This is a genomic window from Pseudomonas sp. JUb52, assembly GCF_004341115.1.
GTDB lineage: Bacteria > Pseudomonadota > Gammaproteobacteria > Pseudomonadales > Pseudomonadaceae > Chryseomonas > Chryseomonas oryzihabitans.
Genome location: NZ_SLYS01000009.1, coordinates 110,933 through 222,186 on the forward strand (window position 1 = coordinate 110,933; position 111,254 = coordinate 222,186).

Annotated in this window: 107 protein-coding genes, 1 other RNA gene, 1 pseudogene and 1 riboswitch (2 of these 110 running past the window's edge); of the genes and pseudogenes, 62 read left to right on the plus strand and 47 right to left on the minus strand. The window is 66.7% G+C overall.

Features of this window, described 5'->3' with window-relative positions:
• The 4 genes from EC839_RS16080 to EC839_RS16095 form a co-directional block, all read left to right on the plus strand.
• Positions 1-90 carry the 3' end of a transporter gene (locus EC839_RS16080; protein ID WP_027600227.1) on the plus strand. Its footprint begins 918 nt before the window's first position, so only the last 90 of its 1,008 coding nucleotides appear in the window; its start codon lies off the left edge, out of view; it ends in the stop codon at positions 88-90.
• Positions 91-155: 65 nt separating this feature from the next.
• Complete coding sequence (cbpA, locus tag EC839_RS16085) at positions 156-1,100, plus strand: curved DNA-binding protein (RefSeq protein WP_132832809.1); 945 nt, start codon at positions 156-158, stop codon at positions 1,098-1,100.
• A complete protein-coding gene (locus tag EC839_RS16090; RefSeq protein ID WP_132832810.1) occupies positions 1,100-1,420 on the plus strand; it encodes a chaperone modulator CbpM in 321 nt (106 codons plus the stop codon). The genes cbpA and EC839_RS16090 overlap by 1 nt, the downstream gene beginning before the upstream one ends.
• Before the next feature lie 404 nt (positions 1,421-1,824).
• A complete protein-coding gene (locus EC839_RS16095) occupies positions 1,825-2,568 on the plus strand; it encodes a TIGR00266 family protein (RefSeq protein WP_132832811.1) in 744 nt (247 codons plus the stop codon).
• A gap of 13 nt (positions 2,569-2,581) precedes the next feature.
• On the opposite strand, the gene EC839_RS16100 is transcribed toward EC839_RS16095, so the two are convergent.
• From EC839_RS16100 to EC839_RS16115, 4 genes are all read right to left on the minus strand, one after another.
• Complete coding sequence (locus tag EC839_RS16100; protein ID WP_132832812.1) at positions 2,582-3,478, minus strand: metal ABC transporter ATPase; 897 nt, start codon at positions 3,476-3,478, stop codon at positions 2,582-2,584.
• Positions 3,479-3,579: 101 nt separating this feature from the next.
• Positions 3,580-4,395 carry an aldo/keto reductase gene (locus EC839_RS16105; RefSeq protein ID WP_132832813.1) on the minus strand — a complete coding sequence of 272 codons (816 nt, stop codon included), beginning with the start codon at positions 4,393-4,395 and terminating at the stop codon, positions 3,580-3,582.
• Positions 4,392-5,567 carry an FAD-binding oxidoreductase gene (locus EC839_RS16110; RefSeq protein WP_132832814.1) on the minus strand — a complete coding sequence of 392 codons (1,176 nt, stop codon included), beginning with the start codon at positions 5,565-5,567 and terminating at the stop codon, positions 4,392-4,394. Before EC839_RS16110 ends, EC839_RS16105 begins: the two co-directional genes overlap by 4 nt.
• 62 nt (positions 5,568-5,629) lie before the next feature.
• Positions 5,630-5,962: a multidrug efflux SMR transporter gene (locus EC839_RS16115; protein WP_132832815.1), complete on the minus strand. Its 333-nt coding sequence runs from the start codon at positions 5,960-5,962 to the stop codon at positions 5,630-5,632.
• A gap of 82 nt (positions 5,963-6,044) precedes the next feature.
• Between EC839_RS16115 and EC839_RS16120 the strand changes: the two genes are divergently transcribed.
• Positions 6,045-6,929: a LysR family transcriptional regulator gene (locus EC839_RS16120; protein ID WP_132832816.1), complete on the plus strand. Its 885-nt coding sequence runs from the start codon at positions 6,045-6,047 to the stop codon at positions 6,927-6,929.
• A 155-nt stretch (positions 6,930-7,084) separates the two neighbouring features.
• Positions 7,085-8,371 carry an MFS transporter gene (locus tag EC839_RS16125; protein ID WP_132832817.1) on the plus strand — a complete coding sequence of 429 codons (1,287 nt, stop codon included), beginning with the start codon at positions 7,085-7,087 and terminating at the stop codon, positions 8,369-8,371.
• Positions 8,372-8,376: 5 nt separating this feature from the next.
• Here EC839_RS16125 and EC839_RS16130 read toward each other — a convergent pair whose 3' ends face one another.
• Together EC839_RS16130 and EC839_RS16135 are read right to left on the minus strand one after the other, a co-directional pair.
• Positions 8,377-9,741 (minus strand): MFS transporter, encoded by a 1,365-nt coding sequence (locus EC839_RS16130; RefSeq protein WP_132832818.1) that lies wholly within the window; start codon positions 9,739-9,741, stop codon positions 8,377-8,379.
• 166 nt (positions 9,742-9,907) lie between these two features.
• A complete protein-coding gene (locus EC839_RS16135; RefSeq protein ID WP_132832819.1) occupies positions 9,908-10,855 on the minus strand; it encodes a LysR family transcriptional regulator in 948 nt (315 codons plus the stop codon).
• A 108-nt stretch (positions 10,856-10,963) separates the two neighbouring features.
• Here EC839_RS16135 and EC839_RS16140 point away from each other — a divergent pair, with 108 nt between their 5' ends.
• Genes EC839_RS16140 through waaA form a run of 3 tightly spaced genes read left to right on the plus strand, consistent with a single transcriptional unit; the run spans position 10,964 to position 15,277 of the window.
• The gene (locus EC839_RS16140) at positions 10,964-12,145 is read left to right on the plus strand and encodes a fumarylacetoacetate hydrolase family protein (protein WP_132832820.1); all 1,182 of its coding nucleotides are present in this window, start codon (positions 10,964-10,966) and stop codon (positions 12,143-12,145) included.
• Between the two features lie 32 nt (positions 12,146-12,177).
• Complete coding sequence (locus EC839_RS16145) at positions 12,178-13,962, plus strand: IlvD/Edd family dehydratase (protein WP_132832821.1); 1,785 nt, start codon at positions 12,178-12,180, stop codon at positions 13,960-13,962.
• Positions 13,963-14,011: 49 nt separating this feature from the next.
• Positions 14,012-15,277 carry a lipid IV(A) 3-deoxy-D-manno-octulosonic acid transferase gene (waaA, locus tag EC839_RS16150; RefSeq protein WP_132832822.1) on the plus strand — a complete coding sequence of 422 codons (1,266 nt, stop codon included), beginning with the start codon at positions 14,012-14,014 and terminating at the stop codon, positions 15,275-15,277.
• Here the strand turns inward: waaA and EC839_RS16155 are convergent.
• Positions 15,223-16,719, minus strand: coding sequence for a TolC family outer membrane protein (locus tag EC839_RS16155; RefSeq protein WP_132832823.1), 1,497 nt, complete (start codon positions 16,717-16,719; stop codon positions 15,223-15,225). The two genes, waaA and EC839_RS16155, sit on opposite strands and share 55 nt — an antisense overlap.
• 109 nt (positions 16,720-16,828) lie before the next feature.
• A riboswitch (TPP riboswitch) is annotated at positions 16,829-16,955 on the plus strand.
• 102 nt (positions 16,956-17,057) lie between these two features.
• Here EC839_RS16155 and thiC point away from each other — a divergent pair.
• Complete coding sequence (gene thiC, locus EC839_RS16160; RefSeq protein WP_132832824.1) at positions 17,058-18,935, plus strand: phosphomethylpyrimidine synthase ThiC; 1,878 nt, start codon at positions 17,058-17,060, stop codon at positions 18,933-18,935.
• Positions 18,936-19,150: 215 nt separating this feature from the next.
• Positions 19,151-20,413, plus strand: a complete 1,263-nt coding sequence (cytX, locus tag EC839_RS16165; RefSeq protein WP_132832825.1) for a putative hydroxymethylpyrimidine transporter CytX — start codon at positions 19,151-19,153, stop codon at positions 20,411-20,413.
• Between the two features lie 373 nt (positions 20,414-20,786).
• Here cytX and EC839_RS16170 read toward each other — a convergent pair whose 3' ends face one another.
• Positions 20,787-21,536, minus strand: a complete 750-nt coding sequence (locus EC839_RS16170) for an RsiV family protein (RefSeq protein ID WP_132832826.1) — start codon at positions 21,534-21,536, stop codon at positions 20,787-20,789.
• Positions 21,537-21,722: 186 nt separating this feature from the next.
• On the opposite strand from EC839_RS16170, the gene EC839_RS16175 reads away from it, so the two are divergent.
• From EC839_RS16175 to EC839_RS16210, 8 genes are all read left to right on the plus strand, one after another.
• Positions 21,723-22,343 (plus strand): NUDIX domain-containing protein, encoded by a 621-nt coding sequence (locus EC839_RS16175; protein ID WP_132832827.1) that lies wholly within the window; start codon positions 21,723-21,725, stop codon positions 22,341-22,343.
• Positions 22,334-22,789 (plus strand): DUF1249 domain-containing protein, encoded by a 456-nt coding sequence (locus EC839_RS16180; protein WP_132832828.1) that lies wholly within the window; start codon positions 22,334-22,336, stop codon positions 22,787-22,789. Before EC839_RS16175 ends, EC839_RS16180 begins: the two co-directional genes overlap by 10 nt.
• Before the next feature lie 139 nt (positions 22,790-22,928).
• Positions 22,929-23,735 carry a 3',5'-cyclic-AMP phosphodiesterase gene (gene cpdA / locus EC839_RS16185; RefSeq protein WP_132832829.1) on the plus strand — a complete coding sequence of 269 codons (807 nt, stop codon included), beginning with the start codon at positions 22,929-22,931 and terminating at the stop codon, positions 23,733-23,735.
• A gap of 92 nt (positions 23,736-23,827) precedes the next feature.
• On the plus strand, positions 23,828-24,436 hold the full coding sequence (locus tag EC839_RS16190; RefSeq protein WP_132832830.1) for a YqiA/YcfP family alpha/beta fold hydrolase: 609 nt from the start codon (positions 23,828-23,830) through the stop codon (positions 24,434-24,436).
• 7 nt (positions 24,437-24,443) lie between these two features.
• Entirely contained in the window at positions 24,444-26,342 is a 1,899-nt protein-coding gene (gene parE / locus EC839_RS16195; protein ID WP_042137169.1) for a DNA topoisomerase IV subunit B, read from the plus strand.
• A 145-nt stretch (positions 26,343-26,487) separates the two neighbouring features.
• Entirely contained in the window at positions 26,488-28,740 is a 2,253-nt protein-coding gene (gene parC / locus EC839_RS16200; protein WP_044342441.1) for a DNA topoisomerase IV subunit A, read from the plus strand.
• Positions 28,741-28,825: 85 nt separating this feature from the next.
• Positions 28,826-29,533: a membrane integrity-associated transporter subunit PqiC gene (locus EC839_RS16205; protein WP_132832831.1), complete on the plus strand. Its 708-nt coding sequence runs from the start codon at positions 28,826-28,828 to the stop codon at positions 29,531-29,533.
• Between the two features lie 88 nt (positions 29,534-29,621).
• Positions 29,622-30,212 carry an LON peptidase substrate-binding domain-containing protein gene (locus tag EC839_RS16210; protein WP_132832832.1) on the plus strand — a complete coding sequence of 197 codons (591 nt, stop codon included), beginning with the start codon at positions 29,622-29,624 and terminating at the stop codon, positions 30,210-30,212.
• A 318-nt stretch (positions 30,213-30,530) separates the two neighbouring features.
• Here EC839_RS16210 and EC839_RS16215 read toward each other — a convergent pair whose 3' ends face one another.
• Complete coding sequence (locus EC839_RS16215) at positions 30,531-31,070, minus strand: type 1 glutamine amidotransferase domain-containing protein (protein WP_132832833.1); 540 nt, start codon at positions 31,068-31,070, stop codon at positions 30,531-30,533.
• A 220-nt stretch (positions 31,071-31,290) separates the two neighbouring features.
• On the opposite strand from EC839_RS16215, the gene EC839_RS16220 reads away from it, so the two are divergent.
• The 3 genes from EC839_RS16220 to EC839_RS16235 all read left to right on the plus strand — a co-directional run bounded on the left by EC839_RS16220 (position 31,291) and on the right by EC839_RS16235 (position 33,565).
• On the plus strand, positions 31,291-32,115 hold the full coding sequence (locus tag EC839_RS16220) for an HDOD domain-containing protein (RefSeq protein WP_165904679.1): 825 nt from the start codon (positions 31,291-31,293) through the stop codon (positions 32,113-32,115).
• Positions 32,116-32,381: 266 nt separating this feature from the next.
• The gene (gene mutM / locus EC839_RS16230) at positions 32,382-33,194 is read left to right on the plus strand and encodes a bifunctional DNA-formamidopyrimidine glycosylase/DNA-(apurinic or apyrimidinic site) lyase (RefSeq protein WP_132832836.1); all 813 of its coding nucleotides are present in this window, start codon (positions 32,382-32,384) and stop codon (positions 33,192-33,194) included.
• Complete coding sequence (locus tag EC839_RS16235; protein ID WP_132832837.1) at positions 33,191-33,565, plus strand: cytochrome c family protein; 375 nt, start codon at positions 33,191-33,193, stop codon at positions 33,563-33,565. Before mutM ends, EC839_RS16235 begins: the two co-directional genes overlap by 4 nt.
• A 139-nt stretch (positions 33,566-33,704) precedes the next feature.
• Here the strand turns inward: EC839_RS16235 and EC839_RS16240 are convergent, their stop codons facing one another.
• Genes EC839_RS16240 through EC839_RS16255 form a run of 4 tightly spaced genes read right to left on the minus strand, consistent with a single transcriptional unit; the run spans position 33,705 to position 38,443 of the window.
• Positions 33,705-35,231 (minus strand): DHA2 family efflux MFS transporter permease subunit, encoded by a 1,527-nt coding sequence (locus tag EC839_RS16240; RefSeq protein ID WP_132832838.1) that lies wholly within the window; start codon positions 35,229-35,231, stop codon positions 33,705-33,707.
• Between the two features lie 55 nt (positions 35,232-35,286).
• The gene (locus EC839_RS16245) at positions 35,287-36,498 is read right to left on the minus strand and encodes an efflux RND transporter periplasmic adaptor subunit (RefSeq protein WP_007162089.1); all 1,212 of its coding nucleotides are present in this window, start codon (positions 36,496-36,498) and stop codon (positions 35,287-35,289) included.
• A gap of 16 nt (positions 36,499-36,514) precedes the next feature.
• Positions 36,515-37,969, minus strand: a complete 1,455-nt coding sequence (locus EC839_RS16250; protein WP_132832839.1) for an efflux transporter outer membrane subunit — start codon at positions 37,967-37,969, stop codon at positions 36,515-36,517.
• A 3-nt stretch (positions 37,970-37,972) separates the two neighbouring features.
• Positions 37,973-38,443: a MarR family transcriptional regulator gene (locus EC839_RS16255; RefSeq protein WP_132832840.1), complete on the minus strand. Its 471-nt coding sequence runs from the start codon at positions 38,441-38,443 to the stop codon at positions 37,973-37,975.
• 182 nt (positions 38,444-38,625) lie between these two features.
• Between EC839_RS16255 and EC839_RS16260 the strand changes: the two genes are divergently transcribed.
• A complete protein-coding gene (locus EC839_RS16260) occupies positions 38,626-39,564 on the plus strand; it encodes an alpha/beta hydrolase (RefSeq protein ID WP_132832841.1) in 939 nt (312 codons plus the stop codon).
• A 6-nt stretch (positions 39,565-39,570) separates the two neighbouring features.
• Here EC839_RS16260 and EC839_RS16265 read toward each other — a convergent pair whose 3' ends face one another.
• Positions 39,571-40,308, minus strand: coding sequence for a DUF2059 domain-containing protein (locus EC839_RS16265; protein WP_132832842.1), 738 nt, complete (start codon positions 40,306-40,308; stop codon positions 39,571-39,573).
• A gap of 179 nt (positions 40,309-40,487) precedes the next feature.
• On the opposite strand from EC839_RS16265, the gene EC839_RS16270 reads away from it, so the two are divergent.
• Together EC839_RS16270 and EC839_RS16275 are read left to right on the plus strand one after the other, a co-directional pair.
• Positions 40,488-41,120 (plus strand): 2OG-Fe(II) oxygenase, encoded by a 633-nt coding sequence (locus tag EC839_RS16270; RefSeq protein WP_132832843.1) that lies wholly within the window; start codon positions 40,488-40,490, stop codon positions 41,118-41,120.
• A gap of 31 nt (positions 41,121-41,151) precedes the next feature.
• The gene (locus EC839_RS16275; protein WP_132832844.1) at positions 41,152-41,646 is read left to right on the plus strand and encodes a DUF523 domain-containing protein; all 495 of its coding nucleotides are present in this window, start codon (positions 41,152-41,154) and stop codon (positions 41,644-41,646) included.
• Here the strand turns inward: EC839_RS16275 and EC839_RS16280 are convergent.
• From EC839_RS16280 to osmE, 11 genes and pseudogenes are all read right to left on the minus strand, one after another.
• Positions 41,643-41,843, minus strand: a complete 201-nt coding sequence (locus tag EC839_RS16280) for a hypothetical protein (RefSeq protein WP_007162082.1) — start codon at positions 41,841-41,843, stop codon at positions 41,643-41,645. The two genes, EC839_RS16275 and EC839_RS16280, sit on opposite strands and share 4 nt — an antisense overlap.
• Positions 41,844-41,965: 122 nt before the next feature.
• The gene (locus tag EC839_RS16285) at positions 41,966-43,324 is read right to left on the minus strand and encodes a nucleobase:cation symporter-2 family protein (RefSeq protein ID WP_132832845.1); all 1,359 of its coding nucleotides are present in this window, start codon (positions 43,322-43,324) and stop codon (positions 41,966-41,968) included.
• A 113-nt stretch (positions 43,325-43,437) separates the two neighbouring features.
• Positions 43,438-44,142: a methyl-accepting chemotaxis protein gene (locus tag EC839_RS25040; protein WP_372237665.1), complete on the minus strand. Its 705-nt coding sequence runs from the start codon at positions 44,140-44,142 to the stop codon at positions 43,438-43,440.
• Positions 44,143-44,295: 153 nt separating this feature from the next.
• A pseudogene (locus tag EC839_RS25045) lies at positions 44,296-45,324 on the minus strand (cache domain-containing protein); the annotation flags it as partial.
• Between the two features lie 165 nt (positions 45,325-45,489).
• Positions 45,490-46,257: an ATP-binding cassette domain-containing protein gene (locus tag EC839_RS16295; protein ID WP_042137188.1), complete on the minus strand. Its 768-nt coding sequence runs from the start codon at positions 46,255-46,257 to the stop codon at positions 45,490-45,492.
• Complete coding sequence (locus tag EC839_RS16300) at positions 46,257-47,339, minus strand: ABC transporter permease (protein ID WP_132832847.1); 1,083 nt, start codon at positions 47,337-47,339, stop codon at positions 46,257-46,259. Before EC839_RS16300 ends, EC839_RS16295 begins: the two co-directional genes overlap by 1 nt.
• A 107-nt stretch (positions 47,340-47,446) precedes the next feature.
• The gene (locus tag EC839_RS16305; protein ID WP_132832848.1) at positions 47,447-48,475 is read right to left on the minus strand and encodes a sugar ABC transporter substrate-binding protein; all 1,029 of its coding nucleotides are present in this window, start codon (positions 48,473-48,475) and stop codon (positions 47,447-47,449) included.
• 63 nt (positions 48,476-48,538) lie between these two features.
• The gene (locus tag EC839_RS16310) at positions 48,539-49,732 is read right to left on the minus strand and encodes a carbohydrate porin (protein ID WP_256681078.1); all 1,194 of its coding nucleotides are present in this window, start codon (positions 49,730-49,732) and stop codon (positions 48,539-48,541) included.
• 473 nt (positions 49,733-50,205) lie between these two features.
• Complete coding sequence (gene ilvD / locus EC839_RS16315; RefSeq protein WP_132832849.1) at positions 50,206-52,041, minus strand: dihydroxy-acid dehydratase; 1,836 nt, start codon at positions 52,039-52,041, stop codon at positions 50,206-50,208.
• Positions 52,042-52,271: 230 nt separating this feature from the next.
• Complete coding sequence (locus tag EC839_RS16320; protein WP_132832850.1) at positions 52,272-52,793, minus strand: hypothetical protein; 522 nt, start codon at positions 52,791-52,793, stop codon at positions 52,272-52,274.
• A gap of 191 nt (positions 52,794-52,984) precedes the next feature.
• Positions 52,985-53,323 (minus strand): osmotically-inducible lipoprotein OsmE, encoded by a 339-nt coding sequence (osmE, locus tag EC839_RS16325; protein ID WP_007162073.1) that lies wholly within the window; start codon positions 53,321-53,323, stop codon positions 52,985-52,987.
• A gap of 279 nt (positions 53,324-53,602) precedes the next feature.
• Here osmE and EC839_RS16330 point away from each other — a divergent pair, with 279 nt between their 5' ends.
• Together EC839_RS16330 and EC839_RS16335 are read left to right on the plus strand one after the other, a co-directional pair.
• Positions 53,603-54,823 (plus strand): N-acetylmuramoyl-L-alanine amidase, encoded by a 1,221-nt coding sequence (locus tag EC839_RS16330; RefSeq protein ID WP_132832851.1) that lies wholly within the window; start codon positions 53,603-53,605, stop codon positions 54,821-54,823.
• On the plus strand, positions 54,820-55,224 hold the full coding sequence (locus EC839_RS16335) for a hypothetical protein (protein WP_132832852.1): 405 nt from the start codon (positions 54,820-54,822) through the stop codon (positions 55,222-55,224). The genes EC839_RS16330 and EC839_RS16335 overlap by 4 nt, the downstream gene beginning before the upstream one ends.
• Positions 55,225-55,231: 7 nt before the next feature.
• Here EC839_RS16335 and EC839_RS16340 read toward each other — a convergent pair whose 3' ends face one another.
• Positions 55,232-55,885, minus strand: coding sequence for a sulfite oxidase-like oxidoreductase (locus tag EC839_RS16340; protein WP_132832853.1), 654 nt, complete (start codon positions 55,883-55,885; stop codon positions 55,232-55,234).
• A 148-nt stretch (positions 55,886-56,033) separates the two neighbouring features.
• On the opposite strand from EC839_RS16340, the gene EC839_RS16345 reads away from it, so the two are divergent.
• Positions 56,034-56,270, plus strand: a complete 237-nt coding sequence (locus EC839_RS16345; protein ID WP_132832854.1) for a DUF2171 domain-containing protein — start codon at positions 56,034-56,036, stop codon at positions 56,268-56,270.
• Positions 56,271-56,332: 62 nt separating this feature from the next.
• Here EC839_RS16345 and EC839_RS16350 read toward each other — a convergent pair whose 3' ends face one another.
• Genes EC839_RS16350 through EC839_RS16365 form a run of 4 tightly spaced genes read right to left on the minus strand, consistent with a single transcriptional unit; the run spans position 56,333 to position 59,686 of the window.
• A complete protein-coding gene (locus tag EC839_RS16350) occupies positions 56,333-56,905 on the minus strand; it encodes a BON domain-containing protein (protein WP_007162068.1) in 573 nt (190 codons plus the stop codon).
• Positions 56,902-57,495 carry a phosphoheptose isomerase gene (locus tag EC839_RS16355; RefSeq protein ID WP_007162067.1) on the minus strand — a complete coding sequence of 198 codons (594 nt, stop codon included), beginning with the start codon at positions 57,493-57,495 and terminating at the stop codon, positions 56,902-56,904. Before EC839_RS16355 ends, EC839_RS16350 begins: the two co-directional genes overlap by 4 nt.
• 32 nt (positions 57,496-57,527) lie before the next feature.
• Positions 57,528-57,902 (minus strand): YraN family protein, encoded by a 375-nt coding sequence (locus tag EC839_RS16360; protein ID WP_132832855.1) that lies wholly within the window; start codon positions 57,900-57,902, stop codon positions 57,528-57,530.
• Positions 57,899-59,686, minus strand: coding sequence for a penicillin-binding protein activator (locus EC839_RS16365; protein WP_132832856.1), 1,788 nt, complete (start codon positions 59,684-59,686; stop codon positions 57,899-57,901). The genes EC839_RS16360 and EC839_RS16365 overlap by 4 nt, the downstream gene beginning before the upstream one ends.
• Before the next feature lie 123 nt (positions 59,687-59,809).
• On the opposite strand from EC839_RS16365, the gene rsmI reads away from it, so the two are divergent.
• From rsmI to lpxC, 17 genes are all read left to right on the plus strand, one after another.
• The gene (gene rsmI, locus EC839_RS16370; protein WP_132832857.1) at positions 59,810-60,655 is read left to right on the plus strand and encodes a 16S rRNA (cytidine(1402)-2'-O)-methyltransferase; all 846 of its coding nucleotides are present in this window, start codon (positions 59,810-59,812) and stop codon (positions 60,653-60,655) included.
• Positions 60,656-60,725: 70 nt separating this feature from the next.
• Positions 60,726-61,081: RNase P RNA component class A (gene rnpB, locus EC839_RS16375), an RNA gene on the plus strand.
• 288 nt (positions 61,082-61,369) lie between these two features.
• Positions 61,370-61,825, plus strand: coding sequence for a division/cell wall cluster transcriptional repressor MraZ (gene mraZ / locus EC839_RS16380; RefSeq protein WP_007162063.1), 456 nt, complete (start codon positions 61,370-61,372; stop codon positions 61,823-61,825).
• Between the two features lie 2 nt (positions 61,826-61,827).
• A complete protein-coding gene (rsmH, locus tag EC839_RS16385) occupies positions 61,828-62,769 on the plus strand; it encodes a 16S rRNA (cytosine(1402)-N(4))-methyltransferase RsmH (protein WP_132832858.1) in 942 nt (313 codons plus the stop codon).
• Complete coding sequence (ftsL, locus tag EC839_RS16390) at positions 62,766-63,059, plus strand: cell division protein FtsL (protein WP_007162061.1); 294 nt, start codon at positions 62,766-62,768, stop codon at positions 63,057-63,059. The genes rsmH and ftsL overlap by 4 nt, the downstream gene beginning before the upstream one ends.
• Positions 63,060-63,118: 59 nt before the next feature.
• The gene (locus EC839_RS16395; protein WP_372237666.1) at positions 63,119-64,813 is read left to right on the plus strand and encodes a peptidoglycan D,D-transpeptidase FtsI family protein; all 1,695 of its coding nucleotides are present in this window, start codon (positions 63,119-63,121) and stop codon (positions 64,811-64,813) included.
• Positions 64,810-66,279: a UDP-N-acetylmuramoyl-L-alanyl-D-glutamate--2,6-diaminopimelate ligase gene (locus tag EC839_RS16400; RefSeq protein ID WP_132832860.1), complete on the plus strand. Its 1,470-nt coding sequence runs from the start codon at positions 64,810-64,812 to the stop codon at positions 66,277-66,279. Before EC839_RS16395 ends, EC839_RS16400 begins: the two co-directional genes overlap by 4 nt.
• Positions 66,272-67,639, plus strand: coding sequence for a UDP-N-acetylmuramoyl-tripeptide--D-alanyl-D-alanine ligase (gene murF / locus EC839_RS16405; protein ID WP_132832861.1), 1,368 nt, complete (start codon positions 66,272-66,274; stop codon positions 67,637-67,639). Before EC839_RS16400 ends, murF begins: the two co-directional genes overlap by 8 nt.
• Positions 67,639-68,721, plus strand: coding sequence for a phospho-N-acetylmuramoyl-pentapeptide-transferase (mraY, locus tag EC839_RS16410; protein WP_059315971.1), 1,083 nt, complete (start codon positions 67,639-67,641; stop codon positions 68,719-68,721). The genes murF and mraY overlap by 1 nt, the downstream gene beginning before the upstream one ends.
• A 5-nt stretch (positions 68,722-68,726) precedes the next feature.
• Positions 68,727-70,070, plus strand: a complete 1,344-nt coding sequence (murD, locus tag EC839_RS16415) for a UDP-N-acetylmuramoyl-L-alanine--D-glutamate ligase (RefSeq protein ID WP_132832862.1) — start codon at positions 68,727-68,729, stop codon at positions 70,068-70,070.
• A complete protein-coding gene (gene ftsW, locus EC839_RS16420; RefSeq protein ID WP_027600273.1) occupies positions 70,070-71,269 on the plus strand; it encodes a putative lipid II flippase FtsW in 1,200 nt (399 codons plus the stop codon). Before murD ends, ftsW begins: the two co-directional genes overlap by 1 nt.
• Complete coding sequence (gene murG, locus EC839_RS16425; protein ID WP_132832863.1) at positions 71,259-72,329, plus strand: undecaprenyldiphospho-muramoylpentapeptide beta-N-acetylglucosaminyltransferase; 1,071 nt, start codon at positions 71,259-71,261, stop codon at positions 72,327-72,329. The genes ftsW and murG overlap by 11 nt, the downstream gene beginning before the upstream one ends.
• Positions 72,330-72,363: 34 nt before the next feature.
• Positions 72,364-73,779 carry a UDP-N-acetylmuramate--L-alanine ligase gene (gene murC, locus EC839_RS16430; protein WP_218568247.1) on the plus strand — a complete coding sequence of 472 codons (1,416 nt, stop codon included), beginning with the start codon at positions 72,364-72,366 and terminating at the stop codon, positions 73,777-73,779.
• A 65-nt stretch (positions 73,780-73,844) separates the two neighbouring features.
• On the plus strand, positions 73,845-74,699 hold the full coding sequence (locus tag EC839_RS16435; protein WP_007162052.1) for a cell division protein FtsQ/DivIB: 855 nt from the start codon (positions 73,845-73,847) through the stop codon (positions 74,697-74,699).
• A 16-nt stretch (positions 74,700-74,715) separates the two neighbouring features.
• Entirely contained in the window at positions 74,716-75,960 is a 1,245-nt protein-coding gene (gene ftsA / locus EC839_RS16440) for a cell division protein FtsA (RefSeq protein ID WP_007162051.1), read from the plus strand.
• A 53-nt stretch (positions 75,961-76,013) separates the two neighbouring features.
• A complete protein-coding gene (ftsZ, locus tag EC839_RS16445) occupies positions 76,014-77,195 on the plus strand; it encodes a cell division protein FtsZ (RefSeq protein ID WP_007162050.1) in 1,182 nt (393 codons plus the stop codon).
• Between the two features lie 109 nt (positions 77,196-77,304).
• Complete coding sequence (gene lpxC, locus EC839_RS16450; protein WP_007162049.1) at positions 77,305-78,219, plus strand: UDP-3-O-acyl-N-acetylglucosamine deacetylase; 915 nt, start codon at positions 77,305-77,307, stop codon at positions 78,217-78,219.
• A 59-nt stretch (positions 78,220-78,278) separates the two neighbouring features.
• On the opposite strand, the gene EC839_RS16455 is transcribed toward lpxC, so the two are convergent.
• The 4 genes from EC839_RS16455 to EC839_RS16470 form a co-directional block, all read right to left on the minus strand.
• Positions 78,279-78,617, minus strand: coding sequence for a HopJ type III effector protein (locus EC839_RS16455; RefSeq protein ID WP_132832865.1), 339 nt, complete (start codon positions 78,615-78,617; stop codon positions 78,279-78,281).
• Positions 78,614-78,907, minus strand: a complete 294-nt coding sequence (locus tag EC839_RS16460) for a DUF1244 domain-containing protein (RefSeq protein WP_132832866.1) — start codon at positions 78,905-78,907, stop codon at positions 78,614-78,616. The genes EC839_RS16455 and EC839_RS16460 overlap by 4 nt, the downstream gene beginning before the upstream one ends.
• 15 nt (positions 78,908-78,922) lie before the next feature.
• A complete protein-coding gene (folM, locus tag EC839_RS16465; RefSeq protein WP_132832867.1) occupies positions 78,923-79,621 on the minus strand; it encodes a dihydromonapterin reductase in 699 nt (232 codons plus the stop codon).
• Positions 79,622-79,717: 96 nt separating this feature from the next.
• On the minus strand, positions 79,718-80,275 hold the full coding sequence (locus EC839_RS16470) for an antibiotic biosynthesis monooxygenase (protein ID WP_132832868.1): 558 nt from the start codon (positions 80,273-80,275) through the stop codon (positions 79,718-79,720).
• Positions 80,276-80,495: 220 nt separating this feature from the next.
• Here EC839_RS16470 and EC839_RS16475 point away from each other — a divergent pair, with 220 nt between their 5' ends.
• The 3 genes from EC839_RS16475 (at position 80,496) to EC839_RS16485 (ending at position 82,122) form a co-directional block, all read left to right on the plus strand.
• On the plus strand, positions 80,496-80,945 hold the full coding sequence (locus EC839_RS16475) for a flavodoxin (RefSeq protein ID WP_132832869.1): 450 nt from the start codon (positions 80,496-80,498) through the stop codon (positions 80,943-80,945).
• 123 nt (positions 80,946-81,068) lie between these two features.
• Positions 81,069-81,440, plus strand: coding sequence for a CidA/LrgA family protein (locus EC839_RS16480; protein WP_132832870.1), 372 nt, complete (start codon positions 81,069-81,071; stop codon positions 81,438-81,440).
• Positions 81,430-82,122 carry an LrgB family protein gene (locus EC839_RS16485; protein WP_372237664.1) on the plus strand — a complete coding sequence of 231 codons (693 nt, stop codon included), beginning with the start codon at positions 81,430-81,432 and terminating at the stop codon, positions 82,120-82,122. Before EC839_RS16480 ends, EC839_RS16485 begins: the two co-directional genes overlap by 11 nt.
• On the opposite strand, the gene EC839_RS16490 is transcribed toward EC839_RS16485, so the two are convergent.
• Positions 82,119-82,925 carry a SirB1 family protein gene (locus EC839_RS16490; protein WP_132832872.1) on the minus strand — a complete coding sequence of 269 codons (807 nt, stop codon included), beginning with the start codon at positions 82,923-82,925 and terminating at the stop codon, positions 82,119-82,121. The two genes, EC839_RS16485 and EC839_RS16490, sit on opposite strands and share 4 nt — an antisense overlap.
• Positions 82,926-83,132: 207 nt before the next feature.
• Here EC839_RS16490 and EC839_RS16495 point away from each other — a divergent pair, with 207 nt between their 5' ends.
• Positions 83,133-83,606: a phosphate-starvation-inducible protein PsiE gene (locus EC839_RS16495; protein WP_132832873.1), complete on the plus strand. Its 474-nt coding sequence runs from the start codon at positions 83,133-83,135 to the stop codon at positions 83,604-83,606.
• A 79-nt stretch (positions 83,607-83,685) separates the two neighbouring features.
• Here the strand turns inward: EC839_RS16495 and EC839_RS16500 are convergent, their stop codons facing one another.
• Entirely contained in the window at positions 83,686-86,301 is a 2,616-nt protein-coding gene (locus tag EC839_RS16500) for a DEAD/DEAH box helicase (RefSeq protein ID WP_132832874.1), read from the minus strand.
• 124 nt (positions 86,302-86,425) lie between these two features.
• Here EC839_RS16500 and EC839_RS24190 point away from each other — a divergent pair, with 124 nt between their 5' ends.
• The gene (locus tag EC839_RS24190; protein WP_165904676.1) at positions 86,426-86,596 is read left to right on the plus strand and encodes a hypothetical protein; all 171 of its coding nucleotides are present in this window, start codon (positions 86,426-86,428) and stop codon (positions 86,594-86,596) included.
• Between the two features lie 95 nt (positions 86,597-86,691).
• On the opposite strand, the gene pyk is transcribed toward EC839_RS24190, so the two are convergent.
• Complete coding sequence (gene pyk, locus EC839_RS16505; RefSeq protein ID WP_007162037.1) at positions 86,692-88,143, minus strand: pyruvate kinase; 1,452 nt, start codon at positions 88,141-88,143, stop codon at positions 86,692-86,694.
• Between the two features lie 199 nt (positions 88,144-88,342).
• Here pyk and EC839_RS16510 point away from each other — a divergent pair, with 199 nt between their 5' ends.
• Positions 88,343-88,729 (plus strand): tol-pal system YbgF family protein, encoded by a 387-nt coding sequence (locus tag EC839_RS16510; protein WP_007162036.1) that lies wholly within the window; start codon positions 88,343-88,345, stop codon positions 88,727-88,729.
• A 56-nt stretch (positions 88,730-88,785) separates the two neighbouring features.
• Positions 88,786-89,148 (plus strand): PilZ domain-containing protein, encoded by a 363-nt coding sequence (locus tag EC839_RS16515; RefSeq protein WP_007162035.1) that lies wholly within the window; start codon positions 88,786-88,788, stop codon positions 89,146-89,148.
• Here the strand turns inward: EC839_RS16515 and EC839_RS16520 are convergent.
• The 3 genes from EC839_RS16520 to EC839_RS16530 are packed head-to-tail and all read right to left on the minus strand — an operon-like array spanning position 89,133 to position 92,132.
• Entirely contained in the window at positions 89,133-89,942 is an 810-nt protein-coding gene (locus tag EC839_RS16520) for a hypothetical protein (protein ID WP_132832875.1), read from the minus strand. The two genes, EC839_RS16515 and EC839_RS16520, sit on opposite strands and share 16 nt — an antisense overlap.
• Positions 89,939-90,934: a MoxR family ATPase gene (locus EC839_RS16525; protein WP_132832876.1), complete on the minus strand. Its 996-nt coding sequence runs from the start codon at positions 90,932-90,934 to the stop codon at positions 89,939-89,941. Before EC839_RS16525 ends, EC839_RS16520 begins: the two co-directional genes overlap by 4 nt.
• The gene (locus EC839_RS16530) at positions 90,912-92,132 is read right to left on the minus strand and encodes a DUF4350 domain-containing protein (protein WP_132832877.1); all 1,221 of its coding nucleotides are present in this window, start codon (positions 92,130-92,132) and stop codon (positions 90,912-90,914) included. The genes EC839_RS16525 and EC839_RS16530 overlap by 23 nt, the downstream gene beginning before the upstream one ends.
• A 108-nt stretch (positions 92,133-92,240) precedes the next feature.
• On the opposite strand from EC839_RS16530, the gene sbcB reads away from it, so the two are divergent.
• Positions 92,241-93,686, plus strand: a complete 1,446-nt coding sequence (gene sbcB, locus EC839_RS16535; protein WP_132832878.1) for an exodeoxyribonuclease I — start codon at positions 92,241-92,243, stop codon at positions 93,684-93,686.
• A 278-nt stretch (positions 93,687-93,964) separates the two neighbouring features.
• Here the strand turns inward: sbcB and mvaT are convergent, their stop codons facing one another.
• Positions 93,965-94,351 carry a histone-like nucleoid-structuring protein MvaT gene (gene mvaT / locus EC839_RS16540; protein ID WP_132832879.1) on the minus strand — a complete coding sequence of 129 codons (387 nt, stop codon included), beginning with the start codon at positions 94,349-94,351 and terminating at the stop codon, positions 93,965-93,967.
• Between the two features lie 299 nt (positions 94,352-94,650).
• Between mvaT and purU the strand changes: the two genes are divergently transcribed.
• Both purU and EC839_RS16550 read left to right on the plus strand, forming a co-directional pair.
• On the plus strand, positions 94,651-95,502 hold the full coding sequence (gene purU, locus EC839_RS16545; protein ID WP_132832880.1) for a formyltetrahydrofolate deformylase: 852 nt from the start codon (positions 94,651-94,653) through the stop codon (positions 95,500-95,502).
• A complete protein-coding gene (locus tag EC839_RS16550; RefSeq protein WP_132832881.1) occupies positions 95,474-95,722 on the plus strand; it encodes a hypothetical protein in 249 nt (82 codons plus the stop codon). Before purU ends, EC839_RS16550 begins: the two co-directional genes overlap by 29 nt.
• Here EC839_RS16550 and EC839_RS16555 read toward each other — a convergent pair.
• Together EC839_RS16555 and nadC are read right to left on the minus strand one after the other, a co-directional pair.
• Positions 95,710-95,931: a hypothetical protein gene (locus EC839_RS16555; protein WP_132832882.1), complete on the minus strand. Its 222-nt coding sequence runs from the start codon at positions 95,929-95,931 to the stop codon at positions 95,710-95,712. The two genes, EC839_RS16550 and EC839_RS16555, sit on opposite strands and share 13 nt — an antisense overlap.
• Before the next feature lie 118 nt (positions 95,932-96,049).
• Positions 96,050-96,898 carry a carboxylating nicotinate-nucleotide diphosphorylase gene (gene nadC / locus EC839_RS16560; RefSeq protein ID WP_132832883.1) on the minus strand — a complete coding sequence of 283 codons (849 nt, stop codon included), beginning with the start codon at positions 96,896-96,898 and terminating at the stop codon, positions 96,050-96,052.
• Positions 96,899-97,183: 285 nt separating this feature from the next.
• On the opposite strand from nadC, the gene EC839_RS16565 reads away from it, so the two are divergent.
• Positions 97,184-99,370, plus strand: coding sequence for a DUF1631 domain-containing protein (locus EC839_RS16565; RefSeq protein ID WP_132832884.1), 2,187 nt, complete (start codon positions 97,184-97,186; stop codon positions 99,368-99,370).
• Between the two features lie 63 nt (positions 99,371-99,433).
• Here EC839_RS16565 and EC839_RS16570 read toward each other — a convergent pair whose 3' ends face one another.
• Positions 99,434-100,726 (minus strand): NAD(P)/FAD-dependent oxidoreductase, encoded by a 1,293-nt coding sequence (locus tag EC839_RS16570; protein WP_132832885.1) that lies wholly within the window; start codon positions 100,724-100,726, stop codon positions 99,434-99,436.
• Between the two features lie 254 nt (positions 100,727-100,980).
• Positions 100,981-101,460: an MOSC domain-containing protein gene (locus tag EC839_RS16575; RefSeq protein WP_132832886.1), complete on the minus strand. Its 480-nt coding sequence runs from the start codon at positions 101,458-101,460 to the stop codon at positions 100,981-100,983.
• Positions 101,461-101,543: 83 nt separating this feature from the next.
• Here EC839_RS16575 and EC839_RS16580 point away from each other — a divergent pair, with 83 nt between their 5' ends.
• Both EC839_RS16580 and ampD read left to right on the plus strand, forming a co-directional pair.
• Entirely contained in the window at positions 101,544-102,020 is a 477-nt protein-coding gene (locus tag EC839_RS16580) for an FAD/FMN-containing dehydrogenase (protein WP_177416751.1), read from the plus strand.
• Positions 102,020-102,580 (plus strand): 1,6-anhydro-N-acetylmuramyl-L-alanine amidase AmpD, encoded by a 561-nt coding sequence (gene ampD / locus EC839_RS16585; RefSeq protein WP_132832887.1) that lies wholly within the window; start codon positions 102,020-102,022, stop codon positions 102,578-102,580. Before EC839_RS16580 ends, ampD begins: the two co-directional genes overlap by 1 nt.
• On the opposite strand, the gene EC839_RS16590 is transcribed toward ampD, so the two are convergent.
• Positions 102,577-103,374, minus strand: coding sequence for a TatD family hydrolase (locus tag EC839_RS16590; protein WP_132832888.1), 798 nt, complete (start codon positions 103,372-103,374; stop codon positions 102,577-102,579). The genes ampD and EC839_RS16590 overlap by 4 nt on opposite strands.
• Positions 103,371-104,363 (minus strand): catabolite repressor/activator, encoded by a 993-nt coding sequence (gene cra, locus EC839_RS16595; RefSeq protein WP_058792216.1) that lies wholly within the window; start codon positions 104,361-104,363, stop codon positions 103,371-103,373. Before cra ends, EC839_RS16590 begins: the two co-directional genes overlap by 4 nt.
• A 281-nt stretch (positions 104,364-104,644) precedes the next feature.
• Here cra and ptsP point away from each other — a divergent pair, with 281 nt between their 5' ends.
• The 4 genes from ptsP to EC839_RS16615 all read left to right on the plus strand — a co-directional run.
• Positions 104,645-107,527: a phosphoenolpyruvate--protein phosphotransferase gene (gene ptsP, locus EC839_RS16600; RefSeq protein ID WP_132832889.1), complete on the plus strand. Its 2,883-nt coding sequence runs from the start codon at positions 104,645-104,647 to the stop codon at positions 107,525-107,527.
• Entirely contained in the window at positions 107,524-108,492 is a 969-nt protein-coding gene (pfkB, locus tag EC839_RS16605) for a 1-phosphofructokinase (protein ID WP_132832890.1), read from the plus strand. Before ptsP ends, pfkB begins: the two co-directional genes overlap by 4 nt.
• Positions 108,489-110,246, plus strand: coding sequence for a PTS fructose-like transporter subunit IIB (locus EC839_RS16610; protein WP_132832891.1), 1,758 nt, complete (start codon positions 108,489-108,491; stop codon positions 110,244-110,246). The genes pfkB and EC839_RS16610 overlap by 4 nt, the downstream gene beginning before the upstream one ends.
• Positions 110,247-110,319: 73 nt before the next feature.
• Positions 110,320-111,254 carry the 5' portion of a chloride channel protein gene (locus tag EC839_RS16615; protein ID WP_132832892.1) on the plus strand. 421 nt of this gene lie beyond the right edge of the window, so 935 of the gene's 1,356 nt are visible here — the first part of the coding sequence; it begins with the start codon at positions 110,320-110,322; its stop codon lies off the right edge, out of view.

Here is a 111,254-nt window from a genome sequence, read left to right on the forward strand (position 1 = left end):
TCGCCCCATGGCTTCTGGATCCTGGTGGCGCTGGTGGCGACCTTCACGGTGCTGGCCGGCAGCCTGGCCTTTCGCAAGCGCGGCGACTGACCGGCTGCGTGCAACCCCCGGGCGTGCGCCGCGGTCTCTAGGACAGCCCCCCACTGGAGACCGCGATGGACTTCAAGGACTACTACGAGGTGCTCGGCGTCGCCCCCGACGTCGATGACAAGACCCTCAAGACCGCCTATCGCAAGCTGGCGCGCAAGTACCACCCCGACGTGAGCAAGGAGGCCGACGCCGAGGCCCGCTTCAAGGACGTGGCCGAGGCCTATGACGTGCTGCGCGATCCGCACAAGCGCGCCGAGTACGACCAGGTACGCCTCTATCAACAGCAGGGCGAGCGCTTCCAGGTGCCGCCCGACTGGCAACCGGGTTCCGGCGCCGACTACAGCGATCCCCATGCCGGCTTCGGCGCGGACTATTCCGACTTCTTCGAATCCCTGTTCGGCGCCGCGGGCCGTTCCCAGCATGGTGGTTTTGCCCGCCGTGGTCGCGATATCGAACTGGAGCTGCCGCTGTTTGTCGAAGAGAGCCAGGCCGGCAGCACCAAGCCGCTGAGTTTCAACCTGCCGCAGCGCGACGAGCTGGGCCGGCGCGTCGGCGAGACCACCAGGACCCTCAACGTCAAGATTCCCGCCGGCAGCGCCGACGGCGAACGTATTCGCCTGAAAGGCCAGGGCGAGCCGGGCGTCGGTGGCGCGGAGGCGGGAGATCTCTATCTGGTCATCCGCCTGGTGCCTCACCCTCTGTTCGACGTCGATGGCCAGGACCTGGTGGTCAGCGTACCGCTCGCCCCCTGGGAAGCCGCCTTGGGCGCCAAGGTGCAGGTGCCGACGCTGGATGGGCAGATCATGCTCAGTATCCCGCCCGGCAGCCAGAACGGTGCCCGGTTGCGGGTGCGCGGCAAGGGCCTGGCCGGCAAGGCCGGGCAGGGCGATCTGCATGCCCTGCTCAAGGTGGTGATGCCGCCCAAGGGTGATGAAGAAACCCAGGCGCTGTGGCGCCAACTGGCCGAGCGGGCGACCTTCGATCCCCGCCGCGACTGGAGGAAAGTCTGATGAGCAGTCTGATCGTCCTGCAGGAATTCTGCGTGCTCTGCGAGGTGAGCGAGCCGGTGGTGGTGGAGATCGTCGAGCACGGCATCCTGGCGCCCCAGCGGGGCAAGCGTCCGGCCGACTGGCACTTCGACACCGGCGCCCTGCACCGTGCCCGCCGCGCCGTGCGCCTGAGACGCGAGCTGGAATTGGATTGGGCCGCCACCGCCCTGGCCCTGCACCTGCTGGATGAGGTGGAAGAGCTGCGGCGGGAAAATCAGCGTCTGCGGCGGCGCCTGGAGCGCTTCGCAGGTGAGCTGCGGGACGTGGGCGCCGATACGTAGGTTGGAAAACCGCGCAGCCTTTTCCACGCGCCTTGCCCCTTCGCAGGATAGTGGAAAAGGCTGCGCCGTTTTCCAACCTACGAGGTTGCGATGTGTTGGGCTTGGCTGCGCTCAACCCAACCTATGGGAATTCCATCCGCACCGGGTATCCTCATCTCCCTCCGGGAGATGGCTGGGGTGAGGGAAGCGAGATAGCGTCGGTAAGGGCATGGATTCCATCGCGGCCATGGCGGTGCGCCAATGAGACCGCTCCTGCAGCCGCGGATGAGCCCTGTAGGAGCGGCCCATGGCCGCGATGTCGTAGGGTGGAAAACCGCGCAGCGTTTTCCACGCACCTCGCCAATTCGCAGGACAGTGGAAAAAGGCTACGCCGTTTTCCACGCTACACCAGGAGTTCGACAGCCATGCCCAGCCATATCCTCGACCATCGCATCCTCGGTGAATCCCTGCAGGCGGTGGAGATCGGCCTCGATCCGGGCGAGACGGTGATCGCCGAGGCCGGCGCCATGACCTACATGGAGGCCGACATCGCCTTCACCGCGCGCATGGGCGATGGCTCCGCCGGCCTGCTCGGCAAGCTCTGGGGCGCTGGCAAGCGCATGCTCGGCGGCGAGTCGCTGTTCATGACCCATTTCACCAACGAAGGCCGCGAGAAGCGCCACGTCGCCTTTGCCGCGCCCTATCCGGGGCAGGTGATTCCGCTGGATCTCGCCGCCCTGGGGGGCACGCTATTCTGCCAGCGCGATTCCTTTCTCTGCGCGGCCATGGGTACCCGCATCGGCGTGGCCTTCACCCGGCGGCTGGGCGCCGGCTTCTTTGGGGGCGAGGGCTTCATCCTGCAGCGGCTGGAGGGCGATGGCATGGCCTTCGTGCATGCCGGCGGCACGGTGATCCGCAAGGAGCTCAGGGGCGAGACCCTGCGCCTGGATACCGGCTGCCTGGTGGGTTTCACCAGTGGCATCGACTACAACATCAAGCTGGCCGGTGGCCTGCGCAGCATGCTGTTCGGCGGCGAGGGCCTGGTGCTGGCGACCCTGAGGGGTCACGGCACCGTGTGGATCCAGACGCTGCCCTTTTCCCGGCTAGCCGGCCGGGTCCAGGCCGCGGCCGGTGGCGGCGTCGGTGAACGCCGCGCGGGTGGCGACTGATCTCCCGCCTACCCTAGGCCCGCTGCAGGGCGCTCTGGGGCGCCATGCGCTCCAGCCAGTCGCGCCAGCGCACCCGGCTGTCGTGGACCAGCCAGCCGTCCTGGCGGGCGAAGCTTTCCGACAGCCAGAGGCCGCGGGTCGACACCGGCAGGCGCTGGCCGGCGGACAGGGTATAGAGCTCGCCGGTGGGTTTGCCGTCGTCCAGGGCGACCAGATAGAGATCCGGGCGTTGCCGGGCCAGGCGCGCCAGCAACTGACCGTTCTCGATCTTCTCGTCGACGTGGAACAGACTCGGCGCCTTGCATTCCCTAGGCAATTCTAGCAGCAGGTCATAGACCAGCTGCAGCGAGGCGGTAGGGGTGTGCACATAGGCACGAGGGCGCTCCAGCAGCGCCAGACTGCCGCAGCGCACCGGCCGTGCCGCCCCCGAACGCGGAGTCAGGCGAAAGGCCACGTCCTCGCGATAGGGCAGGGCCGGGGCATAGGGCGTCGGCAGCCAGGTGTCGGCAAAGCGGCCGGCCAGCCAGCCACGCGGCGTCTCGATCAGGCACTCCTCGGCCACCTCCTGGACGGCGGTGAGCAGCGGCAGGGCCAGTTCGTGGGTCGGGATGTAACCGGAGATCAGCTTGAGCACCACGTCGCCCCGGTCGGGCCGGCGTTGACGCACCAGCAGCCAGTGGTCCTGGCCCTGCCAGTTCAGCGTCAGGCGTACCGAGACGCCCAGGTTGGCGAGTCTGGCGCTGAACTGCTGGGCGTCGTCGATCTCGATGGGCTTGCGCCGCTCCAGCATCTCGCTGAAATTCAGCGGTTGGCCGAGGGCCTGGTAGGTGAGGCCGTCACGATTGGCCTCGACCGAAAGGGGCAGGGTCTTGAACGCCTTGGGATTGTGGCGGGCGATGAGCTGGGGCATGGCCGACTCCTGTTTGTTGTATGCCGCGGACGCGCCGTCCCGGGCAAGCCGGGCAGGGGCGTCCAGCGGACGAAGGCAAGGGTTCAGCGAAACGCTCTGGATCAGAGCCGAGCGGTGATCACCTCGGCCAGGGTACGGACATTATGTGACAGGTGCAGGGGATCGATAGTGCCGACTATCGCACCGCTCACCCCGGGCTCGCCGAACACCCGGGCGAAGCTGGCCCGCACCGGATCCTGGCCGGCGCCGAGTACGGCATGGCCGCTGGCCAGGGCCTTCTTGACCAGGATGCCCTTGCCCTGGGTGGCGGCGGCCTGGATCACCGGGATCTCGGTGTCTTCGTTGAGGTTGAAGGTGACCATGGCGCAATCGCCGGTCGCCAGCGCCTTGAGGCCGCCGGCGACGGTCTTGCCGGAAAAGCCGAAGGCGCGGATCAGGCCTTCACGCTTGAGCTCGGCCAGGGTCTCGTAGCAGCCGCTGCCTTCGAGGATGGCCAGGTCGTTGCCATCGGAATGCACCAGCACCAGGTCCAGCCAGTCGGTCTCCAGGCGTTGCAGACTGCGTTCCACCGAGCGGCGGGTATGGGCCGGGCTGAAGTCGAAGCTGGACAGGCCGCCTTCGAATTCCTCGCCGACCTTGCTGGCGATCACCCAGTGCTGGCGCTGGCCGCGCAGCAGCGGACCCAGGCGTTCTTCGCTGTGGCCATAGGCCGGGGCGGTGTCCAGCAGATTGATGCCCAGTTCGCGGGCAAGACTCAGCAGGTCCGCGGCGGCGTGGTCGTCGGGGATGGTGAAGCCATTGGGATACTTCACGCCCTGGTCACGCCCGAACTTGACCGTGCCCAGGCCCAGCGGGGAGATCTCGAGACCGGTGCGGCCCAGCGGACGATGCAGGCCGTGCAGGGTGCGCAGACTCATGGCAGCAGCTCCTCCCAGAAGGGCGCGGCCACCGGCGGTTGCGGATGTGCGGGCAGGGCGGGGTGCTGCCCGGGCGCGATGCCGTCGCGGTCGAGATTGGCCAAGACGCGGTCGGCCAGGTCCGGCGACAGGGCCAGCTTAGTCGGCCAGCCCACCAGCAGGCGGCCTTCCTCGGCGAGAAAGGCGTTGTCCGGGCGCACCAGTCCGGATTGCGCCGGCTCGGCGCGATCCACGCGCAGGGTCGCCCAGCGCGCGCCGGCGAAGTCGATCCAGGGCAGCAGGCGCTGCAATTCCTCGCGTGCCGCGGCGATCTGCGCCTGGGGTTCGCGCGCCACGCCCTCGGCTTCGGCCAGGTCGCCACCCAGGTACCACAGCCACTGGCCGTCGGCAGTGGGATGGCTGGTGATGGTCACCCGCGGCTTGGGGCCGCCGCCCAGGCAGTGGGCATAGAGGGGTTTGAGCATCGGACCCTTGACCACCACCATGTGCAGCGGGCGGCGCTGCATGGCCGGTTGTTCGAGACCAAGCGCCTGGAGCAGATCGGCCATGCCGGCGCCGGCGGTCAGCACGATGCGGCGGGCGCGGATGGGCTGGCCATCCACCACCAGGCCGGTCAGTTCACCGGCTTCGCGCAGGGGTTGCAGCTCATGCCCGGCCAGCAGGCTGTCGCCGGCCAGCTCGGCCAGGCGCGCGACCAGGCTGGGCACGTCCAGCACCAGTTCGGCCAGGCGATAGACCTTGCCCTTGAAGGCGCGATCGCGCAGGGCCGGGGGCAGTTCCTCGCCCTTGACCGCATCTACCCGGCCGCGCACCGCCTTGCTGGCGAAGAAGCTGGTGAGGTTGCCGGCCAGGCTGCCCGGCGACCAGAGGTAATGGGCTTCGGAGAGCAGGCGCACGCCGGTGAGATCCAGCTCGCCGCTGCCGGCCAGGCTCTCGCGCCAGCGCCGCGGCATGTCGGCGATGGCCTCGGAGGCACCGGTGAGCATCCCGGTCAGGGCGTACTTGGTGCCGCCATGGATGATGCCCTGGGACTTGCCGCTCTGGCCGCCGCCCAGGGCGCCGGTCTCCACCAGCACGGCGGCGTAGCCAGCGCGTCTGAGGCGGGCGTTGAGCCAGAGGCCGGCGACGCCGCCGCCGACGATGAGGATATCGGTGGACCAGGGTTGGGACATGAACGGCCTGCTCGGGTGATCGGCAAAGAGGCGATTTTACACGCTCCTCGCCGCCGCTGGTCTCAATGCCCGGTGCTGCCGGAAAACAGCTGGATCACCACCACCCCGGCGACGATCAGCCCCATGCCTAGCATGGCCGGCAGGTCCAGCTTCTGGTCGTAGAGAAAGGCCGCGGCGATGCTTACCAGCACGATGCCAAGGCCAGCCCAGATGGCGTAGGCGATGCCCACCGGGATGCTGCGCACCACCAGGGTCAGCATCCAGAAAGCCAGCCCGTAGCCACAGATGACCAGGATCAGCGGCAGCGGCTTGCTGAAGCCGCTGATGGCCTTCATGGAGGTGGTGGCGACGACTTCGGCGGCGATGGCGATGGCCAGGTAGATGTATCCGCTCATGGGGCTTCCTCCTGTAGAAGGCCCATTGTGCCTTTCTACACGATGGGTGAAAGTTGATACCTATCTGCTGGGGAGATGGGTCGTGCAGTGGAATCTTGAGCAGCTGGAGATCTTCGTCGGCATCGCCGAGGGCGCGAGTTTCTCGGCGATGGCGCGGCGTCTGGGGCGGGCGCAATCGGCGATCAGCTCGGCCATCGCCCTGCTGGAGACCGACCTGGGCGTGGCCCTGTTCGTGCGCAGCAACGGCCGCACGCCGGTCATCACCGCGGCCGGTCTGGCCCTGCTGGAGGAGGCGCGCGAGGTGCTGCGCCAGTGCCAGCGCCTGGACAGCCGGGCCCAGGCCCTCTGTGCCGGACAGGAACCGCTGTTGCGCCTGGCCTTGGACGAGGCCATGCCCTACCAGCCGGTGCTCGATGCCCTGGACGCCCTGGCCGCGGCCTTTCCGCACCTGGAGGTCCAGCTCACCAGCGGCGCCCAGGGCGATGTGGCGCGCAAGCTGCTGACCGACCAGGCCGACCTCGGCCTGCTGTTTCGCCATGAGCACATGCCCGAGGCCCTGGAGCGCCAGGCCCTGGGCGATGTCGCCCAGGTCACCGCCTGCGGCGCCCAGCATCCCCTGGCGCGCCAGCAGGGCGTGGGGCGGCGCGCACTGGCCCGCCACCGCCAGCTGCTGATCGCACCGCTGGAGAATCCCTATCCCGGCGGCGAGCAGATCGCCCCCCAGCTCTGGCGCGCCGACAGCTTCTACCTGCTCGCCGAATTGCTGATGCGCGGCCTGGGCTGGGGCTGGCTGCCGCGGCACGTGGCGCGCTATCCCACCTACCAGGGCTTGCTGGCCGAACTGGCCTGCGACTGGGTACCGCCGGCCTTGGTGGTGGAGCTGGCCTGGCGCCGCAACGCCGCGCCGGGACCGGCCGCGCGCTGGCTGGCGCAGCGGCTGGCGGAAGAGTTACGGGCGATCGGTTGAGCGCGGCGAAGCCCAACAAGACGGACCCCCGGCACTCGCCCACAACTCTTTCAACGAGCACCCATTCTGGCCAGATCCGTGGGCCAGCTTGGCCAGCGCCAGGTCGTCCGGGCTGCAATACTCGACTCCTCCCTTTCCCGCCGGTGAAGATCGCCATGACCACACCTCCCGCCCTCGGCCAGCGCTACGTCTTCGTCGTCCTGGCGCTGATCTTTCTCGCCCTGCTGGTTTCGGCGGGCGTGAGATCCACCCCCGGCGTATTGCTCTTGCCGCTGCAGGACACCTTTGGCTGGAGTCGCGAGACGGTCTCGCTTGCCGCCGCCATCGGCATCTTTCTCTACGGCCTGGTAGGCCCCTTCGCCGCCGCCCTGATGCAGACCCTCGGCATCCGCCGCACCCTGCTCGGCGGCCTCACCCTGATCAGCCTGGCCACCGCCCTGAGCACCCTGATGCGCGAGCCCTGGCAGCTGGTCGCCACCTGGGGCGTGCTCAGCGGCCTGGGCACCGGTTGCGTGGCCATGGTGCTGGGCGCGGCCATCGTCAATCGCTGGTTCGTCGCCCGGCGGGGGCTGATGATGGGGCTGCTGGCGGCCAGCACCGCCACCGGCAATCTGGTCTTTCTGCCGCTGCTGGCCCATCTCGCCAGCCATGAGGGCTGGCAGACCGTGGTGCTGACCGTGGCCGTGGCCAGCGCCGCGCTGATCCCGCTGGTGGCCTGGCTGCTGCCGGAGCGGCCGGCGGACATCGGCCTGCGGCCCCATGGCGCCCCGGCGGACTACCAGGCGCCGGCTGCTACCGCCCCGGGCAACCTGTTTCGCGTGACCCTCGGCACCCTGGCCATGGCCAGTCGGCGGCGCGATTTCTGGCTGCTGTTCCTGACCTTCTTCGTCTGCGGCTTCACCACCAATGGCCTGATCGGCACCCACTTCATCGCCATGGGCCATGACCACGGGCTGTCCCAGGTGCAGGCCGCCGGGATCCTCGCGCTGATGGGCCTCTTCGATCTGGTGGGCACCACCGCCTCCGGCTGGCTGACCGACAGATACGATCCGCGCCGGCTGCTGTTCGTCTACTACAGCCTGCGCGGTCTCTCGCTGATCTATCTGCCGTTCTCCGGTTTCGCCCCCGAGCAGCTGCTGCTGTTCGGCATCTTCTACGGACTGGACTGGATCGCCACGGTGCCGCCCACGGTCAAGCTGACCAACCAGAGCTTTGGCGAAAAGAGCGCGCCGGTGGTGTTCGGCTGGGTGTTCTGCGGCCACATGCTGGGCGCCGCCTGCGCGGCCTTTCTCGCCGGCGCCCTGCGCGAGCACTTCGGCTCCTACCAGGAGGCCCTGGTGCTGGCCGGCCTGACCGGCATCCTGGCGGCGCTGATGGCCTTGTGGATCGGCCGGCCGAGCGCCGCGGGTGCCGGGCGCTCGGCCGTGCCCGAGGCGGGCTAGGCGGGCTAGGCGGGCTTCAGGTCCAGCGGCACGGCGGTCGGCGCGCGGTGCAGCATCGAGGCCGGGATCGCCAGGATCAGCAGGCCGCTGACGAATAGGCAGGCGCCGAGCACATAGGTGCCATTGTTGATATCGCCGGTGAGGGTTTCCATGGTCGCGGTGATCATGGAGCCGGTGAAGCCGGAGAGGTTGCCGATGGCGTTGATCATGCCGATGCCCGCCGCGGCGGCGACGCCGGAGAGCAGGGTGCCGGGCAGCGACCAGAAGATCGGCATCAGCGCCAGCAGGCCCGAGGCGGCCACGGTGAGAAAGAGGATCGACAGCACGATGTTGTGGATGAACCAGGCGCTCAGCACCAGGCCCAGGGCGCCGACGAAGGCCGGCACCGCCGCATGCAGCCGCTGCTCGCCGGTGCGGGCCGAGTGGCGGGCGTTGAGCAGCATGACCACCAGGGCGACGCTGTAGGGGATGGCGGTAAGCAGGCCGATCTGCAGGCTGCCGCTGACTCCGGCGTTCTTGATGATCGAGGGCATCCAGAAGGCCAGGCCGTAGAAGCCGGTGTTGAAGGTCAGCAGGATGAACACCAGCAGCCAGACCCGCGGATTGAAGAACACCTCGCCGAGCCGCGAGGCCTTGCCGGCGTTCTGCTGCTCCAGGTTGCGCTTGAGCAGGGCCTTCTCCCGGGCGTCCAGCCAGGGCGCCTTGTCGATGTTGTCGCTCAGGCAGCAGAACACCACCACCGCCATGATGATCGAGGGTACCCCTTCCACCAGCAGCATCCACTGCCAGCCGGCCAGGCCGTGCCAGTTGTGCAGGCTGCTCATCAGCCAGCCGGAGAGTACGCCGCCAAAGCTCAGGCTGAAGGGCAGGGCGATGAGAAAGCCCGACATCACCCGACTCTGCCGGCGGGTCGGAAACCAGTAGTTGAGATAGAGGATCACCCCGGGAAAGAAGCCCGCCTCGCAGACGCCCAGCAGGAAGCGCAACACATAGAAGAGGGTGCTCGCCTGCAGGCCGAAAAACTGCGCCAGCGGCTGGGTGAAGGCCACCGCCATGGAGATGATCGCCCAGGTCAGCATGATGCGGGCGATCCAGAAGCGCGCGCCGTAGCGGTGCAGCAAGAGGTTGCTGGGGACCTCGAAGAGGAAGTAGCCCCAGAAGAACATGCTGGCGCCGAGTGCATAGACGGTGTTGCTGAAGCCGAGGTCGTCGAGCATGTCCAGCTTGGCGAAGCCGACGTTGACCCTGTCCAGGTAGGCGGCGATGTAGCACAGCAGCAGGATCGGCAGGATGCGCAGCACCACCTTGCGATAGGTGCGTTCTTCGAAGGCGTCGCCAGCGGCGCCCTGGGGAGCGGTGGTCTCGAACATGGGAATGACCTTCGGGGCCTGGGGGCCCGTTGTTGTTATTGAAGAGGTCGAAGGCGGCCGGGGATGCAGGGTGGCCGTCTGAATCGCCAGGCCACTCTAGGAGCGAGAGCGATTCTTTCCCAATGGCATTTGCGGATCATTCGATAACGACGCGTTATCGAAGCCTCTAGGCCAAGGCCTCCTCGCGACCGGCATGGCTCAGCAGGATGGCGGCGAATTCCCGGGCCGCCTCGCCCAGGGGTTCGCCCTTGCGGGTGAGAATGCCGTAGTCCTGCGCCGGCAGGTGCAAGGGCAGCTCCAGGGCACTGAGCGCGCCGCTGGCGAGATAGGGTTCGACCATGGCCTCGGGCAGCATGCCGATCATGGGGCCGGCGCGCAGCACCTGGAGAAAGGTCTGCATGGAGATGGTGTCGATGGTGTTGCCTGGCACCGGCAGGCCGGCGGCGGCGAAGGCCCGCTCCATGCGCCCGCGGATGGGCGTGCCTTTGGGATAGAGGATCCAGGGCCAGGCCAGCACCTGGTCGAGGCCCACGGGCCCGCTGCCCACCAGCGGGTGATCGGCGTTGACCACGAAGCGGAAGGGCTCCGGTGCCAGGGGCTGGAAGTCGAAGCGCTGGGCCTGGGCTTCGTCGGTGAAACGCGCCACCGCCAGGTGCAGCAGCTTGTCGTCGAGCATCTCCATCAGGTGATCGCTGGTCTGCTCCACCACCTCGATGGCCAGCAGCGGCCAGCGCTGCTTGATCGCGACGATGGCCTGCGGCAGGGCCACCGCCGTGGCGGCGAAGATGCCGCCGACCTTGAGCTGGCCGTGGCCGCCGCGCCTCAGGCTGTCGATCTGCTCGGCGAAGTCGCGGGCATCGTTGAGCGCTACCCGGGCGTAGCGCAGCACGTGCTCGCCCAGTGCGGTGGGCGGCATGCTGCGCGGCTGGCGCTCGAACAGGGCGAAGCCCAGCAGGTGCTCGATCTCCTTGAGCATCTTGCTGATGGCCGGCTGGCTGAGATTCATCTGCTGCGCCGCCAGGTGCATGTTGCGGGTGCGCCCCAGGGTATCGATCAGCAGCAGGTGGCGAAACTTGAGCCAGTGGCAGATCTGGCTGAACGATGGCTCGGACACGCGTGCCTCCTAGACGATAAGCGCAGGTTATCGAATGATGACATAAGCCCATTTGAGTTTATCAGTCCGGCTGCCTAGCGTGGACCCATCAGCCCTGGAGTCCTGCCCATGTCCCTTCGTCTCTCGCCTGCCAACACCCTTCCCACCGATGGCCTGGCCGGCACCCTGGTAGGCCGCGCCTGGGTGCCCGGCCCGCTGGCCGGTCCCTCGCCCGTGGTGCTGCGCGAAGACGGCGTCTTCGATGTCTCCCAGCGGTTCGCCACCCTGAGCGCCCTGTTCGAAGAGGAAGCACCGCTGCAGGCCCTGCGTGACACCCCCGGGCGCTACCTGGGTAGTGTGGAGGAGCTGCTGGCTAACAGCGGTGAGCAAGCGGATGCACACCTCCTGCACCTGCTGCCGCCAGCCGATCTGCAGGTGATCAAGGCCGCCGGGGTGACCTTTGCCGCCAGCATGCTGGAGCGGGTGATCGAGGAGCAGGCCGGCGGCGATGCCGGGCGCGCCGTGGCCATTCGCGAGCAGGTGCAGGCGGTGATCGGCGCGGATCTGCAGGGCCTGGAGCCGGGCAGTCCGCGCGCCCAGGCGCTCAAGGCGCTGCTGATCGAAAAGGGCATGTGGTCGCAATACCTGGAGGTGGGCATCGGGCCGGACGCCGAGATCTTCACCAAGGCGCCGGTGCTGGCCGCGGTCGGCTCTGGCAGCGCCATCGGCATCCACCCGGTGTCCCAGTGGAACAATCCCGAGCCCGAGGTGGTGCTGGTGGCCGACAGCCGCGGTCGCCTGCATGGCGCCACCCTGGGCAACGACGTCAACCTGCGCGACATCGAGGGCCGCAGCGCCCTGCTGCTGAGCAAGGCCAAGGACAACAACGCCTCCTGCGCCCTGGGGCCCTTCATCCGCCTGTTCGACGAGACCTTCGATCTCGACCAGGTGCGCCAGTGCGTGGTGACCCTGGAGGTCCAGGGCGAAGACGGCTTCCGACTCCAGGGCAGCAGCTCCATGGCGCAGATCAGTCGCGATCCCACCGATCTCGCCGCCCAGACCCTCAATGCCAACCACCAGTATCCCGACGGCTTCGTGCTGTTTCTCGGCACCCTGTTCGCCCCGACCCAGGACCGTGACGCCCCGGGCGGTGGCTTCACCCACAAGGTGGGTGACCGGGTCAGCATCGCCAGCCCGCTGCTGGGGACCCTGCACAATCGGGTGACCACCAGTGACCAGGCCCCGGCCTGGCGCTTCGGCCTCGGAGCCCTGATGCACAACCTGGCCGCCCGTGGCCTGCTGGGCCGCTGATCCTTTTTTCCTAATAACAACTAGAGACCATCATGACTTCCGCCAAACGCCCGCTGCGCAGCCAGCTCTGGTTCGATGACCCTGCCCACGCCGACATGACCGCGCTCTATGTCGAGCGTTACATGAACTATGGCCTGACCCGCGACGAACTCCAGTCCGGTCGGCCCATCATCGGCATCGCTCAGACCGGCAGCGACCTCACCCCCTGCAATCGCCACCACCTGGAACTGGCCCAGCGGGTCAAGGCCGGTATCCGCGATGCCGGTGGCATCCCCATGGAATTCCCGGTGCACCCCATCGCCGAGCAGAGTCGCCGGCCCACCGCCGCCCTGGATCGCAACCTGGCCTACCTCGGCCTGGTGGAGATCCTGCATGGCTTCCCGCTGGATGGCGTGGTGCTCACCACCGGCTGCGACAAGACCACCCCGGCCTGCCTGATGGCCGCGGCCACTACCGACCTGCCGGCCATCGTGCTGTCCGGCGGACCCATGCTGGATGGCCATTTCAAGGGCGAGCTGATCGGCTCCGGTACCGTGCTCTGGCACGCGCGCAACCTGCTGGCGACCGGCGAGATCGACTACGAGGGCTTCATGGCTCTGACCACCGCCGCCTCGCCCTCGGTGGGCCACTGCAACACCATGGGCACGGCCCTGTCGATGAATGCCCTGGCCGAGACCCTGGGCATGTCGCTGCCCGGCTGCGCCAGCATCCCCGCGCCTTACCGTGAACGCGGCCAGATGGCCTATGCCACCGGCAAGCGCATCTGCCAGCTGGTGCTGGACGATGTCCGCCCCTCGCAGATCATGACCCGCGAGGCCTTCGAGAACGCCATCGTAGTGGCCTCGGCCCTGGGCGCCTCCAGCAACTGCCCGCCGCACCTGATCGCCATCGCCCGGCACATGGGCATCGAATTGACGCTGGACGACTGGCAGCGCCTGGGCGAGGACATCCCGCTACTGGCCAACTGCATGCCCGCCGGCAAGTACCTCGGCGAGGGCTTCCACCGCGCCGGCGGGGTGCCGGCGGTGCTTCACGAATTGCTCAAGGCCGGGCGCCTGCACGGCGACTGCCTGACGGTGTCCGGCAAGACCATCGGCAGCATCGCCGAGGGCGCCGCCAGCGCCGATCCCACTGTGATTCAGCCCTACGAGGCGCCGCTCAAGCACCGCGCCGGCTTCATCGTGCTCAGCGGCAACTTCTTCGATAGCGCCATCATGAAGATGTCGGTGGTGGGCGAGGCCTTCCGCCAGACCTACCTGGCCGAACCGGGCAAGGAAAACAGCTTCGAGGCGCGCGCCATCGTCTTCGAAGGCCCGGAGGACTATCACGCGCGCATCGACGATCCGGCGCTGGACATCGACGAGCGCTGCATCCTGGTGATTCGTGGCGCCGGTCCGGTGGGTTATCCGGGCAGCGCCGAGGTGGTCAACATGGCACCGCCGGCAGCGCTGATCAAGAAGGGCATCGATTCCCTGCCGTGTCTGGGCGACGGGCGCCAGAGCGGCACCTCGGCCAGCCCCTCGATCCTCAACATGTCGCCGGAAGCCGCGGTGGGCGGCGGCCTGGCGCTGCTCAAGACCAACGACCGGCTGCGCGTGGACCTCAATGCCCGCAGTGTCGACGTGCTGCTGGACGATGGCGAACTGGAACGTCGCCGCGCCGAATGGACGCCCAACCTGCCGCCGGCCCAGACCCCCTGGCAGGAGCTCTACCGGCAGCTGGTGGGCCAGCTCTCCACCGGCGGCTGCCTGGAACCGGCCACCCTGCACCTCAAGGTGATCGCCCGGGAAGGCGGGATACCGCGGCATTCGCATTAAGGCCGAACAGGCTCGCACTGGCGGCCCTGCTTCATTAAGCTCTGCCGCCATGAACCGTACCCTCTATACCCTGATCTTCACCCTGGCGTTGCCCTTCATCTTGCTGCGCCTGCTCTGGCGCGGCCGCAAGGCGCCCGCCTACCGGCAACGCATCGGCGAGCGCCTGGCGCTGGGCTTGCCTGAGGTACCGCCCGGCGGCATCTGGGTACACGCGGTGTCGGTGGGGGAGAGCATCGCCGCCGCGCCGGTGATCCGCGCCCTGCGCCAGCGTCATCCCGACCTGCCGATCACCGTGACCTGCATGACGCCCACCGGCTCGGAGCGCATCCGCGCCCTGTTCGGTGATGACGTCCAGCATAGCTATCTGCCCTACGACCTGCCCTGGCTGGCCGGGCGTTTCCTCGACCGGCTCAGGCCCAGCCTGGGGGTGGTGATGGAGACCGAGCTCTGGCCCAACCTCATCCATCAGGCGGAGCGCCGCGCTATTCCCATCGCCCTGGCCAATGGCCGGCTGTCCGAACGCTCGGCCCGGGGCTACGGAAAACTGGGTGGGGTCACTGGGCCGATGCTGGCGGAGCTGGCCTGGCTGGCGGTGCAGACGCCGGTGGAAGCCGAGCGCTTTCGCGCCCTGGGCGCCCGCGCCGAGCGGGTCACGGTGACCGGTTCCATCAAGTTCGACCTGCGCATCGACCCCGCGCTGCCGGCCCGCGCCGCTGCGCTGCGCCAGGGCTGGGGCCAGCGCCCGGTATGGATCGCCGCCAGCACCCATGCCGGCGAAGACGGGATCCTGCTCCAGGCCCATCGCCAGCTGCTGGCCGCACGCCCCGATGCCTTGCTGATCCTGGTGCCGCGTCATCCCGAGCGCTTTCCCGAGGTATTGGCCGAGGTGCGTCGCGAAGGCTTTGGCGTGGTGCAGCGCTCGACGGGGGAGGCGGTGCAGCCGCAGACCCAGGTGCTGCTGGGCGACACCATGGGCGAATTGCTGTTTCTCTACGCCCTGGCCGACGTGGCCTTCGTCGGCGGCAGCCTGATCGAGCGGGGTGGTCACAATCCGCTGGAGCCGGCCGCCCTCGGCGTGCCGGTGCTCAGCGGGCCGCACGTGTTCAACTTCCTCGACATCGTCGCCCAGTTGCGCGACGCCGGCGCCCTGGAAACCATGGCGGAAGCACCAGCCATTGCCGCCGCCGTGGCCCGGCTCTGGTCCGAGCCGGCGGAGGCCGAACGCCGCCGTCAGGCCGGGCTGGCGGTACTGGCCGCCAATCAGGGCGCGCTGGAGCGACTGCTCTCCGGACTGGACAGGTTGCTCACCCCCTGAGCCGAGCGCGCCGGCAGGACGTCGGCGCGGGTCTTGGCCAGGTCCGGCGGCAGGAAGTCGCGATCCGGGTCGTAGTGGGGATCGAGATAGCCGGACAGCGCCAGCAGGTCGTTGGGCGCCAGGGTGCCGGCCGCCTGCTTGAGCCTCAGAGTGTCCAGGATGTAGTTGTAGCGGGCATCGTTGTACTGGCGCACGGCGTTGTACAGCAGCCGCTGGGCGTCGAGCACGTCGACGATGGTGCGGCTGCCCACCTGGTAGGCGATCTCGGTGGCGCGCAGCGCGCGCTGGCTGGAGGCGATGGACAGCCGCCGGGCGCGCACCTGCTCGATGTCGGTATTGATCGCCCGGTGGGCGTTGCGGGTGTTCTGCACCACCTGGCGACGCAGACTCTCCTGGCGCTGTTCGCTTTGGTCCAGCTGCTGATAGGCCTGACGCGCCTGGGAACTGGTGGCGCCGCCGCTGTACAGCGGTACCTCGACCTGGATGCCGATGCTGCGGCTGTTGACCGGGCTGCCGAACAGCGACAGCTGCTCGGCGTTGGGCAGATTCACCGCGTCGTTGTCGCTGTGGCTGTAGCGCGCCACCGCATCCACCGTCGGCAGGTGCCCGGCGCGGCGCTGGCGCAGGGCCTCCTGGGCGGCGTTGACGCCCTGGCCGGCGGCCAGCAACTGCAGATTCTGGCGCATGGCGGTGTCCACCCACAGCCGCGCATCGTTGGGCTGTGGCGGCAGGATCGGCAGGTCGTGGCGGATGCCGGCGATGCTGCCGTAGTCGCGATCGGTCAGCCGGGTCAGGGCCTGGAAGGCGTCGGCCACCTGCTGCTCGCTCTGGGAGCGGTTGGCCTGGGCGTTGTCGAAGCTGGCCTGGGCCTGGAGCACGTCGGTGTCGTCGGTCAGGCCGACCTTGTAGCGCTCGCGGGACTGGTCCAGCTGGCGGTACAGCGCCTTTTCCTCGGCGCGGGCGGTGGCCAGGGCGTCCTGGGCGCGCAGGGCGCTGAAGTAGCCCTCGGCGGTTTGCAGGATGAGTTGCTGCTGGGCGGCGGAGAATTGCAGCTCGGCCTGCTCGGTGGCGGCCTGGGCGGCCTTGAGCTGGAACCAGCGATCGGCACGGAACAGCGGCTGGCTGAGGGTCGCCTGAATCAGCTGGCTGCTGCGATCGCTGCTGTAGCGGCCACCCTGGACGCCCAGCGCCGGATTGTCCTTGAGTTGCAGGCTGGTGTGGGTGTCGTTGAACTGGGCGCCGAGCCCGATCTGCGGCAGCAGGCCGGCGCGCGCCTGGGGCACCGCCTCGCGCTGGGCACCGAGGCCGGCGCGTTCGGCGGCGAGATCGGCGTTGTTGTCCAGCGCTTCGCGGTAGACGTCGAGCAGGCCATTGCCGGCGACCTGGGCCTGGGCCAGGCCGGCCGAGCCGCAGAGCGCCGCGAGCAGCAGGAATCTTCGCATTCTAGGAGCCTTCCTTGAGGGACCGCGCCAGTGTAGTGGCTTCGTCCGAATCCGCCATAGGAGAGGAAATAGCGGTCGAAGTTTCTGCCGCTCTGGGTTTACACTGGCCGCGTTCTTGTCGGGGTGCGCTACGAGGCGCTGAGATCGGGTAGTCCCGGATCCCGTTGAACCTGATCAGGCTAGGCGCGCCGCATGGCGGTGCGTCAACCTGCGTAGGGAACAAGAGGGCGTCCGCAGCCTTATTCCGTGGTCGCCATCCGTCCGGGCTTGCCGCTTCTTGCGTGCCCACCCTTCGTCCAGGTTCTTCCCTCGGCAACGCGCCCACCAGGAGAGCCTCGATGAACAAGCAGAACAACGTCACCGACTTCACCCGCGTTGACCGCCAGTCCACCCAGCCGTTGCCCAATTCGCGCAAGGTCTATCTGACCGGCTCGCGTCCCGACATCCGCGTGCCGGTGCGGGAGATCGCCCTCGCCGACACCCCCACCGCCTTTGGCGGTGAGCAGAACGCCCCGGTATTCGTCTACGACACCTCCGGTCCCTACACCGACCCGGCGGCACGCATCGACCTGCGCAAGGGCCTGCCGGACGTGCGTTCGCGCTGGATCGAAGAACGCGGCGACACCGAACTGCTGGCCGGGCTCTCTTCCGAATTCGGCCAGGCGCGCCTGGCCGATCCGAGTCTCGCCGCCCTGAGATTCGACCTGGCGCGCCAGCCGCGCCGCGCCAAGGCCGGGCGCAACGTCTCCCAGATGCACTATGCCCGCCAGGGCATCGTCACCCCGGAGATGGAATACATCGCCATCCGCGAGAACATGAAACTGCAGGAAGCCCGCGCCGCCGGCCTGCTGGGCAACCAGCACCGCGGCCAGAGTTTCGGCGCCAGCATTCCCCAGGAAATCACCCCGGAATTCGTCCGCGACGAGGTGGCCCGCGGCCGCGCCATCATCCCGGCCAACATCAACCACCTGGAGCTGGAGCCGATGATCATCGGCCGCAACTTCCTGGTGAAGATCAACGGCAACATCGGCAACAGCGCCCTGGGTTCCTCCATCGAGGAAGAGGTGGAAAAGCTGACCTGGGGCATCCGCTGGGGCGCCGACACCGTGATGGACCTGTCCACCGGCAAGCACATCCACGAGACCCGCGAGTGGATCATCCGCAACTCGCCGGTCCCCATCGGCACCGTGCCCATCTACCAGGCCCTGGAAAAGGTCGGCGGCGTCGCCGAGGAGCTGACCTGGGAGCTGTTCCGCGACACCCTCATCGAGCAGGCGGAGCAGGGCGTGGACTACTTCACCATCCACGCCGGGGTGCGCCTGCACTACGTGCCCCTGACCGCCAAGCGCGTCACCGGCATCGTCTCCCGCGGCGGCTCCATCATGGCCAAGTGGTGCCTGGCGCACCACAAGGAAAACTTCCTCTACACCCACTTCGAAGACATCTGCGAGATCATGCAGGCCTACGACGTGAGCTTCTCCCTGGGTGACGGCCTGCGCCCGGGCTCCATCGCCGACGCCAACGACGCCGCCCAGTTCGGCGAGCTGGAAACCCTCGGCGAGCTGACCAAGATCGCCTGGAAGCACGACGTCCAGACCATGATCGAAGGCCCCGGCCATGTGCCCATGCAGCTGATCAAGGAGAACATGGACAAGCAGCTGGAGTGCTGCGACGAGGCGCCGTTCTATACCCTCGGCCCGCTGACCACCGACATCGCCCCCGGCTACGATCACATCACCAGCGGCATCGGCGCCGCCATGATCGGCTGGTTCGGTTGCGCCATGCTCTGCTACGTGACGCCCAAGGAGCACCTCGGCCTGCCCAACAAGGACGACGTCAAGACCGGCATCATCACCTACAAGATCGCCGCCCACGCCGCCGACCTGGCCAAGGGGCATCCCGGCGCCCAGATCCGCGACAATGCCCTGTCCAAGGCGCGTTTCGAATTCCGCTGGGAAGACCAGTTCAACCTGGGCCTGGACCCGGACACGGCGCGCGCCTTCCACGACGAGACCCTGCCCAAGGACTCGGCCAAGGTGGCGCACTTCTGCTCCATGTGCGGGCCCAAGTTCTGCTCCATGAAGATCACCCAGGAAGTCCGCGACTACGCCAAGGAAAACGGCCTGACCGACGAGCAGAAGGCCATCGAGGCCGGCTTCCAGGAACAGGCGGCGCGCTTCAAGGACGAAGGCGGCGTGATCTACAAGCAGGTCTGACGACCGTAGGTTGGGCTGAGCGCAGCGAAGCCCAACGTTGTCCAGGACGACCTCGCAACGTTGGGCTGCGACGATGGAGCCGTCTCAGCCCAACCTACGTCTGCGAGGCCAGCACCCTGTTTCCGTAGGTTGGCGCTGAGCGCAGCGAAGCCCAACAATGCCCAGCGCCGCCCAATGACGTTGGGCGCCCTTAACCCTTGCTCACGAGATCCATCATGGCCCAGGCCCCCGGCCTCTATACCCCCACCGTCCCCGTTCCGGCGGACCGCCGCATCCTTGGCGGGCGCGACCTCTTCACCCTCTGGTTCTCCCTCGGCATCGGCCTGATGGTGGCCCAGGCCGGCGCGCTGCTGGCGCCCGGACTGGGCCTGGCCGACGGTCTGCTGGTGCTGGTGCTCGGCACCGCGGTCGGGGTGCTGCTGCTGGCCGCTGCCGGCCTGGTGGGCAGTGACACCGGCCTGGCCGGCATGACCGCCCTGGGGCAGAGTCTCGGCCAGCGCGGCGCGCTGTTGCCGGCGGTGCTCAACATCACCCAGCTGATCGGCTGGGGCGCCTTCGAACTGGTGGTGATGCGCGAGGCGGCCAGCGTGCTGCTGGGCAGCTGGGGTCTGCAGGGCTGGGCCTCGCCGATGCTCTGGACCCTGGTCTTCGGCGCCCTGGCCACCGCTCTGGCGGTGGCCGGTCCGCTGACCTTCGTCCGCCGCTTTCTCAGTCGCTGGGGCATCTGGCTGCTGCTGGGCGCCTGCACCTGGCTGACCCTGGACCTGTTCCTGCGCGCCGACCTGGCCGCGCTCTGGCAGCGCCCGGGCGACGGTTCCCTGACCCAGGCCCTGGGCTTCGACCTGGTGGTGGCCATGCCGCTGTCCTGGCTGCCGGTGATCGCCGACTACACCCGCTTCGCCCGCACCGGCCGTAGCGCCGGTCGCGGCGTCATGCTGGGCTATTTCTGCGGCAACCTCTGGCTGATGGGCCTGGGCTTCGCCTATACCCTGGCCTTTGCCAGCGGCGGTGAAGCCGATGCCCTGCTGCGCGCCCTGGCCGTGGCCGGCCTCGGCCTGCCGCTGCTGCTGATCCTGCTGGACGAATCGGAAAACGCCTTCGCCGCCTATCACTCGGCGGCAGTGGCCACGGGTTTCCTGGCCCAGGTGAAGATCTGGCAGCTGACCCTGGCCATCGGCATCCTCTGCACCCTGCTGGCGCTGCTGGTGCCCCTGGCCCAGTACGAACACTTCCTGCTGCTGATCGGTTCGGTGTTCGCCCCGCTGTTCGGCGTGGTGCTGGTGGATCACTTCCTGCTGCGCCGCCGCAAGGCTCCGCAGCGGGTACGGGCGCTGCGCCTGGAGTCCCTGATCGCTTGGGCCCTGGGCGTGGCCGTCTACCACCTGCTGCCGACGCTGCTGCCGGCCTGGGGCGCGACCCTGCCGGCCATCGTGGTGGCCGGCACCGCGCAGGCGCTGTTGGGGTTGAAACGGACTTGAGTCACCGCACGTGGATGAGGCTGCGCCGTCATCCACCCTACGCCGCACCCCGCGCCGAAGGTTGTTCCGAAGGCTGAACAACCCCCTCTTCCGCGTGCGAGGGAGGGTGGGGTGGGGGGTGAGCAAGTAGCTAGGCTCGCGTGGATGAGGCTGCGCCGTCATCCACCCTACGCCGCGCCCCGCGCCGAAGGTTATCCCGAAGGCTGAACGACCCCCTCTTCCGCGTGCGGGGGAGGGTTGTCGCGGCCATCGCGGTCCGTCGATGCATGCGCAGGTTGGAGCCTGCTGTAGGAGCGGCCCATGGCCGCGATCAAATCCGATTGCGGCAGCCGAGTAGGGTGGAAAACCGCCTGGCGTTTTTCACGCGCCAGATCTACGGCTGCCGCGCCTTGCCTCGGCCCGGGAAATACTCGCCCTTGAGGATGCCGTTGAGCTTGGGATAGGGGATCTTCAGCTCCGGATGGCCCATGGCGTAGGGGGCGATGCTGCCGATGTCGTACTTGAGCGTCAGGGCGCCGAAGTCCAGGGCCACGTTGTTGGTCTTGAGGAAGGGCCATTGCTGGCGGAATTCGGCATCGCCGACGTTGTTGCTGAGCATCCAGGCCTCGCGCGAGAGCTGCGCCAGGCGCCAGAATTCGGCTTCCTGTCCCGGCACCAGCATGTCGCCCAGGGTGATCTGCCGGTTGAGATGGCGATCCCAGGTGACGAAGTCGCGGCCGGCCAGGCCATGGGCACCGCCGTTGGCCAGGTAGCTGGAGAATTCGATGATCACCAGGCCGTCATGCTGTTCACGCACCTTGGCCTGCAGATAGCTGCTCCAGCGCGACTGGGCCTTGGCGAGGAAGTCTCGCTCGTAGCCCGCCAGCGAGGCGGGGATGGGCGCACCCGGCTCGGCGCGGGCCAGGCCCAGCAGGTGCCGTTGCACCAGGGCGTCCAGCGCCGGGTCGCCGAATTCAACGTAGTCGATGTTGATCAGCGGGCAGTCTTCGCCCTGGCAACCGGCCGGGCGGTGCTCCCAGGCCTGGTGGCGAGGCGTGAGGGGTTTGTCGAGGTTGGGGCCGAAGACGCTTTGACAACCACCGAGCAACAGGCCGGCGAGCAGGAGGAACGAGCGGATACGCATGGGATTCCTTGTCATGGAAACGGAGAACGACGGCTTTCGAACCCGTCTGGCCCCATAAGTTTGCCAGGGGCGGGCGGAGGTTTCCCGGCTTGTTGTCCTTTTCGCGACTTGACGCGTCAGGGGCTGCACGCACGCAGGCGGCACGCTAGGATGATCTGATTACCTGCAATCAGCGCTGGAGCGCCCATGACCGAAGCCAACGAATCCCAGGTGCCCGCCGTTGAAATCCTGAGCCGCGAGATCTGCTTCCAGGGCTTCTACCGCATGGCCCGCTTCCGGCTGCGCCATCGCCAGTTCTCCGGTGCCCTGGGCCCGGAACTGGAACGCGAGGTCTTCGTGCGTCCCGACGCCGTCTGCGTGCTGCCCTACGACGCCGTGCGCGACGAGGTGGTGCTGATCGAGCAGTTTCGCGTCGGCGTCATGGAAAAGACCGCTCATCCCTGGCTGCTTGAGCCGGTGGCGGGCTTGGTGGACAAGCAGGGCGAGGCCGTCGAGGCGGTCGCTCATCGGGAAGCCGAGGAAGAAGCCGGGCTGACCTTGCAATCGCTCTGGCCCATCTCCACCTACTTCCCCTCGCCTGGCGGCAGCGACGAACAGGTCTATCTCTACCTGGGTCGCTGCAGCACCGCGGATGCCGGTGGCGTCCATGGTCTTGAGGAGGAGGGCGAGGACATCCGCGTCCATGTCTGGTCGCTGGACGAGGCACTGGCAGGGGTTCGCGACGGTCGAATCAATAACGCAGCGGCAATCATCGCCCTGCAATGGTTGGCGCTCAATCGCGCCGAGGTACGGGGGTTATGGGGCTGAAACTGCGAGATCGCTATCGGGTTGACCTGCCGGGCCTGCAGGCCACGTGCGAGGCCAACTACGTGCGGCTGATGCGGCTTCTGCCCAAGATGCGCGAAGCCGTGGTATCGCGCCGCGTCATGTTGTCGCAAGGCGAGCGTCCGCTGGGAGTGCTCGCGCTGGAAGTGACCGAGGCCTGTCCCTATACGACGGTCCTGCGGGTGCGCCAGGAACTGGGGCTGCCCTGGCTGCCGGTGCCAGAACTGGAAGTGCGCGTCTATCACGATGCGCGGATGGCGGAAGTGGTGTCGGCCGGGGCCTCTCGGCACCTGCTCGGACGCTATCCCTATCCGAACCAGGCGATGTATCAGCCTGACGAAAAGAGCCAGCTCAATCTGTTTCTCGGTGAGTGGCTCAGTCACTGCCTGGCCTGTGGCCACGAAGCTGAACCTATCCTGCAACGATGAGCACTAGGGCGCAACGCTGACAGCCGCAGCTTCCCTCACGTTCTGCAAACTGCGAAAATGTGAAGCATGCACGCAAGTTCCCGGGAACTTTTCTGCACCCTGCCTGCGCTCGTTGTCCCCTTATGCCTAGGAGGCTTTGGTGAGTTTGCCGGATAGTGTCAACGCACCCCTCGTCGTCCAGTTGACCGATAGTCATCTGTTCGCGCGTGCCAACGGTCGGTTGTTGGGTATCGATACGGCAGCCAGCCTGCAACAGGTGGTCGCTCAGGTGGTACGGGAGCAGCCACGCATCGATCTGCTGCTGGCCAGTGGTGACCTCTCCCAGGACGGCTCCGTGGCCTCCTATCAACGCTTTTGCGAGCTGACCGAGCCTCTGGCTGCGCCCATGCGCTGGCTGGCCGGCAACCATGACGAGAACGCGCCCATGGCCAAGGCCTGTGGCGATCGCGATTTCCTGGAGGCCGTCACCGACCTGGGCGCCTGGCGCCTCATCCTGCTCGACAGCACAGTGCGCGGCTGCGTGTTCGGCGAGCTGGAGCAGGCGCAGCTGCTGGCCCTTGACGAGGCCCTGAGCGCCGCGCCCGAGCGTCCGGCATTGATCTGCCTGCACCATCATCCGGTGCCAGTGGGCTGTGGCTGGATGGAGCCCCTCGGCCTGCACCGGGCGGACGAGCTGTTCGCCGTGCTGGATCGCCATCCCCAGGTCAGGGTGGTGCTCTGGGGGCACATCCACCAGGAGTTCGATCAGCTGCGCAACGGCGTACGCCTGCTGGCCTCGCCCTCCACCGGTCTGCAATTCGAGCCGGGCAGCGAGGACTTCAAGGCGGGCGATCAGGCCCCGGGCTATCGCTGGTTGCGCCTGTTGCCCGACGGCACTCTGCAAACCGGTGTCTCGCGCCTGCAACAGCATGCCTTCACCGTGAATCACAGCGCCGCAGGCTACTAGGGCTGCCAGGCCGACGCCGGTCGGCTGCCTTGGTTGCGAGGGTCGAAACGGGTTATTCTTTACCTGTTTATTTATCCAGTAGGAGCGGCCCGATGCCGTCGATCCTCTATATCCATGGCTTCAACAGTTCACCCGCATCCCTCAAGGCGCGGCAGCTGACCGCCTGCATGACCCAGCTGGGCCTCGTGGACCGCCTGCGCGCGCCGGCGCTGCCCAACGATGCCGACGCCGCCTTCGCCCTCCTGGAGCGCGAACTGGCCGAGCTGGACGCCCCCTTGCTGGTCGGCAGCTCCCTGGGCGGCTACTATGCCACCGTCCTGGCCGAGCGCCACGGGCTCAAGGCCGTGCTGATCAACCCGGCGGTCCGGCCCTGGCGCTTCATGGAGCATTACCTGGGCCCCCAGCGCAATCACCATACCGGCGAGAGCTGGATCCTCACCGAGGCCCACGTCGAGGCCATGCGGGCGCAGGAAGTCGCTGCGCCGGCGGATCCCGAGCGCTTCCACGTCTGGCTGCAGACCGGCGACGAGACCCTCGACTACCGGGACGCCGAGCGCTATTACGGCGCCTGCACCCTGCGCATCGAGCAGGGCGGCGACCACGGCTTCCAGGGCTTCCATCGCCAGCTGCCCCTGTTGCTGGAGCTGGCCGGCTTCGACCCGGCGCTCTGGCGCGAGCTGGATTTCAACACCTTCGAATAGAGACCCCATGGCCACGCAGAACGCCTATAACGCCGACGCCATCGAAGTCCTCTCCGGACTCGATCCGGTGCGCAAGCGCCCTGGCATGTACACCGACACCTCCCGGCCCAACCACCTGGCCCAGGAAGTCATCGACAACAGCGTGGACGAGGCCCTGGCCGGTCATGCGCGCCAGGTGCAGGTGATCCTGCACGCCGACAACTCCCTCGAGGTGATCGACGACGGTCGCGGCATGCCGGTGGACATCCATCCGGAAGAGGGCGTCTCCGGCGTCGAGCTGATCCTCACCAAGCTGCACGCCGGCGGCAAGTTCTCCAACAAGAACTACCAGTTCTCCGGCGGTCTGCACGGCGTGGGCATCTCGGTGGTGAACGCCCTGTCGACCCGCGTCGAGGTGCGCGTCAAGCGCGAGGGCAACGAATACGCCATGGCCTTCGCCGACGGCTTCAAGGCCAGCGAACTGGCCGTGGTCGGCAGCGTCGGCAAGCGCAATACCGGCACCAGCGTGCACTTCTGGCCGGACCCCAAGTACTTCGATTCGCCCAAGTTCTCCGTCAGCCGCTTGAAGCACGTGCTCAAGGCCAAGGCGGTGCTCTGTCCGGGCCTGGCGGTGAGCTTCCTGGACGAAGCCAGCGGCGAGCGCAGCGAATGGCATTACGAAGACGGGCTGAGATCCTATCTGATCGACACTGTGGGCGACGCCCTGCGGCTGCCCGAGGCGCCCTTTCACGGCAGCCTGGCCTCGGCCCGGGAAGCGGTGGACTGGGCGCTGTTCTGGCTGCCCGAGGGCGGCGAGTCGGTGCAGGAAAGCTATGTCAACCTGATTCCCACCGCCCAGGGCGGCACCCATGTGAACGGCCTGCGCCAGGGCCTGCTGGACGCCATCCGCGAATTCTGCGAATTCCGCAACCTCCTGCCGCGCGGCCTCAAGCTGGCCCCGGAAGACGTCTGGGAGCGCATCGCCTTCGTCCTCTCGATGAAGATGCAGGAGCCGCAGTTCTCCGGCCAGACCAAGGAGCGCCTGTCCTCCCGCGAGGCCGCGGCCTTTGTCGCCGGGGTGGTCAAGGACGCCTTCAGCCTCTGGCTCAACGCCCATCCGGAACTGGGTCAGCAGATCGCCGAACTGGCCATCAACAACGCCGGCCGCCGCCTCAAGGCGGGCAAGAAGGTCGAGCGCAAGAAGATCACCCAGGGCCCGGCGCTGCCCGGCAAGCTGGCCGATTGCGCCGGTCAGGACCCGATGCGCTCCGAGCTGTTCCTGGTGGAGGGCGACTCCGCCGGCGGCAGCGCCAAGCAGGCGCGCAGCAAGGAATTCCAGGCCATCATGCCGCTGCGCGGCAAGATCCTGAACACCTGGGAAGTGGACGGCAGCGAGGTGCTGGGCAGCCAGGAGGTGCACGACATCGCCGTGGCCATCGGCATCGATCCGGGCAGCGCCGACCTGAGCGGCCTGAGATACGGCAAGATCTGCATCCTCGCCGATGCCGACTCCGACGGCCTGCACATCGCCACCCTGCTGTGCGCCCTGTTCGTGCAGCACTTCCGGCCCCTGGTGGATGCCGGCCACGTCTATGTAGCCATGCCGCCGCTGTACCGCATCGACCTCGGCAAGGAGGTGCACTACGCCCTCGACGAAGCCGAGCGCGACGGTATCCTCGATCGCCTGGCGGCGGAGAAGAAGCGCGGCAAGCCCCAGGTCACCCGCTTCAAGGGCCTGGGCGAGATGAATCCGCTGCAGCTGCGCGAGACCACCATGGACCCCAACACCCGCCGCCTGGTACAGCTGACCCTCGAAGACGTGCCCGGCACCCTCGAAATGATGGACATGCTGCTGGCCAAGAAGCGATCCGGCGATCGCAAGAGCTGGCTGGAATCCAAGGGCGACCGCGCCGAAGTGCTGATCTAGCGCCTGACTTATTTGGTCGTGTCTATCGCGGTCATGGCGGTTCGCCGCAGCGACCGCTCCTACGGTATCCATCGCCCTGTAGGAGCGGCCCATGGCCGCGATGGACACGACACCCCGATTACCGACGTAACACCAAAGGATTCCCATGAGTGCACCCCTCGACCTGAGCCTGGATGGCGTCGAACGCCGTTCGCTGGCCGACTTCACCGAGCAGGCGTACCTGAACTACTCCATGTACGTCATCATGGACCGCGCCCTGCCGCACATCGGCGACGGCCTCAAGCCGGTCCAGCGTCGCATCGTCTACGCCATGAGCGAACTGGGCCTGGACGCCGACGCCAAGCACAAGAAGTCCGCCCGTACCGTGGGCGACGTCCTCGGTAAATACCACCCCCACGGCGACTCGGCCTGCTACGAAGCCATGGTGCTCATGGCCCAGCCGTTCTCCTATCGCTATCCGCTGGTGGATGGCCAGGGCAACTGGGGCGCGCCGGACGATCCCAAGTCCTTTGCCGCCATGCGCTATACCGAGGCGCGGCTGTCGCGCTATTCCGAGGTGCTGCTCAGCGAACTGGGGCAGGGCACCGTGGACTGGGTACCCAACTTCGACGGCACCCTGAACGAGCCGGCGGTGCTGCCGGCGCGGTTGCCCAATCTGCTGCTCAACGGCACCACCGGCATCGCCGTGGGCATGGCCACCGACATCCCGCCGCACAACCTGCGCGAGGTGGCCGCCGCCTGCGTGCGTCTGCTGGACGATCCCATCGCCGGGATCCCCGAGCTGCTCGAACACGTGCCCGGTCCGGACTTCCCCACCGAGGCCGAGATCGTCACGCCGCGGGCCGACCTGCGCAAGATCTACGAGACCGGTCGCGGCTCGGTGCGCATGCGCGCCGTCTACCGCCGCGAGGACGGCGACGTGGTCATCACTGCGCTGCCGCACCAGGTCTCCGGCTCCAAGGTGCTGGAACAGATCGCCGCCCAGATGCAGGCCAAGAAGCTGCCCATGGTGGCCGACCTGCGCGACGAGTCGGACCACGAGAACCCGACCCGCATCGTCATCGTGCCGCGTTCCAATCGCATCGATGCCGACGAGCTGATGCAGCACCTGTTCGCCACCACCGATCTGGAGTCCAGCTACCGGGTCAACCTCAACGTCATCGGCCTGGACGGCAAGCCCCAGGTCAAGGACCTGCGGCAGATCCTCCAGGAGTGGCTGATCTATCGCATCGGCACCGTGCGCCGTCGCCTGCAGTTCCGCCTGGACAAGGTCAATCGGCGCCTGCACCTGCTGGATGGCCTGCTGGTCGCCTTCCTCAACCTGGACGAGGTGATCCACATCATCCGCACCGAGGAGCATCCCAAGCAGGCGCTGATGGCCCGCTTCGAGCTCTCCGAGGAACAGGCCGACTACATCCTGGAAACCCGGCTGCGCCAGCTGGCGCGGCTGGAAGAGATGAAGATCCGTGGCGAACAGGCTGAGCTGCTCAAGGAACAGAAGCGCCTGCAGACCCTGCTGGGCAGCGACAAGAAGCTGCGCAACCTGGTCCGCGACGAACTGATCAAGGACGCCGAGACCTATGGCGACGCGCGCCGCTCGCCCATCGTCGAGCGTGCCGAAGCCAAGGCCCTGTCCGAGACCGAGCTCATGCCCACCGAACCGGTGACCGTGGTGCTCTCCGAGAAGGGCTGGGTGCGCCAGGCCAAGGGCCACGACGTCGATCCGACCGGGCTGTCCTACAAGGCCGGCGACGGCTTCAAGGCGGCGGCCCTGGGTCGCTCCAACCAGTTCGCCGTGTTCATCGACTCCACCGGGCGCAGCTATTCGGTGGCCGCCCATTCGCTGCCGTCGGCGCGTGGCCAGGGCGAGCCCCTGACCGGACGCCTGACCCCGCCGCCGGGCGCCAGCTTCGAATGCCTGTTGCTGCCGGACGATAGCGGTCTCTATGTCATGGCCTCGGACGCCGGCTACGGCTTCGTGGTCAAGGGCGAGGACCTGCAGGCCAAGAACAAGGCTGGCAAGGCGCTGATCAGCCTGCCCAATGGCGCCAAGGTACTGCCGCCCAAGCCGGTGGCTTCCCTGGAGGACACCTCCCTAGCGGTGGTCACCAACGAGGGACGGCTGCTGGTGTTCGCCATCAGCGAACTGCCGCAGCTGGCCAAGGGCAAGGGCAACAAGCTGATTTCCATCCCTGGCGAACGGGTCGCCAAGCGCGAGGAATACGTGGTCGATCTGGCCGTGGTGCCGGCCGGCGCCTCCCTGACGCTGCAGGCCGGCAAGCGGCCCTATACCCTCAAGGGCAGCGACCTGGAGCACTACCGGGCCGAGCGCGGTCGGCGCGGCAACAAGTTGCCGCGGGGCTTCCAGCGGGTGGACTCGTTGCAGGTGGAAACTTGAGCCGCTCGCGGTCAGCCGCTAGCATAGCCCGGATTTTTTCGACCAGGACTCGCCGGGCCGTGGCGCCCGTCGAGAGAGAGCCTCGATGAAACGGATGTGTCTCGCCAGGCTGGCGCTCGTTGGCCTGCTGGCCGGCCTGGGTGGCTGTGCCAGCCTCGGCCCCAGCCACTACTATCAGCTCGATGGCGGCAATGCGCGCACGCCCGCGAGCAGCGAGCGTGGCCTTGCCGTGTGGATCGAAAGCCTGCAGCTGGCCGACTACCTGCAGCGCGATGTGCTGCTGGAACGCCAGCCGGACGGCAGTCTCAAGACCACCCGCGATCATTGGGCCGGGCCGCTCGACGCCAACGTGCGCCAGTTGCTGCAGCGGCAGCTCGCCGGTCGCCTCAACAGCGGCCGGGTGGTGGTAGGCGAACAACCCGCCGGCTTCGATCCGCAGTACCGGGTGGAACTGGTGGTGACCCGCCTCGATGCCGGTGATCAGGCGCCTGCCGCCCTCGACGCCAGCTGGCAGCTGCGCGACGGTCAGGGTCGTTTGCTGGACACCGAGGTGGTCCATCTGCAGGCCCGTCATGCGGGCGATCGCGCGGCCCAGGTGCGCGCCCAGAGCGAATTGCTGCAACAGCTGTCGGCGCGGCTGGCCACCGATCTTACCAAGGTCGCCCAGCGTGGCCGGCGTGACGGCGAAGTAGCGCGCAAGGAGCCGAAGAAACTCGTGGAAGAGGCCCAGGCCCGGCCGACGCTGCCGGCCGTGGTGCCCATCCGCACCGGCGCCGAGGTCTATCGCTTCTGATTCGCGAGGCTCCCGCGCGTCGCCGCACGGGAGCCTTCGGCGGCGCGCGATGCTCTATCCAGCAGGACCCTCAAGCCCCGGAGGTTTCATGACGCTGCCCCTGTTTCCGCTCAATACCACCCTGTTTCCCGGCTGCCGCCTCGACCTGCAGCTATTCGAAGCCCGCTATCTGGACATGCTCGGCCGCTGCCTCAAGCAGGGCAGCAGCTTTGGCGTGGTGACCATCCTCGAAGGCCGCGAAACCGGAGCCGCGCCGAATCGCCTGGGTGCCTACGGCTGCGAGGCGCTGATCCGCGACTGGCAGCAGCAGAGCAACGGCCTCTTGGGCATCCGCATCGAAGGCGGGCGGCGCTTTCGCCTGCTGAGCCAGGAAGAGCAGCCCGACCACCTGGTGGTGGGAGAGGTGGAGTGGCTTCCGGAGACCGAGCCCCAGCCCCTGCGCGATGCCGACGCCGATCTCATGGCGCTGCTGGTGGCCCTGGCCCAGCACCCCATGGTCGCCAGCCTGGACATGGGGGGCGAAGTCGCCGACCGCCAGGCCCTGGGTTGCCAGCTGGCCTACCTGCTGCCGTTCGAGGCGCATCTCAAGCTGGATTGGCTGGGGCTGAACGACCAGGGCCAGCGCCTGGCCGACATCGAGCGCCATCTGGTGGATCTGCAGGGTGATTTCCAGGCCTGAGAGCCTGTTCATAATCGGCTGCGCGTTGGCCAAACGGACGTTGCAAACACCCTGGAAGGCCAGCCCCGTTGGGGGGCTCGTTTACCCCATGTAAACCCGACCGCAGACCAGATCCGCTTCCTCAGGCGTTCTTGCGGGGCCGCCTAGGCCTTGTTTGGCTCTAGCTCGCAAGATGCTGGACAGGCTCCGGCCCAAACGCCGGGCAAAAGAAAGCCCGCCGGGCAGGGCGGGCTAAAAGTGCTTTGGGGGCACTGGATGAGACTCTGGCACTTTGCCATAAGTTCAGTCTTATGAGATCAAAGTGCCATTCTTGAGAGCTCAGCCTGCCAGCAGCTTGATGAACTCGCGATTGAAGGCCGGGATGTCGTCCGGTTTGCGGCTGCTCACCAGTTGGCCATCGACGATGACCTCTTGGTCCTGCCAGTTGGCGCCGGCATTCTTCAGGTCATCGGTCAGCGACGGCCAACTGGTCATGGTCTTGCCCTGTACCAGGCCGGCGGAGATCAGCAGCCAGGCGCCATGGCAGATGACGGCGACCGGCTTGCCGGCGTCGGCGATCTGCTTGGTCAGCCGCTGGGCCTGTTCGTCGATACGGATGGTGTCGGCATTGACCACGCCGCCGGGCAGTAGCACGGCGTCATAGTCACCGGCATTCGCCGCGGCGAAGGTGAGGTCTACCGGAAAGCTGTCGGCCGGCTCGGTGCCGTCCCAGCCGCGCACCTCGCCGCCCTCGGCGGAGATGATGTGGGTCTGGGCGCCTGCCTGCTCCAGCGCCTGCTTGGGGCCGGTGAGTTCGGCCTGCTCGAAGCCGTCGGTGACCAGGATGGCGATTTTCTTGCCGCTTAAGGATGTAGCCATGGTTGCGGATACCTCGATGGAAATTCGGTCGGGCTAGCCTTTTGCCAGCGCTCCTAAATCCGGCTCCATTTGCCCTCGCGAAGTTCCTTCGTCGCGCCCGATGGCATCGCCGAGCGGCGCGGAGTAAATTTGCGACATCCATCGCAGAGTAGTCCCCATGTCCCAAGCGTCCCCTCAGCTGACCGAGGAGCAGATCCGTCAGGCCCTGCAAGGCATCAGCATACCTCCGCAGCCGCAGATCATGGTGGATCTGCAACTCGAACAGCTCATGCCCAGCCCAGATCTCAAGGTCATCTCGCGCCTGATCGGCCAGGATCCGGGGCTCTCGGGTGCCCTGCTCAAGCTAGTTAACTCGCCGTATTTCGGCCTCAGCAATCGCATCACCTCGATCCAGCGGGCGGTCAATCTGCTGGGCAGCCAGTCGGTCATCAACCTGATCAACGCCCAGTCGATCAAGGGCGAGCTCACCGACGAGACCATCGTCATCCTCAACCGTTTCTGGGACACCGCCCAGGACGTGGCCGAGACCTGCCTGAGCCTGGCCAAGAAGACCGGCTATCCGACCCCGGACGAAGCCTACGCCCTGGGTCTGTTCCACAACTGCGGCATCCCGCTGATGCTCAAGCGCTTCCCCAGCTACATGGCGGTGCTGGAAGAGGCCTATGCCAGCGTCAACGAGCAGGTGCGGGTGGTGGACGTGGAGAATCGCATCTTCAGCACCAACCACGCGGTGGTGGGCTATTTCATCTCCCGCTCCTGGCGTCTGCCGGAGCACGTCGGCCAGGCCATCGCCAACCATCACAACGCCCAATCGGTCTTCGACGAGGAGTCGACCACCGACATCCAGATCAAGAATCTGCTGGCCCTGCTGAAGATGGCCGAACACATCTGCGGCTGCTATCGCGCCCTCGGTGGCCAGGACGAGGATCACGAGTGGCAGGCCATCGCACCGCGGGTGCTGGATCACGTCGGCCTGTCCGAGTACGACTTCGAGTCGCTTAAGGAGACCATCCTTGAAATGGGCAGCGGTCGGATCAATTACTAGATTTGGTTAAAAGGGCCTGCGCTCGACCATGCGGCGTTGAAAACCAGCTGGTTCGCCAGCCCGGTCGGAATGCTCATCTACCCTTTGTAAACTCGTGCGCGAGCCCGACCGCCCGCGGCCCGGTCCGCTTCCTCGCTGTTTTGATTCGCTGGCGCTCACCCTTCGGGCCAGCCTTCGGCTGTTACTCCCGTTGGTCGTTGCGCCTTGCCTGACCTTCGCTTGGCGCCTTCTAAGCCAAATCTCTGGAATAAGCCTCCTGGATCCTCATGCCCGAACTACCTGAAGTCGAAACCACTCGCCGGGGCATCGCGCCCCATGTCGTCGGTCAGCGTGTGCGCCGGGTCATCGTCCGCGATGGCCGGCTGCGCTGGCCGGTGCCCGACGACCTGGACGTGCGCCTTTCCGGGCAGCGCATCGAGGCCGTCGAGCGGCGGGCCAAGTACCTGCTGATCCGCGCTGAGAGCGGCACCCTGATCGGTCACCTGGGCATGTCCGGCAGCCTGCGCCTGGTGCCGGCCGACCAGCCGCCGGCCAAGCACGAGCACGTCGACATCGAGCTGGAATCCGGGCTGTCGCTGCGCTACACCGATCCCCGGCGGTTCGGTGCGCTGCTCTGGACCCAGGATCCCCATGCCCATGTGCTGCTCAGCAAGCTGGGCCCCGAGCCCCTGACCGAGGCCTTCGACGGCGGTCGGCTGTACGAGCTGTCGCGCGGACGCAGCATGGCGGTCAAGCCCTTCATCATGGACAACGCCGTGGTGGTGGGGGTGGGCAACATCTACGCCGCCGAGGCGCTATTCGCCGCCGGTATCGATCCCCGGCGCGCCGCCGGCAGCGTTTCCCGGGCGCGCTACGACCGCCTCGCCGAAGAGATCAAGAAGGTGCTGGCGCGCTCCATCGAGAGTGGCGGCACCACCCTGCGCGACTTCATCGGCGGGGATGGGGCGCCGGGCTATTTCAAGCAGGAATTGTTCGTCTACGGCCGCAAGGGCGAATTCTGCAAGGTCTGCGGGACGGGATTGCAGGAGATCCGCCTCGGCCAACGCGCCAGCGTCTATTGCCGCAAGTGCCAGCGATGAAGATCCTGACCGCGGTGGTCCTGCTGACGCTGCTGGGTGGGGAGGCGGGCTGGGCGGATGCCGACAACGGCCGCAACCTCTTCCTGCGCCGCTGCCACAACTGCCATTCGGTGGGGCCGGGCGCCCAGTCCGGCTTCGGCCCCCAGCTCAACGACCTCTTCGGTCGTCAGGCCGGGAGTCTGGCCGGCTACAACTACTCCGACGCCATGCGCAACGCCGGCTTCGCCTGGGATCGCGAGGCCCTGGCGGCCTTTCTGCGCGATCCCGAGCAGAAGGTGCCGGGTACCAAGATGAGATTCTGGGGCATCGGCGATGCCGAGGATCTGGGCGACATCGCCGACTACCTGCAGACCCAGCGCGGCATTCCTTAGAACCTGTTCACGATCTCGCGAGCTAGAGATAAACAAGGCGAAAACGGCTGAGGAAGCGGAGTTTACGAATGGTAAATGAGCATTCCGAAGCCGTTTTCAACGCCGTTTAGCCGACGCGCAGCAGATCGTGAACAGGTTCTTAGTGGTCGCCGCCGCCGGCCCCCGGCTTGGCCGCAAAGGGCGGCTTGGCCAGCCAGATGATCAGGAACAGCCCCATGAAGATCCAGCCGAGCAGGGTGAAGTAGTCCACCGTGGAGAGCATGTACGCCTGGCCTTCCACCACCTTGTCCAGCTGGGCATAGGCCTGCTGCGACGGCCCCCCAATGGCGTCCAGGTAGTGCTGGGTAGCCGGGCTGTAGGGGGTCACGTCCTCGGTCAGCTGGGCATGATGATGGATGGCACGACGTTGCCACAGCCAGGTGGTCAGGGAGGAGGCGAAGCTGCCGCCGAGGACCCGCAGGAAGGTCGCCAGGCCGCCGCCGTCAGCCAGTTCCGAGGGCTTGAGGCTGGACAGCAGGATGCTGGTGGTGGGCATGAAGAACAGCGCCACGCCCAGGCCCATGAAGGTCTGCACCTCGGCGATGTGACGATAGTCCACCTCGTTGTTGAAGGTGGCGCGCATGAAGCAGGAGGCGCCGATCACCAGGAAGGAACCGCCGGCCAGCAGCCGCAGGTCGGTCTTGTGCGCGAACTTGCCCACCATGGGCGAGAGGATCACCGGCAGGATGCCGATGGGCGCCGCGGCGAGGCCCGCCCACACCGGGGTGTAGCCGAGCTGGGTCTGCAGCCACTGGGGCAGCAGCAGGTTGATGCCGAAGAAACCCGAGTAGCCCAGCACCAGCGCCAGGGTGCCGAAGCTGAAGTTGCGATAGCGGAACAGCCGCAGATTGACGATGGGGTGCTTGTCGGTCAACTCCCAGATCACCAGGGCGGTCAGGGCCACGGCGGAAAAGGCCGCGCCCAGGCAGATCAGGTTGGATTCGAACCAGTCCAGGTCGTTGCCCTTGTCCAGCACCACCTGCAGCACGCCGACACCCAGCACCAGGAGGATCAGCCCGACGTAGTCGATGGGCTGGTGCACCAGTTTTTCCGGTTTCTTGCCCAGTTGGCTCCAGACCACCAGGGTGGCGAAGATGCCGATGGGGATATTGATGAAGAAGATCCACGGCCAGCTGTAGTTGTCGGTGATCCAGCCGCCGGCGATGGGACCGATGATGGGCGCCACCACCGTCACCATGGCCAATAGCGCCAGGGCCATGCCGCGCTTGGCCGCCGGAAAGATCGCCAGCAGCAGGGTCTGGGCCATCGGGTAGAGCGGGCCGGCGACGAAGCCCTGCATGGCGCGGAAGATCACCAGCTCCGGCATGGAGGTGGCGATGCCGCAGAGAAAGGAGGTGATGACGAAGAGCACCACGGCGGCCATGAACAGCTTGACCTCGCCGAAGCGGCGCGCCATCCAGCCGGTCAGCGGCAGGGCGATGGCGTTGCTCACGGCAAAGGCGGTGATGACCCAGGTGCCCTGTTCCGAACTCACCCCGAGGTTGCCGGAAATGGTGGTCAGGGCGACGTTGGCGATGGTGGTGTCGAGCACCTGCATGAAGGTGGCCAGGGACAGGCCCACCGTGGCGAGCACCAGGCTCGCCGGGCGAAAGGCGTTATCGCTCATGACGGATTACCAGAAGAGGTGGGCGGGGAGGCTCGCCAGGGAGCCTCCTTGGCTCTCAGCGCTTGGCGACGCCGGCGGCGCGGGCGGCCGGACCGTTGTTGTGGACGATCTGCTGGATCAGCTGATCGGCCTCGGCCAACTGATGGTCGTAGACGTCGGTGCTGTAGCGCGGCTGCTGCGGGGTGGTGGTAGGCAGGCGGGCGCCGTCCTGGTCGTGCAGGTCGACGTCGACCACGGTCGACAGGCCGATGCGCAGCGGGTGCTTGTCCAGGTTGTCGCCTTCCAGGCGGATCCGCACGGGCAGCCGCTGGACGATCTTGATCCAGTTGCCGGTGGCGTTCTGGGCCGGCAGCAGCGAGAAGGCGCTGCCGGTACCTACGCCGAGACTTTCCACCACGCCGCGATAGCGCACGTCGTCGCCATAGAGGTCGGAATGGATTTCCACCGGTTGGCCGATGCGCATCTCGGCGAGCTGGGTTTCCTTGAAGTTGGCGTCGATCCAGATCTGGTCCAGGGGCACCACGGCCATCAGCGCCGCGCCGGGCTGCACGCGGCTGCCGACCTGCACCGAGCGCTTGGCGACATAGCCGCTGACCGGCGCCACCAGGGTGCTGCGGGCGTGGTTCAGGTAGGCCTGGCGCAGCTGGGCGGCGGCGGCCTTGACGTCCGGGTGCGAAGCGATCTCGGTGTCGTCCACCAGCGCCTGGTTTGTGTCCAGTTGCTGCTGGGCGGAGGTCAGGGAGCTCTGCGCCGCCACCAGGGTGTCCCGGGCATGGGCCAGTTCTTCCTTGGAGATGGCGCCGCCCTTGGCCAGTTGCTGGCGGCGGGCGTAGTCGGCACGGGCGCGCTCGACCTCGACGCGCCGCGCGGCCACCTGGGCCTTGTAGCTGTCGACGTTGCTGAACAGGCCGCGCACCTGGCGCACGGTCTTGGCCAGGTTGGCCTCGGCGCTCTGCTGGGCCACGGCGGTGTCGCTGGGATCGAACTCCACCAGCGGCTGGCCCTGGCGGACGAAGTCGCCATCGTCCACGGCGATACGGGTCACGGTGCCGGTGACCTGGGGCGTGATCTGCACCAGGTTGCCGTTGACATAGGCGTCGTCGGTGCTGGCGTGGAAGCGGCCATAGAACAGGTGGTAGCAGTAGACGCCCACGCCGGCCAGGATCACCACCAGCAGCAGGAGCAGCAGGAAGAGTTTGCGTTTGCCGGAGCGCTGCGGCTTCTGCTCCTGGGCATTGTCGTTGGGGGTTGCGGCGGAATCGGCCATGGTCGGGCTCTCGGTATCAGTGTGTGGCCGCGGCGGCGGGTGCCGGCGGCAGATTGGACGGTTGGAAGCCGCCACCCAGGGCCTGCATCAGCAGCACGCCGCTGTCGATGCGATCGGCCCGGAGGCTGGCTAGCTGGCGCTCGGCCTGCAGCAGTTGCTGCTCGACGGTCAGGGCGTCGAGGTAGTTGCCGATACCGGCGCCATAGCGCTGCATGGCGATGTCGAAGGAGCTCTTGGCGATGTCGCGGGCCCGTTGCTGCTCGACGATCTGCTGGTCCAGCGAGCGCTGGCGGGTGATGGCGTCGGCGATGTCGCCCAGCGCCTGCACCAGGGTCTGGTTGTACTGGGCCACGGCCAGGTCGTAGTCGGCGTCCCGGCTGGCGAGATCAGAGCGGCGGCGACCGCCGTCGAAGATCGGCAGCGACAGCGCCGGGCCGACGTTGAAGAAGCGCGCCGGTCCGCCGAACAGGGCATCGCCGAGGATGGCCTTGCTGCCGGCCGCCACCGTCAGGTTGAGATTGGGATAGAAATTGGTCTTGCTGGCGGTGATGTTCTTGCTCGCGGCCTCCACGCGCCAGCGGGCGGCGATCAGGTCCGGGCGGCGCCCGGCCAGCTCGGCGGGCAGCTGGGCAGGCAGATTCACCGCGGCGGGAGCGATCAGTTTCGGCCGCGGAATCTCGGCGCCACGGTCGGGACCCTTGCCCAGCAGCACGGCGAGACGGATCTGCGCGCTGCGCACCTGCTGCTCGGCGGCGGTGTGGGAGGCTGCCGCGCTGGCTTCCAGACTCTGGGTCTGCTGCAGCTGGTAATCACTGTCGAGACCGGCGTCGACGCGGCGCTGGGCCAGGTCGAGCATGCCGCGGGTGCGCTCCAGATCCTGCTGGGCGACGTCCAGGCTGGTGTAGGCCAGACCGAGCTGGTTATAGGCGCGGCTGACGTTGGCCGCCAGGGTCAGGCGCGCGGCCTGGCGATCCACCTCGCCGGCGCGGGCACGACCCAGGGCGGCTTCCCAGGCGGCACGCTGGCCACCCCAGAGGTCGAAGCTGTAGCTGCCGCTCACATCGAACTGGCGCAGGGTACTGTAGCGGTCGCCCTGGCCGAGGGGATCGTCCGGTCGCGCCAGGCGTGAACGGGTCACACCGCCATTGGCGTCGATCTGCGGATAGCGATCGGCGTCGGCGGCGAGCACCGCGGCATCGGCCTGGCGACTGCGCGCATCGGCTTCCTGCAGCGAGGGGCTGTCACGCAGGGCCTCGCGGATCAGGCTGTCGAGTTGCGGATCGCCCAGCCGGGTCCACCAGTCGGCGCTCGGCCACTGGGCGGGGGAGAGGCGGTCGCTGGCAAAGGTGGCTTCGCCCTTGAGCGTCGCCGGGTCCACGGCGCGCCCCTGGGTGTGCAGCCCTTCGGACGACACGCAGCCGGCCAGCAGCAGGGCGGCGCAGAGGGCGGTCAATGGCAGGCGAAAGGTCATGGGTCAGAGGTCTCCAGAGTTCTCCGGCAGCAGGCCGGAGGGGCTGAGCAGGCGGCGCAGCAGGCGTTCGAGGTCATCCAGCTCCTGGCGGTCCAGGCAGTGGGTCAGGTCGTTGAGCGCGTCCACGCCGATCTGCATGAGTTCACTGCTCAGGGCCTGACCCTGTTCGGTCAGCTCCAGGCGCACCTGGCGGCGGTCGCTGAGGCTACGCACGCGGCGCAGCAGGCCCTTGGCCTCCAGGCGATCGAGCATGCGGGTCATGGCGCCGCTGTCGAGGGACAGGCAGCGGCTGAGTTCGGCCGGGGTGTCGGTCTGGTCGCGGGCGAGCAGCAGCAGCACCTTGAACTGGGCAGCGGTGATGTCGTAGGGCGCGAGGTGACTGTCCAGCACGCGATCCTTGTACTGGTTCGCCAGGTGGATCAGGTGGCCTACGGAATTGCGCAGCGGAAAGTTGCTACGGTCGAAATGTGACATTGCAGTATCTGCCCAGGCAATCAAGCGTATCCAGAATACTGCCTAGGCAGTGAAATATTCAGACACCTTTGCGCAGGGGAGAGTTGCGCATTTTGAAACAATTGGAAAAGTCTGCTGGCCGGCCCTTGTTCAGTGGCTACCTGGACGCCGATCATGGCGACAACTTCACGCCGAAACGAGCCATGACGCCTCTCTTCGATCTAGACCGATTGCGCCAGGCACTGGTGCCCTTGCGGCACGACCAGCCGCCGGATCTCGACCACCAGGGCTATCGTGCCCATTACCGCCTGGCGGACAGCCTCGCGCGGCCGGAGGTGACCGTGGCCCTGGGCGCGCTGGACGCCGGCGGCTACCGGCTCGCCGTGCAAGGCTGGTGGCCGCGCGCGCCGCGGGGCAGCCTGCTGATGCTGCACGGCTACTACGACCACATGGGTCTCTATGGCCACGTGGTGGACTGGGCCCTGTCACGGCAGTTGGCGGTGCTGGCCTGCGACCTGCCCGGGCATGGCCTGTCGAGCGGTGCCCGCGCCAGCATCAACGACTTCGCCGAATACCAGACCGCCTTGGCGGCCCTGATCGCCGAAGCGCGGCGCCTGGACCTGCCACGGCCCTGGCACCTGCTCGGCCAGAGCACCGGCGGCGCCATCCTGCTGGACTATCTGCTGCGCGGTGAGCCCGCCCCCGAACTGGGCGAGACGATCCTGCTGGCGCCCCTGGTCAGGCCCCACGCCTGGCGCCAGGGGCTGTGGACCTATCGGCTGGTGAAGCCCTTCGTGCGCGCCCTGCCACGGCGCTTCTCGGTGAATTCCGGGGATCCGGCCTTTCTCGAGTTCCTGCAGCAGGACGGCCTGCAGCCGCGCGAGCTACCCGCGCGATGGGTTGGCGCCCTGGCGCGCTGGATTCCGCAACTGGAGGGGGCACCGGCCAGCTCCCGCAGCCCGCTGGTGATCCAGGGCGAGCAGGATTTCACCGTCGACTGGCGGCACAACCTGGGGGTGCTGGAGGCCAAGTTCGCGCGGCCCGAGGTGTTGCGCCTGCCCGAGGCACGGCACCATCTGGTCAACGAGACCGAGGTCCTGCGCCAGCGCTATTTCCGCTGGCTGGACGAGCGTCTCGCCTGAGCCGTGCTACTGACCGCCGCCACCCAGGCCGGCGCGCAGCGCCGCCACGGCGGCGCGGTAGTAGGCACTGCCGTTGGCCGAACTGGCGAAGTCGGCGAACTGGCCGAGTTCGTTGTCGTTCAGGGTGCGATAGACATAGAGCAGGGTGTTTTCCAGGTCACCGGCATTCATCTGCTGGATGAATCTCTGGCGTTGCTGCTCGATCATGCCTCCGGACTGCTGCTGGCCCATCAGGCCCGGCAGCATCGAACTCAGGCTGTCGGCGGCGAGACCCGCCAGGGCCACGCTGACCTCGGCCCCGGCTTCGCGCACGGGCAGGGCGGTGGCCAGGCGCTTGGCCTGGGCGCGGCGGGCCGGGCTGGCCTGCATCTGGGGCACGCCATTGGCGTTCTTGGCCAGCTGGTCGCTGCGGGTGGCGGCGATTTCCGCGGCGACCACCTTGCGGCCCACCGGCGACTGGAAGAACTGCAGGGCGGGGCCGTCGGCCGGCAGGCTCTGGCGCAGCGCCGCCAGGGCGCGCTGGTCGATGGCTGCGGCGGTGTAGCGCTTGTTGCTGTTGTCCACCAGGCTCTGATAGAGCGCCGGCGGCAGGCTGTTCTGGTAGCGCTGCTGGGCGGCCTGCAGGGCGTCGCGGAAGTGTCCGCGCTGCTCGGGCCAACCTGCGGCCTGATAGAGGCTGACCGTATCGTCGGCCAGGACGGGCAGGCTGATGGCGAAAAGCAGGGAAGCGAACAGAACGCGCATGGACACCTCGGGCAGCGGCACTGAGCCGGAAAGTCCGCCATTGTCGGCAACCCCAGGCTGGCTGTCGAGGCGCTCATCCCGGGCATTCGTCGCCTGGTCAAGGCAGGCGCGCAGCCGTGGCCGACTTCTCTTACACTCGGCATCCCGCCGGCCTGGCCCGGTCCGCTACGGTTTTCCCGATGGCTCTGCATCCCGAGCATCCCCTGCTGCAACGTATCGTCGACGATCTCGCCGAGCACGGCTGGTCGCGGCAGAGCATCTTCCTGCCCCTGGATCTCACCGCCGAGCTGGCCGCCGAATGCCGGTTGCGCCATGCCCGCGGCGAGCTGGAGCGCGCCGGCATCGGCCGTGGCGAAAGTCCGCTGATCCGCGAAGGCGTCCGCGGCGATCACATCGCCTGGCTGGAGCCGGACGATGAGCATCCCGGCGTGCAGCGCTACCTGCAGCTCATGGACATCCTGCGCGAGGCCTTCAACCGCACCCTGTTCCTGGGACTGGAAGACTACGAGAGCCACTTCGCCCTCTATCCGCCAGGGGCCTTCTATGCCCGCCACCTGGATCGCTTCCGCGACGATGACCGGCGCATGGTCTCCCTGGTGCTCTATCTCAATGACGCCTGGTTGCCCGAGCAGGGCGGCGAGTTGCGCCTCTATCTGGACGAGCGGCGCCACCAGGACGTCCTGCCCCTGGGCGGCAGCCTGGTGTGCTTTCTGTCCGGCCAGTTGCCCCACGAGGTGCTGCCGGCCACCCGCGAACGGCTGTCGCTGACCGGCTGGTTCCGTCGCCGTGGCGAAAATCCGCTGCAGGCCTAGGCGGTAGACTGGCGACGGACCCGGAGGGTGTATGGAAAAGATACTGGTGAGTCGCTGCCTGCTGGGGCATCGGGTGCGCTATGACGGCGGCGCCCATGGCCCCTTCGATCTGCTGGGCGTCTGGCAGTCGGAAGGGCGCATCGTGCCCCTCTGTCCGGAGGTGGCCGGGGGCCTGCCCACGCCGCGTCCGCCGGCCGAGATCCCCGGTGGCCAGGGCGGGGCGGTGCTGGATGGTCGGTTGCCGGTCATGACCGATGGCGGCGAGGACGTGACGGCAGCCTTCGTTGCCGGTGCCGAGGCCGCCCTCGAACTGATCGCGCGGCATGGCATCCGCCTGGCGGTGCTCAAGGCGCGCAGTCCGTCCTGCGGCAATCTGGAAAACTACGATGGCAGCTTCAGCGGTACCCGGGTGGCGGGCGAGGGTGTCACGGCGGCGGCGCTGAAACGCGCCGGGGTCGCCGTCTTCAACGAGACCGAACTGGTCGCGGCGCAGCGCCTGCTCGCGGCGTTGGAAGGCAGCGCCTAGAGGGTCTCCGGCTGGCGCCCCAGCAGGCTCTGGAAATGCGCCTTCTGCACGAAGCAGCCCTTCGGAAAGCGCCAGCCGACCAGCTCGCCCGGCTGCTTTTCGAGGTTCTGGGCAAAGACGGTGGCGCCCATGGCTCGGGCCAGGACGGCATATTCGCGCAGCGGGACCTTAACGACAGGAACATCCGGGCTGATCATGGGCGCTCTGCTGGGTGGGTCGCCCACGATCGAAACGACGATCGCGGCAAACCCACAGGTGACTTGCCCAGGCTATCGGCACCCCTGCGCGGAACTTCAGCCCGCGGATGAAAAAGCCTGGTCTAGCCAGCGGCTTTTGGCGTCTCCGGCAGGAACCAGTTCATCAGCAGGGCGCACAGGCCGCCGGTGGCGACGCCGGATTCCAGCACCGCCCTCAGGCCGGCCGGCATATGGGCGAGAAATTCCGGCACCTGGGAGATGCCCAGGCCCAGGGCCAGGGACACGGCGATGATCAGCAGCGCGCGGCGGTCCAGCTCGACGCCGGCGAGGATGTTGATCCCCGAGGCGGCGACCGCGCCGAACATCACCATGGCCGCCCCGCCGAGCACCGGCTCGGGCACCGCCTGGATCACCCCGGCCACCGCCGGGAACAGCCCCAGCAGGACCAGGATGGCGGCGATCCACAGGCCGACATGGCGGCTGGCGATGCCGGTCAGCTGGATCACCCCGTTGTTCTGGGCGAACACCGAGCTGGGAAAGGTGTTGAACAGCCCGGCCAGCAGCGAGTTGGCGCCATTGACCAGCACCCCGCCCTTGATCCGCTGCATCCACAGCGGGCCTTCCACGGGCTCGCGAGAGACCTTGCTGGTGGCGGTGATATCACCGATGGCCTCCAGCGAGGTCACCAGGTAGATCACCAGCAGGGGCACGAACAGCGACCAGGAAAAGCCCAGGCCGAAGTGCAGGGGCACGGGAATCTGCACCCAGGCGGCCTCGTGCATGCCGGTGAAATTCAGCCGGCCGAGCCAGGCCGCCAGGGCGTAGCCCAGCAGCAGGGCGACGACGATGGCACTGCTGCGCAGGGCGCGCAGCGGGAGGCGGTTGAGCACCACGATGGTAGCCAGCACGGTGCCCGACAGCAGCAGGTTCTCGCCATTGGCGAAGGTGCCGTTGCCCAGCGCCGCGAAGCCGCCGCCCATGCTGATCAGGCCGACCTTGATCAAGGTCAGGCCGATCATCAGCACCACGATGCCGGTCACCAGCGGGGTGATCAGTCTTTTGACGAAGGGTAGCACCCGCGATACGCCCATCTCGACGAAGGAGCCGGCCATGACCACACCGAAGATGGCCGCCATCACGCCTTCCACCGGGGTGCCGTTCTTGACCATCAGGGCGCCACCGGCGATCAGCGGACCGACGAAGTTGAAGCTGGTGCCCTGGACGATCAGCAACCCGGCGCCAAAGGGCCCGAAGCGGCGACACTGGACGAAGGTGGCGATGCCCGAGATCACCAGCGACATGGAGACGATCAGATTGGTGTCGCGCGGCGAGACGCCCAGGGCCTGGCAGATCAGCAGGCCGGGGGTGACGATGGGCACGATGATCGCCAGCAGGTGCTGGATGGCGGCGAGCAGGGCGATCAGCGGGCGCGGTCGGTCCTGGGGACCATAGAGCAGTTCGGAGCGGGAGGGCTGGGACATGGCGGGGTCGTCGCGGAAAAAGCGCCGATCTTACCGGATGCCCGCCCCGGGGCGCAGGGTCTTCGGCCGGGAGACAGCCGTCGGCCTGGCGGCCGGCGGCTGTGCCTGAGGTCTTAGAGGATGAAGCGGGCCACGTCGCGATTGAGGTCGGCGGCGTGATGCTGCAGGGAGCGCGACTGGCGCTCCGAGTCCTCGGCGCCGCTGGCCAGGGTGTCGCCGAGGCCCTTGATGGTGATGACGTTGCGGGTGATCTCCTCGGTGACCGAGGTCTGCTCCTCGGCCGCCGTGGCGATCTGCAGGGACATCTCGGAGATGACGCCGGCACTCTGGGCGATCTCTTCCAGCGCACTGGAGGCGCGTTCCACGTCGGCCACGCTGCGCTCGGCGATAGCCATGCTGCTGTCCATGCGCTGCACCGCCTGGCGGGTCATCTGCTGCAGGGTGCCGATGGTCTCGTTGATCTCTCGGGTCGACGCCTGGGTCCGCTGCGACAGCGTCCGCACCTCGTCGGCGACCACCGCGAAGCCGCGGCCATGCTCGCCGGCGCGGGCCGCTTCGATGGCCGCGTTGAGCGCCAGCAGGTTGGTCTGCTCGGCGATGCTCTGGATGCTGTCCAGCACCTTGGCGATGGCCTGGGAGTGGTGATCCAGCTCGCCGATCACCCGGGTGGCGTCATCCACTTCCCGGGCCAGGCTGTTGATGGATTCCTTGCTGGTCTGCACCAGGGTCAGGCCCTGGGCGGTGCTGTCGGAGGACTGGCGGATGGCCTCGGCGGTCTGCTCGGCATTGCGGGCGATCTCCTGGGTAGCGGAGGACATCTCGGTCACGGCCGTGGCCACCAGGGTGATTTCCTGCTGCAGGCGACCCAGCTCCTGGGTAGCCGCGGCGCTGCGCTGCAGGACCTTCTGCGATTCGACGTCCACGCTCTGGGCATGCTGACGCACGCCACCGATCAGGCCGTGCAGGCTGGCCACGAACTGGTTGAAATGGCCGGCCAGCCCGCCGACCTCATCGGTACTCTGCACGGCGATGCGACGAGTCAGGTCACCCTGGCCGTCGGCGATCACCTGCAGACCGGTCGACACCACGCCCAGCGGCCGGAGCAGATAGCTGCACAGCAGGTTGATCAGCAGCAGCGAACCGCCCAGCACCACGGCCAGGATGGCGAGACTGATCCAGAGTTGCCGCTGCAAGGGCGCCAGGAGCACGCCGCTGTCGACGATCATCACCAGGGTCTCGCCATCGCGATTCATGGGCGCGGCATAGAGCCGCTGGCCGGCGCTGGTTTCGACATAGCGCTCGCCGGGTGCCTGGGCCAGGCGCTGGAGGGTGTCCGCGGTCAGTTGCGGATAGAGCTCGGTGATCGGCTTGGCCAGCAGGGCGGCGTCTTCGTGGCCCAGGACGATGTTCTGGCCGTTGACCAGCACGGCGCTGCCGGCGCCTGGCAGTTGCACGCGCTTGAGCTGGTCGAGGATATCGCTGATGCTGACGTCCGCGCCGAGGATCGCGGTGGTCTTGCCCGCCGACTGCAATGCCCAGCCCAGTGACAGCACATTCTGCTTGGTCGCTGCCGCCACGGTGGGAATGGAAAAGAACACCTTGCCGGGATTCTGTTGCGCCTGCTGGTACCACAGCCACTTGCGCGGATCGTTGTTGTCCGGCGGCAGCTGGACGCCATTGGCATTGACCTGGCTGCCATCGCCCCGGGCATAGAAGACATTGTCGAAGGCGCCGGAATTCTTGACCTGATTAAGCCCGGCCGGGAGTTGGACATCCTGGGTGTCTGCCGCCAGGGCACGCAGCGCGGCCGCCTTGCCATCGAGCCACTGACGAACCCCGCCGTTGAAGACGAAGCTGACCGTCTTCAGCTGCTCGACCGTGGAGGCTTCCAGCGCCGTGCGGGTATTGAAGAAGTTGATGGTGGTAAGACCCACGCCCACGACCAGGACGGCCGCGGTGGCAGACAACGAGAGTTTCTGTTTCAACGACAAGGCAGGCACGGCGGGTTGACTCCGATAAATAATTGTTCCGGGTTATCGGAGCAAACAGGAGGTAACTTGAGCGGCCAGTCAGGTTTTCCGGATGGGGTCAGATTAACGGAGAGCGAACAGGCCCCGGCTCTCCGGGTCAGCCGTGGCCTGGGAGAGCCGGGGCCTGGCCTGCGCCTAGGCGGCGACCGTCTGGGCGCCGGTCATCAGCGCCACGGCGTCGGCCATGGAGTGCTGGCGTGGATCGATCACCGTCAGGCGGCGACCCAGGCGATGGATGTGGATACGATCGGCGATCTCGAACACGTGGGGCATGTTGTGGGAGATCAGCACGATGGCGATGCCGCGAGCGCGCACATCGAGGATCAGCTCCAGCACCTTGCGCGACTCCTTCACCCCCAGCGCCGCCGTGGGTTCGTCGAGGATAATCACCTTGGAGCCGAAGGCCGCCGCCCGGGCCACGGCCACACCCTGGCGCTGACCGCCGGACAGGGTCTCCACCGCCTGGTTGATGTTCTGGATGGTCATCAGTCCCAGTTCGGAAAGCTTTTCCCGAGCGATGCGCTCCATCTCCTTGCGGTCCAGGGTGCGGCAGAGGGTGCCCAGCAGTCCCGGCTTGCGCAATTCGCGACCGAGGAAGAGGTTGTCGGCGATGGACAGCGCCGGCGACAGCGCCAGGTTCTGGTAGACCGTCTCGATGCCGGCGCGGCGCGCGGCGATGGGCGAGGCGAATTGCACCGGCTGGCCCTCGAAGCGGATCTCGCCTTCATCGGGCCGCAGGGCACCGGAGATGGCCTTGATCAGCGAGGACTTGCCGGCGCCGTTGTCGCCGATCACGGCGAGGATCTCGCCGGGCAGGAGGTCGAAGTCGGCGTGGTCGAGGGCCGTGACGCGGCCATAGCGCTTCACCAGGCCACGGGCCATGAGCAGGGGTTCGGTAGTCATCAGCTGGCCGCCTTTCTGATCCATTGGTCGATAGCCACGGCCGCGATGATGAGCGTGCCGATCAGCAGATAGGTCCATTGCACATCGGTGCCCAGCAGCCGCAGGCCGAGCGCGAAGACGCCGACGATCAGGGCACCGAACAGCATGCCGAGGATCGAGCCACGGCCGCCGAACAGCGAGATGCCGCCGATCACCACCGCGGTGATGGATTCGATGTTGGCGAACTGGCCGGCGGTGGGCGAGACCGAGCCGATGCGGCCGATCAGCACCCAGCCGGCGAAGGCGCAGATGAGTCCGGACAATCCGTACACGGTGATCAGCATGCGCCGGACGTTGACCCCGGCCAGCGCCGCGGCCTCGGGATCGTCGCCCACCGCATAGAGATGGCGCCCCCAGGCGGTGTGGTTGAGCACGTACCAGAGCAGGGCGACCAGCGCCACCAGGGCGATCACGCCATAGGTGAAGACCGCGCCACCCAGGCGGAAATTGTCGCCGAACACCTGCAGCAACGGCGCGGCCGCACCGATTTCCTGGGCGCGGATGGTCTCGTTGCGCGAATACAGGAAGTTGGCCGCGAGCACGATCTGCCACATGCCCAGGGTGACGATGAAGGGCGGCAGCTTGATGCGGGCGATCAGCCAGCCGTTGGCCATGCCGCACAGGGTGCCCACCGCCAGGCCGCAGAGAATCGACAGTTCCACCGGCAGGCCGTAGCGGAAGGTGAACTGGCCCATGACCACCGAGGACAGCACCATGATGGCGCCCACCGAGAGGTCGATGCCGGCGGTGACCACGACCAGGGTCTGGGCCGCGCCGACGATGCCGGTGATGGCGACCTGCTGCAGGATCAGGGTGAGGGCGAAGGCGGAAAAGAACTTGCCGCCCAGGAGGGCGCCAAAGATGCCCAGCGACAGCAGCAGCACCAGCAGCGAGACCGCCGAGGGGCGCGAATGCAGGAAGTGACGGAATTTGACCAGCGGGCTGCGCTCGTCGCGGGCGAAGGAGGCGACCTCCGTGGCGCTGTGCTTGAGCACCTGTTCGAAGGGCTGGCCGGACGGAGAGGGTGAGGTCGGATCGCTCATGGCAATCTCCTGAAAGCGGGAAAGCGGCCGAGAGTCGACCGCCCGCGCCGGCGCGGCGGGCGCTCAGGCGGGGACGGTCGATCTCTTCTAGCGTAGACGAGAGGCCATCAGCCCCAGCATTTCTGCAGCGCGGTCTTGCTGTCGATGGACTGGATGCCGGGTACGGGTTTGTCCGTCACCAGCTTCACACCGGTGTCGACAAAGCTCTTGCCCTCGGTCGGGGTCGGCTTCTTGCCGGTGTCGGCGAAGGTCTTGATCGCCTCGATGCCCAGGGCCGCCATCTGCAGCGGGTATTGCTGGGAGGTGGTGCCGATGACGCCGTCGGCGACGTTATGCACGCCCGGGCAACCGCCGTCGATGGACACGATCAATACGTCCTTCTCGCGACCCACGGCCTTGAGCGCCTCGTAGGCACCGGCGGCGGCCGGCTCGTTGATGGTGTGCACCACGTTGATGGTCGGATCCTTCTGCAGCAGATTCTCCATCGCTGCGCGGCCGCCTTCTTCGTTGCCGTTGGTCACGTCGTGGCCGACGATGCGCGGATCGGTCTCGTCGCCGATGCGGCTCTGATCCTTGGGGTCGATGCCGAAGCCGAGCATGAAGCCCTGGTCGCGCAAGACGTCCACCGACGGCTGGGAAGCGTTCAGGTCGAGAAAGGCCACCCGCGCATCCTTGGCCTTGTCGCCCAGGGTTTCCCGCGCCCATTGGCCGATCAGCTTGCCGGCCAGCAGGTTGTCGGTGGCGAAGGTCATGTCGGCGGCGCTCACCGGATCCAGCGGGGTGTCCAGGGCGATCACCAGCAGGCCGGCCTCACGCGCCTTCTGCAGATTGGGCACGATGCCCTTGGTATCCGACGCGGTGATGAGGATGCCCTTGGCGCCATCGGCGATGCAGGTCTCGATGGCGGCCACCTGGCTTTCGCTGTCGCCGTCGATCTTGCCGGCGTAGGCCTTGAGCGTCACCCCCAGCTCCTTGGCCTTGGCGGTGGCGCCTTCCTTCATTTTCACGAAGAAGGGATTGGTATCGGTCTTGGTGATGAGGCAGGCGGAAACGGGGGCTGCCTGGGCGGTGCCACTGGCCAGGGCGGCGGCCAACAGGCAACCGGCGAAGGACGCGAGGGAGACGGTTCTTTTCATTGTTGTGCGCTCGGGTTCAGAGACAGGAACGCGACCGGCAGAACGCCGGTCGCGGTGGAGCTGTTACCACCACTGCTCGATCTGGAAGCCGACGTTGGAGCCGTGCAGGTCGTTGCCGAAGGTACCGGTGCTCGACAGCGCAGAGCCGGCGTCGAATTCGTCGGCCGCCTGCTGGGCTGCCCGGTTCCAGGCCGCATAGGTGTAGAACAGGCGGAATTCGGGACGCGACTTGAATTCCGGACCCTTGGGCGACCAGGTCGGTGCCAGGGTCAGCTTGGTCAGCTTGCGGGTGCCACCCGGGGCCTGCACCTGATCATGACCCAGCTCGGTGGAGAACTTGAACTGGTCGGTGATGCCGTAGACCAGGCGGCCACCCAGCGAGGTCCAGCGCAGATCGTTGCCATTGGGACGCTCGTCCTTCTGGTAGACCGCGGCGATCTGGCCACCCCAGTAACGGCTGATTTGCCAATCGAAGAAGTCGACGACGCGATAGGAGACGTCGGCGCTGCTCAGGGTGGGGTCGCCAGTGCTGCCCAGGGCGGTGCCCGGACCCTGGCCCCGCTGCACGGCAAAGGTGTTCACGCCACCCCAGCCCATGAAGTTGGCCTGCTTGTGCTGCAGCGTCAACGCGACACCACTGTTGGCGTTGGGCTGGTTGCTGGGCTTGTCCAGATAGCTGACGCCGATCTCCAGCGAGCCATTGGGGTTGGTGTTGAAACCGGCGACGTTGAAGTCGATACGGTTCTGGAAGTCCTTCTGGTTCTGGTTGTCCTTGCGCGAGAAGGCCAGGCTGTACTTGAGACCGCCGATGTTGACGTCCTCGATACCGCCGCCGGTGGCGCTCTGGTTCCAGTAGAAGAAGTCGGAGATGTGGATGTCGTTACGCTTGTAGTAACGGCGACCGGCCCAGAGGTTACCGCCGTTCAGCGCGGCGATGTTGTTCCAATAGGCGTAGGCCTGGACCGCGCGGATCTCGCCGTTGTCGCCATTGAAGGTCGGGGTGCGATCATACTTGTTGAAGAAGCTGCCCATGCCATAGACGCCGATTGCCGAGCCGTCGTCGAGATTGAAGACGTTCTGCTTCAGCGCCAGTTCGCCGTACTGCTCGCACTCGTTGCCCAGACGGTACTTGGACTGCGCGCCCTGCAGCTTGAAGCAGCGCATGGAGTCGGAACCGGAGGAATCACCGAGACCGGTACGGAAGTAACCGGTGGTTTCCAGGGCGTTAGCCGCAGGAATCAGCAGAAGAGTGCTCATCAAGGACGCGACCGAAACCCTGGCCAAGGGCATAGCCTTTTTCTTATTCATTTATGTTCCCTATTTATTGTTGTTGTGTAACTCAGTGCCTGGCCTGCACCTGACCCGCCGTGCTCCAGCGGAAGATCAACATAGGTGTGACCATTGGAACCCAACCTGACTACAAACTCATCGCTGAATCAATTCAGCGGCAGACGGAGGGTAGCCTTTGATCACTCAACGGCCTAGCGGCTCGATTACAGCGATGTGTGAGCTGAATCACAGGTTGTGCTTCTGCAAAAATAGCAAGCCAAGCAACTGTGGAACCCGTCTGGAATGGGGGTCACCGGCGGGCGCCCGCGAGGTGAAACCGGGTCAGCCGAAGCGGAGAAGAGCGGAGGGAGGCGAAGGGGCGGAATAGAGCGGGAGAGCAGGAGGAAAGGTAGGGCAGTGCTTCCAGGCGACGACGGATGCCGTCGCCCGGAAGTCGCGAATCAGCCCAGCAGGGCCTTGTCGCGCACGCCGCCCTTGTCGGCACTGGTGGCCAACAGGGCATAGGCCTTGAGTGCGGTGGTCACGCGACGGGCACGGGGTTGTGCCGGCTTCCAGCCCAGCTTGTCCTGCTCGATGCGGCGGTGGGACAGCTCTTCGTCGCTCACCAGCAGGTTGATGCTGCGCTGGGGAATGTCGATGAGCACCTTGTCACCGTCGCGCACCAGGCCGATGGCGCCACCCGCCGCCGCTTCCGGCGAGGCATGGCCGATGGACAGGCCCGAGGTGCCGCCGGAGAAACGACCGTCGGTGAGCAGGGCGCACTGCTTGCCCAGGCCCTTGGACTTCAGGTAGCTGGTGGGGTAGAGCATCTCCTGCATGCCCGGGCCACCCTTGGGCCCTTCATAGCGGATGATGACGATGTCGCCGGCCTCGACCTCGTCGGCGAGGATGCCGCGCACCGCGGCGTCCTGGCTTTCGAAGACCTTGGCATTGCCCTCGAACACGTGGATGGATTCATCCACGCCAGCGGTCTTCACCACGCAGCCGTCCAGGGCGATGTTGCCGTAGAGCACGGCCAGACCGCCTTCCTGGGAATAGGCATGGGCGACCGAGCGGATGCAGCCCTCGGCGCGGTCGTCGTCCAGGCTGTCATAGCGAGTCGCCTGGCTGAAGGCTTCCTGGGTCGGGATACCGGCCGGACCGGCGCGGAAGAAGGTCTTCACCGCCTCGTCCTGGGTCAGGGTGATGTCCCAGTGCTCGATGGCTTCACCCAGGGTCCGGCTGTGCACGGTGGGCAGGTCGGTATGCAGCAGACCGCCACGGGCCAGTTCGCCCAGGATGCTGAAGATGCCCCCGGCGCGGTGCACGTCTTCCATGTGGTACTTCTGGATGTTCGGCGCCACCTTGCACAGCTGCGGCACCTTGCGCGACAGGGCATCGATGTTGCGCAGGTCGAAGTCCACCTCGGCTTCCTGGGCGGCGGCCAGCAGGTGCAGGATGGTGTTGGTCGAGCCGCCCATGGCGATGTCCAGGGTCATGGCGTTCTCGAAGGCCGCATAGGAGGCGATGTTGCGCGGCAGCGCCGACTCGTCGTTTTCCTGGTAGTAGCGGCGGCACAGCTCGACGATGGTGCGGCCGGCCCGCAGGAACAGCTCCTTGCGGTCGGCGTGGGTGGCCAGGGTCGAGCCGTTGCCGGGCAGGGCCAGGCCGAGGGCCTCGACCAGGCAGTTCATGGAGTTGGCGGTGAACATGCCCGAGCAGCTGCCACAGGTGGGGCAGGCGCTGCGTTCGTATTCGGCGACCTTCTCGTCGCTGGCCGAGCTGTCGGCGGCGATGACCATGGCGTCGACCAGGTCCAGACCGTGGCTGGCCAGCTTGGTCTTGCCGGCTTCCATGGGACCGCCGGAGACGAAGACCACCGGGATGTTCAGGCGCAGGGCGGCCATCAGCATGCCGGGGGTGATCTTGTCGCAGTTGGAGATGCACACCAGGGCATCGGCGCAGTGGGCATTCACCATGTATTCCACGGCGTCGGCGATGATCTCGCGACTGGGCAGCGAATAGAGCATGCCGTCGTGACCCATGGCGATGCCGTCGTCCACGGCGATGGTGTTGAATTCCTTGGCCACGCCGCCGGCCTTCTCGATCTCCCGGGCGACCAGCTGGCCGAGGTCCTTGAGATGCACGTGGCCCGGCACGAACTGGGTAAAGGAGTTGGCGATCGCGATGATGGGCTTCTTGAAGTCTTCGTCCTTCATCCCGGTGGCGCGCCAGAGCGCTCGGGCGCCAGCCATGTTGCGGCCCTGGGTGGAGGTTTTCGAGCGATAGTCAGGCATGAAGCGTCTCTCCGAGGCGGCTTTCTAGATCACGGTTCTGGTCATCGTGAGCGCAGACGGGGCACGGTGCAAACGCGGAGTGACGGTTGCCGGGCCGGAGGGCGGCCACGCATGCGGGATCTCCACAGGGGCTGCCAGGGCTCACGAACCCGCCGGAGGATGCTGGCGGAGGGGAATTCGGATCATACACCTGGGCGCCAGCACTGCACAGCAGGCCAGCGCCGGATGGATCAGGGCGCTTCCTGTTCGCCGTCGGGGGCGTCTTCCAGGTATTCGTCCATGGGCTCCTGGCCTGCCAGGGTCTTGAGACTCAGGTCCACGGCTTCGGGCAGGGTGATGTCGACGCGCTGCTTGTCGCTGCCTTCCAGCGAGGACTCGTAGCTCAGCGCATGGCGTAGATGGCCGTTCTCGAGGATGGCGCCGACGCTGGCCAGCTGGGCAGCGGCCGGAGCCAGGCGTTCGAGGGCGGCCTTGGGCCAGGTGGCCTCGACGGTCGCGTTGCAGGTATAGAAGCCCGCTTCGCCGCTGTCCGAGGGTTCTTCCTGGGTCTTGATGTCGACCAGCGAGACCTGGCCGGCTTCCAGCGCGGGCTGGCCGGCGGCGATGTCGTCCGCATAGATCTCGTTGATGGTCTGGGCGTATTGCTGACGAACCAGTTCGGCGGTCTTGGCCGCATCGCAACTGTAGTCATAGCCACCGCAGCCAGTCAGGGAAAGCACCGCAGCTGTGAGTATGAGGTGACGTCTGGACATGCCTGAATTCCTTGGAACGATGGGTAGAGCCTGGCGGCGCTGGCCACGCCTGCGTCGATCCACAGTGCAGGAGGTTGGCGCAGCGGTCGGGATGGCGAGGGCCCATGGTGCTGCCGCTCGCCCATCCTGTCCATCAGACGCCGCCAGCGTCCTTCAGGACACCCGGCCTGGCTGGCCGGTCAGTTCCCGGCTCAGGCGCGATCGGCGCTTTCGCAGGTTTCGAAGTCCTTGCTGTCGACGCGGTTCATGCTGTCGAAGCCGATCGAATAGACCTGCTCCTTGCCGTCCTTGTTGAGCACATAGTTGTTGCAGGTACCGGGGCGGTACTTGCGGGTATAGGTGCTCGACGGGGTACCGCCGATGCGCAGCACGTCGGCCTTGCTCATGCCCTTGTCCACCTGCTTGACCAGGGGTTGCTCGCGAAACTCGACGCGGCCCACGGTGTAGTCGGCGGTGTTCTTTACCGAGGCGCAGCCCGCCAGGACGGTGCCAGCCAGCAGGGCGGTCGCGACTGCAATCTTCTTGTTCATGGTGTGATCCCTTCAAAGGCGGAAGTGCCTGACACTTCGACGATGGCGGCGCCGATAAATTCGCTCTCCGTCGCACTTCTCGCCGTTTGCCGCTTTGACGGATCATCCGCTGGCGACGGCAAGTGACTGTATCTAAAGCTGATTCTGCAAACGAACGCTATGCCCCCGTTTTTTAAGGATTATTTTGTCCGAACGGCAGTTGACAGGGGCCAGGCGGCAGGCGATCTTTAGCGTTATGTTGTAACTTCCCAGCCGTTTCTCGTTTCTCGCGAGGACCTCATGAATCGCCGTCGTTTGCTCAATCTGATCCTGGCTGGCATGACCTTGCCCGTCGGGTTGCCGGCGTTTGCCGCCCGGCAGCAACTCAAGGGTGCCCGGGCCTGGCAGGATGCCGACAAGCTCCGCCTGGTGTTCGATCTCACCGGACCGGTCCGCTACAAGACCTTCACCCTGGTCGCGCCGGATCGCATCATTCTCGATCTCGCCGATACCCAGGCGCCCGCGGTGCTCAACCACCTCGCCCTGCAGGGGTCACCGGTGCGCGCCGTGCGTAGTGCCCACTACGGCGCCCAGGACACCCGGGTGGTGCTGGAGCTGGCCCATCCGGTGGAGGTGGAGAGCTTCATCCTCGGTCCGGGCGAAGGCGCGGCCAATCGCCTGGTACTGGATCTCAAGCGCGCCGGGACGCCGGCGGTGGCCGCGCGCAAGCCGGTCGACGCCGAGCCGCCGCTGGAGGTCAAGCGCGGCAAGGGTCTGGCCACGGGGCGCGACATCATGGTGGTGGTCGATGCCGGTCACGGCGGCAAGGATCCCGGGGCGCTGAGCGCGCGCGGTGATCGGGAAAAGGACATCGCCCTGATTGTGGCGCAGAATCTGGCGCGTCGGATCAATCTGCAGAAGGGCTTCAAGGCCAAGCTGGTGCGCAACGACGACTTCTTCGTGCCGTTGCGCAAACGGGTCGAAGTCGCCCGCAGCTACAACGCCGACATGTTCGTCTCGGTGCATGCCGATGCCGCGCCACGTCGCACGGCCTATGGCGCCTCGGTGTATGCCCTGTCGGAGCGCGGCGCGACCTCCACCACGGCGCGTTTCCTGGCTGACAGCGAGAACAACGTCGACCTGATCGGTGCGAACGAGATTCTCAAGGGCCGCGATCCCATGCTCGCCGGCGTACTGCTGGACATGTCGATGAACGCCACCATCTCGTCGAGCCTGGACCTGGGCCACAAGGTGCTGGGGCAATTGTCGAGCATCACCAACCTGCACCAGAAACGAGTGGAGCAGGCGGGCTTCGCTGTGCTCAAATCGCCGGATATCCCTTCGATCCTGGTCGAGACGGGCTTCATTTCCAATGATCGCGACTGCCAACGCCTGCTCGACAGTCGCCACCAGAAGCAGCTGGCCGATTCGATCTTTGCCGGACTGCATGGCTATTTCCAGGAGCGCCCCCCATTGGGTACCTACCTGGCCAGCCTTAAGAACACCCAAGGAGTGACATGAGTTTGCAAGACAAGGCGCGTCGTTACTGGCGCGTGGTGGTGCTGGTGATAGGCGCACTCTGTGTCGTGGCCGGACTGATCGGCTACGGTCAGGGCGGTGGCGACAAGAAGAGCGCTGCCCAGGAAGGTTTCGTCAACAAGGTCTGGCAGATCAAGACCAGCAACAGCATCGAGCCGGGAATGCTCTACGTCTTTCTCAGCGATGGCACCCTGGTGATGGCCTCGCCGAGCAGCCAGCCCTCCCTGGGCCGCTGGACGCGCACCGAGAAGGGCCTGAACCTGATCGAGGAAGGCATCACCTATCCCACGGAAATCCTCAGCCTCACGCGCGACGAATTCCGTATCCGCAGCCTCAACCCCGGCGATCCGGTGGAACTGCAGCTGGCTCCAGCGGCGCGCTGAGACGTCTTCAGGCGTCGTCAGCGTAGCGCTGTTCCTGCCAGGGATCGCCGCGGTCATGGTAGCCGCGCATTTCCCAGAAGCCCGGCGTGTCGCCGACCCGGAAGTCGATGCGCCTGAGCCACTTTGCGCTCTTCCACAGATAGAGATGCGGGATCATTGCCCGTACCGGCCCCCCGTGTTCGGCGGTCAGCGGCTGGCCTTCCCAGCTGTGCACCAGCATGGCGCCCGGTGCGGCGAAATCGGCCAGGGGCAGATTGGTGATGTAGCCGTCGTAGCTGTGCAAGAGCACATGGGTCGCCTCGTCCCGCGGCTGCACCTCGTCGAGCAATGCGCTTACCGGCAGGCCGGTCCAGTGATTGTCATAGCGTGACCAGGTGGTTACGCAGTGCATGTCGCTGACGGCCTGGGTGGTCGCCCGCGCCGCGAAGGTCTCCCAGTTCCAGCGCAGTGTCCTGCGAACCGCGCCGGTCACCGCCAGTTGCCAGCGCGCCAGGCTGACCTCCGGACGCATCCCCAGGTCCAGGACCGGCCAGTTGCTGACGCGATGCTGGCCGGGCGGCAGACGCTCGCTTTCCGGACGCGCGCCCTGGCCGGTGAGGAAGCGGCCCTCCTGGGCCCAGCGCTCCTTGGAGCGGGTCAGCTTGCTTGGCTCATCGCTCATCGGTGAATCCTCTTCACAGGTCTCGGGCTTCTGACCGCCATGATGGCCTTTCGTCGGCACCGGCCGAACCCAGACGGCGTCTTGCGCCTCCTATCTTGCAGGCACTCAGAGAGGCGCCTCCTTTTTCTTAACCTGCCGGAGAACCACCATGGTAGATGCAACCCAGATCAAAGAGCATGCGGAAGTTGTCGGTTCGGACGGCCAGCACGTGGGCACCGTCGACCATATGGAGGGCGCCGATCGCATCAAGCTGACCAAGCGCGATCAGGATGCCGATGGCAAGCATCACTACATTCCGCTGAGCTGGGTCCAGTCCGTGGAAGGCAGCCAGGTACACCTGTCCAAGACTCGCGACGAGGCCGAAAGCGAGTGGCAAGCTGCCTAAGGCACGCCGCCCAATAAAAAGCCCCGCTGATGCGGGGCTTTTTATTGGGCGGCGAATACCGATCAGTTGATGTATTCGAACAACTTGACGATGCGCTGCACGCCCGAGACGCTCTGGATCAGCTGCACGGCGTGGGCGGCTTCCTGCTGGGTCACCAGGCCCAGGAGGTAGACGATGCCGTTTTCCGTGACCACCTTGATGCGCGAACCGGGGATGTCCTCGTCGGCGAACATCTGGGTCTTGATGCGGGTGGTCAGCCAGGAATCGTTGCTGCGTGCCAGCAGCGAGGAGTTGCCGGTCACTTGCAGTTCGTTGTGCACGGTCTTGACCCGCTGCACGCTGCGCACGGCCTGCTCGGCCTGGGCCTTGAGGTCGGCACGCGGCGTTTGGCCGGCGATCAGCACCACGCCGTTGTAGCTCACCACCACGATGTGCGAGCTGGCCAGATCGGCATTGGCCTTGGAGATGTTGACCGAGGCCTTGGTCTCGATCAGGGCATCGTCCACGGTGCTGCCCAGAGTGCGGGTACCGCGGTTGTCGTCGATGGGCTTGTCGCGGCTGGCGGTGACCACGTTGCTGCAGCCGGCGACCGCAAAGGACAGCGCCAGGATGGCGAGCAGAGGAGCCTTCTTCATTCTTCGCTTCCAAACAGTTGCTGATCGATCTGGTCGCACAGGCAGTGGATCACCAGCAGGTGCACTTCCTGGATGCGGGCGGTGACCTTGGCGGGCACGCGGATCTCGACGTCCTCGGGCAGCAGCAGGGAGGCCATGCCACCGCCGTCGCGGCCGGTGAGGGCGACCACGGTCATCTCGCGGTCGTGGGCGGCCTGGATCGCCTGGATCACGTTGGCCGAATTACCGCTGGTGGAGATGGCCAGGAGGATGTCGCCCGGCTGACCCAGGGCCCGGATCTGCTTGGAGAACACCTCGTTGTAGCTGTAGTCGTTGGCGATGGAGGTCAGCGTCGAGGTGTCGGTGGTCAGGGCCAGGGCCGGCAGGCTGGGACGCTCGCGCTCGAAGCGATTCAGCAATTCCGAGGAGAAGTGCTGGGCATCGCCGGCGGAACCGCCGTTGCCACAGGTGAGAATCTTGCCTTCGTTGAGCAGGGCCGCAACCATGACCTGGCTGGCCAGATCGATATGCGGAATCAGGACTTCCATGGCCTGACGCTTGGTTTCGATGCTGTCCCGGAAGAGTTTCTGGATGCGGGCGTGGGTGTCCATCGCGATATCTTTGACCTGTGCTGTAGAGGGTCTCAGGCGTCGAAGGCCTGTTTGATCCATTCGAGTGCCTGAGGAGATGCGTCGGCCCCGGGGCCGATCGCGATCACGTCGAAACGACAGGGCCGCTTGGCCCAGCGCGCTTCGGATTGCAGAAAGAGGGCGGCGCTGTTGACCAGTCGCTGCCGCTTGCGGGCATCTATGCTCTCCGCGGCGCCGCCCCAGGCGGTGTGCCTGCGGGCGCGTACCTCGACGAATACTACTGTATCGCCCTCGAGCATGACCAGATCGAGCTCGCCGCCCTGCCAGCGCCAGTTGCGGGCGATCAGGCGCAGACCACGCGTCTGCAGGAACTGCAGGGCGCTGTCCTCGGCCTGCTTGCCCCGCTGGAGGTGCGGCGCCTGCTTCACGGGGTGCTGAGCGAGGCCGGCACGCTGGTGGTGGGCAGCGGCGCATTGCTGGCCGGCAGAGGCTGAGCCACGCCGTTGCGGAATTCCGCCCAGGGCAGATGACGCACCACGCGCTGATCGGGCGCCACGCTCAGGTTGCCGGACAGGCCGGGCAACTCGGAGTTGGGCAAGGCCTTGAGCTGCTGCAGGTGCAGCGCCAGCAGGTAGGCGTCGGCGCCCATGGCATAGAGGCGACCGATGCTGGTGCCGGCCTGGGGCCACTGGGCGGTGATCTTGGCGCGCAGCGGATTGCTCGGGTCGAGCAGCCAGGGCGTTTCGCAGAACAGGATGCCGTTGAGATCCTGGTTCACGCCGGGTTCATTGACCCCGCTGTTGAGGTTGGAGGTGGCGTATACCGGCAGATCGCGGGCGTTCTGGTAGACCAGGATCGGCTTGATCTGGCGGGCCTGGGCCGGCGTCGAGGCGAGGAAGATGAAGTCCATGCCCTGGCGCATCTGCAGCAGGCTGGTGATGCGATTGGCGATCTCGACCGGCTGGCCGATGCGCTCGGCGGCGACCAGGCGACCGCCCAGTTGCTGCCACTCGTTCTGGAAGGCAGCCAGCACGCGAGTGCCCCAGTCCCCCTGGGGCACCATGGCGCCGGCACTGCGCTTGCCATCGGCCCAGGCGCGGCGCGCGGCTTCGCGGGCCTCGTCCTCGGCGGCCAGGCCGAACTGGAAGAGCTGCGGCGGCTGGGCGCCCTGGCTGTCGCCATAGTTCAACGCCAGGGTGTTGATCGGCAGTTGCGGGCGATCGCCGAGCTGCTTGACGAAGTTCTTCTCCAGCGGACCCACCACCAGCTGGATGCCGGCGGCCTGGGCCTGGCGGTAGAAGGCGTCCAGCGAGCCCATCTGGGTGCTGTCGTAGACGGTCACGGCCGGCGCGGTCTGGCCGGCGGCCAGAGCTTCGTAGCGGGCGGCCATGAAGCCGTCCTGCAGCGCGCGCGAGACGCCGGCGAGCTGGCCCTGCAGGGGCAGCAACAGGGCCACGCGATTGAGCGGTTCCCGGGCCAGGGTCCTCAGGCGCTCCAGGTCATCGGGCAGGTTGCGCGCGGCGGGATGGCCGGGGTGCTGCTTCTGCCATTCCTCGATGGCGGCCAACTGCTGATCCAGCGCCAGGTTGCCGCGGGTGATGGCGGCCAATGCCAGCCAGCCATTGAGATCGGCGTCCTTGACGCTCTGGCGCAACTGCGCATCCGGCAGGCTGGTGACCAGTTGCCAGATCTGCTCGCGATTGTCATGGGCGGCATCGCCGTCCAGCAGCGGGCCGAGGAAAATCCGCTCCTGGGCGGCGGCGAGCGGCTGACCGCTGGCAGCCTGGGCGTCGGCCTTGGTCAGGCCGCTGCGGATCTGCTGCTGGGCCGGCAATTCGCCCAGCTGGGCGAAACTCTGATGGTCGAAGCGTTTGATGGCCTGGGCCGGCTGCTTGTCGAGCAGGTCGAGCTGGGCCAGCAGGGTCTGGGCAAACATCTGCTGGGCCGGCTTCAGGCCTTCGAGATTGATAGAGCCGAGGATCTGCCGCGCTTCGCGGGAGTTCTGCTGGGCATAGGCCTTGTCGGCGGCGGTCAGGCGCAGCAGATTGGCCTGCTCGGACTGACTGGAGCCGGCCTGGTTCAGCAGCTGCTCGATGCTGGCCTGGCTGGGCTGGGGCAGGTCGCCGAGGGAGTTGTTGACGGGCGAGCTGCTGCAGGCGGCGAGCAGGGCGAAGGCGGTGGCGCAGAGCAGCGGACGCAGGCGGAACTTCATGCTGTGGTTCCTGAGCAAATGTCTGGAAAGGGGGCGATTGTCTCACAGCACCCAAGCGCTGCGAACGCCGAGGGCGAGAGCGGCGTACACTGTTGGGCTATTTCCAGTCCGTCAGGTTTCATCATGATTTCGCCGGGTACTCTTTATGTGGTTGCCACGCCCATCGGCAACCTGGACGACATCACCGCCCGCGCGCTCAAGGTGCTGCGCGACGTGGCCCTGATCGCCGCCGAAGACACCCGTCATTCGGCGCGCCTGCTGCGCCATTTCGGCATTGAGACGCCCCTCGCGGCCTGCCACGACCACAACGAACGCGATGCCGGTGGCCGCTTCATCATCCGGCTGCTGGCGGGGGAGGACGTCGCGCTGATCTCCGATGCGGGCACGCCGCTGATTTCCGATCCGGGCTTCCACCTGGTACGGGCGGCGCGCGCCCAGGGCATCCGGGTCTCGCCGATTCCCGGTGCCTGTGCGCTGATCGCGGCGCTGTCGGCAGCCGGGTTGCCCTCGGATCGCTTCAGCTTCGAAGGCTTCCTGCCCGCCAAGGCGGTGGGCCGGCAGGGGCGTCTGGCGGCCCTGCGCGAAGATCCGCGCACCCTGATCTTCTACGAGGCGCCCCATAGGCTCGACGATTGCGTGGCCGACATGGTGAGCACCTTCGGTCCTGAGCGGCATATCGTGCTGGGGCGTGAGCTGACAAAGACCTTCGAGACCCTGCGCTGCCTGCCCGCTGGCGAGTTGCTGGCCTGGATCCGCGCGGATCTGGATCAGCAGCGTGGCGAGTGCGTGCTGCTGGTGGCCGGCTGGGCGGCGCCCGAGGATGCCGAGGTCGATGCCGAGACCCTGCGCATCCTCGATCTGCTGCTGGCGGAGCTACCGGTCAAGCGCGCCGCCGCCCTCGCCGCCCAGATCACCGGCGCGCGCAAGAATCAGCTCTATCAGCTGGCGCTGGAGCGCAAGGGCGAGTAGAGCGAGCAGGTCGAATTAGTGGGCATCTTTCCTTGTTATCCGCCCTCAGTCTCTATACCCTTGCGCCGCGAGAGCCGACCGGGCAGTCGCTGTCGTGATCCGCAAGGGTTGCGAGGGAGGAAAGTCCGGGCTCCATAGGGCGAGGTGCCAGGTAACGCCTGGGAGGCGTGAGCCTACGGAAAGTGCCACAGAAAATAACCGCCTAAGCGCGCAAGCGCCGGTAAGGGTGAAAAGGTGCGGTAAGAGCGCACCGCACGGCTGGCAACAGTTCGTGGCTAGGTAAACCCCACCTGGAGCAAGACCAAATAGGAATCCATAGGCGTGGCCCGCGCTGGATTCGGGTAGGTCGCTAGAGGCAATCAGCGATGGTTGTCCCAGAGGAATGACTGTCCTCGACAGAACCCGGCTTACAGGTCGGCTCTCGCACCCCTCCCTCCCAGGCCTCTGCGCCCGGGGTCTGAGACCTCTTCTTGAGACATCACTTTAATCAATTGAGCCAATCAATTGACTTCATTTCCGTTTGTCGGAAATAGATGTCGTTCGTCCTGGCCGTGAACTCGTGCAATTTGCTCGAAATCCCCGTCCCACGCGGCCTGGCTACCCCCTTGCTTACCTTGACTGAAACCGGCCCTCCTCAATATAGTGGCGGCCGGTGGTACGAAGTGGGGCGAAGTGGGATTTAATGGCAAGGACAGCCTATTAGAGGACGCGAAATTGTTCCGGGGAGCGAACGCCATCAGTCTCGACGCCAAGGGGCGCGCCGCGATGCCGAGCCGGTATCGTGACGAGCTGCTGGAGCGTTGCGCCGGCCAGCTCATCGTGACGATCGATGCCGTCGACCCCTGCCTTTGCGTCTATCCACTCCCGGAATGGGAAATCATCGAAAGCAAGCTGCGGCAGTTGCCCTCGCTACGCGAGGAGACTCGCCGCTTGCAGCGCTTGCTGATCGGCAATGCGGTGGATCTGGAGCTCGACGGCAGTGGCCGTTTCCTGGTTCCGCCGCGCCTGCGTGAATACGCCAAGCTGGACCGACGCGTGATGCTGGTCGGGCAGCTCAACAAGTTCCAGTTATGGGATGAGGATGCCTGGAGTGCCGTGTGCGACGCGGATCTCCTGGCGATTAAGGAACCCGGCGGTATGCCGGATGAAATGCGCGATTTGATCCTGTGACCATGAACCCAGTCTTCCACCACGTCTCCGTTCTCCTGGACGAGGCCGTACAGGCATTGGCGATCCAGCCGGCCGGCCGTTATCTGGACGGCACCTTCGGCCGCGGCGGACACAGCCGGGCCGTGCTGCGCCTGCTGGGTGGAGAAGGGCGGCTGCTGGGCTTCGACAAGGATCCCCAGGCAATCGCCGCCGGCCAGGCCCTGGCCGCGGAAGATCCGCGTTTCGAGATCGTCCAGCGCAGCTTCGCCGAGCTGGGCGATGAACTCGTCGGCCGTGGCTGGTCGGGCCAGGTCGATGGCGTGCTGCTGGATCTGGGCGTGTCCTCGCCCCAGCTCGACGATCCCGAGCGCGGTTTCAGCTTCATGCAGGACGGTCCCCTGGACATGCGCATGGATCCGAGTCGGGGGCAGAGCGCCGCCGCCTGGATCGCCACGGCCCCTGAGGCCGACATCGCCCAGGTGTTCAAGGAATTCGGCGAAGAGCGTTTCGCCAAGCGCATGGCGCGTGCCGTGGTGCAGCGCCGTGACGTCCAGCCTTTCGAGCGCACAGGGGACCTGGCCAAGGTGCTCACCGAGGCCAATCCGGCCTGGGAAAAGGGCAAGCATCCCGCGACCCGCGCCTTCCAGGGGCTGCGCATCTACATCAACCGCGAACTGAGCGATCTGGAGCAGGGCCTGCAGGCCGCCTACGAACAGCTGGCCGTGGGTGGCCGGCTGGTGGTGATCAGCTTCCACTCGCTGGAAGATCGCATCGTCAAACAGTTCATGCGCCGGCTGGCCAAGGGCGAGGCCGACCAGTTGCCGCGCGACCTGCCGATCCGCGCCACGGTCTTCGAGCCTTCGCTGCGCCTGTTGGGCAAGCCGGTCTATGCCAGCGAGGCCGAACTGGCCGCCAATCCCCGCGCGCGCAGCGCCGTGATGCGCGTTGCCGAGAAGCTGAAATGAGCCGGCTCTTCGTCAAGAAACTGCCCCTGGGCAGCAGCGTCATGCTGGTGCTGTTCGCCGGGGTACTGCTGTCGGCGGTAGCCGTGGCCTATAGCGCCCACTGGAATCGCCAGCTGCTCAATACCCTCTATGGCGAGATGGCCATCCGCGACAAGGCCCAGGCCGAATACGGGCGGCTGCTGCTGGAGCAGAGCACCTGGACCGCCCACAGCCGTGTCGAGGCCCTGGCCAGCGGCCAGTTGCAGATGCGCATCCCCGATCCAGCCGAAATCCGGATGGTCAATCCGTGAAAGGCCTGATCGCGCGCCTGCCATGGCGCTTCAGCCTCATTATCGGGCTGTTGCTGGTCATGGTCGGCACCATCATCTGGCGTATCGTCGATCTGCACGTGATCGACCGGGCCTTTCTTAAGGGGCAGGGCGATGCGCGCAGCGTGCGTACCATCCCCATTCCCGCGCACCGTGGGCTGATCACCGATCGCAACGGCGAGCCCCTGGCCGTGAGTACGCCGGTCACCACCCTGTGGATCAATCCCAAGGAGCTGCTGGGCGCCGAGGATCGCTGGGCGACCCTGGCCGATGCCGTCGGCCAGCCGCGAGCGGAACTGGCCAAGCGCATCGAGCAGAACGCCAACAGGGAATTTCTCTACCTGGCCCGTGGCCTCACGCCCGAGCAGGGCGATGCGGTGATGACCCAGGTCAAGGCGCACAAGATTCCTGGTGTCTACGACATCGAGGAATTTCGGCGTTTCTATCCGGCAGGTGAGGTGGCGGCCCATGTGGTCGGCTTCACCGACATCGACGATCATGGGCGCGAAGGCATCGAGCTGGCGTTCAACGAGTGGCTGTCCGGCGTGCCGGGTCGTCGCCAGGTGGTCAAGGACCGCCGCGGTCGCCTGATCCGCGATGTCCAGGTCGCCAAGAACGCCAAGCCGGGCAATACCCTGGCGCTGTCCATCGACCTGCGCCTGCAGTATCTCGCCGCGCGCGAACTGCGCAATGCCCTGACCCAGTTCGAGGCCGAGGCCGGCAGCCTCACCATCGTCGACGTCAAGACCGGCGAGGTCCTGGCGATGGTCAACATGCCCACCTACAACCCCAACAATCGTCGCAGTCTGGAACCGGCCGCCATGCGCAACCGGGCGATGATCGACGTCATGGAACCCGGCTCGGTGATGAAGCCGATCTCCATGACCGCCGCGCTCGCCAGCGGTCGCTGGAAGCCCACCGACAAGGTCAACGTCTATCCCGGCTCGCTGCAGATCGGTCGCTACACCATCAAGGACGTCTCCCACAGCGACGGCGCCCTGGACCTGACCGGCATCCTCATCAAGTCCAGCAACGTCGGCATGAGCAAGATCGCCTTCGACGTCGGTGGCGAGAACATCTACAACGCCATGCGCGCCGTCGGCCTCGGCCAGGACACCGGTCTGGGCTTTCCTGGTGAGCGGGTCGGCAATCTGCCCAACCATCGCACCTGGCGCCCGGCCGAGACCGCGACCCTGTCCTATGGCTATGGCCTGGCAGTGACCGCCGTGCAGCTGGCCCATGCCTATTCGGTGCTGGCCAACGACGGACGCTCGGTGCCGCTGTCCATGGTTCGCCTGGACAAGGCCCCGGCCAGCGATCAGGCGGTGGAAGAGCGGGTCGCCAAGACCCTGCAGGGCATGCTGCAGCAGGTCGTGGAAGCTCCGGGCGGGGCCTTCCGCGCCCAGGTGCCCGGCTACCATGTCGCCGGCAAGAGCGGTACCGCGCGCAAGACCAGCACCGGCACCCGTGGCTATGCCGAGAATTCCTATCGCTCGCTGTTCGCCGGCTTCGGCCCCACCAGCAATCCGCGCCTGGCCGCGGTGGTGGTGATCGATCGTCCCAGCAAGGGCGGCTACTACGGTGGCGTGGTCTCGGCGCCGGTGTTCAGCCGCGTGATGTCCGGTGCCCTGCGCCTGATGAACATCCAGCCGGACAACCTGCAGCCGCTGCCCGTGCAGCAGGCCCAGGCCCAGGCTGCCGCCAAACCGCTGCTGGTCGGGGAGCGTGATCGATGAGCCGCCTGCTGACCGATCTCCTGCCTGAAGCTACCACTGCCGTCGATATCGGCGGGCTGGTGCTGGACAATCGCGAAGTCCGTTCGGGCTCGCTGTTCCTCGCCATTCCCGGTCTGCGCAGCGACGGCCGTGCCCATATCGCCAGTGCCGCCGAACGGGGCGCCGCTGCTATCGCCTATGAGGCGAAAGATGCCCCCGCGCTGCCGACCCTGGACATTCCTCTGGTCGCCGTAGAGGGCCTGGCTGCTCAGCTTTCCGCCATCGCCGGTCGTTTCCATGGTGAACCTAGTCAGCGCCTGGCGCTGGTCGGCGTCACCGGTACCAATGGCAAGACCAGTGTCAGCCAACTGATCGCCCAGGCCTGCGACCTGCTCGGTCAGCGCTGCGGCATCGTCGGCACCCTGGGCAGCGGCTTCCATGGCGCCCTGGCCGAAGGCCGCCACACCACTCCGGATGCCCTCAAGCTGCAGGCGACCCTGGCCGAACTGGCCGAGGGTGGCGCCGCCAGTGTGGCCATGGAGGTCTCTTCCCATGGCCTGGCCCAGGGCCGGGTGGCGGCGCTGGCCTTCAAGGTCGCGGTCTTCACCAATCTCTCTCGCGACCACCTCGATTATCACGGGACCATGGCCGCCTATGGCGAAGCCAAGGCCCAGCTGTTCGCCTGGCCGGGGCTGGGTACCCGCGTTCTCAATCTGGATGACGCCTTCGGCCGCGAGCTGGCGGCTCGTCCCAGCCCGGCAGCGACCCTGACGTACAGTCTGAGCGACCCGGCTGCCAGCCTCCATTGCCAGGCTGTCCAGTTCGACGACCACGGCGTGCGCGCCCAACTGGTCACCGCCCAGGGTACCGGCGAACTGCGCAGCCAGCTGATCGGGCGCTTCAACCTGAGCAACCTGCTGGCCGCCATCGGTGCCCTGCTGGGTCTCGGTCATTCGCTGGCCGACATCCTCGCCATCCTCCCGCAGCTGCAGGGCCCGGCCGGGCGCATGCAGCGCCTGGGTGGTGCCGGGCGGCCGCTGGTGGTGGTGGACTACGCCCACACCCCTGACGCCCTGGACAAGGTGCTCACCGCCCTGCGGCCCCATGTCGGCGCCGAGGGTCGTTTGGTCTGCGTATTCGGCTGTGGCGGTGATCGCGATCGCGGCAAGCGGCCGGAGATGGCCGCCGTGGCCGAGCGCCTGGCCGATCAGGTGGTGGTGACCGACGACAACCCACGTACCGAGGATCCGGCCGCCATCGTCGCCGACATCCGCGCCGGGTTCGCGCAGCCCGAGCAAGTGAGCTTCGCCGGCCGGCGCGAGGTGGCCATCGCCCAGGCCGTGGCCGCGGCGACGGCCCAGGACATCGTGGTGCTGGCCGGCAAGGGCCATGAGCCCTACCAGGAGATCGCCGGTGTCCGCCATCCCTTTTCCGATCTCGACCAGGCCGAGCGGGCCCTGACCGCCTGGGAGCGACAGCATGCTTAGAACCTTCACCCTCACCGAGGTGGCCGAGGCCCTCACCGGCAACCTGCTGGGCGCCGATGCCCTGTTCGACGGCGTCGGTACCGACAGCCGCAAGGCCGTGGCCGGACAGCTCTTCGTCGCCCTGACCGGGCCGCGCTTCGATGGTCATGCCTACCTGGCCGACGTGGCCGCCCAGGGCGCCGCGGCAGCCCTGGTGGAGCGAGCGGTGCCCGAGGTCCATCTCCCCCAGCTGGTGGTGGCCGATACCCGTCTGGCGCTGGGTCGCCTGGGCGCCTTCAATCGTGACCTGTTCCAGGGCAAGCTCGCCGCCGTGACCGGCTCCAGTGGCAAGACCACGGTCAAGGAGCTGCTCGCCGCCATCCTGCGTCAGCAGGGCGCCACCCTGGCCACCCAGGGCAACCTGAACAACGACCTGGGCGCGCCCCTGACCCTGCTGCAACTGGCCGCCGAGCACGCCTTCGGCGTCATCGAGCTGGGTGCTTCCCATGTCGGCGACATTGCCTACACCGTGAGCCTGACACGCCCGGATGTCGTTATCATTACCAACGCCGGCCAGGCCCATGTGGGCGAATTCGGCGGCGTCGACCGGATCGTCGAGGCCAAGGGCGAGATCATCGAAGGCGTGGGCGAGGCGGGCACCGTGGTGCTCAACCGCGACGACGCGGCGTTCGAGACCTGGCAGCGCCGCGCGGCCGGTCGCACCGTCGTCGCCTTCGGCCTGGATGCCCGCGCCGATGTCCGCGCCAGTGCGGTGACCCTGGACGCCCAGGGCCGCCCGAGCTTCCTCTTGCACACCCGCCAGGGCGAGGTACCGGTCACCCTGCAGCTACTGGGTGCCCACAACGTCGGCAACGCCCTGGCCGCGGCTGCCGCAGCCCTCAGCCTGGGCCTGGAGCTGACCACCGTTGCCCACGGCCTCGCCGCCGCGGCTCCGGTCCAGGGCCGCACCCTGACCCGCACCAGCCAGCGCGGCGCCCAGGTTATCGACGACAGCTACAACGCCAACCCCGCCTCGGTGAAGGCCGGGATCGATCTGCTGGCGGCCCTGCCGGGCCGTCGAGTGGTGGTCCTGGGCGACATCGCCGAGCTGGGCGAATGGACCGAACAGGGCCATCGCGACGTGGGCGAGCATGCCCGCGGCAAGGTGGACGCCTTCTACAGCGTCGGTCCCTTCATGGCCCATGCGGCCCGCGCCTATGGCGCCGAGGCCCGACATTTCGCCGATCGCGAACAACTGATTGAGGCCCTGGCGGACGAGGACCGGGCCGGAACCACCCTGCTGATCAAGGGATCCCGCAGCGCCGCGATGGACAAGGTCGTCGCCGCGCTCTGCGCTCTCAACACCGAGGAGAAACACTGATGCTGCTGCTGTTGGCGGAGTTCCTGCAACAGTTCTACAAGGGCTTCGCCGTCTTCCAATACCTCAGCCTGCGCGGCATTCTGGGCGTCCTGACCGCCCTGATGCTGTCGTTGTGGCTCGGCCCCTGGATGATCCGCACCCTGCAGATCCGCCAGATCGGCCAGGCCGTGCGCAACGATGGCCCCCAGTCGCACCTGTCCAAATCCGGCACCCCCACCATGGGCGGCGCCCTGATCCTGACCACCATCGGCATCAGCACCCTGCTGTGGGCCGATCTGCACAATCGTTACGTCTGGACCGTGCTGGCGGTGACCTTCCTGTTCGGCGCCATCGGCTGGGTCGACGACTATCGCAAGGTGATCGAGAAGAACTCCCGCGGTCTGCCCAGTCGCTGGAAGTACTTCTGGCAATCGGTATTCGGCCTGGGGGCGGCGATCTTCCTCTATGTCACGGCCAAGGCGCCGATCGAAACCACGCTGATCCTGCCGCTGCTGAAAAACATCGAAATCCCGCTGGGGATTTTCTTCGTTGTGCTGACCTATTTCGTCATCGTCGGCTCCAGCAACGCGGTCAACCTCACCGACGGCCTCGACGGCCTGGCGATCATGCCCACCGTGATGGTCGGCGGCGCCCTGGGCATCTTCTGCTACCTGTCGGGCAACGTGAAATTCGCCGACTACCTGCTGATTCCCTATGTGGAAGGCTCCGGCGAACTGATCGTCTTCTGCGGCGCCCTGATCGGCGCGGGCCTGGGCTTTCTCTGGTTCAACACCTATCCGGCCATGGTCTTCATGGGTGACGTCGGCGCCCTGGCGCTGGGCGCCGCCCTGGGCACCATCGCCGTGATCGTCCGCCAGGAAGTGGTGCTGTTCATCATGGGTGGCGTCTTCGTCATGGAGACCCTCTCGGTGGTCATCCAGGTCGCCTCCTTCAAGCTGACCGGCAAGCGCGTCTTTCGCATGGCGCCGATCCACCACCATTTCGAATTGAAGGGCTGGCCCGAACCGCGGGTCATCGTGCGCTTCTGGATCATCACCGTGATCCTGGTGCTGTTCGGTCTCGCCACCCTGAAACTGAGGTAATCGCAGTGCTCATCGCTTCCGACCAGTTCCGTATCGTCGTCGGCCTCGGCAAGAGTGGCATGTCGCTGGTGCGCTTTCTCGCGCGCCGGGGCGTGCCCTTCGCCGTGGCCGACACGCGGGAACAGCCGCCGGAACTCGCGACTCTGAAAGCCCAGTATCCCCAGGTCGAGGTGCGCTGCGGCGAGCTGGATGCCGACTTCCTGGCCCGCGCCGCGGAACTCTATGTGAGTCCCGGCCTGCCCCTGGAAACGCCGGCGCTGCAGGAGGCCGCCGCCCGCGGCGTGCGGCTGTCCGGCGACATCGACCTGTTCGCCCGCCATGCCCAGGCACCCATCGTCGCCATCACCGGTTCCAACGCCAAGAGCACCGTCACCACCCTGGTGGGCGACATGGCGCTGCGCGCCGGCAAGCGCGTGGCCGTAGGGGGCAACCTGGGCACCCCGGCGCTGGATCTGCTGGCCGATGACGTCGAACTCTATGTGCTGGAGCTGTCGAGCTTCCAACTGGAGACCTGCGAGCGGCTCAACGCCGAGGTGGCCACGGTGCTCAACCTCAGCGAAGACCACATGGATCGCTACACCGGCATGCCGGCCTATCACCAGGCCAAGCACCGCATCTTCCGTGGCGCCCGCCAGGTGGTGGTCAATCGCGACGATGCGCTGTCGCGGCCGCTGATCGGCGAGGGCGTGCCCTGCCTGACCTTTGGCCTGGGACGTCCGGATTTCCGTGCCTTCGGCATTCGCGAGGAGGAGGGCCGTCGCTATCTGGCGTTGGCCTTCGACAACCTGCTGGATGTCGAGGAGCTCAGGATCCGCGGTACCCACAACCACAGCAATGCCCTGGCTGCGCTGGCGCTCGGCCAGGCCGCCGGTCTGCCGTTGGCGCCCATGCTGGAGGCCCTGCGTGCCTTCCCGGGGCTGGAGCACCGCTGCCAGTGGGTGGGCGAGGTCGCGGGCGTCAACTACTACAACGATTCCAAGGCGACCAATGTCGGTGCGGCGCTGGCCGCCGTGGAAGGCCTGGGCGATGACATCGCCGGCCAGCTTGTGCTGATCGCCGGCGGCGATGGCAAGGGTGCCGATTTCAGCGCCCTGCGCGAACCCATCGCCCGTCACTGCCGCGCCGTGGTGCTGCTGGGACGTGATGCCGTGCGGATCGCCGAGGTCCTGCCGACCGGCGTGCAGCAGCTGCGCGTCGCCACCCTGGAAGAGGCCGTGGTCGAGAGCCGCCGACTGGCCCAGCCGGGCGACGCCGTGCTGCTGTCGCCGGCCTGCGCCAGTCTCGACATGTTCCGCAACTTCGAAGAGCGCGGACGGCTGTTCGCCCAGGCCGTGGAGGCATTGTCATGATCCTCAGCCTGCTGCGTCCCTATCCTTCGCCGCTGGCCAGCCGCCACGGCATCGACCTGGACTTCCCGCTACTGGCCGGCTGCCTGTTGCTGCTCGGCCTCGGCCTGGTGATGGTGACCTCGGCATCCTCCGAGGTGGCCGCCGCCCAATCCGGCAATCCGCTGTACTTCATGTACCGCCACCTGATCTATCTGGCGATCGGCTTCGTCTCCTGCGGCGTGGTGATGCTGATCCCCATGGCCACCTGGCAGCGCTTCGGCTTTCCGCTGCTGATCATCGCCTTCCTCTTGCTGGTGGCGGTACTGGTGCCCGGCATTGGCCGCGAGGTGAACGGTTCCCTGCGCTGGATCGGCTTCGGCATCTTCAACGTGCAGCCTTCGGAGATCGCCAAGGTCTTCGTGGTGCTCTATCTGGCCGGCTACCTGGTCCGTCGCCAGCATGAGGTGCGCCACACCTGGGCCGGCTTCTTCAAGCCCTTCATCGTGCTCCTGCCGATGGCCATGCTGCTGCTGCGCGAACCCGACTTCGGCGCCACCGTGGTGATGATGGGCGCTGCCGGCGCCATGCTGTTCCTCGGCGGCGTCGGCCTGTTCCGCTTCCTGCTGATGGTCGCCCTTGCGGTGCTGGCGGTGTTCGTGCTGGTGCAGACCCAGTCCTACCGGATGCAGCGCCTGATCACCTTCACCGATCCCTGGGCCGACCAGTTCGGTTCCGGCTATCAGCTGACCCAGGCGCTGATCGCCTTCGGTCGTGGCGGCTGGACCGGCCTCGGGCTGGGCAACAGCATCCAGAAGCAGTTCTATCTGCCCGAAGCCCATACCGACTTCCTCTTTGCGGTACTGGCCGAAGAGCTGGGGCTGATCGGCGCCATGGCCACCGTCGGCCTGTTCCTCTTCGTCTGCGTGCGCGGCCTGTTCATCGGTCACTGGGCCGAGCAGTCCAAGCAGTTCTTTTCGGCGTACGTGGCCTACGGCCTGTCGATGCTGTGGATCGGCCAGTTCCTGATCAACATCGGCGTGAACGTCGGTCTGCTGCCGACCAAGGGGCTGACGCTGCCGTTCCTCAGCTACGGCGGCAGCTCCCTGGTGATCTGCTGCGTGAGCATGGGCCTGCTGCTGCGCATCGAATGGGAGCGACGCACCCTGGTGGATACCGAGGATGTGGAATTCACCGAAGAGGATTTCGCCGATGTCCGCTAACGTCCTCATCATGGCCGGCGGTACCGGCGGGCACGTCTTCCCGGCCCTGGCCTGCGCCCGTGAATTCGAAGCACGCGGCTATACCGTGCACTGGCTGGGTACCCCGCGCGGCATCGAGAACGACGTGGTGCCCAAGGCCGGCATCACCCTGCACCACATTCCGGTCACCGGGCTGCGGGGCAAGGGTGTGCGCAATCTGGTGAAGGCACCGCTGCAGCTCAGTGGCGCCCTCATGCAGGCCATCGGCCTCATGCGCCGGCTCAAGCCGATCTGCGTGCTGGGTCTGGGCGGCTTCGTCACCGGTCCTGGTGGCCTGGCGGCCAAGCTGTGCAACATCCCGCTGGTGATCCACGAACAGAATGCCCACGCTGGCACTGCCAATCGCCTGCTGGTGCCCATGGCCGCACGCGTCTGCGAAGGCTTCGCCGATACCTTCCCGGCGTCCGCCAAGCGCCTGTCAACCGGCAATCCGGTGCGCGCCGAACTCTTTGCCCCGGTGACCCGTGCACCGCTGGAAGAGCGCGCCGCCAACCTGCTGGTGCTGGGCGGTAGCCTGGGCGCCGAGCCGCTCAACAAGCTGCTGCCCGAGGCCCTGGCGCAACTGCCGGCCGGACTTCGCCCGCAGGTCCGCCACCAGGCCGGTCGCCAGCACGCCGAGATCACCGCCGAGCGCTATGCCAACGTCGCCGTGGAGGCCGATGTCCAGCCCTTCATCGCCGACATGGCCGCCGCCTATGCCTGGGCCGACCTGGTGATCTGCCGGGCTGGTGCCCTGACCGTCGCCGAGCTGACCGCCACCGGTCTGCCGGCGCTGCTGATCCCCCTGCCGCACGCCATCGACGACCACCAGACCAGCAACGCCCGCTTCCTGGAGCGCGCCGGTGCCGGTGTGGTGCTGCCGCAACATTCCACTCGCCCGGCGGATCTCGCCGCGCAGCTTACCGAGGTCCTGATGCATCCCGAACGTCTTGCCGGCATGGCCGCTCGCAGCCGTGCCCTGGCCAAACCCGATGCCACCCGTGCAGTCGTTGACGCCTGTCTGGAGGTTGCCCGTGGTTAAGTCGCAAAGTGCCATTCAGGCCGAAGTTCGGCGCATGCGCAGCATCCGGCGCATTCATTTCGTCGGGATCGGCGGCGTCGGCATGTGCGGGATCGCCGAGGTGCTGCTGAACCTGGGTTACGAAGTCTCGGGTTCGGATCTCAAGGAATCCGCGGTGACCGCGCGCCTGCAGCAGTTCGGCGCGCGCATCTACATCGGCCATCGCGCCGAGAACCTGGATCAGGTCGATGTGCTGGTGGTGTCCAGCGCCATCAATAGATCCAATCCGGAGGTCTCCGCCGCGCTCGAGCAGCGCATTCCCGTGGTGCCCCGCGCGGAGATGCTCTCCGAGCTGATGCGCTATCGCCACGGCATCGCCGTCGCCGGTACCCATGGCAAGACCACCACCACCAGTCTGATCGCCTCGGTGTTCGCGGCCGAAGGCCTGGACCCGACCTTCGTCATCGGTGGCCGCCTCAACGCCGCCGGCACCAATGCCCAGCTCGGCACCAGCCGCTACCTGATCGCCGAGGCCGACGAGAGCGACGCCAGCTTCCTGCACCTGCAGCCCATGGTCGCCGTAGTCACAAACATCGACGCCGACCACATGAGCACCTACGAGGGTGACTTCAACCGGCTCAAGCGCACCTTCGTCGACTTCCTGCACAACCTGCCGTTCTATGGCCTGGCCGTGCTCTGCGTCGACGATCCGGTGGTGCGCGAGATCATTCCCCAGGTCGCCCGGCCCACCGTCACCTACGGCACCGCCGAAGACGCCGACGTGCGCGCCGTGGACATCCGCCAGGAAGGCATGCGTACCTATTTCACCGTGCTGCGCGAGGGCCGCGCGCCCCTGGCGGTCTCGGTCAACATGCCGGGCGTGCACAACGTGCTCAACGCCCTGGCCACCATCGCCATCGCCACCGACGAAGGGGTCAGCGACGAAGCCATCCTCAATGGCCTGTCCGGCTTCCAGGGGGTAGGGCGGCGCTTCCAGGTGTATGGCGAACTGCCGGTCTCTGGTGGTAGCGTCATGCTGGTGGACGACTACGGCCACCATCCGCGCGAAGTCGCGGCGGTGATCAAGGCCGTACGCGGCGGCTGGCCCGAGCGCCGGCTGGTGATGGTCTACCAGCCGCACCGTTTCAGCCGTACCCGCGATCTCTACGAAGACTTCGTCCAGGTGCTGGCCGATGCCAACGTCCTGCTGCTGATGGAAGTCTATCCGGCGGGCGAAGAACCCATTCCCGGAGCCGACAGCCGTCAGCTCTGCCACAGCATCCGCCAGCGCGGCCAGCTCGATCCCATCTACGTGGAGCGCGGCAGCAACATCGCCCCGCTGGTCAAGCCGCTGCTGCGCCCGGGCGACATCCTGCTCTGCCAGGGCGCGGGCGACATCGGTGCGCTGGCGCCGCAACTGCTCAAGCACCCGCTGTTCGCCACTGCCGCGACCGCCGGGAGTTCGGCATGAGCCGTCATCCGTACAACCCCTTGCCGGCGACCGCTGTTGCCGGCGCGCACGTGGAGGGCTGAACCTTGGTCGCCACCCTACGTCACAACCAGCCCGGCTTCGGCCGGTCGCGCAATGCCGAGCAGCGGGGCGCCAGTCGCCTGGTCGCCGAAGAACCGCTGTCGACGCGCCTGCCGCGCCCGAGCCTGGGTCTGCTCAAGCGCATCCTCTGGCCGTTCCTGCTGCTGGGGCTGGGTTTCGGTACCTATGAAGGCGCCCAGCGCCTGCTGCCCTATGCCGACCGGCCGATCGCCAAGGTCAGCGTCAAGGGCGACCTGTCCTATATCAGCCAGGGGGCGGTGCAGCAGCGTATCGCGCCCTTCGTCGGCACCACCTTCTTCCAGGTCGACCTGGCCGACATGCGCCACGAACTGGAAACCATGCCGTGGATCGCCCACGCCGAGGTGCGCCGCGTCTGGCCGGACGAGATCAGCATCCGCCTGGAAGAGCAGATGCCCATCGCCCGCTGGGGCGACGAGGCGCTCTTGAATAACCAGGGTGAGGCTTTTGCCCCGCAGGATTTGGCCAACTATGACAATCTACCGCGGCTGTACGGCCCCAAGCGGGCCCAGCAGCAGGTAATGCAGCAGTACCAGATGTTCAGCCAGATGCTCCGGCCGCTCGGTTACACCGTGTCGCGCCTGGAAATGCACGAGCGCGGAAGCTGGTACCTCACCACCGGTCAAGGCCTGGAACTGGTGTTCGGCCGCGACCAGCTGGTGGAAAAGATGCGGCGCTTCATGCGCCTGTACGATCAGGTGCTCAAGGCACAGATGGACAATATCGCGCGGATCGATCTGCGTTATCCGAACGGTCTGGCCGTGGCCTGGCGTGATCCCGCTGTCGCCGCCACCCCCGTGACCGAACCGGCCAAGCATTGAGGAGAAGTTTTTTACTATGGCAAGCGTGCAAAGCGGCAAGATGATCGTCGGCCTCGACATCGGCACTTCCAAGGTCGTGGCTCTGGTCGGCGAGGTGTCTTCCGATGGTCAGATCGAGATCGTCGGGATCGGCACCCATCCGTCGCGCGGGCTCAAGAAGGGCGTGGTGGTCAACATCGAATCCACCGTCGCCTCCATCCAGCGGGCCATCGAAGAAGCCCAGCTGATGGCCGGTTGCCGGATCCATTCGGCCTTCGTCGGCATTGCCGGCAATCACATTCGCAGCCTGAATTCCCACGGCATCGTGGCGATCCGCGATCGTGAGGTGAGCCCTGCTGACATCGAGCGGGTGCTTGATGCCGCCCAGGCGGTGGCCATTCCCGCCGACCAGCGCGTGCTGCACACCCTGGCCCAGGACTATGTGATCGACAACCAGGAAGGGGTGCGTGAGCCCCTCGGCATGTCCGGCGTCCGCCTAGAAGCCAAGGTCCATGTCGTGACCTGCGCCGTCAACGCCGCGCAGAACATCGAGAAATGTGTTCGTCGTTGCGGCCTGGAAGTCGACGACATCATCCTCGAACAACTGGCCTCGGCCTATTCGGTGCTGACCGACGATGAAAAGGAACTGGGCGTCTGCCTGGTCGACATCGGCGGCGGCACCACCGATATAGCCATCTTTACCGAAGGCGCCATCCGCCATACGGCGGTGATACCCATTGCTGGCGACCAAGTCACAAATGACATCGCCATGGCCTTGAGAACCCCGACGCAATATGCCGAAGAAATCAAGATTCGGTATGCTTGTGCCTTGGCGAAACTGGCTGGACCGGGCGAAACCATCAAGGTGCCCAGCGTGGGTGACCGTCCGCCGCGAGAATTGTCGCGTCAGGCCCTCGCGGAAGTGGTCGAGCCCCGTTACGATGAGCTATTCACACTGGTGCAAGCGGAACTGCGCCGCAGTGGTTACGAGGATCTGATCCCCGCTGGGATCGTACTCACCGGTGGTACCGCGAAGATGGAAGGCGCGGTCGAGCTGGCGGAAGAGATTTTCCATATGCCGGTACGCCTGGGGGTGCCCCAGACGGTCAAGGGTCTGACTGACGTGATCAGCAACCCGATCTATTCCACAGGCGTCGGCCTGTTGCTCTATGGCCTGCAAAAGCAGACCGATCCCTTGCCGGTTGTTTCTGGCGGATATAGCAGCGAAACCAAATCCACAGTCCTGGAACGCATGAAGCGTTGGGTCCAGGGCAACTTGTAATTCACAATTAAACCGCGGCAGTAGGCGAAGATCCGAAAGGAAGAGAGGGGACCATGTTCGAACTCGTAGACAACATTCCACAAAGCGCCGTGATCAAAGTCATCGGCGTGGGCGGTGGCGGTGGCAACGCCGTCAACCACATGGTCAAAAGCGGTGTTGAAGGCGTCGAATTCATCTGTGCAAATACCGACGCCCAAGCCCTGAAGAACGTCACATCCCGTACCGTGCTGCAACTCGGCCCGGGCGTCACCAAGGGTCTTGGTGCCGGCACCAACCCGGAAATCGGTCGCCAGGCGGCCATGGAAGATCGTGAGCGCATCGCCGAAGTCCTCGAAGGCGCCGACATGGTCTTCATCACCACCGGCATGGGCGGTGGCACCGGTACCGGTGCCGCGCCGATCATCGCTGAAGTGGCCAAGGAAATGGGTATCCTGACCGTTGCCGTGGTCACCCGTCCGTTCCCCTTCGAAGGCCGCAAGCGCATGCAGGTCGCCGACGAAGGCATTCGTTCCCTGTCCGAATGCGTCGACTCGCTGATCACCATCCCCAACGAGAAGCTGCTGACCATTCTGGGCAAGGACGCCAGCCTGCTGGCCGCCTTCGCCAAGGCTGACGACGTCCTCGCCGGCGCCGTCCGTGGTATCTCCGACATCATGCAGCGTCCCGGCCTGATGAACGTCGACTTCGCCGACGTCAAGACCGTGATGGGCGAGATGGGCATGGCCATGATGGGTACCGGCCACGCCAGCGGTCCGAACCGTGCGCGCGAAGCCACCGAAGCCGCCATCCGCAACCCGCTGCTGGAAGACGTCAACCTGCACGGCGCCCGCGGCATCCTGGTCAACATCACCGCCGGCCTGGATCTGTCCCTGGGTGAATACGCCGCCGTTGGCGAGATCATCGAGGACTTCGCGTCCGAGCACGCCACCGTCAAGGTCGGCGCCGTGATCGATCCGGAAATGCGCGACGAGCTGCACGTCACCGTGGTCGCCACTGGCCTGGGTGCGCGCATCGAGAAGCCGGTCAAGGTGGTGGACAACACCGCCCAGACCCTGGCCGCGGCCCGTCAGGAAACCGCTCCGGTCAACTACGACGACCTCAAATACCCGACCTCGATGCGCTCCGGTCGTGGCAGCCAGAATCATGGCGGCTCGGCAGCGGCGACCAAGGTCAATCCCAACGACGACCTGGATTACCTGGACATCCCGGCCTTCCTGCGTCGTCAGGCTGATTGATCGGGTATATCACAAGCCAGGGTGTGATTAGTGGGCATCGATTTTCGCTTCTGCTATCATCGCGACTTCGTTGAACACCATTCGCACCCTGCGACCGAGCGGCCCTGGCATGATTAGACAACGCACCCTCAAGAACACCATTCGCGCCACTGGCGTCGGCCTGCATTCCGGGGAAAAGGTTTACCTGACCCTGAAGCCGGCGCCGGTCGACACGGGGATCGTGTTCCGTCGCACCGATCTCGATCCGGTCGTGGAAATCCCGGCCTGGGCCGAGAACGTGGGTGAAACCACCATGTCGACCAACCTGTTCAGCGATACCGGCGTCAAGGTCGGCACCGTCGAGCACCTGCTGTCGGCCATGGCCGGTCTGGGGATCGACAATGCCTACGTCGAGCTGTCTGCGGTCGAAGTGCCGATCATGGACGGCAGCGCCGGTCCCTTCGTGTTCCTGATCCAGTCCGCCGGTCTGCAGGAACAGGAAGCGGCCAAGCAGTTCATCCGTATCAAGCGTGAAGTGACCGTCGTCGACGGTGACAAGCGCGCCACCTTCGTGCCCTTCGACGGCTTCAAGGTGACCTTCGAAATAGATTTCGATCACCCGGTGGTCAACAATCGTACCCAGAAGGCTTCGGTGGACTTCTCGAGCACCTCCTTCCTCAAGGAAGTCAGCCGTGCCCGTACCTTCGGCTTCATGCGCGACCTGGAATTCCTGCGCTCGCACAATCTGGCCCTGGGCGGCAGCGTCGACAACGCCATCGTGGTGGACGAGAAGGGTGTGATCAACGAAGACGGCCTTCGTTACGAAGACGAATTCGTCAAGCACAAGATCCTCGACGCCATCGGCGACCTGTACCTGCTCGGCAAGAGCCTCATCGGCGAATTCCGTGGCTACAAGTCCGGTCATGCCATGAACAATCGCCTGCTGCGTGCGCTGCTGGCCGATCGTGATGCCTGGGAAGTGGTGACCTTCGAAGATTCCGGTCTGGCACCGATTTCCTACATGAGACCCGCGGCTGCCGTCTGAGTCCGGTCCAAGAAAAAGCCCTGCATCCGCAGGGCTTTTTTTATGGCCGCTGAAAAGGCCTAGCGACGCGCCAGGGGCTCGCCCTGGAAGCTCACCCCGGCCAGACCGTGGGCGATAAGGGCGCGAATGTTGGCGTGATCGCTGCCCTCGGGGGTCTGCAAGACGCTGCGATAGTGCTCGCCAAAGGCCAGCAGGGCTTCCTGATCGCTCAGGCCTTCGAGCTTGGCCAGGCCCAAGGTCTTGCAGGAGCCTTCGTTCTGGCCCGCGGCATTGTCCACCGCGCCATTGCGAAAGGCGGTGGGCTGGTAGTGGTAGTGCTCGGCGACAAAGGCCAGGGTGTCAGCGAAGGCATGGTCGCCCTGGGCCAGGCGGGCACGGAAGCTGGCGAGAGCGCTCATTTGCTCTGCTGCTCCTGGAAGGCCGCGGCCTGGGCCGGCGAGGCCTCGGTCTGGTACTGGGCTTTCCAGTCGGCGTAGGGCATGCCGTAGACGGCCTCGCGGGCATCGTCCAGGCTCAGCGCCAGGCCTTTGTCGTCGGCAGCGGCCTTGTACCACTTGGAAAGGCAGTTGCGGCAGAAGCCGGACAGGTTCATCAGGTCGATGTTCTGCACGTCGGTGCGCTTGCGCAGGTGCTCGACCAGGGTGCGGAAGGCGGCGGCTTCCAGTTCCAGGCGGTCTTGTTCGGTCATGGCTGATTCCTCTTGCTAGCGGCGGCCGTGGCGCAGGTGGCGCCCGCCGTTGACGGTAAAGGTGCTGCCGGTCGCGTACTGGGTCGACAGCAGATAGAGCACGGTATCGACGATGGGATCGGCGCCGGGTTCGAAATCCAGCAGCGCCTTGTCCAGGGTCGCCTGACGATAGGCCTCGTCGGCGCCTTCCTTGAAAATCAGCAGGCCCGGGGCGATGGTATTGACCCGCACCCGGGGCGCCAGAGCCTCGGCAAAGGACAGCGTCAGGTTGTGCAGGGCGGCCTTGGTGGCAGCGTAGCCGATGTGGTTACGGCTGCCGCGGGTCGCGCTGTCATCGCCGATGTGGATGATGTCGGCCCGGGGCGCGGCTAGCAGCAGATCCTGCAGGCCCAGGTTGAGGTGGTAGGGCGCTTCCAGATGCAGGCGATAGAGCAGCCGCAGATTGTCCAGGCCGTCTTCGGCCCAGACCGAGGCATTGTGCACCGCCCCGCGCAGCGCCGAGTGACGCTCATGCAGCTCTTTCATCAGGGTGTCGCGCTGCGCCTCTTCCGTCAGATCGACCTGATAGGCCTCGATCTCCAGCTCACGCAAGGGGCCGGGATCGTCGCGATAGACGGCGATGACGGGTTGGCCCTCCGCCAGCAGCCGGCGGGTCAAGGCGAGACCGACACGGCGATTGGCGCCGGTGACCAGAAGGGGAAGGGTTGCGGACATGAGGGTACCCGATCCTGATGAGCGAGGCGGCCAGAGGGCTGGCCGCGGCTATTGTACGCATTCGACTCGTCAGGATGCAGGCCGATCCACGCTGGCCTAGCGGGCGCTGCCTCGCCAGTCGTTGGCGCGCGAGGCGTTGTGCAGCCAGCCCTTCAGCGCCCGGGTGATCAGCGGGATGAAGACGCAGACCATGACCGGGGTGAGGATCAGCGTGCTCAGCAGGATGCGCGGCAGCAACGGCAGATGAGCCAGATAATCGCCGAAGGCGGCATTGAACAGCAGCGAGATGGGAAAGAACGCCAGCCAGACCGCGATGCTCTGCTTCCAGCGCGGTGGTGGCTGGAGACCGGCGCCGAACCAGTCGTCCATGCCCTGGGCGCGCCGTGCCTGGGGCGCTTCGAACAGGCCCTGGCCACGCTCCAGCCAGAGGCGCCGCGTGTCCGAGTGTTCCCAGGCGTCGAGGGTCTGGGGGCAGGCGAAACGAAAGATGATCTGCACCAGGTTGTCGCCCGGTGGCGGGGTCAGGACCCCTGAACCGAGATAGCCGGGATACCCGGTGGCCAGGGCTTCGCCTTCGCGCAGCCAGACCAGAAAGGCGTCATATTGGCCAGCCGCGACGCGCCGCGCGACCATGAGGGTAACAGGCTGATTCATGCTCTAACTCCGGGCGATCGGGCCGGATAGGCCGGATGCCGTCACGCCGCCGGGTAGGCGGACAGGTGGCGAAGACGCCTGGGGTTGCAGGCGGCGCTAGCATAACAAGCCTTGAGACCCTTGGCTGCAGCCGGGGTTGCCAGCGGAGTCGTCTTGCTGACGGAGCGCCAACCCCGGCCGGGCCAGGCATACTGGGCGGGATTCCACGCAAGAGGTCCGTATGAAAGTCGCACTGTTGAATGGCTCGGTCTATGGCACCGCCGAAGATATCGCCCGTCAGGTGAAGGCGCGCCTGAGCGCGGCAGGCCATGAGGTCTGGCACCAGTCCAATGCCGATCTCGCCAGCCTGGAGGCCTTCGCGCCCGAGGCCCTGCTAGCCATTACCTCCACCACCGGCATGGGCGAATTGCCGGCCAACCTGGAATCGCTGTATTTCCAGTTGCGCGATCGGCTGCCGCCCTGGTCGGGACGGCCCGGCGCCGTGCTGGCGCTGGGTGATTCCAGCTATGGCGACACCTATTGCGGCGGCGGCGAGCTGATGCAGGAATTGTTCGCCGAGCTGGGGCTGCGCGAATTGCTGCCCATGCTGCGTATCGATGCCAGTGAAACGGTCACGCCGGACGAAGACGCCGAGCGCTGGGTCGCCGAGGTCATCGCTGCCCTGGGCTGATCTTGCCCCGGCAGCAAAGCTGCTTTACCCACGCGGAGCGCGCCGCCGGGCCTGGTTCGCTGTCCTCGCCCCCTCAGCCTCGGTATCCTTGGCGCCTGTCGAGGATTTGAGAAGGAGCCCTGGGTGAATAGATATCTGCGCCTGGTTCTGGAGCTGTGCGGATTGGGCGCGCTATGGGGTGTGGGTACCTGGCTGGCCACCTATTTCGCCTTGCCGGTACCAGGCGGCGTGGTGGGCCTGGCCATGCTGCTGGTGCTGCTGGCCGCCCGCATCGTCGAGCCCGAGTGGTTGCAGGGCGGGGTGCGCCTGCTGCTGGGGGAAATGCTGCTGTTCTTCATTCCCGCGCTGCTGAGTCTGCTCGACTACGGCCCGCTGCTGCGGCAGGAGGGTGTGCGCATCCTGCTGGCCATCCTGCTCAGCACCGTGCTGACCATGGTCGCGACCGCCCTTACCGTGGACTGGATGTTTCGTCGGCGAGGGCGTCGTGATGCTTGATCTGCCCGGACTCTTCTGGCTCCTGTTGACGGTGGCGGGCTATGGGGTGAGTCGGCTGCTCTATGCCCGGCTGCGCTGGTATGTGGTCAGTCCGATCATCTTCGTCACGGTGCTGCTTTATGCCGCCACCCTCTGGCAGCAGGTGAGCTATGCCGAGTACGCCCACTACAGCCACTGGCTGATCACCCTGCTGGGGCCGGCGACGGTGGCCTTCGCTGTGCCGATCTGGCAGCAGAGACGCCTGCTGGCGCGCTACTGGCAGGCGCTGCTGGCCGGTCTCTGCGTCGGCAGTGGCGTGGCCATCGGCAGTTCCTGGCTGCTGGCCCGGCTGCTGATGCTCGATGACCGGGTGCTGCTGTCCATGCTGCCGCGCTCCATCAGCACCCCCTTTGCCATGCCGATGTCCGCCACCGTAGGGGGCGTTCCCGAGCTGACCGCGGCCTTCGTGATGATCACCGGCCTGGGTGGCGCCATCCTTGGCAGCCTCTTGATCAAGCTGCTGCCGCTCAAGTCGGCCCTGGCTCGCGGCGCACTGTTCGGCATGGGCGCCCATGGAGTGGGGACCAGCAAGGCCTACGAGGTCGGCCTGGAGGAGGGCACCGTGGCCGGCCTGGTCATGGTACTGGCCGGCCTGAGCAATCTACTCGGCGCCCAGCTGGTGCTCTGGTTGCTGCGCGGCTAGTGCAGGGTGGCGGCAGGCGCGCCCAATTGCGCCAGCCGCCGCCGCACCTGTTCGCGTTCGGCATCGTCTTCGCTGATCAGCAGAGCGTGCTGCAGGTCGTAGCGCTCGGCCTGGGGGCAGTCGAGTTGGCGATACAGATCGGCGCGCGCCAGATGATCGGTGACCCCGACAGCGCCCAGCTCGATGACCCGCTGGGCATCCTTGAGCGCGGCCAGCGGCTGGTCGCCTTGGCGATGCAATTCCCGTAGATTGCGCGAGAGTCGCTGCATCATCTGCCGCGGACCGAGGGGCGCGAGATAGCTCGCCTGCAGTTGCGCGGTCGGACCGAACTGATCCGCCAGTAATTGGCGACAGTCGTTCATGTATAGGCGGCGACCGCCGAAGGGTTCGAGCAGATGATCCGCGCCCGGCACGCGCAGCAGGAAATGTCCGGGAAAGCCGATGCCCTGAAGGTCGATCTCCAGGCGCCGGGCCAGTTCCAGTGCCACCAGGGCAATCGATAGCGGTTGACCGCGCCGTCGTGCCAGGACCTCATCAAGCAGGGCGGCCGTAGGGTTCAGGGGCCACTCGGCCGCGCGAAAGCCGGCATCGCACAGCTGCCGCAGCAAGGCCTGGGCACGCTCGGCGTGACTGGCATCGCCATCCAGGGTGGCGACCAGGCGCAGTGCCAGGTCGTCAAGCGAGTGCAGCAGGGCGGGGGGATCGATCTGTTCGTGGTGTTCGGCCGCGATCCACAGGGCGGCTTCCAGCAGCCGGGGATCGGGCCGGTCCAGGCAGGCGAGGCAGGAAAGACGCGCGTCCACGGTAGACTCCAGAGCCCTCGCGGGCTTTTCCTCAGGTTTTAGCCTGCCAGCGCCGGGCCGTCCAGTCCGCGACAGTTGCGCACTGGCCGACGGTCCGGCTTCTCGCTATAAGAGCGGCTGGTGCCAGGGCAACCCCGAGAACGGGAATTCCGGCATGGACCAATCTTCGAGTGGATGTCTTCACTCTCATGGAGGGAGCAGTACGCCATGAAATGGGCAGACAACGGTCGCAAACGCATGCACGACGGAGCGAACTCCCTCGGCAACCTGCTGGTGGAAGGCTTTCACTACTTCGGTCTGTTCGCCATAGGTGCGGCCACGGCCTGGGCCTCGGTGCTGGCCTTCATCGGCATGCTCGACAAGGGCCAGGCGAGCATCGATGACATCCTGCTGCTCTTCATCTACCTGGAGCTGGGTGCCATGGTCGGCATCTACTTCAAGACCAATCACCTGCCGATCCGCTTTCTGCTCTATATCGCCATCACTGCCCTGACCCGCTATCTGATCGGCGACGTCTCGCACCACCGGCCACCGGATGTCGGGCTGCTGTATCTCTGCGGCGGGATCTTCCTGCTGTCGCTTGCGGTGCTGGCGGTCCGCGTCGCCTCGAACAGGTTTCCTTCCAGCAAGTCGCTGGATGCGACGGGTGATGTGGTGGGCGAAGGCGCGGGCGAAAAATAGCGCAGCGAGGACTTTCCGGGTCTACTCCTGGCGACGCAGGGCGCCCCGCGTCGTCAGGAGAGACAGTTGGCCTGGCTTGCTAGCGATCCAGCGGCGCCAGCAGCTGGGCCAGGTCGCTTTCGGTCAGGCGCCAGTCGCCGCTGTTCTCGCTGAGGATGCCGGCGCTGAGACGCGCCTTTTCCTGCTGCAGCTGCTGGATGCGTTCTTCCAGGGTGCCGCGAGCGATCAGCTTGTAGACGAACACCGGACGATCCTGGCCGATGCGGTAGGCGCGGTCGCTGGCCTGCTGTTCGGCGGCCGGATTCCACCAGGGATCGAAGTGGATCACGGTGTCCGCGGCGGTGAGGTTGAGACCGCTGCCGCCGGCCTTGAGGCTGAGCAGGAACACCGGCACCTCGCCGTTCTGGAAACGCTGCACCGGGGTGCGCCGATCCCGGGTTTCGCCGGTCAGGGTGACGTATTCGATGCCGCGCTGGTCGAGATCGGCGGCGATGAGATCGAGCATGCTGGTGAATTGGGAGAACACCAGGACCCGGCTGCCGCCGGGGAGCAGGGCGTCGAGGCGCTCGTTCAGCGCCGCCAGTTTCGCCGAGGGCTTCGCCACGCTGTCGTCTTCGTTGGGTACCAGGCGCAGGTCGCAGCAGACCTGGCGCAGACGCAGCAGGGCGTCGAGGATCAGCAGCTGGCTGCGGCCGATGCCCTGGCGGGCGATCTCGGCGCGGACGCGCTCGTCAAGCAGCAGGCGCAGGTCTTCGTAGCGCTCGCGTTGCGCCGCGCTGAGCTCGACCAGCTGGACGATCTCGGTCTTGGGCGGCAATTCGCTGGCGACCCGCTGCTTGGTGCGGCGCAGCATGAAGGGTCGGACCCGTGCCTTGAGCGCCGCCAGGCGCTGCACATCGCCTTCGCGCTCCACGGGAATGCGATAGGCCTGCTTGAAGCCTTTCTCGTCGCCCAGCCAGCCGGGCATCAGGAAGTGGAATTGCGACCAGAGTTCGCCCAGGTGATTTTCCAGCGGCGTGCCGGTCAGGCAGAGGCGATGGCGGGCGCGCAGGTGGCGCGCCGCCTGAGCGGCCTTGGTGGCGGCGTTCTTGATCGACTGGGCTTCGTCGAGTACCTGCAGGTGGAAGTCGTAGCCGGCCAGGCGCTCGGCGTCGCGGGGCAGCAGGGCATAGGTGGTTAGTACCACGTCGTGCTCCGGAATCCGCTCGAAGCGACTGCTGCGAGCGCTGCCCTGCAGGGTCAGCACGCGCAGGCCAGGGGCGAAGCGGGCGATCTCGTCCTGCCAGTTGGGGATCAGGCTGGTGGGCATGACGATCAGCGCCGGCGCGGTCAGGCGACCGGCCGCCTGTTCGACGAGGATGTGCGCCAGGGTCTGTAGCGTCTTGCCCAGGCCCATGTCGTCGGCCAGGATGCCGCCCACGTCCAGTTCCCGCAACGCCTGCAGCCAGGCCACGCCGTCGCGCTGATAGGGACGCAGTTCGGCGTGCAGGGTGTCCGGCAGGACCACCGGCTCGGCGGCATAGCTGCGCAGACGCTCGGCAAAGCTGCGCAGACGCTCGCCACCTTCCCACTCCAGCGGCAGGCGTTCGTCCAGCTCGGCCAGGCGCGCGGCGTCCAGGCGCGGCAGGCGCAGGGCACGGTCCTGGGTAAGGCGGTCGGTGGCGTAGAGTTCACCGAGGATCTGCAGGATCGGCTTGAGCCGACCCAGGGGCACGGCGACCCGTTGCACCCGGCCCTGCTGGCCGGCCAGGCGCGGCGGCTCGATACGCAAGAGCACGGGTTCGTCGTCGGCGCGCTTGGCCAGCATCGCCGGTTCGTACTGGGAGGGCTCGCGACGTATGGCATCGATCAGCAGCGGAATCAGGCTGACGCGGCGCTGACCGAGGCGGATGCCCAGTTCGACATCGAACTGGCCGCTGGCGGTGGTCGGGTCCTGCACCTCTTCGAGATGACCGTACCAGCCTTCCACCGGTGTCAGGTCGAAGGTGAACTCGGGATGGGCCTCGATCTGCCAGCCGGCTTCGCGCAGGCCGGGAATGACCTGCTGCACGAATCTGAGCCAGGCGGGGTCGTCCGGCAGCTCGAACATCTCGCCACTGTCGTCGGGCAGCGCGGCGCTGCGCCGGGTCGCCAGGCGCAGGCCGTGGTCGAGCAGTGTCTGCCGCCAGCGTTGTTCGGCCGGCAGCTGGCGCGTGGGATAGTCGGCCTCCGGGGTGCGCGGCGGGGTACCGAACAGTCGCCGCGAGCCATAGGCGAAGGCCAGGGCGGCGCGATGGCGCACCGTGGGTCTCATCTTGCCGATGTGGCGGTCGTAATCGATCTGGGTATGGCTGCCGAGGGTCAGGACCGGTCGTGGCAGCTCCGGATTGGCGACCGGCGTGGCTGGCAGGGCGGTCTCGCTGCGTTGCAGTCGCTCGAGTTCGATGAGGGCGGCGGCGGCATGCTTGCAGTTGCGTCCGACCGGGCAGGTGCAGCGGGCGTCGACCCGCCAGGCGGTCTCGCCCGCGCGCAGGCTGATCGCCTGCCGATAGGCCGGCCCGGCCGGGCTGTGGCACTCGGCATAGAGCTGGCCCTTGGCAGCCGAGCGCAGCTGCACCAGGCCGTCGAGCGCCAGCCGCCGGCCGCGCTCGTAGTTGCGCTCCGTGAAGGCGCCTTTCCAGTCCTGCCACTTGAGCCGTTCGAAACGTAACGCCATCGTTCACCCAGGCTGTTCGTACCAAACCGGCTATTCTGCCACAGTCCGCCAGTCGCTCGCCGGACTCCCTTGACCTATGTGAGAATGAGAATATAGTGCATTTAAGTGGGTGGGGAGCGAGACGATGCGTGAACAGCCGTTGACCAGCGTAGCCCTGATCGATGCCAGTCGCCTGGAGGCGCGGCGGGAAGGGCGCTTGCGCGCGCTGCAGCGCGGCATCCTCATCGGCTGCAGCCTGGGAGTCCTGGGCGCTGCGGCCCTCCACCTGGCCTATCTGGCCGCTGGCGGTCGCTAGGGCTGCCTGGCCCCGATCCGTCCAGAAAAAAGCCCCGCACAGGGGCCTGTGCGGGGCTTTGTCTTCAGCACCGGTCTTAGCCCGGTGGCAGGGGGTCAGACCAGCAGGTCGCCCACGCGGTACATCTTCATGGTGTTGGTGCCGTCACGCTTGGTGTAGCTGTCGCCCTTGGTCAGGATGACCCAGTCGCCGTGCTCGACGATGCCGCGCTTGAGCAGTTCGTCCACCGCGGCCTGGCTCACCTTGTTCGCCGGCATGGTGGTCGGGTCGAAGGGGATGGTGTGCACGTTGCGGAACAGCGCGGTGCGGGCCTGGGTGGCGCGGCTGGACGCGAAGGAGAAGATCGGTACTGAGGAACGCAGGCGCGACATGATCAGCGGGGTGTAGCCGGTGTCGGTCAGGCTGATGATGGCCTTCACGCCGGGGAAGTGGTTGGCCACGTAGATGGAGGCCAGGGCGATGCTCTCGTCCCAACGGGTGAAGGTATGGCCCAGGCGGTGGCTGGACAGCTTGCTGGTAGGCTGCTTCTCGGCACCGACGCAGACGCGCGCCATGGCCTTGACCGCTTCCACCGGATACTGGCCGGCGGCGCTCTCGGCGGAGAGCATCACGGCGTCGGTGTTGTCCAGCACGGCGTTGGCCACGTCGGAGACTTCCGCGCGGGTCGGCATCGGGCTGCTGATCATCGACTCCATCATCTGGGTCGCGGTGATCACCGCCTTGTTGAGGCGCCGGGCGTGGGAAATGATGCGCTTCTGGATGCCCACCAGCTCGGCGTCGCCGATTTCCACACCCAGGTCGCCCCGGGCCACCATCACGGCGTCACTGGCATGGATCAGGCCGTCCAGGGCTTCGTCGTCGGCCACGGCTTCGGCGCGCTCGATCTTGGCCACCAGCCAGGATTTGCCACCGGCGGCTTCCATCAGGCGACGGGCTTCGTGCATGTCTTCGGCATCGCGCGGGAAGGACACGGCCAGATAGTCGACTTCCATGGAGGCGGCCAACTTGATGTCTTCGCGGTCCTTGTCGGTCAGCGCCGGAGCGGTGAGGCCACCGCCACGACGGTTGATGCCCTTGTGATCTGACAGCGGGCCGCCGATCAGGGTGGTGCAATGCAGCTCGGTGGCGGTCATGCCTTCCACGCGCAGGACCACGCGGCCATCGTCCAGCAGCAGTTCGTCACCCACGCGGCAGTCGGTGACCAGGCCCGGATAGTCGATGCCGACCACTTCTTCGGTGCCTTCGGTGCGGGGATGGGCGATGGACAGGCGGAAGGGATCGCCGACCTTGAGTTCGATGCGCTTGTTGACGAATTTGGCGATGCGGATCTTCGGACCCTGGAGGTCGCCGAGCAGGGCGACATGGCGACCGTGCTTGGCGGCGAGATCCCGTACCAGCTGACCACGAGCCCGGTGCTCGTCGGGCGTTCCATGCGAGAAGTTCAGGCGGGCGACGTCGATGCCGGCGATGATGAGCTGCTCGAGGACTTCCGGAGAATTGCTGGCCGGGCCCAGGGTGGCGACGATCTTGGTACGGCGATAAATCATGCAGTCTTTCCTTTAGCGGATTGCAACCATGAGTCGGCGCCTCAGCGCCGAGTCGACGTAGAACACGGAGCGCACCTCATTGTAGCGCTGTCGCGTGGCCAGCACATGACGGCTTTTTACAGCTTCGTCACATCATTATTGGTCGTTTGCCCTTAAGAAGCGGGCCCTGGCGCCGATCTAGCGAGCAGGAGGATTTTCCATGCGCCCTTATCTCTGCCTGTTCCTGCTGCTCGGCCTGACCGGCTGTACCAGCGTTTCGATGAATTCCTATCTGGATGCCGCCTATAAGTCCTATAGCGAAGGCGACTGCAACAATGCCCTGCTGCAGATCTCCCAGGCTGAACGCAAGGGTCGGGCCCGGCCCTGGCTGCAACCGGAATTTTCCATGCTGCGCGGTCAGTGTCTGGAGCAGCAGCAACTGTACGCCGACGCGGTCCAGACCTATCGTTTCATCCAGGTCCGGTTTCCGGCCAGCGAATACGCCTATCGGGCCCAGGCCCGACTGGACACCCTGCGCCAATTGGGGCTAGATGGCGGAACGGCCGTTGCGACGCCCCAACCGGTGCGAAAACTACCGCAGCGCTGAGCTTTCCAGGACGTTGTCGGTAAAGTGGCTTTACCGTGTGCAGGATGAATCGCACCATGACTCAGAATCGTCGTATCGAGCGCCACCAGCTGCCCTACTATCTGAAGGTGTTCAACCGCTTTACCGACAAGCCCATGGGCTACATCGGCAATATTTCCCGAGAGGGGCTGCTGATGATCAGCCAGCTGCCCATGCTGGTGAACGCGCGCTTCGAACTTCGGCTGAAGATTCCGGGGCAGGACGGTCAGCTGCATTTCGTCGACTTCGACGCCCGCTGCCAGTGGAGCCATGAAGACGTGACCCCGGGCAACTACGATTCGGGCTTCAGCGTCGCCGAGCCGCCGGCCGAATTCGCCGAATTGATCGACGTGCTGCAGCACTACTTCACCTTCGGCCGCCTCTCTCAGTCGGCGGCCTGACCCGGGTCACCGGCATTCCATAGCTGCAGCAGGCGGGTCTGCAGATCCGCCGTGGCGCTGGCAGCCAGCCAGCGGACGGGCCTTCGCTCCAGCCGCGCGGCCAGCCGCTCGCCCTGGATCCGGGCCTGCCAGGCGTCGGCATAGCGTCGCGCATCGCGCCAGCTGCGGATGTCGTCAGGCGCTGCCGCCTCGCGCCGTGCGGTGTCGACCAGCCAGAGCCGTAGGCCGCGCCGGGCCAGATCCAGACGGCCGAGCCAGACCCCCACTTCTTCATCCAGCGGCGCCACCACCACCAGCACACTGCCGGGTCGCGCCTGACTGCAGAGCCGTGCCAGCCCTGCCTTGAGATCGGCCATCGTACCAGGCGCCCGCCCCGGGAGCTCAGCGGGTGTCAGACGGAGAGCAGCCGTGCCTGCTGCCAGCAGGCGCAGCTCGGGATCGAGACCATAGAGCCGCAGCTCATTGCCACTGGCCGCCAGGGCCTGTCCGAAACCTAGAATCTGCTGGTGGTCGCCTGACCGCCCGGCCTGTCCCCGTCCCTGCTCGACCGGACTGGCGATCAGCAGGTGCAGGGGGGTATCCGGCCGCAGGCACGCCCTGGAGGCCGGCGCGGAGAGCGGCGGATACCTCCCGCTCTGCCGCCGGCGCCAGCGGGTATTCAGCCGCTCCAGCAAGAGGAGCAGCAGTGCACCCGCCGCGGGTAGTCCCTGCCAGCGTGGGGGCGCCAGCCCGCCCAGGATCAGGCTGAGCAGCGCCAAGGCGACCAGCGCCAGGGGCAGGCAGCGCTGGATCATGGGCGCGGCGCCGGACACTGACCTAGCAGCTTGAGTATCTGACCATCCAGACTGTCGCCCTCGAATTCGCGTTCTGGCGTCAGCCGTAGCCGCGGCCGCAGTACGGCGGGCAGTAGGCTGCGCACATCCTCGGGCGTCGCGCTGTCGCCACCCCGCAGAAAGGCCTGTGCCTGGGCCAGACGCAGCAAGGCTTGACCGGCGCGCGGTCCGGCGCCCTGCTCGAAGGCCGGCCATTCCCGGGTAAGACGGATCAGGCGCACAGCATGCTCCAGGACCGGCTCCGCGACCGGCAGGCCGGCCACCAGTCGCTGCAGCGCCGGCAGATCCCGCGCCTGCAGCAGGGGGCGCAGCGCCGCCGCTTCCAGGGGATCGCCCTGGCCCTGCTGTACGGCCTGGCGCAGGGCGGCCAGTTCCTGGCCTTCCGCCGGCCACTCCAGGCGCAGTTGCACCAGGAAGCGATCCCGCAGCGCCAGCGGCAGCTCGCTGCCCGGAGTGCGGGTGGCGATCACCATGAAGGGCGCCGGCAGGGGCACCTGGCGGCCGCCCAGACTCAGCTGACGGCTCTGCAGGGCGTCGTCCAGCAGCTGGAGGACCGCCGGCGGCGCCCGATGCAGGTCTTCGAGCAGGACCAGGGAATTGAACAGCGGACCCCGGCGCAGACGGGCACTGTCGCTGCCGACGTCCGTGACGATTTCGCCGGCCACCTCGGCGGGGGTCAGGGTCGGATGGCAGTGCAGCCGAGCGAAACCGGCATCCAGGCTGGCCGCCAGGGCGCGAGCCAGCAGCGTCTTGCCGGAGCCGGTCGGACCTTCCAGCAGCAGGTGACCACTGGCCAACAGGGTGGCGAGCAGTCCGTCCACGGCGGCGTCCTGCTGCGGCAGCGCCTTGAGCAGCGCCTGCCGCAGGGCCTGCAGTCGGGTCAGGGCGCGGGCCTTGACGCCGGTGTCGCCAGCGTCCACCGGAGTGGCGTCAGGAGGGGAACTGTCGGTCATCGGAAGTCCTCGGGAGCGGGGGACGCATGGCCAGGCGCAACAGGCGCAGCTGGACGATGCGGCGGGTGAAGTCGCGAGCGGAGAGGCGCGCCGGGCTGGGGCGCATCGCCTCGCCCACCACGCGGGTGCTCAAGCCACTCAGACGCGCGAGATATTGCCAGCGCTCGGCCACGCCCTGGTCGGCGAGCTCGGGGCGGCGCCGGTGCACCTCGCGCTGGATATCGCGCTGCAGGCTGGCGATCAGCTCCGGCCAGCGCTCGGCATTACGCCGTGGAGCGGGGTTTTCCCGGCGACGTCTCAGCCAGAGACCCGCCGCCAGCAGCAGGAGCACAAGGGCCAGGCCGTAGCGTTGCAAGGCATCCAGCCACAGAGGGATCGGTGGCGCTGGAGCGATCAAGGTCACAGGTGCGCCCTGGGTGAGGTACCACAGCAGCCAGGCATTGTCGTACTGGGCGAGGTGGACGTTGCTCCAGAGATCGCTGTCCGACAACAGGGTCACGCTGCCGGCGCCCCAGGGCAGCATCAGCATATGGGTGGCGCTGGCGCTGCTGGCCCAGGCCACCGCCTGGTCGCCGACATCGAACAGATGACGGCTGTCATCGAAGCCGAGATAGGCGGGGGCGTCGTCCTCGGCGAGATAGAGCTGGGTCAGGTTGGGCCATAGAGGCAGTGCCATGATCGGCGGGGCGGCGCCGCCCAGTTCGCGAGTGGGCATGGGGCGCACGCCCAGGGTCGCGCTGAGCGCCAGGGTGCTGTCATCGGCGACGGCCACCAGCCTGCCGCCCGCCTCGACCCAGTCCAGCAGCGCCTGGGCCTGAGCCTCCGCCAGGGGCGGGTTGCCCGCCAGCCAGAACCTGACGTCCTTGGGCGGAAGTTCGGCCAGCTGCTCGGGTTGGCTGCGCTGCACCCGGCTGCCAAAGTGCTGCAGATAGGCCGCCGCCAGCGCCTGGGGATCGGTGCTGCGGATGGTCGCGGCGAGTTGGGTGGCGAGCTGGCGCGCGGTCCGGCTGTCGAGTCCCTGATGGGTCAGGCGCAGGCTGGCCGGGCCGCTGTCGGTCTGCGGCGGCAGGGGGCAGGACAGCGGCTCCTGCTGGGCCAGGCAGGCCAGCGATAGGGTCAGCACCCAGACGGCGGCGCCCAGGCGTACGCCGATACCTCGGCACCTGGAGCGAATGGAGAGCCGATCGACTGAACGCATGAGAAGGGATAATACGCGGTAGACGGACGCCAGAGCCTAGCGGGTGCGGGCGCCCGGGAGCAAGGCGCGCGACGATGCTAGACTGCGCTGATTCTAGGGGAGGGTGGTGTGACGCAAAGTATCTTCTGGTACGACTTCGAGACCACGGGCATCGATCCACGGCGGGATCGTCCGCTGCAGGTGGCCGGGGTGCGTACCGATCTGGAGCTCAACGAGATCGAAGCGCCGCTCAATCTGCATTGTCAGCTGAGCGAGGACGTCCTGCCCCATCCGGCAGCCTGCCTGGTCACCGGTATCCTGCCTGCCACCCTGCAGCGCCTGGGGTTGCGCGAGCGAGACTTCGTCCAGCGTCTGCACGATGAGTTGCGGCGTCCCAACACCTGCAGCGTCGGCTACAACAACCTGAGATTCGACGACGAAATGGTACGGCACAGCCTGTACCGCAACTTTCACGACCCCTATGCCCGCGAATGGCAGCAGGGTAACAGTCGCTGGGATGTGCTTGGCCTGGTCCGGGCGCTCTATGCCTTTCGCCCGGAAAGCCTGGACTGGCCGCAGGACGAGCAGCGCGTTTCCCTGCGCCTGGATCGCCTGACCGTCGCCAATGGCATCGAGCATGCCCAGGCTCACGACGCCCTGGCGGATGTGCGCGCGACCCTGGCGCTGGCGCGCCTGGTCAAGGAGCGCCAGCCAAGGCTCTATGACTATCTCTGGACGCAGCGCCAGAAAAAGGCGGCGCTGGCGCGCATTCGTCTGCTCGAGCCCCTGCTGCATGTCTCGGGACGCTTCAGCGCCGAGCGGCACTTTCTCGCTCCTGTCCTGCCGCTGGCCTGGCATCCGGTCAATCGCAACGCGTTGATCGTCTGCGACCTCGGCCTGGCGCCGGAGCCGCTGCTGGATCTGGACGTCGACACCCTGCGCGAACGCCTCTATACCCGACGGGATGCGCTGGCCGAGGGTGACCTGCCTGTGCCGCTCAAGCTGGTACAGGTCAACAAGTGTCCGATTCTGGCGCCCTTCAGCGTCTTGCGTCCGGCGGACACGGAGCGGCTGCAATTCGATCTGGCCGCCGTCTGGCGCCGCGTCCGCCAATTGCTCGACCAACGTGCGACCTGGCAACCCAAGGTTCAGGCGCTCTATGCCGAGCCATCCGGTTGTGCCGCCCAGGAACAGGAGGCCGAAGAAAGACTGTACGACGGCTTCATCGCCGCCGAAGAACGGCAACTCTGCGAACAAGTTCATCAGTGTCCGGCGGAGCAACTTGGCAGTCGCGCCTGGCCCTTTCGGGATGAGCGGCATCCAGAGCTGTTCTTTCGCTATAGAGCGCGCAACTTTCCCGAGTTGCTGACGGCGGAAGAAGAGGTTCGCTGGCGACGATTCTGTCGGCAGCGTCTGCTGGACAAAGAGGAACAAGGTCATATGACCTGCAAGCAGTTCCTCACCCTGACCGAACAATTGCGGCGTGAAGTCCCCGTTGATCAAGTGCCGATTCTCGAGGCCTGGTCCGCTCATGTTCGGGCGGTGATGCAGCGATTGGACAGGGCTGTTGCCTGAAGGCGCTAAAGCCGGATACCGATCCGAGACGTTTGTTAACAGAAAAGGATCGGTAAGCCGCAGGTTCAGGACCTACTCTATACGCCGCTGTCAAAGCAAGGGGTAGGCAAGAGGAAAGTGCCGTGCCGGATTTGAAAGTGCTGCTGGCGCTGTAGTGCGGGATGTCTATAACGGCGAGCGAGCGGTCACCAGACTTTACCTGGGTCCGAGCCTGGCAGGCTGCGGTAACGCCTGCCCTGCAGGCAAAAAAAACGCCGGCTGGCCGGCGTTTTTTCTGATCAATCCAGCAGCGTTGCCCAGGATTCGACGTCGTCCGAACCCCATTTGGCTTTCCACTCTTTCAGCGTCTTGTGATTGCCACCCTTGGTTTCGATCACTTCGCCATTGTGCGGATTCTTGTATTGCTTAACTTTGCGCGCGCGCTTGGGCGTGTTGCCGTTGCTGGCCTTGTTGGTAGTGCGCGCCTGGCGGGCAGGTTTGGCTTCGGTATCGAGAATGCCGATGATGTCACGCAGGGATTTCTGATACTCACCCATCAACGCGCGGAGTTTCTTTTCGAATTCCAGCTCGCGCTGCAGTTTGTCGTCCTCTTGCAGCGACTTCAGACGCTCCTGCAGTTCCTTGATGGCTTCTTCGGTCTGGCGGTATTCATTGATGAGCGACATAAATGGCCTTTGTTCTGAGTGATGCAGAGATGAAAGTCTGGATCGATCATAGATTGCCTATCGGGATAAGTAAACTATCCACATGACGGGTCGATAATTGCAGCCCGTTTCGTTGCAACAGCGAAGTTGTCGAATGCGAGCAACTTTCGGCAGGGCATTGGTGGAACTTGTCGGCCCTTACTTGTCCTTTGCAAAGTCTTTACCCCAGCCCTACAGGCGAACGCTGTAGCGCCTTGCGCCGCTCGACGCTGCCGGCGACTGCGCCTAGAATGCAGCCCCTTTTCGTTCGAGGTTGTGCTATGCAAACGTTTCGTCTGGTGATCGCCTGTCCGGACGGGGTAGGTATCGTGGCCAAGGTCAGCAACTTCCTGGCGACCTATAACGGCTGGATTACCGAAGCGAGTCACCATTCGGATACGGAGAGTGGCTGGTTCTTCATGCGCCATGAGATCCGCGCCGATTCACTGCCCTTCGATCTGGCCGGCTTCAGTCAGGCCTTCGCGCCCATCGCACGCGAATTTTCCATGCAATGGCGGATCACCGATTCGGCCCAGCGCAAGCGCGTGGTGCTCATGGCCAGTCGCGAATCCCACTGCCTGGCCGACCTGTTGCACCGCTGGCACAGCGGCGAGCTGGATTGCGAGATTCCCTGTGTCATCTCCAACCACGACACCCTGCGCAGCATGGTCGAATGGCATGGCATTCCCTTCTTCCATGTGCCGGTCGACCCCGCCAACAAGCAGCCGGCCTTCGACGAGGTGTCGCGGCTGATCGATCTGCACCAGGCCGATACCGTGGTGCTGGCGCGCTACATGCAGATCCTGCCGCCGGATCTCTGCGCGCGCTATGCCCACCAGGTGATCAACATCCACCACAGCTTCCTGCCGTCCTTCGTCGGCGCCAAGCCCTACCACCAGGCGTCGCAGCGTGGCGTCAAGCTGATCGGCGCCACCTGCCACTACGTGACCGAAGAGCTGGATGCCGGCCCGATCATCGAGCAGGACGTGGAGCGCGTCAGCCACAGGGACAATGTCGAGGACATGGTGCGGCTGGGCAAGGACGTCGAGAAGATGGTGCTGTCCCGCGGCCTGAGATACCACCTGCAAGAGCGGGTCATGGTCCATGGCAACAAGACCGTCATCTTCGACTGACCGCGATCTCCAGGCGGCGCCCGGCACTGCGGAGCCGCCGCCGCGCCTGGGCGAAGGCTGCCTGGCCCGCTATGACCTGCAGGCCATGGCGGAAGAGGGCGGGGCCGACTTCGGCGCCGCCGCGGCGCTCTGGCGGCAGCTGCAGGCACGGCAGGATCATGAGGACGCCGCAGTGGACGCCCCGGACAGCCGAGGTACGGACCCGGCTCAGCTGTCCTGAGCAGCGGACTCGGCGCTGGTCTTGGCCTTGAGATCGGCGATCTTGCGTACCTCGGAGGCGAACACCTCGTCCTGCACGGTCGGCCGTTTCTTCCAGGGCTTGCGGTCGGGCTTGGGTTGAGCGGCGTAGGTGACGATTTCGCCACCGTAGACATCTTGATAGCGCTGGGCCTGGCGTTCCAGTTCAGCGCGAAGTTGATCTTTGGTCACGGGTTCGATCTTGTTCGAGTGTCGCGAGAGGCGAGCGGTCGTCAGGACCGCTCGAAGCCGTTGCGCAAAGGGCGCGGCTGCGGAGTCTAGCCGCCGCGACGTCCTTTGCCTATCCCGCTCAATCCAGGATGCGCATGGACAGGTCGATGGCCTTGACGTCCTTGGTCAGGGTGCCGATGGAGATGTAGTCGACACCGGTCTGGGCGATGCCGAGCAGGGTGTCCTGGTTGACGCCACCCGAGGCTTCCAGCTTGGCCCGGCCGGCGGTCAGGGCTACCGCCGTACGCATGTCAGCCAGGCTCAGCTCGTCCAGCATGACGATGTCGGCGCCGGCAGTCAGGGCCTGTTCCAGTTCCTGCAGATTTTCCACCTCGACCTCCACCGGGCGCCCCGGCGCCAGTTCTCGGGCGGTGGCCACGGCCTGGGCGATACCACCACAGGCGGCGATGTGGTTTTCCTTGATCAGGAAGGCATCGAACAGGCCGATGCGGTGGTTGAAGCAGCCGCCGCAGGTGACCGCGTATTTCTGGGCGCGGCGCAGGCCGGGCAGGGTCTTGCGGGTGTCCAGCAAGCGGACGGCAGTGTCCTGCACGAGATCGGCATAGTGGCGGCAGCGGGTGGCGGTGCCGGACAACAATTGCAGGAAATTCAGGGCGCTGCGCTCGCCGGTGAGCAGGGCGCGCGCGGGCCCCTGGAGTTCGAACAGCACCTGGTCGGGCGCGACTCGCTCGCCATCGGCCACCTGCCAGCGGACCTCGACCGCGGGATCCAGCACCCGGAACACCTCGTCGACCCAGGCCGTGCCCGCTACCACCGCGGCCTCGCGGGTGATGATCCGCGCCCGGGCCTGCTGGTGAGCGGGGATCAGAGCCGCCGTGAGATCACCACTGCCGACGTCTTCGCGCAGCGCGGCGGCGACGTTTTCGGTGATGACCTGGGCAAGCTCGGGCAGGATGGCGCTGGACATGAACGGACTCCGATAGGGGTAGCGGCGGACGCGCGGGCAACTTTAGGGGAGGTTGACGATCTGAGATAGACAACGTTGAGTTATTCTAAGGGCAGGCGCTGACCGACAGGTGCCTTGTGAACCCTGTCATGTACTGTGCAGATGCCGATTGGTCGATGCCTTAGCAAAGCAAATAATGGCACATCGACAACGTTTCACCTCGCGGCCAGGGCGGCGAACGTTGTTCAATGCTCCTGTAGTGGAACGCGATTCAGCCGAACGCAAGAACGGTTGTGGGAGGCGGTGGTGCAGAACGACGTAAACGTAGTTCATTTCAAGGCGCTCGGGGAATCTTCTTCCCGATTGCCTGCAGTGCTTTTACCGGTCAGGGATCGCGCCGCTCAGCGACTCAATGCCTCCTTGCAGCAGCTGTTCGACAACGCCGACGATGCGCTGTTTGAAATGGCCGATCGCGCCGGCAGCAACCAGGAACAGAGCCTCTATTTCGAAGCGATGCGCGACCTGCGTCTGCGGCGCAAGAGTATCGAGCGCAGCTTTCTCCAGCAGTATTTCGAGCGCTTCGCTGCGCTGAACAACCTGGTCGGCAGCAAGCCGGAGATGCGCCTGGACAGCGTCTCCTACGAAGACCTCAGCCTGGTGCAGAACGATGCGCTGGAGGAGAGCGTCGCCGTGGACACCATGGTGGCCAAGGCGCTCAGCAACAACGCCATGGCCATCAGCCACCTGACCATCAGATTCAATACCCAGCTGTCGAGCAAGCTCGACGACTCGACGCATCCGCTGGGACCGCGTCGCCTGTGCGAGGCCTTCGTCGAAGCCTGTCGCGATCTCGACACCGACATCAAGGTGAAGCTGATCATCTACAAGCTGTTCGAGCGTTTCGTGCTCAACGGTCTGGGTCAGCTGTACGCGGAGTCCAATCGGCAACTGGTCGACGCGGGCGTACTGCCCCAACTCAAGGCCATCCCCCAGCAGGTCCCGAGCCGTTCGGCCAAGGGCTACAGCGGGCGCACCCCGGCCCACGTCAACAGCGAAGACGATGGCCAGGAACTCTTTGGCACCCTGCAGGGCCTCCTGGCCCAGCTGCGCACGCCGGGCAGCGCCACCCTGGGTGGCGGCATGGCGGTCGACGAGGGGGCCGCGACCGGTGACGGCCAGGTCATTACCAGCTACGACCTCATGCGCCTGCTGTCGCATCTGCAGCAGCAGATTTCCGGCCAGTCCCTGGAGGGCTATGACCTCAAGGCGCAACTGGGGGTGGCCCTGGGCCGCATCAGCGAGCGCTCGGGTCGAAAGCGGGTAGTGGGGCAGGTCGACGAAGACGTCATCAACCTGGTGGCGATGCTGTTCGAATTCATCCTCGACGACCTCACCCTGCCGGATTCGCTCAAGGCGCTGATCGCCCGCCTGCAGATTCCCATGCTCAAGGTCGCGGTCCTCGACAAGACCTTTTTCAGCCGTGGCAGCCATCCGGCCCGGCGGCTGCTCAACGAGATCGCCGCCGCCTCCCTGGGCTGGGGCGAGCAGAGCGATCTGCAGCGCGACGGCCTCTATCAGAAGATCGAGCAGATCGTGCAGCGCCTGCTGTCCGATTTCGTCGACGATCCGGAGATCTTCGCCGAGCTGCTGGCCGACTTCATGGCCTATGTCAGCGACGAACAGCGGCGCAGCGAACTGCTCGAACAGCGCACCCGCGACGCCGAGGAAGGCCGGGCGCGCGCCGAGATCGCTCGGCTGCAGGTCGAGCACGTCCTCAGTCAGCGCCTGCAGGAACACCCGTTGCCAGCTGCCGTGCAACGAGTCCTGCGCGAGGCCTGGAGCCAGTTGCTGCTGCTGACCTGCCTGAAGCAGGGCTACGATTCCAGCGAATGGCGCGCGGCCCTCAAGACCATGGACGACCTGATCTGGAGCATCCAGCCGCATCACGACGTGGCGTCGCGCCAGCGTCTGCTGGAGATGGTGCCCGGCTTGCTCAAGGCCTTGCGGGAAGGCCTGGCCAGCGCGGCCTTCGATCCCTTCTCCACCTCAGAATTCTTCACCGAACTGGAATCCCTGCACGTCCAGACCTTTCAGCAGACCCGTCCCGAGCTGGCGGATGCGGCAGCGGATACCGCGAGCGCTGCACCTGCGTCGCCTGCTGCCGACGAACCCTTCGAGCTGCCACGCGCAGGTGAGCGGATCACCGGGCTGACCAGCGACTCCCTGGAGTGGGTGGATGCCCTCTCGGTAGGCGCCTGGCTGGAGATCCAGGACGTCGAGCAGAAGTTGCGCTGCAAGCTGGCCGCGGTCATCCGGCCCATGGGTCGCCTGGTGTTCGTCAATCGTACCGGCATGAAGGTGCTGGATCGCACCCGTGAGGAACTGGCGCTGGATTACCAGGAAGGCCGGGTGCGGCTGCTGGACGATGCCCTGCTGTTCGACCGGGCCATGACTTCGGTGATCGGTAACCTGCGGGGCCAGTCGCCCTCCTGAGGTCACTGCGACACAAAAAAGCCGTCCCGAGGGACGGCTTTTTTTCATGCCTGGGCCAGGGGCCTAGTGCAACTTGAGGCGCGGCTCGGTCTTGCGTCTCAGGTGATCGCCGGCAAACAGCGCCAGGGCGCGCAGCGGGCCATAGAGGGCGACCTGGTGCATCCGGTAGAGCGAGACATAGAAGGTCCGCGCCAGCCAGCCTTCCAGGGTGAGACTGCCCAGGGCGCCGCCCATGAGATTGCCCACCGCACTGAAGCGCGACAGCGAGATCAGCGAGCCGTAGTCCTTGTAGACGTAGTCGGGCAGCGGCTTGCCTTCCAGGCGCGCCTTGAAGGTCTTGACCAGCAGGGAGGCCTGCTGGTGGGCGGACTGGGCGCGGGGCGGGACGGTACGGGTATCGCCAGGCGTCAGGGGGCAGGCCGCGCAGTCGCCGAGGGCGAAGACGTTCGGGTCACGGGTGGTCTGCAGCGTCGAGTTGACCACCAACTGGTTGATGCGGTTGGTCTCCAGGCCCGCCAGGTCCTTGAGAAAGGCCGGGGCGCGGATGCCGGCGGCCCAGACCTTGAGACTGGCCGGGACGAATTCGCCGGCGGTCTGCAGGCCGTCGGGGCGGACTTCCTTGACCGCTGAACCGGTAAGCACCCGCACGCCGAGTTTTTCCAGGATGCGATGCGCCTGGCCGGCGATGCGCTCGGGCAGCGCCGGCAGGATACGCGGACCGGCTTCGACCAGGGTGATGCGCAGGTCTTCGGGACGGATGCGATCCATGCCGTAGGCCTGCAGCTCTTCGGCGGCATTGCGCAATTCGGCCGCCAGTTCCACGCCGGTGGCACCGGCGCCGACGATGGCCACCTCGATGAATTCACCCGGCTGTTCGCTGACATGGGCGCGCAGGTAATGGGTCAGCAGCTTGCGATGGAAGCGTTCGGCCTGGGCCCGGGTGTCGAGGAAAATGCAGTTTTCCGCGGCGCCCGGCGTGCCGAAATCGTTGGTGGTGCTGCCGATGGCCAGTACCAGGGAGTCATAGCCGATCTCCCGTTCCGGGACCAGGACAGCGCCGTCGTCCTCGATGGCGGCCAGCTGCACCTTGCGCCGCTCGCGATCCAGGCCGGTCATGCGGCCGAGCTGGAATTCGAAGTGGTTCCACTTGGCCTGGGCCACATAGCTCAACTCGTCCTCGGTGGAGTTGAGCGAGCCGGCGGCCACCTCGTGCAACAGCGGCTTCCACAGGTGGGTGGCATTGGCGTCGATCAGCACGATCTGCGCCTGGTCACGCTTGCCCAGGCTACGGCCCAGGCGGGTAGCCAGTTCCAGGCCGCCGGCGCCGCCGCCGACGATAACGATGCGATGGGTCATGGAGAGCACTCATAGAGAAGGAAAGCATGAGCCGGACCGGGCGCGTCGCCGCATGCGGGCGCAGTCCCGGGCCGGTGGAAATCTGGGGTCGTCGAAGCGCGCGAGTCGAGACATCTAGCAAGGAAGATGGGCGAAAAGTCGTGACTTTCAAGGCAGGCGGCCTGCATCTGCTCTGGCAGGGACGCCTGCGGCGACGAGAGGTAGCGCTAGTTTAACCGGGCTGGCCCGGCCATTCGACCCTAGGGAAACTGGGGTCAATCCAGGACCTCCAGCCGATCGCCCAGGCGGATGATGCCGCTTTCCAGGACCCGGGCCGTGAGGCCGCCGTGGCCGCGCATGGCCTGGAAGGTTCCTGGTCCGAGGCGTTCTTCCAGGCGCGCGCAGGGCTGGCACCAGCCGGTGGTCTCCAGCACCGCCTGGCCGATGCGAAAGCGCCGATGCTTCAGGCTGAACAGATTGATCCCAGCGATGGCCAGATTGCGGCGCAGGTCGGCGGGTGCGACCGCCTTGCCGATCAGCGCGGCCACCACCGGCAGGTGTTCCCACTGGATCAGGGTGACCTGGCGCTGGTTGCGCGGGGTGGGGCGGGCGTGATCGCCGGTCAGGCCGGCGTCACGCCGGGCCTCCACCGCGTCGATCTCGACCATGGGCGCGCGCGAGATGGGTCGCACACCGATCCAGCGCACCTCGCCGGACTGGGGGACCTGGGCGAGCAGTTCTTTGAGAGGGATCATGGGGTTCCTCGACGCGATGGTGGTGCCAATCCGAGCGGTAGGGCAGGATAGCGGCCTCGATAGACCGTTCAAGAGAGGATGCCATGCGCGCTGGAGTTCTGGCGTTGTTGCTGTCGTGTCTGCTGGTGCCCCTGACCGCCCTGGCGCTCGAGCCGGGTGAGCGGGTGGCGCCCTTCACCCTGCTCGATCAGCGTGACCAGCCCTATACCTTCGATGACCAGTTGCAGGTCCTGCTGGTGGCGCGCAGCATGAGCGGCTCGGGGCTGGTGAAGGAAGCTATGCGCGACCAGCCGGCGAACTATATCGACGGCACCCGGGTGGCCTACATCGCCGACATCAGCAGCATGCCGGCGGCCATCACCCGGATGTTCGCCGTGCCAGCCATGCGCAAGTATGGCTATCGCGTGCTGCTCGACCGCGAATCGCGCATCGTGCCGCGCTTTCCCGGAGCGGCCGACAAGGTGCTCTGGGTGACCCTCGACCATGGCCGTTTCGTCGGCCAGCGTGAATTCAGCGATGCCCGCGCGCTGCGCGATGCGCTCAAGGCCAAGGCGCACTGATGGACGGGGTGTTCGTCGAGGGCTGGTATCGCGAGGCGCGGCTGTGTCCTTCGCCCAACCACAACGAACGCCCGGCAGGGACGGAAGTGTCCCTGCTGGTGATCCACAACATCAGTCTGCCGCCCGGGCAGTTCGGCACTGGCTGCGTCCAGGCTTTCTTCCAGAATTGCCTGGATCATTCGGCCCATCCCTTCTTCGCCGAGATCGCCGAGCTGAAGGTGGCGGCGCACTTTCTCATCGAGCGCGACGGGACGGTGACCCAGTTCGTCTCCTGCGCGAAGCGCGCCTGGCATGCCGGCGTCTCCTTCTTCGACGGGCGCGAGAACTGCAACGACTTCTCCCTGGGCATCGAACTGGAAGGCACGGACGACCTGGCCTACACCGACGCCCAGTATCGTGCCCTGGGGCGGCTGACGCGGGCGTTGCAGCGCGCCTATCCGGCGATCACCGCGGAACGTATCCAGGGCCACAGCGACATCGCCCCGGGGCGCAAGACCGATCCCGGTCCGGCCTTCGACTGGGCGCGACTGCAAGGCGAATTGGTCGTCGACGAAAACTAGCCGAGGCCGGCTGCGTCCCAGCCGAACACCGCGCAGGCATTGCGGGTGGTAACGGTGGCCAGGGTTTCGGGTGAGACGTTCCAGAGCGGCGCCAGGGCGGCGCAGATGGCTGGCAGATGGGTGGGGCTGTTGCGCACGTGCGGATGCATCGCGGGCGGCATGTCGGGAGCATCGGTCTCCAGCACGATGCCCTCCAGCGGCAACTGTGGCAGTACCCGCCGCAGTCTCTTCGCCTGCGGCCAGGTGGGCGCGCCGCCTAGGCCGATCTTGAAGCCCAGGCGCAGGTATTCGCGGGCTTCCTCGAAACTGCCGGAAAAGGCATGGGCAATGCCGGCCTTCGGCGGCCTGAGCCGTTTCAGGATCCTGACCACATCGGCATGGGCACGGCGCACGTGCAGCAGCACCGGCAATTCCAGCTCCATCGCCAGGCGCACCTGCTGTTCGAAGAACCAAGCCTGGCGCGCCTTGTCCGGCGTCTCGATGAAATAGTCCAGACCGATCTCGCCCAGGGCGCAGAGGCGGGGATCGCTCCGGCGTTCCAGGCAGAAGGCCCGGAGCGCTTCGATATCGGCCTCCTGATGACGCTGCAGGTACAGCGGATGCAGACCGGGCGCCGCATGGAGGCCGGCATTATCCGTGGCGACCCGCCAGAGTTGCGGCCACTGGCTGCGCTCGACGCCGATCAGCACCTGGCGGATGACTCCAAGTCGCGCGCATTCGGTCAACAGGGCCGGCCGCTCGGCGTCGAAACCCGGATAGTCCAGGTGATTGTGGGTGTCGATCAGCAGGCTCATGACAGGCGGCGTTTGAGGACCCTCGGGATGGCTTGGACACCGGGCAGATAGTGGTCGTTTTCCAGGGCGTCCAGCATCAGTTCCAGAGCGCGCTCGGTGATGACCTCGTGTTGCTGGGAAATGGCGTTGACCTTGAACGGCAGGTAGTCGAGCAACTGGGTATCGCCAAAGGTGGCCAGGCGCAGGGTGTCGCCTTCGGCCAGCGGATGATCGCGCAGCACGTCCAGCACGCCCTGCAGCAGCACATAGGAGGTGGTCAGCAGGGCCTCGGGCCAGTGGCCGAGTTCCTCAATCATGGCCAGCGCCTGGGCGCGACCGCCTTCCCGACTGTAGTGGGGGGCATGCCGCTCCCAGTGGCGCGCAGGATGATCGGCGAGGGCCGCGGCGAAGCCGGCGGCGCGGGCGCGGCTGATGGCGAGGTCGGGGCGGGCGCCGATCAGGGCGATGCTGTGGGTGTCAGGCGTGAGCAGGGTAGCGGCCAGCTGACGGCCGGCGGTGTGGTCGTCGCTGACCACCGAGCAGAAGTGCGCCGGATCGAGCTGGCGATCGATGGCGATGATCGGGATGTTGTGTTCCTGCAGCTGCCGGTAGGGGGCGTCGTCCTCGGCCAGGCTGCTGGCAGTGAACAGGCCGTCGCAACGGCGGGCGCGAAACAGCGCGATGAGCTGGCGTTCGCTGTCGGGATTGTCGTCGGTGCAGGCGATCAGCAACTGGTAGCCACGCGCCCGTGCCCGGCGTTCCAGCTGCTTGGCCAGGCGCGCGTAGCTGGGGTTTTCCAGATCCGGCAGCAGGAAGCCCAGGGTGTGGGTCGCCCCGCGGCGCAGGCCGGCGGCGCGCTGATCGGGCTGGTAGCCGTGGGCCTCGACCACGGCCATGACACGCGCCACGGTCGCGGCGCTGATGCGCCTTTGCGCCGCCTTGCCATTGATGACGTAGCTGGCGGTGGTAAGGGATACGCCGGCCAATTGGGCGATGTCGCTGAGTTTCACGCCTGTTCCTCATGGGACCTGAATGGCCTGGCGCTCTATGACGCAGGCGAGACGGTCTTTATTGTGTGTTGTGCTTCAAGGATCGGCGATTATCGAGTAACGTTCCAGTCCCATTGGGTGAAACGTTTCAGCTTTCTGTTGTCCGACGGCTGGCACGAATCTGCCAAGGGCCCTGCCACGCCTCTCCCGACGCGGTTGCAGGGCTGAGCGAGCCGGCAAGCATCTATTACAAGAAAGGCACGGCGCCAGGATCAGGCGCGCGGCGCCGGAGGTATCCTTCCATGTTCGAACTCAATGCCCAGCATATCCGCATGGCCCAGCAGGCGCCGGACAAGGCGACCGCCCTGGCCATGCTCGCCGAGTCCCTGGTAGCCGATGGGCTGGTCGCCCCGGGTTATCTAGATGGGCTCAAGGCCCGCGAGGCCCAAGGCTCCACCTACCTCGGCCAGGGTATCGCCATTCCCCATGGTACGCCTCAGACCCGCGACCAGGTGTTCGTCACCGGCGTGCGGATGATGCAATTCCCGCATGGCGTGGACTGGGGCGACGGTCAGCTGACCTACCTGGCCATCGCCATCGCCGCCAAATCCGACGAACACCTGCGCATCCTGCAGCTGCTGACCCGCGCCCTGGGCGAGAGCGATCTGCAACAGGCGCTGCGCGACGCCCGCGAACCCCAGCAGATCCTCGACCTGCTGCAGGGAGCGCCCCAGGCCCTGGCGCTGGACGAAGAACTGGTGCAGCTGGCCATCGATGCCGAGGACCTGGAAGACCTGGCCTGGCAGGGTGCGCGCATGCTCAAGCACATGGAATGCGTGGGGGCCGGTTTCGCCGGTGCCCTGCAGGCCAGCCAGCCGCTGCCCCTGGGCGACGGCCTCTGGTGGCTGAACAGCGAGACCGCCGTGAAACGCCCCGGCCTGGCCTTCGTCACCCCGCTGCAGACCCTACAGGTGCAGGAGCAGCCGGTACGCGGCCTGTTCTGCCTGGCCAGCCTGGGCGAGGGCCATCGTGCCCTGCTCGAACGCCTCTGCGATCTGCTGGTCGCCGGCCGTGGCCAGGAGCTGGCCCAGGCCACCTCCCGCCGCGCCGTGCTCGAAGCCCTGGGCGGCGAAGTCGCCCCGGACTGGCCCAGTGCCCAGGTGGTGCTGGCCAACGCCCACGGCCTGCATGCCCGTCCGGCCAAGGAGCTGGCACGGCTGGCCAAGGCCTATGACGGCGAGATCCGCGTGCGCGTCGACCACGGCGCCCCGGTCTCGGCCAAGAGCCTGTCGCGGCTGCTGGCGCTGGGCGCCCGGCGCGGCCAGACCCTGGAATTCCTGGTCGAGCCCGGCACTCCGGCCGAGGCGGCCCTGAACGATCTGATCGGCGCGGTGCAGGCCGGACTCGGTGAAGAAGTCGAGCCGGTCACCGCCAGCGCCCCGGCCCCGGCCGGTGCCGCCCGGGTCACCGCCATCAGCCTGGTGGACCCCTCCGAACAACTGCCGCTGGCCCCGGGCGATCGTGCTCAGGCCGTGGCCGCCGCCCCCGGCCTGGCCGTGGGCCCGGCCCATGTGGTGGCGCCCCAGCACTTCGACTATCCCGCCACCGGCGAAGGCGCCGCCGCCGAGCGCCAGCGCCTGGATGCGTCCCTGGCCGCGGTACGCGCCGACATCGAGGCGCTCATCGCGCGCAGCGAGGCCAGCGCCCTGCGCGAGATCTTCCTGACCCACCTGGAGATGCTGGAAGACCCGGATCTGCAGCAGGGCATCGCCGCCCGGCTCAAGGCCAACGCCAGCGCCGCCGCGGCCTGGGACGCCCAGATCGAGGAAGCGGCCAGCCAGCAGGAAGCCCTGCACGACCGGCTGCTCGCCGAGCGCGCCGCCGACCTGCGCGACGTCGGTCGCCGGGTCCTGGCCCAGCTGTGCGGCGTCGAATCCGCCCGCGAACCCGACGAACCCTATGTGCTGGTGATGGACGAGGTCGGCCCGGGCGACGTGGCGCGGCTCGACCGCGAGCGCGTTTGCGGCATCCTCACCGCCCGTGGCGGTGCCAGCTCCCACAGCGCCATCGTCGCCCGTGCCCTGGGCATCCCGGCCATCGTCGGCGCCGGTCGCCGGGTGCTGGACCTGGCGCCGCGCAGCGTGCTGCTGCTGGATGGCGACAAGGGCACCCTGGAAATCGCCCCGGATGCCAGCCGCATCGAGGCCGTGCAGCGTGAGCGCGAGGTCCAGGCCGAGCGCCGCCGCGCCGCCGAGGCCCGGCGTTTCGAAAGCGCCACCACCCGCGATGGCCATCACGTCGAGATCGCCGTGAACCTGGGCGACACCGCCCAGGCCGCCGCCGCGGTGGAGCAGGGCGCCGAAGCCGTCGGCCTGCTGCGTACCGAGCTGGTGTTCATGAGCCACGACAGCGCGCCCGACGAGGCCGCCCAGGAGCAGGAATACCGCCGCGCCCTCGACGGCCTGGCCGGCAAGCCGCTGGTGGTGCGTACCCTGGACGTCGGTGGCGACAAGCCACTGCCCTATCTGCCGCTGCCGCCGGAAGAGAATCCCTTCCTCGGCATCCGTGGCATCCGCCTGACCCTGCGTCGTCCCGAGCTACTGGAAACCCAGCTGCGCGCCCTGCTCAAGGCCGCCGATGGCCGACCGCTGCGGATCATGTTCCCCATGATCGGCCGGGTCGAGGAGTGGCGTCAGGCACGTGACATCCTCGCGCGCCTGCGCCAGGAGATCCCCACCACCGATCTGCAGGTCGGCATCATGATCGAGGTCCCCTCGGCCGCGCTGCTGGCCCCGGTGCTGGCCCCGGAAGTGGACTTCTTCAGCGTCGGTACCAATGACCTGACGCAATACACCCTGGCCATCGACCGCGGGCATCCGCTGCTGTCGGGCGAGGCCGATGGCCTGCACCCCAGCGTGCTGCGCCTGATCGACATGACGGTGCGGGCCGCCCATGCCCATGGCAAGTGGGTTGGTGTCTGCGGGGAGCTGGCCGCCGATCCCCTGGCGGTGCCGGTGCTGGTTGGCTTGGGCGTCGACGAACTGTCGGTTTCGGCGCGCAGCGTGCCCCTGGTCAAGGCTCGGGTCCGCGAACTGGAGTTGCGTCAGGTGCAGTCCTGCGCCGCGCGCGCCCTGGAGCTGGGTACCGCTACCGAAGTGCGGCAGAGCGTGGAGGCCCTGCGATGAGCCGCATCCTCACCCTGACCCTCAACCCGGCGCTGGACCTCACCGTCCAGTTGCCGGAGCTCAAGCCCGGCGCGGTGAATCGCAGCGAGGCGGTGATCGTCCATGCCGCCGGCAAGGGCATCAACGTCGCTCAGGTGCTGGCCGATCTCGGCCACGAGCTGACCGTGAGCGGCTTTCTCGGTGCCGACAACGCGGCCGCCTTCGAAGCCCTGTTCGCCCGCCGCGGCTTTACCGACGCCTTCGTCCGGGTCGCGGGCGAGACCCGCAGCAACCTCAAGCTGGCCGAGGCCGCGGGCCGCATCACCGATATCAACGGGCCCGGCCCCGAGGTGTCCGCCGCGGCCCAGCAGGAATTGCTCGAGACCCTGGATCGTCTCGCGCCCGGCCATGACGCCGTGGTGGTGGCCGGCAGTCTGCCGCGCGGGGTGACCCCCGAGTGGCTGGCCGCGCTGGTCGGTCGCCTCAAGTCACTGGGCCTGCCGGTGGCTCTGGACACCAGTGGCGCCGCCCTGCGTGCCGCCCTGGCCGCCGGTCCCTGGCTGATCAAGCCCAATACCGAAGAACTGGCCGAGGCCTGCGGTGCACCGGCCGAGACCGCGACCGAGCAGGCACTGCTGGTCGAACAGCTGCGTGCCCTGGGTATCGAGCACCTGGTGATCTCCCAGGGTGCCGATGGCGTGCGCTGGTATGGCGCCCAGACCCTGGAGGCGCAGCCGCCCAAGGTCACCGTGGCCAGCACCGTCGGCGCGGGGGATTCCCTGCTGGCCGGCATGCTGCACGGCCTGCTCATCGGCCAGTCACCGGAGCGCACCCTGACCACGGCCACCGCCATCGCGGCCCTGGCGGTCACCCAGATCGGCTTCGGCATCAATGATCCCGCGCAACTCGCCGCCTTCGAAGACCAGGTGCAGGTGCGTGTCCTTCCCGACTTTCCGCTAGAACAAGAATCAGGGGTAAACCCATGAACATCGCCATCGTCACGACCTGCCCGACCGGCATGGTCACCAGCGTGCTCAGTGCGCGCCTGCTGGACGCCGCCGCCCAGCGCCGCGGCTGGACCACCAGCGTCGAGATCCACGACGGCCCCGAGGCCACCCTGCTGACCGACGACCAGGTGGCGCGCGCCGAACTGGTCGTGGTCGTCCACACCGGCGCGGTCGACCTTTCGCGCTTCGTCGGCAAGCGCGTCTACCGCGCCGCCCCGGCCGAAGCCCTGCGCGATGTCGATGCCTTCCTGCAGCGTGCGGCCAGCGAAGCCAAGGTGCTGGAACAGGCCCCGGCGGCCAGTGGCGCTGCGCCGAGCGCTCCGGCCAGTGCCAGCGAAACCCCGCGGCTGGTGGCCATCACCGCCTGCCCGACCGGGGTCGCCCATACCTTCATGGCCGCCGAGGCGTTGCAGAACGCGGCCAAGAAGCTCGGCTATCGCCTGCACCTGGAAACCCAGGGCTCGGTAGGGGCGCGCAATCCACTGCCGGCCGAGGCCATCCGCGACGCCGACGTGGTGCTGCTGGCCACCGACATCGAGGTCAATGTCGAGCGCTTCGCCGGCAAGCGCGTCTATCGCTGCGGCACCGGGGTCGCCCTCAAGCAGCCCGAGGCGACGATCAAGAAGGCGCTGGCCGAGGGCGAGACCCTGGCGGGCAGCGCCGCGCCAGCGGCGGGCGAGGGCGCCAAGCCGGCCAAGAAGGAAGGCGCGGGCGTCTACAAGCACCTGCTCACCGGGGTGTCCTACATGCTGCCGATGGTGGTGGCGGGCGGTCTGCTGATCGCCCTGTCCTTCGTCTTCGGCATCGAGGCCTTCAAGGAGCAGGGCACCCTGGCTGCGGCCCTGATGCAGATCGGCGGTGAATCGGCCTTCAAGCTGATGGTCCCGGTGCTGGCCGGCTATATCGCCTATTCCATCGCCGACCGCCCGGGTCTCGCCCCCGGCATGATCGGCGGCTGGCTGGCGGCCAGCCTGGGCAGCGGTTTCATCGGCGGCATCATCGCCGGCTTCCTGGCCGGCTACGTGGCCAAGGCCATCGCCCAGCACGTCAAGCTGCCGGCCAGCGTCGAGGCGCTCAAGCCGATCCTGATCATCCCGCTGTTCGCCAGCCTCATCGTTGGCCTGGTGATGATCTATCTGGTCGGCACCCCGGTGGCCGGCGCCCTGAGTCGACTCACCGACTTCCTCAACAACCTGGGCACCAGCAACGCCGTGCTGCTCGGCCTGATCCTCGGCGCCATGATGTGCATCGACTTCGGCGGCCCGATCAACAAGGCTGCCTATGCCTTCACCGTCGGCCTGCTGGCGTCCAAGACCTACGGACCCATGGCCGCCACCATGGCCGCCGGCATGGTGCCGCCCATCGGCATGGGCATCGCCACCCTGCTGGCTCGGCGCAAGTTCGCCCAGAGCGAGCGCGAGGCGGGCAAGGCGGCGTCGGTGCTGGGGCTGTGCTTCATCTCCGAAGGCGCGATTCCCTTCGCCGCCAAGGATCCGCTGCGGGTGATCCCGGCCAGCGTCATCGGCGGTGCCCTCACCGGTGCCCTGGTGATGCTGTTCAACTGCAAGCTGATGGCGCCCCACGGCGGCCTCTTCGTGCTGCTGATCCCCAACGCCATCAGCCACGCCTGGCTGTATCTGGCGGCCATCGCGGCCGGCAGTCTGGTGACCGGGGTCATCTACGCGGTGCTCAAGCGCAACGAAGCCGCCACCGAGCTGGTTCCGGCGGCCTGATCCAGACCCTGGCAACACGACGGTAACAAGAGGTTACACTGGGAGGCTCCCGCTTCCCGGTGTCCTCGCCGCCATGTCCGATCCCGTTTTTCCCGATACCGATCCCGAAGTCGCCGCCCGGCGTCGGCTGCATCTGCTGCGCCATCGCCGGCGCCGCCGGCTGCGCGAGTGGCGCCAGCGTATCGCCTTCTGGGTCGGCGCGGTGCTGGTGGGCCTGGCCGGGCTGGCCTTCGCCTGGCTGGCCGATGCCTCCTTCGGTCTCTTCGAGAAGCTGCTGCAGCACAGCGCGATCTGGCCCTGGCTGGTGACACCCCTCGGCTTCGCCGGACTGGTCTGGCTGACCCAGGGCGCGCTGCGCGATGCCCGTGGCAGCGGCATTCCCCAGGTCATCGTCACTCTCGAACGACCCGAGGCGGACCTGCGCGCACGGCTGCTGGCGCCGCCCATCGCCCTGGCCAAGCTGCTGCTCACGGCCGGCGCCCTGCTGGTGGGCGGCTCGGTGGGTCGGGAAGGGCCCACCGTGCATGTCGGCGCCGCCTTGCTCTACGGCTTCGGCAAGCGCCTCGGCCTGCATGGCCGCCGCACCCTGTCCGGGCTCATCCTTGCTGGCGGCGCCGCCGGGATCGCCGCCGCCTTCAACACGCCCCTGGGCGGGGTGGTCTTCGCCATCGAGGAACTCACCCACACCTTCGAGCAGCGCTTCAGCGGCCTGGTGCTGACCGCCGTGCTACTGGGTGGCATCGTCACCCTGGGCATCGTCGGCCCCTACAGCTATCTCGGCGCGCTGGACCTGCACCTGACCTGGGGCCTGGGCTGGATTGGCGTCGCCGTCATCGGCGTCATCGGCGGACTGCTGGGCGGTTGCTACGGCCGCCTGGTGCTACCCACCGACCGGGGCTGGCTGGGGCGCCTGAATGCCCTGCGCGGGCGCCGCCCGGTGGCTTTCGCCGCCGGCTGTGGCCTGGTGCTGGCGGCGTTGGGGCTGTTTTCCGGCCAGCACGTGTTCGG

Excerpts from the sequence above, each read along its gene's own strand:
- EC839_RS16320 (WP_132832850.1), bottom strand. The coding sequence starts at position 52,793 with ATGTCCAGACGTCACCTCATACTCACAGCTGCGGTGCTTTCCCTGACT.
- EC839_RS16345 (WP_132832854.1), top strand. The coding sequence starts at position 56,034 with ATGGTAGATGCAACCCAGATCAAAGAGCATGCGGAAGTTGTCGGTTCG.
- EC839_RS16285 (WP_132832845.1), bottom strand. The coding sequence starts at position 43,324 with ATGTCCCAGCCCTCCCGCTCCGAACTGCTCTATGGTCCCCAGGACCGA.
- EC839_RS16140 (WP_132832820.1), top strand. The coding sequence starts at position 10,964 with ATGTCCCTTCGTCTCTCGCCTGCCAACACCCTTCCCACCGATGGCCTG.
- EC839_RS16335 (WP_132832852.1), top strand. The coding sequence starts at position 54,820 with ATGAGTTTGCAAGACAAGGCGCGTCGTTACTGGCGCGTGGTGGTGCTG.
- EC839_RS16530 (WP_132832877.1), bottom strand. The coding sequence starts at position 92,132 with ATGCGTTCAGTCGATCGGCTCTCCATTCGCTCCAGGTGCCGAGGTATC.
- EC839_RS16190 (WP_132832830.1), top strand. The coding sequence starts at position 23,828 with ATGCCGTCGATCCTCTATATCCATGGCTTCAACAGTTCACCCGCATCC.
- EC839_RS16265 (WP_132832842.1), bottom strand. The coding sequence starts at position 40,308 with ATGCGCGTTCTGTTCGCTTCCCTGCTTTTCGCCATCAGCCTGCCCGTC.
- EC839_RS16180 (WP_132832828.1), top strand. The coding sequence starts at position 22,334 with ATGGGGCTGAAACTGCGAGATCGCTATCGGGTTGACCTGCCGGGCCTG.
- ptsP (WP_132832889.1), top strand. The coding sequence starts at position 104,645 with ATGTTCGAACTCAATGCCCAGCATATCCGCATGGCCCAGCAGGCGCCG.
- pfkB (WP_132832890.1), top strand. The coding sequence starts at position 107,524 with ATGAGCCGCATCCTCACCCTGACCCTCAACCCGGCGCTGGACCTCACC.
- ftsL (WP_007162061.1), top strand. The coding sequence starts at position 62,766 with ATGAGCCGGCTCTTCGTCAAGAAACTGCCCCTGGGCAGCAGCGTCATG.
- EC839_RS16460 (WP_132832866.1), bottom strand. The coding sequence starts at position 78,907 with ATGACCGAACAAGACCGCCTGGAACTGGAAGCCGCCGCCTTCCGCACC.
- ftsA (WP_007162051.1), top strand. The coding sequence starts at position 74,716 with ATGGCAAGCGTGCAAAGCGGCAAGATGATCGTCGGCCTCGACATCGGC.
- EC839_RS16525 (WP_132832876.1), bottom strand. The coding sequence starts at position 90,934 with ATGACCGACAGTTCCCCTCCTGACGCCACTCCGGTGGACGCTGGCGAC.
- rsmH (WP_132832858.1), top strand. The coding sequence starts at position 61,828 with ATGAACCCAGTCTTCCACCACGTCTCCGTTCTCCTGGACGAGGCCGTA.
- EC839_RS16255 (WP_132832840.1), bottom strand. The coding sequence starts at position 38,443 with ATGTCACATTTCGACCGTAGCAACTTTCCGCTGCGCAATTCCGTAGGC.
- cytX (WP_132832825.1), top strand. The coding sequence starts at position 19,151 with ATGGCCCAGGCCCCCGGCCTCTATACCCCCACCGTCCCCGTTCCGGCG.
- EC839_RS16570 (WP_132832885.1), bottom strand. The coding sequence starts at position 100,726 with ATGACCCATCGCATCGTTATCGTCGGCGGCGGCGCCGGCGGCCTGGAA.
- murG (WP_132832863.1), top strand. The coding sequence starts at position 71,259 with ATGTCCGCTAACGTCCTCATCATGGCCGGCGGTACCGGCGGGCACGTC.
- EC839_RS16105 (WP_132832813.1), bottom strand. The coding sequence starts at position 4,395 with ATGAGTCTGCGCACCCTGCACGGCCTGCATCGTCCGCTGGGCCGCACC.
- EC839_RS16260 (WP_132832841.1), top strand. The coding sequence starts at position 38,626 with ATGACGCCTCTCTTCGATCTAGACCGATTGCGCCAGGCACTGGTGCCC.
- EC839_RS16515 (WP_007162035.1), top strand. The coding sequence starts at position 88,786 with ATGACTCAGAATCGTCGTATCGAGCGCCACCAGCTGCCCTACTATCTG.
- pyk (WP_007162037.1), bottom strand. The coding sequence starts at position 88,143 with ATGATTTATCGCCGTACCAAGATCGTCGCCACCCTGGGCCCGGCCAGC.
- thiC (WP_132832824.1), top strand. The coding sequence starts at position 17,058 with ATGAACAAGCAGAACAACGTCACCGACTTCACCCGCGTTGACCGCCAG.
- mutM (WP_132832836.1), top strand. The coding sequence starts at position 32,382 with ATGCCCGAACTACCTGAAGTCGAAACCACTCGCCGGGGCATCGCGCCC.
- purU (WP_132832880.1), top strand. The coding sequence starts at position 94,651 with ATGCAAACGTTTCGTCTGGTGATCGCCTGTCCGGACGGGGTAGGTATC.
- ilvD (WP_132832849.1), bottom strand. The coding sequence starts at position 52,041 with ATGCCTGACTATCGCTCGAAAACCTCCACCCAGGGCCGCAACATGGCT.
- lpxC (WP_007162049.1), top strand. The coding sequence starts at position 77,305 with ATGATTAGACAACGCACCCTCAAGAACACCATTCGCGCCACTGGCGTC.
- rsmI (WP_132832857.1), top strand. The coding sequence starts at position 59,810 with ATGATTTCGCCGGGTACTCTTTATGTGGTTGCCACGCCCATCGGCAAC.
- osmE (WP_007162073.1), bottom strand. The coding sequence starts at position 53,323 with ATGAACAAGAAGATTGCAGTCGCGACCGCCCTGCTGGCTGGCACCGTC.
- EC839_RS16100 (WP_132832812.1), bottom strand. The coding sequence starts at position 3,478 with ATGCCCCAGCTCATCGCCCGCCACAATCCCAAGGCGTTCAAGACCCTG.
- EC839_RS16590 (WP_132832888.1), bottom strand. The coding sequence starts at position 103,374 with ATGAGCCTGCTGATCGACACCCACAATCACCTGGACTATCCGGGTTTC.
- EC839_RS16215 (WP_132832833.1), bottom strand. The coding sequence starts at position 31,070 with ATGGCTACATCCTTAAGCGGCAAGAAAATCGCCATCCTGGTCACCGAC.
- parC (WP_044342441.1), top strand. The coding sequence starts at position 26,488 with ATGAGTGCACCCCTCGACCTGAGCCTGGATGGCGTCGAACGCCGTTCG.
- EC839_RS16130 (WP_132832818.1), bottom strand. The coding sequence starts at position 9,741 with ATGTTCGAGACCACCGCTCCCCAGGGCGCCGCTGGCGACGCCTTCGAA.
- EC839_RS16145 (WP_132832821.1), top strand. The coding sequence starts at position 12,178 with ATGACTTCCGCCAAACGCCCGCTGCGCAGCCAGCTCTGGTTCGATGAC.
- EC839_RS16305 (WP_132832848.1), bottom strand. The coding sequence starts at position 48,475 with ATGAAAAGAACCGTCTCCCTCGCGTCCTTCGCCGGTTGCCTGTTGGCC.
- EC839_RS16400 (WP_132832860.1), top strand. The coding sequence starts at position 64,810 with ATGAGCCGCCTGCTGACCGATCTCCTGCCTGAAGCTACCACTGCCGTC.
- EC839_RS24190 (WP_165904676.1), top strand. The coding sequence starts at position 86,426 with ATGCGTGAACAGCCGTTGACCAGCGTAGCCCTGATCGATGCCAGTCGC.
- parE (WP_042137169.1), top strand. The coding sequence starts at position 24,444 with ATGGCCACGCAGAACGCCTATAACGCCGACGCCATCGAAGTCCTCTCC.
- mvaT (WP_132832879.1), bottom strand. The coding sequence starts at position 94,351 with ATGTCGCTCATCAATGAATACCGCCAGACCGAAGAAGCCATCAAGGAA.
- EC839_RS16275 (WP_132832844.1), top strand. The coding sequence starts at position 41,152 with ATGGAAAAGATACTGGTGAGTCGCTGCCTGCTGGGGCATCGGGTGCGC.
- EC839_RS16095 (WP_132832811.1), top strand. The coding sequence starts at position 1,825 with ATGCCCAGCCATATCCTCGACCATCGCATCCTCGGTGAATCCCTGCAG.
- EC839_RS16365 (WP_132832856.1), bottom strand. The coding sequence starts at position 59,686 with ATGAAGTTCCGCCTGCGTCCGCTGCTCTGCGCCACCGCCTTCGCCCTG.
- EC839_RS16575 (WP_132832886.1), bottom strand. The coding sequence starts at position 101,460 with ATGATCCCTCTCAAAGAACTGCTCGCCCAGGTCCCCCAGTCCGGCGAG.
- EC839_RS16250 (WP_132832839.1), bottom strand. The coding sequence starts at position 37,969 with ATGACCTTTCGCCTGCCATTGACCGCCCTCTGCGCCGCCCTGCTGCTG.
- EC839_RS16355 (WP_007162067.1), bottom strand. The coding sequence starts at position 57,495 with ATGGACACCCACGCCCGCATCCAGAAACTCTTCCGGGACAGCATCGAA.
- cbpA (WP_132832809.1), top strand. The coding sequence starts at position 156 with ATGGACTTCAAGGACTACTACGAGGTGCTCGGCGTCGCCCCCGACGTC.
- EC839_RS16580 (WP_177416751.1), top strand. The coding sequence starts at position 101,544 with ATGCGCGCTGGAGTTCTGGCGTTGTTGCTGTCGTGTCTGCTGGTGCCC.
- EC839_RS16300 (WP_132832847.1), bottom strand. The coding sequence starts at position 47,339 with ATGAGCGATCCGACCTCACCCTCTCCGTCCGGCCAGCCCTTCGAACAG.
- EC839_RS16245 (WP_007162089.1), bottom strand. The coding sequence starts at position 36,498 with ATGGCCGATTCCGCCGCAACCCCCAACGACAATGCCCAGGAGCAGAAG.
- EC839_RS16310 (WP_256681078.1), bottom strand. The coding sequence starts at position 49,732 with ATGAGCACTCTTCTGCTGATTCCTGCGGCTAACGCCCTGGAAACCACC.
- waaA (WP_132832822.1), top strand. The coding sequence starts at position 14,012 with ATGAACCGTACCCTCTATACCCTGATCTTCACCCTGGCGTTGCCCTTC.
- EC839_RS16270 (WP_132832843.1), top strand. The coding sequence starts at position 40,488 with ATGGCTCTGCATCCCGAGCATCCCCTGCTGCAACGTATCGTCGACGAT.
- EC839_RS16350 (WP_007162068.1), bottom strand. The coding sequence starts at position 56,905 with ATGAAGAAGGCTCCTCTGCTCGCCATCCTGGCGCTGTCCTTTGCGGTC.
- EC839_RS16510 (WP_007162036.1), top strand. The coding sequence starts at position 88,343 with ATGCGCCCTTATCTCTGCCTGTTCCTGCTGCTCGGCCTGACCGGCTGT.
- murC (WP_218568247.1), top strand. The coding sequence starts at position 72,364 with ATGCGCAGCATCCGGCGCATTCATTTCGTCGGGATCGGCGGCGTCGGC.
- EC839_RS16340 (WP_132832853.1), bottom strand. The coding sequence starts at position 55,885 with ATGAGCGATGAGCCAAGCAAGCTGACCCGCTCCAAGGAGCGCTGGGCC.
- EC839_RS16110 (WP_132832814.1), bottom strand. The coding sequence starts at position 5,567 with ATGTCCCAACCCTGGTCCACCGATATCCTCATCGTCGGCGGCGGCGTC.
- EC839_RS16475 (WP_132832869.1), top strand. The coding sequence starts at position 80,496 with ATGAAAGTCGCACTGTTGAATGGCTCGGTCTATGGCACCGCCGAAGAT.
- EC839_RS16500 (WP_132832874.1), bottom strand. The coding sequence starts at position 86,301 with ATGGCGTTACGTTTCGAACGGCTCAAGTGGCAGGACTGGAAAGGCGCC.
- EC839_RS16175 (WP_132832827.1), top strand. The coding sequence starts at position 21,723 with ATGACCGAAGCCAACGAATCCCAGGTGCCCGCCGTTGAAATCCTGAGC.
- mraY (WP_059315971.1), top strand. The coding sequence starts at position 67,639 with ATGCTGCTGCTGTTGGCGGAGTTCCTGCAACAGTTCTACAAGGGCTTC.
- EC839_RS16470 (WP_132832868.1), bottom strand. The coding sequence starts at position 80,275 with ATGAATCAGCCTGTTACCCTCATGGTCGCGCGGCGCGTCGCGGCTGGC.
- EC839_RS16550 (WP_132832881.1), top strand. The coding sequence starts at position 95,474 with ATGGCAACAAGACCGTCATCTTCGACTGACCGCGATCTCCAGGCGGCG.
- EC839_RS16240 (WP_132832838.1), bottom strand. The coding sequence starts at position 35,231 with ATGAGCGATAACGCCTTTCGCCCGGCGAGCCTGGTGCTCGCCACGGTG.
- EC839_RS16280 (WP_007162082.1), bottom strand. The coding sequence starts at position 41,843 with ATGATCAGCCCGGATGTTCCTGTCGTTAAGGTCCCGCTGCGCGAATAT.
- EC839_RS16610 (WP_132832891.1), top strand. The coding sequence starts at position 108,489 with ATGAACATCGCCATCGTCACGACCTGCCCGACCGGCATGGTCACCAGC.
- EC839_RS16170 (WP_132832826.1), bottom strand. The coding sequence starts at position 21,536 with ATGCGTATCCGCTCGTTCCTCCTGCTCGCCGGCCTGTTGCTCGGTGGT.
- EC839_RS16115 (WP_132832815.1), bottom strand. The coding sequence starts at position 5,962 with ATGAGCGGATACATCTACCTGGCCATCGCCATCGCCGCCGAAGTCGTC.
- EC839_RS16495 (WP_132832873.1), top strand. The coding sequence starts at position 83,133 with ATGAAATGGGCAGACAACGGTCGCAAACGCATGCACGACGGAGCGAAC.
- EC839_RS16155 (WP_132832823.1), bottom strand. The coding sequence starts at position 16,719 with ATGCGAAGATTCCTGCTGCTCGCGGCGCTCTGCGGCTCGGCCGGCCTG.
- EC839_RS16455 (WP_132832865.1), bottom strand. The coding sequence starts at position 78,617 with ATGAGCGCTCTCGCCAGCTTCCGTGCCCGCCTGGCCCAGGGCGACCAT.
- EC839_RS16210 (WP_132832832.1), top strand. The coding sequence starts at position 29,622 with ATGACGCTGCCCCTGTTTCCGCTCAATACCACCCTGTTTCCCGGCTGC.
- EC839_RS16125 (WP_132832817.1), top strand. The coding sequence starts at position 7,085 with ATGACCACACCTCCCGCCCTCGGCCAGCGCTACGTCTTCGTCGTCCTG.
- EC839_RS16205 (WP_132832831.1), top strand. The coding sequence starts at position 28,826 with ATGAAACGGATGTGTCTCGCCAGGCTGGCGCTCGTTGGCCTGCTGGCC.
- ampD (WP_132832887.1), top strand. The coding sequence starts at position 102,020 with ATGGACGGGGTGTTCGTCGAGGGCTGGTATCGCGAGGCGCGGCTGTGT.
- EC839_RS16520 (WP_132832875.1), bottom strand. The coding sequence starts at position 89,942 with ATGATCCAGCGCTGCCTGCCCCTGGCGCTGGTCGCCTTGGCGCTGCTC.
- EC839_RS16295 (WP_042137188.1), bottom strand. The coding sequence starts at position 46,257 with ATGACTACCGAACCCCTGCTCATGGCCCGTGGCCTGGTGAAGCGCTAT.
- EC839_RS16395 (WP_372237666.1), top strand. The coding sequence starts at position 63,119 with ATGGTCGGCACCATCATCTGGCGTATCGTCGATCTGCACGTGATCGAC.
- EC839_RS16090 (WP_132832810.1), top strand. The coding sequence starts at position 1,100 with ATGAGCAGTCTGATCGTCCTGCAGGAATTCTGCGTGCTCTGCGAGGTG.
- ftsZ (WP_007162050.1), top strand. The coding sequence starts at position 76,014 with ATGTTCGAACTCGTAGACAACATTCCACAAAGCGCCGTGATCAAAGTC.
- nadC (WP_132832883.1), bottom strand. The coding sequence starts at position 96,898 with ATGTCCAGCGCCATCCTGCCCGAGCTTGCCCAGGTCATCACCGAAAAC.
- EC839_RS16235 (WP_132832837.1), top strand. The coding sequence starts at position 33,191 with ATGAAGATCCTGACCGCGGTGGTCCTGCTGACGCTGCTGGGTGGGGAG.
- EC839_RS25040 (WP_372237665.1), bottom strand. The coding sequence starts at position 44,142 with ATGTCCTCCGCTACCCAGGAGATCGCCCGCAATGCCGAGCAGACCGCC.
- murF (WP_132832861.1), top strand. The coding sequence starts at position 66,272 with ATGCTTAGAACCTTCACCCTCACCGAGGTGGCCGAGGCCCTCACCGGC.
- folM (WP_132832867.1), bottom strand. The coding sequence starts at position 79,621 with ATGTCCGCAACCCTTCCCCTTCTGGTCACCGGCGCCAATCGCCGTGTC.
- EC839_RS16330 (WP_132832851.1), top strand. The coding sequence starts at position 53,603 with ATGAATCGCCGTCGTTTGCTCAATCTGATCCTGGCTGGCATGACCTTG.